At 74.0% G+C, this 91,939-nt stretch carries 76 protein-coding genes, 1 rRNA gene, 2 pseudogenes and 1 riboswitch; of the genes and pseudogenes, 30 read left to right on the top strand and 49 right to left on the bottom strand.

Translation table 11 applies throughout. The annotated features are described in order from the left end of the window. Window positions 1-80, bottom strand: a 16S ribosomal RNA gene (locus tag C593_RS0125595); the annotation flags it as partial. A gap of 559 nt (window positions 81-639) precedes the next feature. Between C593_RS0125595 and C593_RS0125590 the strand changes: the two genes are divergently transcribed. After that, the gene (locus C593_RS0125590) at window positions 640-1,089 is read left to right on the top strand and encodes a PTS glucose transporter subunit IIA (RefSeq protein WP_026278076.1); all 450 of its coding nucleotides are present in this window, start codon (window positions 640-642) and stop codon (window positions 1,087-1,089) included. A gap of 75 nt (window positions 1,090-1,164) precedes the next feature. Then, complete coding sequence (gene ptsP, locus C593_RS0125585) at window positions 1,165-2,835, top strand: phosphoenolpyruvate--protein phosphotransferase (protein ID WP_026278075.1); 1,671 nt, start codon at window positions 1,165-1,167, stop codon at window positions 2,833-2,835. A 156-nt stretch (window positions 2,836-2,991) separates the two neighbouring features. Here the strand turns inward: ptsP and C593_RS0125580 are convergent, their stop codons facing one another. Both C593_RS0125580 and C593_RS0125575 read right to left on the bottom strand, forming a co-directional pair. Next, window positions 2,992-3,906, bottom strand: a complete 915-nt coding sequence (locus tag C593_RS0125580; protein WP_018850180.1) for a hypothetical protein — start codon at window positions 3,904-3,906, stop codon at window positions 2,992-2,994. A gap of 110 nt (window positions 3,907-4,016) precedes the next feature. Then, on the bottom strand, window positions 4,017-6,002 hold the full coding sequence (locus tag C593_RS0125575) for an acetoacetate--CoA ligase (protein ID WP_018850179.1): 1,986 nt from the start codon (window positions 6,000-6,002) through the stop codon (window positions 4,017-4,019). Between the two features lie 254 nt (window positions 6,003-6,256). On the opposite strand from C593_RS0125575, the gene C593_RS0125570 reads away from it, so the two are divergent. Further along, window positions 6,257-8,515 carry a TIM-barrel domain-containing protein gene (locus C593_RS0125570; protein ID WP_026278074.1) on the top strand — a complete coding sequence of 753 codons (2,259 nt, stop codon included), beginning with the start codon at window positions 6,257-6,259 and terminating at the stop codon, window positions 8,513-8,515. A 22-nt stretch (window positions 8,516-8,537) separates the two neighbouring features. Here C593_RS0125570 and C593_RS33965 read toward each other — a convergent pair whose 3' ends face one another. Continuing rightward, complete coding sequence (locus C593_RS33965; protein WP_018850176.1) at window positions 8,538-9,056, bottom strand: NUDIX domain-containing protein; 519 nt, start codon at window positions 9,054-9,056, stop codon at window positions 8,538-8,540. Window positions 9,057-9,116: 60 nt separating this feature from the next. Between C593_RS33965 and C593_RS33960 the strand changes: the two genes are divergently transcribed. Both C593_RS33960 and C593_RS0125555 read left to right on the top strand, forming a co-directional pair. Then, window positions 9,117-10,010 (top strand): M15 family metallopeptidase, encoded by an 894-nt coding sequence (locus C593_RS33960; protein WP_018850175.1) that lies wholly within the window; start codon window positions 9,117-9,119, stop codon window positions 10,008-10,010. 157 nt (window positions 10,011-10,167) lie between these two features. Beyond that, window positions 10,168-10,461: a DUF962 domain-containing protein gene (locus C593_RS0125555; RefSeq protein WP_106434757.1), complete on the top strand. Its 294-nt coding sequence runs from the start codon at window positions 10,168-10,170 to the stop codon at window positions 10,459-10,461. Between the two features lie 197 nt (window positions 10,462-10,658). Here the strand turns inward: C593_RS0125555 and C593_RS0125550 are convergent, their stop codons facing one another. The 4 genes from C593_RS0125550 to C593_RS0125535 are packed head-to-tail and all read right to left on the bottom strand — an operon-like array spanning window position 10,659 to window position 15,134. Beyond that, window positions 10,659-11,264 (bottom strand): ATP/GTP-binding protein, encoded by a 606-nt coding sequence (locus C593_RS0125550; RefSeq protein WP_051093786.1) that lies wholly within the window; start codon window positions 11,262-11,264, stop codon window positions 10,659-10,661. After that, complete coding sequence (locus C593_RS0125545; RefSeq protein ID WP_018850172.1) at window positions 11,245-11,649, bottom strand: DUF742 domain-containing protein; 405 nt, start codon at window positions 11,647-11,649, stop codon at window positions 11,245-11,247. Before C593_RS0125545 ends, C593_RS0125550 begins: the two co-directional genes overlap by 20 nt. Window positions 11,650-11,658: 9 nt before the next feature. Then, entirely contained in the window at window positions 11,659-12,132 is a 474-nt protein-coding gene (locus C593_RS0125540) for a roadblock/LC7 domain-containing protein (RefSeq protein WP_018850171.1), read from the bottom strand. Next, window positions 12,129-15,134: a nitrate- and nitrite sensing domain-containing protein gene (locus tag C593_RS0125535; RefSeq protein ID WP_018850170.1), complete on the bottom strand. Its 3,006-nt coding sequence runs from the start codon at window positions 15,132-15,134 to the stop codon at window positions 12,129-12,131. Before C593_RS0125535 ends, C593_RS0125540 begins: the two co-directional genes overlap by 4 nt. Window positions 15,135-15,671: 537 nt before the next feature. On the opposite strand from C593_RS0125535, the gene C593_RS32045 reads away from it, so the two are divergent. Beyond that, entirely contained in the window at window positions 15,672-16,238 is a 567-nt protein-coding gene (locus C593_RS32045) for a hypothetical protein (protein ID WP_486591185.1), read from the top strand. Between the two features lie 130 nt (window positions 16,239-16,368). Here the strand turns inward: C593_RS32045 and C593_RS0125525 are convergent, their stop codons facing one another. The 4 genes from C593_RS0125525 to C593_RS0125510 form a co-directional block, all read right to left on the bottom strand. Beyond that, window positions 16,369-21,168, bottom strand: a complete 4,800-nt coding sequence (locus tag C593_RS0125525; RefSeq protein WP_018850168.1) for a hypothetical protein — start codon at window positions 21,166-21,168, stop codon at window positions 16,369-16,371. A 70-nt stretch (window positions 21,169-21,238) separates the two neighbouring features. Further along, window positions 21,239-22,162 carry a hypothetical protein gene (locus C593_RS0125520; RefSeq protein WP_018850167.1) on the bottom strand — a complete coding sequence of 308 codons (924 nt, stop codon included), beginning with the start codon at window positions 22,160-22,162 and terminating at the stop codon, window positions 21,239-21,241. 184 nt (window positions 22,163-22,346) lie between these two features. Further along, entirely contained in the window at window positions 22,347-23,894 is a 1,548-nt protein-coding gene (locus tag C593_RS0125515; RefSeq protein WP_026278073.1) for a hypothetical protein, read from the bottom strand. Window positions 23,895-24,680: 786 nt separating this feature from the next. Then, window positions 24,681-25,388: a GntR family transcriptional regulator gene (locus tag C593_RS0125510; RefSeq protein ID WP_018850165.1), complete on the bottom strand. Its 708-nt coding sequence runs from the start codon at window positions 25,386-25,388 to the stop codon at window positions 24,681-24,683. A 208-nt stretch (window positions 25,389-25,596) separates the two neighbouring features. On the opposite strand from C593_RS0125510, the gene C593_RS0125505 reads away from it, so the two are divergent. The 4 genes from C593_RS0125505 (at window position 25,597) to C593_RS0125490 (ending at window position 29,178) form a co-directional block, all read left to right on the top strand. Next, window positions 25,597-26,874, top strand: a complete 1,278-nt coding sequence (locus tag C593_RS0125505; RefSeq protein ID WP_018850164.1) for an MFS transporter — start codon at window positions 25,597-25,599, stop codon at window positions 26,872-26,874. Continuing rightward, window positions 26,871-27,629: a 5-oxoprolinase subunit PxpA gene (locus C593_RS0125500; RefSeq protein WP_018850163.1), complete on the top strand. Its 759-nt coding sequence runs from the start codon at window positions 26,871-26,873 to the stop codon at window positions 27,627-27,629. The genes C593_RS0125505 and C593_RS0125500 overlap by 4 nt, the downstream gene beginning before the upstream one ends. A 65-nt stretch (window positions 27,630-27,694) precedes the next feature. Then, window positions 27,695-28,312 (top strand): 5-oxoprolinase subunit B family protein, encoded by a 618-nt coding sequence (locus C593_RS0125495; protein WP_026278072.1) that lies wholly within the window; start codon window positions 27,695-27,697, stop codon window positions 28,310-28,312. Beyond that, window positions 28,309-29,178, top strand: coding sequence for a 5-oxoprolinase subunit C family protein (locus C593_RS0125490; protein ID WP_018850161.1), 870 nt, complete (start codon window positions 28,309-28,311; stop codon window positions 29,176-29,178). The genes C593_RS0125495 and C593_RS0125490 overlap by 4 nt, the downstream gene beginning before the upstream one ends. Before the next feature lie 208 nt (window positions 29,179-29,386). On the opposite strand, the gene C593_RS0125485 is transcribed toward C593_RS0125490, so the two are convergent. From C593_RS0125485 to C593_RS0125470, 4 genes are all read right to left on the bottom strand, one after another. After that, on the bottom strand, window positions 29,387-33,022 hold the full coding sequence (locus C593_RS0125485; protein ID WP_018850160.1) for a hydantoinase B/oxoprolinase family protein: 3,636 nt from the start codon (window positions 33,020-33,022) through the stop codon (window positions 29,387-29,389). Between the two features lie 103 nt (window positions 33,023-33,125). Then, window positions 33,126-34,253 (bottom strand): glycosyltransferase family 4 protein, encoded by a 1,128-nt coding sequence (locus C593_RS0125480; protein WP_018850159.1) that lies wholly within the window; start codon window positions 34,251-34,253, stop codon window positions 33,126-33,128. Window positions 34,254-34,455: 202 nt separating this feature from the next. Continuing rightward, window positions 34,456-35,874 (bottom strand): hypothetical protein, encoded by a 1,419-nt coding sequence (locus C593_RS0125475; protein WP_018850158.1) that lies wholly within the window; start codon window positions 35,872-35,874, stop codon window positions 34,456-34,458. Between the two features lie 379 nt (window positions 35,875-36,253). Then, window positions 36,254-36,646 (bottom strand): ankyrin repeat domain-containing protein, encoded by a 393-nt coding sequence (locus C593_RS0125470; RefSeq protein ID WP_018850157.1) that lies wholly within the window; start codon window positions 36,644-36,646, stop codon window positions 36,254-36,256. Window positions 36,647-36,916: 270 nt separating this feature from the next. Between C593_RS0125470 and C593_RS0125465 the strand changes: the two genes are divergently transcribed. Together C593_RS0125465 and C593_RS0125460 are read left to right on the top strand one after the other, a co-directional pair. Then, window positions 36,917-37,111: a hypothetical protein gene (locus C593_RS0125465; RefSeq protein ID WP_018850156.1), complete on the top strand. Its 195-nt coding sequence runs from the start codon at window positions 36,917-36,919 to the stop codon at window positions 37,109-37,111. A gap of 36 nt (window positions 37,112-37,147) precedes the next feature. After that, window positions 37,148-38,743 (top strand): hypothetical protein, encoded by a 1,596-nt coding sequence (locus tag C593_RS0125460; RefSeq protein ID WP_018850155.1) that lies wholly within the window; start codon window positions 37,148-37,150, stop codon window positions 38,741-38,743. 213 nt (window positions 38,744-38,956) lie between these two features. On the opposite strand, the gene C593_RS0125455 is transcribed toward C593_RS0125460, so the two are convergent. Next, window positions 38,957-40,456, bottom strand: coding sequence for an SCO1417 family PLP biosynthesis transcription factor (locus C593_RS0125455; protein ID WP_026278071.1), 1,500 nt, complete (start codon window positions 40,454-40,456; stop codon window positions 38,957-38,959). 101 nt (window positions 40,457-40,557) lie between these two features. Here C593_RS0125455 and yczE point away from each other — a divergent pair, with 101 nt between their 5' ends. The 4 genes from yczE to C593_RS0125435 all read left to right on the top strand — a co-directional run bounded on the left by yczE (window position 40,558) and on the right by C593_RS0125435 (window position 44,081). Next, the gene (gene yczE, locus C593_RS0125450; RefSeq protein WP_018850153.1) at window positions 40,558-41,277 is read left to right on the top strand and encodes a membrane protein YczE; all 720 of its coding nucleotides are present in this window, start codon (window positions 40,558-40,560) and stop codon (window positions 41,275-41,277) included. Next, the gene (locus C593_RS0125445) at window positions 41,274-42,038 is read left to right on the top strand and encodes a glycerophosphodiester phosphodiesterase family protein (protein ID WP_018850152.1); all 765 of its coding nucleotides are present in this window, start codon (window positions 41,274-41,276) and stop codon (window positions 42,036-42,038) included. Before yczE ends, C593_RS0125445 begins: the two co-directional genes overlap by 4 nt. A 58-nt stretch (window positions 42,039-42,096) precedes the next feature. After that, window positions 42,097-43,452 carry an MFS transporter gene (locus C593_RS0125440; protein WP_018850151.1) on the top strand — a complete coding sequence of 452 codons (1,356 nt, stop codon included), beginning with the start codon at window positions 42,097-42,099 and terminating at the stop codon, window positions 43,450-43,452. Window positions 43,453-43,706: 254 nt separating this feature from the next. Next, on the top strand, window positions 43,707-44,081 hold the full coding sequence (locus C593_RS0125435; protein WP_026278069.1) for an RNA polymerase-binding protein RbpA: 375 nt from the start codon (window positions 43,707-43,709) through the stop codon (window positions 44,079-44,081). Window positions 44,082-44,180: 99 nt separating this feature from the next. Here the strand turns inward: C593_RS0125435 and fxsA are convergent, their stop codons facing one another. The 4 genes from fxsA to C593_RS0125415 all read right to left on the bottom strand — a co-directional run bounded on the left by fxsA (window position 44,181) and on the right by C593_RS0125415 (window position 48,216). Continuing rightward, entirely contained in the window at window positions 44,181-44,756 is a 576-nt protein-coding gene (gene fxsA, locus C593_RS0125430) for an FxsA family membrane protein (RefSeq protein WP_018850149.1), read from the bottom strand. A 46-nt stretch (window positions 44,757-44,802) separates the two neighbouring features. After that, on the bottom strand, window positions 44,803-45,600 hold the full coding sequence (locus tag C593_RS0125425) for a polyprenol monophosphomannose synthase (RefSeq protein WP_018850148.1): 798 nt from the start codon (window positions 45,598-45,600) through the stop codon (window positions 44,803-44,805). A gap of 537 nt (window positions 45,601-46,137) precedes the next feature. Then, the gene (locus tag C593_RS0125420) at window positions 46,138-47,766 is read right to left on the bottom strand and encodes an amidohydrolase (RefSeq protein WP_018850147.1); all 1,629 of its coding nucleotides are present in this window, start codon (window positions 47,764-47,766) and stop codon (window positions 46,138-46,140) included. 9 nt (window positions 47,767-47,775) lie between these two features. Then, window positions 47,776-48,216, bottom strand: a complete 441-nt coding sequence (locus tag C593_RS0125415; protein ID WP_026278068.1) for an Lrp/AsnC family transcriptional regulator — start codon at window positions 48,214-48,216, stop codon at window positions 47,776-47,778. Between the two features lie 204 nt (window positions 48,217-48,420). On the opposite strand from C593_RS0125415, the gene C593_RS0125410 reads away from it, so the two are divergent. Beyond that, complete coding sequence (locus C593_RS0125410; RefSeq protein WP_018850145.1) at window positions 48,421-48,825, top strand: hypothetical protein; 405 nt, start codon at window positions 48,421-48,423, stop codon at window positions 48,823-48,825. Between the two features lie 408 nt (window positions 48,826-49,233). On the opposite strand, the gene C593_RS0125405 is transcribed toward C593_RS0125410, so the two are convergent. The 3 genes from C593_RS0125405 to C593_RS0125395 form a co-directional block, all read right to left on the bottom strand. Next, on the bottom strand, window positions 49,234-50,406 hold the full coding sequence (locus C593_RS0125405) for an acyl-CoA dehydrogenase family protein (protein WP_018850144.1): 1,173 nt from the start codon (window positions 50,404-50,406) through the stop codon (window positions 49,234-49,236). A gap of 260 nt (window positions 50,407-50,666) precedes the next feature. Then, window positions 50,667-50,822: an SCO1431 family membrane protein gene (locus tag C593_RS32705; protein ID WP_018850143.1), complete on the bottom strand. Its 156-nt coding sequence runs from the start codon at window positions 50,820-50,822 to the stop codon at window positions 50,667-50,669. 126 nt (window positions 50,823-50,948) lie between these two features. Further along, window positions 50,949-52,319 (bottom strand): peptidase C39 family protein, encoded by a 1,371-nt coding sequence (locus tag C593_RS0125395; protein WP_018850142.1) that lies wholly within the window; start codon window positions 52,317-52,319, stop codon window positions 50,949-50,951. A 161-nt stretch (window positions 52,320-52,480) separates the two neighbouring features. Between C593_RS0125395 and C593_RS0125390 the strand changes: the two genes are divergently transcribed. Both C593_RS0125390 and C593_RS0125385 read left to right on the top strand, forming a co-directional pair. Next, window positions 52,481-53,125, top strand: coding sequence for a hypothetical protein (locus tag C593_RS0125390; RefSeq protein ID WP_020610390.1), 645 nt, complete (start codon window positions 52,481-52,483; stop codon window positions 53,123-53,125). 413 nt (window positions 53,126-53,538) lie between these two features. Beyond that, window positions 53,539-55,476: an AAA family ATPase gene (locus C593_RS0125385; RefSeq protein WP_018850140.1), complete on the top strand. Its 1,938-nt coding sequence runs from the start codon at window positions 53,539-53,541 to the stop codon at window positions 55,474-55,476. Window positions 55,477-55,492: 16 nt separating this feature from the next. On the opposite strand, the gene C593_RS0125380 is transcribed toward C593_RS0125385, so the two are convergent. From C593_RS0125380 to ribD, 8 genes are all read right to left on the bottom strand, one after another. Next, window positions 55,493-56,014: a PH domain-containing protein gene (locus C593_RS0125380; RefSeq protein ID WP_018850139.1), complete on the bottom strand. Its 522-nt coding sequence runs from the start codon at window positions 56,012-56,014 to the stop codon at window positions 55,493-55,495. Window positions 56,015-56,028: 14 nt separating this feature from the next. Beyond that, window positions 56,029-56,877, bottom strand: a complete 849-nt coding sequence (gene hisG / locus C593_RS0125375; protein ID WP_018850138.1) for an ATP phosphoribosyltransferase — start codon at window positions 56,875-56,877, stop codon at window positions 56,029-56,031. An 80-nt stretch (window positions 56,878-56,957) separates the two neighbouring features. Beyond that, window positions 56,958-57,230, bottom strand: coding sequence for a phosphoribosyl-ATP diphosphatase (locus C593_RS0125370; protein ID WP_018850137.1), 273 nt, complete (start codon window positions 57,228-57,230; stop codon window positions 56,958-56,960). A 33-nt stretch (window positions 57,231-57,263) separates the two neighbouring features. Next, window positions 57,264-57,749, bottom strand: coding sequence for a 6,7-dimethyl-8-ribityllumazine synthase (gene ribH / locus C593_RS0125365; RefSeq protein WP_018850136.1), 486 nt, complete (start codon window positions 57,747-57,749; stop codon window positions 57,264-57,266). Window positions 57,750-57,832: 83 nt separating this feature from the next. Continuing rightward, complete coding sequence (locus tag C593_RS0125360) at window positions 57,833-59,125, bottom strand: bifunctional 3,4-dihydroxy-2-butanone-4-phosphate synthase/GTP cyclohydrolase II (RefSeq protein WP_018850135.1); 1,293 nt, start codon at window positions 59,123-59,125, stop codon at window positions 57,833-57,835. Continuing rightward, window positions 59,122-59,772: a nicotinamide mononucleotide transporter family protein gene (locus C593_RS0125355; protein ID WP_018850134.1), complete on the bottom strand. Its 651-nt coding sequence runs from the start codon at window positions 59,770-59,772 to the stop codon at window positions 59,122-59,124. Before C593_RS0125355 ends, C593_RS0125360 begins: the two co-directional genes overlap by 4 nt. Next, entirely contained in the window at window positions 59,769-60,395 is a 627-nt protein-coding gene (locus C593_RS0125350) for a riboflavin synthase (RefSeq protein ID WP_018850133.1), read from the bottom strand. Before C593_RS0125350 ends, C593_RS0125355 begins: the two co-directional genes overlap by 4 nt. A gap of 1 nt (window position 60,396) precedes the next feature. Next, window positions 60,397-61,494, bottom strand: coding sequence for a bifunctional diaminohydroxyphosphoribosylaminopyrimidine deaminase/5-amino-6-(5-phosphoribosylamino)uracil reductase RibD (ribD, locus tag C593_RS0125345; protein ID WP_018850132.1), 1,098 nt, complete (start codon window positions 61,492-61,494; stop codon window positions 60,397-60,399). A gap of 158 nt (window positions 61,495-61,652) precedes the next feature. Beyond that, a riboswitch (FMN riboswitch) is annotated at window positions 61,653-61,783 on the bottom strand. Between the two features lie 278 nt (window positions 61,784-62,061). On the opposite strand from ribD, the gene C593_RS0125340 reads away from it, so the two are divergent. Beyond that, on the top strand, window positions 62,062-64,437 hold the full coding sequence (locus tag C593_RS0125340) for a chitinase C-terminal domain-containing protein (RefSeq protein ID WP_018850131.1): 2,376 nt from the start codon (window positions 62,062-62,064) through the stop codon (window positions 64,435-64,437). Between the two features lie 99 nt (window positions 64,438-64,536). Here the strand turns inward: C593_RS0125340 and C593_RS0125335 are convergent, their stop codons facing one another. The 3 genes from C593_RS0125335 to C593_RS0125325 all read right to left on the bottom strand — a co-directional run bounded on the left by C593_RS0125335 (window position 64,537) and on the right by C593_RS0125325 (window position 71,478). Continuing rightward, window positions 64,537-65,022 carry a hypothetical protein gene (locus tag C593_RS0125335; RefSeq protein ID WP_037747085.1) on the bottom strand — a complete coding sequence of 162 codons (486 nt, stop codon included), beginning with the start codon at window positions 65,020-65,022 and terminating at the stop codon, window positions 64,537-64,539. Then, a complete protein-coding gene (locus C593_RS30505) occupies window positions 65,010-69,863 on the bottom strand; it encodes an RHS repeat domain-containing protein (protein ID WP_018850129.1) in 4,854 nt (1,617 codons plus the stop codon). Before C593_RS30505 ends, C593_RS0125335 begins: the two co-directional genes overlap by 13 nt. Window positions 69,864-70,155: 292 nt before the next feature. After that, window positions 70,156-71,478, bottom strand: coding sequence for an ROK family transcriptional regulator (locus C593_RS0125325; protein ID WP_018850128.1), 1,323 nt, complete (start codon window positions 71,476-71,478; stop codon window positions 70,156-70,158). A gap of 210 nt (window positions 71,479-71,688) precedes the next feature. Here C593_RS0125325 and C593_RS0125320 point away from each other — a divergent pair, with 210 nt between their 5' ends. Beyond that, a complete protein-coding gene (locus C593_RS0125320; protein WP_018850127.1) occupies window positions 71,689-72,921 on the top strand; it encodes an MFS transporter in 1,233 nt (410 codons plus the stop codon). Here C593_RS0125320 and C593_RS0125315 read toward each other — a convergent pair. The 5 genes from C593_RS0125315 to C593_RS0125300 form a co-directional block, all read right to left on the bottom strand. Next, window positions 72,875-73,339, bottom strand: a complete 465-nt coding sequence (locus tag C593_RS0125315) for a thioesterase family protein (RefSeq protein WP_018850126.1) — start codon at window positions 73,337-73,339, stop codon at window positions 72,875-72,877. The two genes, C593_RS0125320 and C593_RS0125315, sit on opposite strands and share 47 nt — an antisense overlap. 259 nt (window positions 73,340-73,598) lie before the next feature. Beyond that, window positions 73,599-73,784, bottom strand: a complete 186-nt coding sequence (locus C593_RS32035; RefSeq protein ID WP_078521889.1) for a DUF397 domain-containing protein — start codon at window positions 73,782-73,784, stop codon at window positions 73,599-73,601. 12 nt (window positions 73,785-73,796) lie between these two features. Next, the gene (locus tag C593_RS0125310; protein WP_026278065.1) at window positions 73,797-74,639 is read right to left on the bottom strand and encodes a Scr1 family TA system antitoxin-like transcriptional regulator; all 843 of its coding nucleotides are present in this window, start codon (window positions 74,637-74,639) and stop codon (window positions 73,797-73,799) included. A gap of 7 nt (window positions 74,640-74,646) precedes the next feature. Continuing rightward, window positions 74,647-75,171, bottom strand: coding sequence for a DUF6879 family protein (locus C593_RS0125305; RefSeq protein WP_018850124.1), 525 nt, complete (start codon window positions 75,169-75,171; stop codon window positions 74,647-74,649). Continuing rightward, entirely contained in the window at window positions 75,131-75,550 is a 420-nt protein-coding gene (locus C593_RS0125300; RefSeq protein WP_018850123.1) for a hypothetical protein, read from the bottom strand. The genes C593_RS0125305 and C593_RS0125300 overlap by 41 nt, the downstream gene beginning before the upstream one ends. A 182-nt stretch (window positions 75,551-75,732) precedes the next feature. On the opposite strand from C593_RS0125300, the gene C593_RS0125295 reads away from it, so the two are divergent. The 8 genes and pseudogenes from C593_RS0125295 to C593_RS33950 all read left to right on the top strand — a co-directional run. Then, window positions 75,733-75,987, top strand: coding sequence for a hypothetical protein (locus C593_RS0125295; protein WP_018850122.1), 255 nt, complete (start codon window positions 75,733-75,735; stop codon window positions 75,985-75,987). Then, complete coding sequence (locus tag C593_RS0125290; protein WP_158686876.1) at window positions 75,987-76,256, top strand: hypothetical protein; 270 nt, start codon at window positions 75,987-75,989, stop codon at window positions 76,254-76,256. The genes C593_RS0125295 and C593_RS0125290 overlap by 1 nt, the downstream gene beginning before the upstream one ends. Window positions 76,257-76,418: 162 nt before the next feature. Continuing rightward, on the top strand, window positions 76,419-76,661 hold the full coding sequence (locus C593_RS0125285; RefSeq protein ID WP_018850120.1) for a DUF397 domain-containing protein: 243 nt from the start codon (window positions 76,419-76,421) through the stop codon (window positions 76,659-76,661). Between the two features lie 257 nt (window positions 76,662-76,918). Further along, complete coding sequence (locus C593_RS33955; RefSeq protein ID WP_486591184.1) at window positions 76,919-77,224, top strand: hypothetical protein; 306 nt, start codon at window positions 76,919-76,921, stop codon at window positions 77,222-77,224. Window positions 77,225-77,239: 15 nt separating this feature from the next. After that, entirely contained in the window at window positions 77,240-78,142 is a 903-nt protein-coding gene (locus C593_RS0125275) for a JmjC domain-containing protein (protein WP_018850118.1), read from the top strand. Between the two features lie 124 nt (window positions 78,143-78,266). Further along, window positions 78,267-78,416: pseudogene (locus tag C593_RS32700) on the top strand (nitrate reductase); the annotation flags it as partial. A gap of 96 nt (window positions 78,417-78,512) precedes the next feature. Next, the gene (locus C593_RS0125265) at window positions 78,513-79,022 is read left to right on the top strand and encodes a DinB family protein (protein ID WP_026278063.1); all 510 of its coding nucleotides are present in this window, start codon (window positions 78,513-78,515) and stop codon (window positions 79,020-79,022) included. 87 nt (window positions 79,023-79,109) lie between these two features. Further along, window positions 79,110-79,370: pseudogene (locus tag C593_RS33950) on the top strand (IS982 family transposase); the annotation flags it as partial. Between the two features lie 86 nt (window positions 79,371-79,456). On the opposite strand, the gene C593_RS30500 reads toward C593_RS33950, so the two are convergent. The 7 genes from C593_RS30500 to C593_RS0125230 form a co-directional block, all read right to left on the bottom strand. Then, window positions 79,457-80,194 carry a GntR family transcriptional regulator gene (locus C593_RS30500; protein ID WP_018850115.1) on the bottom strand — a complete coding sequence of 246 codons (738 nt, stop codon included), beginning with the start codon at window positions 80,192-80,194 and terminating at the stop codon, window positions 79,457-79,459. Window positions 80,195-80,353: 159 nt separating this feature from the next. Then, a complete protein-coding gene (locus C593_RS0125255; RefSeq protein WP_018850114.1) occupies window positions 80,354-81,358 on the bottom strand; it encodes a proline racemase family protein in 1,005 nt (334 codons plus the stop codon). Window positions 81,359-81,360: 2 nt separating this feature from the next. Continuing rightward, complete coding sequence (locus tag C593_RS0125250; protein WP_020610388.1) at window positions 81,361-82,224, bottom strand: dihydrodipicolinate synthase family protein; 864 nt, start codon at window positions 82,222-82,224, stop codon at window positions 81,361-81,363. 199 nt (window positions 82,225-82,423) lie between these two features. Next, window positions 82,424-83,878: an FAD-dependent oxidoreductase gene (locus C593_RS0125245; protein ID WP_018850112.1), complete on the bottom strand. Its 1,455-nt coding sequence runs from the start codon at window positions 83,876-83,878 to the stop codon at window positions 82,424-82,426. Beyond that, window positions 83,859-84,221: a (2Fe-2S)-binding protein gene (locus C593_RS0125240; RefSeq protein WP_018850111.1), complete on the bottom strand. Its 363-nt coding sequence runs from the start codon at window positions 84,219-84,221 to the stop codon at window positions 83,859-83,861. Before C593_RS0125240 ends, C593_RS0125245 begins: the two co-directional genes overlap by 20 nt. Continuing rightward, window positions 84,218-85,483 (bottom strand): FAD-dependent oxidoreductase, encoded by a 1,266-nt coding sequence (locus C593_RS0125235; RefSeq protein ID WP_018850110.1) that lies wholly within the window; start codon window positions 85,481-85,483, stop codon window positions 84,218-84,220. The genes C593_RS0125240 and C593_RS0125235 overlap by 4 nt, the downstream gene beginning before the upstream one ends. A gap of 173 nt (window positions 85,484-85,656) precedes the next feature. Then, window positions 85,657-88,041, bottom strand: a complete 2,385-nt coding sequence (locus tag C593_RS0125230; protein WP_026278060.1) for a collagenase — start codon at window positions 88,039-88,041, stop codon at window positions 85,657-85,659. A gap of 261 nt (window positions 88,042-88,302) precedes the next feature. Here C593_RS0125230 and C593_RS0125225 point away from each other — a divergent pair, with 261 nt between their 5' ends. Continuing rightward, window positions 88,303-89,019, top strand: a complete 717-nt coding sequence (locus C593_RS0125225) for a DUF5995 family protein (RefSeq protein WP_018850108.1) — start codon at window positions 88,303-88,305, stop codon at window positions 89,017-89,019. Window positions 89,020-89,159: 140 nt separating this feature from the next. Here C593_RS0125225 and C593_RS0125220 read toward each other — a convergent pair whose 3' ends face one another. After that, window positions 89,160-90,857 carry an FAD-dependent oxidoreductase gene (locus C593_RS0125220; RefSeq protein WP_018850107.1) on the bottom strand — a complete coding sequence of 566 codons (1,698 nt, stop codon included), beginning with the start codon at window positions 90,855-90,857 and terminating at the stop codon, window positions 89,160-89,162. Window positions 90,858-90,937: 80 nt separating this feature from the next. Continuing rightward, complete coding sequence (locus C593_RS0125215) at window positions 90,938-91,735, bottom strand: carbon-nitrogen hydrolase family protein (RefSeq protein WP_018850106.1); 798 nt, start codon at window positions 91,733-91,735, stop codon at window positions 90,938-90,940. Window positions 91,736-91,939: the final 204 nt, after the last annotated feature.

Here is a 91,939-nt window from a genome sequence, read left to right as displayed (position 1 = left end):
GAAGTGGTTCATCGTTCGACTTGCATGTGTTAAGCACGCCGCCAGCGTTCGTCCTGAGCCAGGATCAAACTCTCCATGAATGTTTACCCGTGATCGGGTCGACACATCACAGGGAGCGGAACCAGCCGGGCGGAAAATACCCGACGGTTCACAGCGTCCTCGCTGTTGTGTTTCTTCAAAGGAACCTCGACCAACCAACAACTCACGTCGGCTGGACGGGGTATCAACTAATCTGGCGTTGATTTTTGGCACGCTGTTGAGTTCTCAAGGAACGGACGCTTCCTTCGGGCTCTTTTCACAGAGGCCCTCCGGGCGCTTCCCTTCGGTGTTCCAAACTCTATCAGCCTTTTCGGACCCCTCTGACCACCACCCTGCGGACAGTAGTGGTTTAGACCAGTTAGGATCTCGGCTTGACGAGCACCGCCGACCTCCGACCCGATGTCGCGTCGGAGCGAGGCAGGTGGTCGACAGTACAGCTTGTGCACAGACGAGGCAAACCGTTTGCGATGCTCCCTGGATCCGCCAACTCGTAGGTTTCAGGCGGAAACAGGACTTCAAGTGACATACCCTGCTCAACAGTGTGCCGTCCGGGTACAGGCCGTGACGGCGCAGCACCAAATCCCCGCTCTGGGAGGCTCCATGACCACAGTGACGTCCCCTCTCGCCGGACGGGCCATCGGGCTCGCGGCCGTGCCCGACCCCGTGTTCTCCGGCGCGATGGTCGGTCCGGGGACGGCGATCGATCCCGATCGGGGCCCCTCCGAAGCCGTGGCTCCCGTCGAGGGCATCGTCGTCTCCCTGCACCCGCACGCCTTCGTCGTCGTGGACGCGGAAGGGCACGGGGTGCTGACGCATCTGGGCATCGACACGGTGCAGCTCAACGGCGAGGGCTTCGAACTCCTCGTCAACAAGGGCGACACCGTGCAGCGCGGCCAGGCCGTCATCCGCTGGAACCCGTCCGAGGTCGAGGCCGCGGGCAAGTCGCCGATCTGTCCGGTCGTGGCACTGGAGGCCACGCCCGACTCGCTCTCCGAGGTCCGGGAGGACGGAGAGGTGAAGGCCGGCGAGGACCTCTTCGGCTGGCAGTGACCCGCGTCCGCCGGTGACGGCGGATCGGACAACCAACGCGGCGGCAGCGGTCGCCGCCCTAGCGGAGACGGTGAGATGGAGACAACGCTGCGAGGCGTGGGCGTGAGCCACGGGGTGGCGATCGGCGAAGTACGGCACATGGGCACGGCGGTCCTGGAACCCCCGGCCAAGCAGGCCCCGCCCGAGGACGCGGAGCGGGAGCAGGGGCGCGCGCGCCAGGCCGTCGAGGCCGTGGCAGCGGACCTGATCGCCCGGGGGAATCTGGCCGGCGGCGAGGCGCAGGCCGTCCTGGAGGCCCAGGCGATGATGGCCCAGGACCCCGAGCTGATGTCGGACGTGGAACGGCGGATCGCCGTCGGCAGTACGGCCGAGCGCGCGGTGTACGACGCGTTCGCCGCCTACCGGGCGCTGCTCGCCGGGGCCGGGGACTACCTGGCCGGGCGGGTTGCGGACCTGGACGATGTGCGGAACCGGATCGTGGCGCGGCTGCTCGGGGTGCCGATGCCGGGTGTGCCGGACAGCGACGAGCCCTATGTGCTGATCGCCCGCGACCTGGCGCCCGCCGACACCGCTCTGCTGGATCCGGCGCTGGTGCTCGGCTTCGTCACCGAGGAGGGCGGGCCGACGAGTCACAGCGCGATCCTGGCGCGGGCGCTCGGGGTGCCGGCCGTGGTGGCGCTGCCCGGTGCCGGTGAGCTGGCCGAGGGAACACTCGTCGCCGTCGACGGGAGCAGCGGCGAGATCTTCGTGGACCCGACGGAGGAGCGGCGGACGGAGATGGAGCGGGCCGCGGCCGAGCGGAAGGCGGCGCTCGCGGCGTCGACCGGGCCGGGGGCGACCTCCGACGGGCACAAGGTGCCGCTGCTGGCCAACGTCGGCGGCCCGGGTGATGTGCCGGCGGCGGTGGACGCGGGTGCGGAGGGTGTGGGTCTCTTCCGTACGGAGTTCCTGTTCCTGGACGACAGCAAGCAGGCTCCTTCCGAGGAGAAGCAGGTCGAGGCGTACCGACAGGTGCTGGAGGCGTTCCCCGAGGGCCGGGTGGTCGTGCGGGTGCTGGACGCGGGCGCGGACAAGCCGCTGGACTTCCTGACTCCGGCGGACGAGCCGAACCCGGCGCTCGGTGTGCGGGGTCTGCGGAGTCTCCTGGACCACCCGGAGGTGCTGCGGACCCAGCTCAGCGCGCTGGCCAAGGCGGCGCACGGCCTCCCGGTGTATCTGGAGGTCATGGCGCCCATGGTGGCGGACCGCACGGACGCCAGGGCGTTCGCGGACGCCTGCCGGGAGGCGGGCCTCCAGGCCAAGTTCGGTGCCATGGTCGAGATCCCCTCGGCCGCGCTGCGGGCGCGGTCGATCCTCCAGGAGGTCGAGTTCCTCTCCCTCGGGACCAATGACCTGGCGCAGTACACCTTCGCCGCCGACCGTCAGGTGGGCGCGGTGTCCCGACTCCAGGACCCGTGGCAGCCGGCGCTGCTGGACCTGGTCGCGCTGTCGGCCGAGTCGGCCAAGGCCGAGGGCAAGAGCTGTGGTGTCTGTGGTGAGGCGGCCTCCGATCCGCTGCTGGCCTGTGTGCTGACGGGCCTGGGCGTGACGTCGCTGTCGATGGGTGCCGCGTCGATTCCCTATGTGCGGGCCACGCTGGCGAAGTACTCGCTCGCGCAGTGCGAGCGGGCCGCTTCGGCCGCGCGTGCGGCCGACACCGCCGAGGAGGCGCGGCTGGCCGCACAGGCGGTGCTCTCCGGCGAGTAGCCGCGGGGCCGGCCGGGGCCGCAGCCGGTCGTTTCAGCGCAGGGGGCTTTCCGCCGGGTCGGCGGGGAGCCCCCTGCGGCGTGTCCGGGGTGTGGCCGGGGCGTGTCCGGGCCGGGGGGTGCTGCGGCCGTCAGTGGCGGCGGTCAGTGGTGGTGGTCAGTGGTGGTGGGCCGCCGGGTCGTCCGGTGGGAGGGGGAAGCCGGCGCAGTACTCGACGCCGGGCTCGGGCGGGACGGGTTCACCGGTGGCGGCGTCGGTGCAGTAGGCGCTGAAGACCTCGCCCGCGGTGAGCGGGGCGACCCGGCCGCCGGCCAGCCGCCAGCCGTGGAGGTGGTCGGGAAGGCCGGGGCGGACGGTGCGCAGGACGATGCCGCCAGCGCCTTCCAGGGCGAGGCCCGCGGCGAGGACGGTGACGAACTGGACGCCGGAGTCCGCGTCGACGGTGGGGGCGGTGCGGCCGGCGCCGCCTTCGGCGTGCAGCACGGCGAGAAGTTGTTCGTCGGGCGCGGGGACGCTGCAGACGAGGTGGTGACTGCCGGGGCCCGCGAGATCGAGGATGCGGTGCAGGACGCGGGAGGCGCGGTCGAAGGCGGAGCGCCCGGTGTCCTGGCCGCACTGCGCACAGTCGCCCAGGTCGGCGAGGAGGAGGGTGGCGTACTGCCAGGTGGCGTGGCGGACGGCGGCGTCGACGAGGTGCGGCAGCAGGTCGGCGAGGGGCGCCCCGGTATAGGGGACGGTGACGCCGCGGGCGGCGATGTCCGCGGTGTAGCGGCTGCGGGTGGCCGCGCTGTCCGCTTCGAGGCCCGTCTCGGCGCAGAACTCGGCGTAGTCGTCCGGGTCGAAGAGGGCGAGGGTGGTGTGCAGGTGCCGGCCCGCGAGGTCCCTGAGGAGGCGTTCGGACTGGCGGAGGTAGGCGGTGTGGTCGTCGAAGGTGAAGGTGCGGTAGCGGCGCATGGCGGTGAAGTCGCGCGGGTCGGCGAGGATGCCGACGGTGCTGGGGACTTCGCGGCGGAGTGCGCGCCGCTGGGCGGTGGTCTGCGCCGGGCGTGCGCGGCGGCCTGTCTCGGTCATTCTGGTTCCCCCTGAGAGCTTCTTGTCACTGGTCCCTCACGTTAAGTGACGGCACTGACAACGGGGCCCTGGGGCGGCCCGCCCCCGGAGGCGGGGCGGGCCGGGTGGTGTCAGTCGCGGCTGCCACGGGTGCGGGCCAGTTCCTCGTAGAAGCGGAGCAGGTCGAGGTTGTCGACGGAGCCGGGGTTGACCGCCTTGGTGAGGGCGGTGCCCTGGAGGAGGCGCTTGACGGGCACCTCGATGCGCTTGCCGGTCAGGGTGTGCGGGACGCCGGGGACCTCGATGATCTCGTCGGGCACGTGCCGCGGGGAGAGCTGTTCGCGGATGGTGCGCTTGACGCGGTCGCGCAGGGCGTCGTCGAGGACGGCGCCGTCGGCGAGGTGCACGAAGAGGGGCATCCAGTAGCCGCCGTCGGGTTCCTCCAGGCCGATGACCAGGGACTCGCGGATCTCGGGGAGGCGTTCGACGGCCTCGTAGATGTCGGCGGAGCCCATGCGGACGCCCTGCCGGTTGAGGGTGGAGTCGGAGCGGCCGTGGATGACGACGGAGCCGGTGCCGGTGATGGTGATCCAGTCCCCGTGGCGCCAGACTCCCGGGTACACGTCGAAGTAGGAGTCGTGGTAGCGGCTGCCGTCGGGGTCGTTCCAGAAGCGGACGGGCATGGACGGCATGGGGTTGGTGACGACCAGTTCGCCGACCTCGCCGATGAGCGGCTTGCCCTGGGGGTCGAAGGACTGGAGGTCGGTGCCGAGGCAGGCGGCCTGGAGTTCGCCGATGTGCACGGGGAGGGTCGGGACGGCGCCGGCGAAGCAGCTGCACACGTCGGTGCCGCCGCTGACGGAGGCGATCCAGAGGTCCGCGCGGACCTCGTCGTGCAGCCAGCGGAAGCCGTCGGGAGGGAGGGGGGAGCCGGTGGTGGCGACGCAGCCGACGCGTGAGAGGTCGTGGTCGCGGCCGGGGTGGACGCCGGCCTTGGCACAGGCCATGACATAGGCGGCGGAGGTGCCGAAGAGGGTGGCGCCGGTGCGTTCGGCGACGGCCCACTGGGCGTCGACGGCCGGGTGGCCGGGGCTGCCGTCGTAGAGGACCACGGTGGTGCCGGTGAGCAGGCCGGAGACGAGGAAGTTCCACATCATCCAGCCGGTGGAGGTGTACCAGAAGAAGCGGTCGCCGGGGCCGAGGTCGCAGTGGAGGCCGAGCTGCTTCAGGTGTTCCAGGAGGATGCCGCCCTGGGACTGGACGATGGCCTTGGGCAGTCCTGTGGTGCCGGAGGAGTAGAGGACCCACAGCGGGTGGTCGAAGGGGACGGGCTCGAAGACGGGTTCCGTGTCGCCGGCGGTGACGGCGGACCAGTCCAGGGCGCCGTCGGGGGCATCGGTGCCGAGCAGGGGGATGTGGACGACGGCGCGCAGGGAGGGCAGCTCGCGGCGGAGTTCGGCGACGGTCTCGCGGCGGTCGTGCTCCTTGCCGCCGTAGCGGTAGCCGTCGACGGTGAACAGGACGACGGGCTCGACCTGCTGGAAGCGGTCGAGCACGCTGCGGGCGCCGAAGTCGGGGGCGCAGGAGGTCCACACGGCGCCGACGGCGGCGGTGGCGAGGAGGGCGGCGGTGGCCTGCGGGATGTTGGGGAGGTAGCCGCTGACGCGGTCGCCGGGGCGGACGCCGAGGGCGCGGAGTCCGGCGGCGAGGGCGCCCACCTGGCGGCGCAGCTCGGCCCAGCTCACAGGCGTGATCCGCTGGGTCTCGTCCACGCAGAGGAGTGCGGCCTCCTGGGCCCGGGCCGGGTCCTCGGCGGCGCGCAGGGCGTGTTCGGCGTAGTTGAGGGTGGCGCCGGGGAACCAGTGGGCGCCGGGCATGGACCGGTCGGCGAGGACGCGGTCGTACGGGGTGGTGAAGCGGACCTCGAACCACTCGGCGACGGCCTGCCAGAAGGTCTCCAGCTCGTCGACGGACCAGCGGTGCAGCGCCGGGTAGCCGCCGTCGGCCGGGGCTCCGTGGCGGTCGGCGGCCCACGCCTGGAAGCGGGTGACGCGGGCGGCGGCGATGCGCTCGGAGTCGGGCTGCCAGAGCGGGGCAGGGTTCGCTGCTGAGGTCATGGGGCGGCTCCCGGGCTGGGTCTGCGTGCGGTGGTGCGCGGTGTCTGCGCCGGCCCGCGTTCGGGCGGGGTGTGCGCGGAGGCGGGCTGACAGGGACGATGCCATGTGATCGTCGTTCGCACCAGGGCTCGTCAACCATGGTCGGACGTGTCCCTATGTGGTCCCACCACGGGTGCCCCTCGGTGCTCCGACCACGGTGAACGGCAGTTGAACACCCTCTCGGTCACCGGGGGTCGGGTGGCAGGGTGAGCGGTATGGACGGTCGTGGTCTGCTGCGTGCGGTGAAGTGGTTCGGTTCGGGCCGGGGACCCGGTGGGGGGCGCCCGGTGTGGCCCTTTGCGCCGGGCGCCGGGACGTCGGGTGCCGGGACGTCGGGTGCCGCGGAGGCGGAGGCCGGTGCGGGATCGGCGGCGGGCGGCGGCGAGCGGGCCCGGGTGCCGGGTGAGGTGACCGGGGCCGAGTCCTCGGCGGGCGGGGGTGTGGTCCGTTTCGCCCGGTCCGAGCTGCGGGTGGTGGTGACAGCGGGCGGGGCGGTCTTCTGCGGCTGGGACGGAGCGGCGCCCGGGCCGTCGTCGGCGTTGGCCGGGCCGCCGCCGCAGCCGGACCCCCGCACCTCCCTGGAGCCGGACATGGACGGCGGCTGGCGGGTGGTGGCGGAGCGGATGACGGTCGCGGTCTCGCGCACGGGCGCGGTGGAGTACCGCACGCCGGGCGGTGTGGTGCTGCGCCGTGATCTGCCGCCGCGCTGGTGGGAACGGGCCGGCGCGGGCGGCGGCCCGGCGCGCTGGCTGGTGCGCAGCGAGATCGCCCCGGACGCGCGGGTGTTCGGGCTGGGCGGGCGGTCCGACGGGCCCCGGGTGCGGGAGACGCCTGTGGTGCTGGGGAACGCGGAGCCGGGTGGTGCGGCCGGGGGCGCGGTGATGCCGGTGCATCTGGTGGTGGCCGACGCCGGAACGCATCTGGCGTTCCACGACACGGGGTGGCACGGCCGGGTGACCGTGCGGGAGGGCGAGGAGGGGGCGGGCTCGGGCCATGACCGGCCGGGGTCGGTGGAGTGGCGGATGGACGGCGGTCCGCTGCGGAGCTGGCTGCTGGTGGGGGGTCCGGCCAGGGTGCTGGACGGGTTCGCGCGGCTGACCGGCCGGGCGTCGCTGCCGCCGGTGTGGGCGCTGGGCCGGCATCACGCGCCGGGCGGGCCGGTCGGTGAGCGGGAGCTGCGGGGGCTGCTGGCCGGGTGGGCGGAGCGCGGGGTGGTCCCGTCGGCCGTGCACGTCGGGGCGGACGAGGGCGTCGGGGCGGCGGGCGCGGACCGGTCGCCGTCGCGGGTCTCCGCGTCCGGCGGGACGGCTTCCGCGTCCGGCGAGGTGGCTGCGGTGTCCGGCGATGTGACGGAGGGGCCGCCCGATCTGCCGGCGCTCGCCAAGTCGCTGGGCGAGGACGGGGTACGGCTGGTGCGCACGGCGGCTTCCGGTGCCCCGACGGGGGACGAGTGGGGTGCCTGGTGCGAGGCTCTGCCGGCGCAGGGGTTCTCCGGGGTCTTCCGGGACCGGTCGGCGGGGCGGGCCGACGGGGTGCGGCACTTCCCCGCCCCGGGCCGGGTCGTGGACGCGGCGCAGGGGCGGGACGGCCTGTCGTCGGCGCGGGCCGCGTACGCGGGGCTGCGGGCCTCGCGTCCCGGTGAGCGGCCGTTCGTCGTGACGTACGACGGCCGGGTCGGCGCGCAGCGGTACGGGGCGGTGTGGTGCGGGGACGGGGCGGCGGGCTGGCCGGGGCTGCGGGCGGGGCTGGCGCAGGTGCTGGGTCTTGGCTTGTGCGGAGTGCCGTTCGCCGGTCTGGACACGGTGGCGGACGGGACCGTGGAGGATGCCGAACTCGCGCTGCGACGGCTGCAGTTGGCAGCGTTTCTGCCGTTGCTGCGTACCGGCCGGGGGGACGCGTCGGAGTCGGTGGACGGGGAGGCGGTGCTGCGGGAGCGGGAGCGGCTGCGTCCGTATCTGCTGTCGCTCGCGTGTCTGGCCCGGTGGACGGGGGCGCCGGTGGTGCGGCCGCTGTGGTGGGGCAGCCCGCGTGACCGGAGGCTGCGGGAGTGCGAGGACGCCTTTCTGCTGGGCGACGCGCTGCTCGTGGCGCCGGTGCTGGAGCCCGGATGCGCGCGTCGGGAGGTGCGGTTGCCGCGCGGGCGCTGGTACGACACGGCGACGGGGGCCGTCCACGAGGGACCGGGCCGGGCGCTGGTGGACGCGCCCCGGGGGCGGGTCCCGGTGCTGGCGCGGGCCGGGTCCGTGCTCGCGGTGCGCGGCGCGGACGGCGGCGCCGAGCTGGAGGTCTGGGCGCCGGCGGAGGGACGCACCGGTGGGGGCCTGGTGGTGCGCGAGGCGGGTGACGGCTGGGTACGGCCCCGGGCCGAGCGGCTGGTGACCCGGTGGGAGGGCGGAGCCGTGGTGGTGGAGCGGGTCGCGGGCGAGGAGCGGGTGCCGGCCCGCGGGCCGGTGCGGGTGCGCGGGCTGGAGTGACGGGGTGGCACCCGGGGGTCGGTCAGCGGGTGGCGTAGGCGCCGGTGAACCAGTTGCGGACGGCCACGGTGTGCAGAGGGAAGGCCAGTTCCTCCGGGCCGCGCAGGATGTGCCAGCCGTCGGTCTCATCGGTGGGCCGGACCGGCGGCAGGACGTCGGCGGGACGGGGCGGCAGCAGGCCGAAGAGGAGGAGATGGCCGTGGGGTGAGCTCAGCGCGTCGGCGAGCCGGACGTCCTCCGGGGCCGCCTCGATGCCGGTCTCCTCCCGCAGTTCGCGGACCACGGCCTGCTTCCAGTCCTCCCCGTGGTCGATGAAGCCGCCTGGCAGGGCGGTCCCGCCGAGGGCGGGTTCGATGGCGCGGGTGACGACGACGAGGCCGGGGGCGTCTTGGGGGCCGTCTCCGGTGACGGGCAGCAGCGCGACGGCGACGGGGAGCGGATTGCGGTAGGTGGTCGCGCCGCAGGCGGGGCAGACGCGCGGCCAGCCGGCGTCCGCGCCGAACGGCGCTCCGCAGTGGCCGCAGTGAAAGTGGCTGGACACGCTGGGACTGTAGCCGACGGGTTCCTTCGCCGGGGCGGGCGGCTGGGGGACGGTGGGCGGATGCGCTCGTTCCGTTCCGTCCTCCGCCGGGTCGCCGCCGCCGTGTGCGCGACCGCCGCCCTGTCCCCCGCCACCGGTCCGGCCCGGGCCGCGCCGCCCGGGGAGCCGCCACGGGCGCGGGCGGACGCCGTCACCGCACCGGCCGGGGCACTGGAGCCGGTCGCTCCGGCGCAGTTCGTCGCGCTGCGCACCGTCGCACCGGGTGTCCGGGAGGAGTTGCGGTACGCCACGCGGGAGAACTTCCTCGGCGACCGGGTCGACGGCTACCGGCAGCCGCTGTGCCTGCTGACCCGCCCGGCCGCCGAGGCGCTGGCGCGGGCGCAGAGCGGACTGCTGCGCCTCGGATACACCCTGAAGGTGTACGACTGCTACCGCCCGCAGCGGGCGGTGGACCGCTTCGTGCGCTGGGCGGGGGACCCGCAGGACCGGCGGATGCAGGCGGAGTTCTATCCGCGCGTCGACAAGTCCCGCCTGCTCGCGGACGGTTACCTCGCGGAGCGGTCCGGGCACAGCCGGGGCGGGACCGTGGACCTGACCCTCGTCCGCCTGCCGGGCGTCCCGGTGGGGGTGCGCCCGGAGCCGGGGCGCCCGGCGGGGGCCTGCCACGGGCCGGCCGCCGAGCGCCGCCGGGACGATGCGGTGGACATGGGCACCGCGTACGACTGTTTCGACCCGCGCTCCCATACGGACCACCCGGGGGTGAGCGGGGCCCAGCGGGCGCACCGGGATCTGCTGCGGCGGGCCCTGGGGGCGGAGGGGTTCGTGAACCTGCCGGAGGAGTGGTGGCACTTCACGCACCGGCCCGAGGTCTTTCCGGACACGTACTTCGACTTCCCGGTGGCGTGGCGGTCCCTCGCCCGGGGCGAAGTGAACGGGTCCGGTCGGGCGGGCTGACGGCGGGGCGGTCCGGGGCTACCGTGCGGTCATGACGCAGCAGCCCAGTGAGCAGCGGACCGGCACGCAGCAGCCCAGTGAGCAGCAGGCCAGTGAGCAGCAGGCCTTCGAGCGGCACTTCGCGACGTACGAGGAGTTCTGGCCGTACTACGTGGCGATGCACTCCCGCGCGGCGACCCGGTGGGTGCATCTGACGGGGACCCTGACCGGGCTGGCGATCAGCGCGTACGGGCTCGCCCGGGGCCGGTGGCGGTATGCGGCCGCCCTGCCGCTGATCGGCTACGGGACCGCCTGGCCCGCGCACTTCCTCATCGAGAAGAACAACCCGGCGACCTTCGGGCATCCGGCCTGGTCGCTGCGCGGAGACGCGCAGATGATCCGGACGATGCTGGCGGGACGGGACCACGAGCTGGCGGAGACCGCGCGGAAGTGGCTGGCCCAGAACGGCTGAACGGGGCGGCTCCGGGCGTGAACCGGCCCTCGTGTCAGCAGCCTTGACGTGTCGTCAGCCTTGACGTGCCGTCACGTCAGGAGAACACTGCCGGTTCACCGGGACCGCTCCCATGACGGGCCCGCCCCGCGGACGCACGGCCCGTACCCCGGTCGGTGGGGGTACGGGCCGTGCTCGCGCGGGCCGGGCCCCGGGCCTCAGGTCACGGCGGGCTCCGGGATGTGGTCGACCCGGGCGAGAGCGTGCTCGACCACGGTGACCAGGATGTTCTTGACGGACTCGCGTTCGCGGGCGTCGCCCATGAGCAGGGGCACGTCCTCGTCCAGGTCGAGTGCGCCGCGCACGGCCTCCACGGTGAACCGTTCCGCTCCCTCGAAGCAGTTGACCGCGACGGCGAAGGGGATGCCCCGGCGCTCGAAGTAGTCGACCGCGGCGAAGCAGTCGCCGAGGCGGCGGGTGTCGGCGAGGACCACCGCGCCGAGGGCGCCCTGGGCGATTTCGTCCCAGAGGAACCAGAACCGGTCCTGCCCGGGGGTGCCGAACAGGTAGAGGACGAGGTCCTCGCGGAGGGTGATCCGGCCGAAGTCCATGGCGACGGTGGTCGTGGACTTCGACTCGACGCCCGAGACGTCGTCGACGGGCCGCCCGGCCTCGCTGAGCGCCTCCTCGGTGCGCAGCGGTCTGATCTCGCTGACGGCGCCGACCAGGGTGGTCTTGCCGACACCGAAGCCGCCCGCCACCAGGATCTTCAACGTCACCGGCTCGACCGGTGCCGTTCGGCGGCTAGAGCGCCCGAAGGCCATTGATCACCTCGCGCAGAATGCTGACGTCCGGCAGTTCCGCCGGCGGTACGGGACGGGTCACATGGACGAGGGCGTCGTCCACGAGGTCGCCGACCAGGACCCGGACCACGCCCACGGGCAGGTCGAGTCCGGCGGCGAGTTCGGCGATCGACTGGGGAGCGTCGCCGCAGCGTTCGACGATCTCGACGTGCTCGGGGGAGAGCGACTGGTCCGCCCCCGGGTCGTCGGCCGCGGCCTCGGGGATCACCAGGGCGATCAGATCGAGGCGGTGGCGGCTGTCGTGGCCGGTGCGGCCACGGGTCATCGCGTAGGGGCGGACGACGGGACCGGCGTCCGCGTCGATCCAGTGCGGGGGCCTGGGACTGTTCCGGACGGACTCACCCATGGCTGCCGCTCACCCCCCGGCGGCCGGACCGGTCCGGGGAGCGGTGGCCAGGTGGGCGCCGACCCGCTTCACCATGAGGGTCATCTCGTAGGCGACCTGGCCGACGTCGGAGTCGGCGTCGGCCAGCACGGCGAGGCAGCTGCCGTCACCGGCGGCGGTCACGAAGAGGAAGGCCTCGTCGAGTTCGACGACGGTCTGGCGGACCCGGCCGGCCTCGAAGTGGCGGCCCACGCCCTTGGCGAGGCTGTGGAAGCCGGAGGCGACCGCGGCCAGGTGTTCGCCGTCCTCGCGGGACAGGTCCCGGGAGGAGCCGCGGGCCAGGCCGTCGCCGGAGAGGACGAGGGCCTGGCGGACGCTGGCGACGCGGTCGACGAGTTCGTCGAGGAGCCAGTCGAGTTCGCCGGGGGCGCCGGCGGGGCGGGTGGTGGTTCCGGCGCCGTTCCGGGCGCTGGTGGCGGGTCCTGTGGCGTGCGGTGCGGTCATCGACCGTCCCCCTCGGGTGTCGTTCCTGGTGCGGTCCGGCCGGAACCGGCGCCGTCGTCGTCGGTGGCGGGGCCCGCCGGCCCGTGGGGCGCGGGGGCGGTGGCGTCGTCCGGGCCGCCGAGGGCGGCGTTGTGCCGGCGGCCCCGCTGCCAGCCGCGCTGCATGGCGGCCATCCGGGCCCGGACCGTCTCCGCGTCGCGCCCCTCCTCGACGCGTGGCCCGGCGGCCGGGGGCGGGGCGGGCGGCTCTTCGCCGGAGGGGCGGCGGAGCTGGGGGGCGAGGCTGGCCTGGCGGACCCGGCGCGGGAGGCCCTCGCCACCGGGTGCCGGGGCGGCGGGGCGGGCCGGCTCCTCGGCCTCCCGGGGCGGCCGCCTCTCCGCGCGCGTCCCGGCGGGTCCGGGGTTCCGGACGGCGCGGTCCGGCGCGGGGCGGGCACGGCGCGCCGGGGTCAGCGGGACCGGGTCGGGGACGCGGTCCCGGGCAGGGCCCGCGGCGACGGGTCCCGAGGCGGTGGAGCGGGTCCGGGAGCCGGCCGGGGTGCGGCGGGCGAGGGGGACGGGGCCGGTGCGGGGGCGGTCGTCGCCAGGAGGGCCGCTGTCGTGGAGGGCGTCGGGCGCGGGGTGGTGGCGGCCCGCGGCGCCCCGGTCGTCCACGCGCCGTCCGTGATCGCTGACCAGGGTGGGCGGGCGGCGGCGCGGCAGGGGTACGGCTCCGAGCGGCGGGCCGGTGGGCGGCGGTGCGCGGTGGCTTCCGGGCTCGTCCGCCTCGGGGCGCGGGGCGCGGGCGCGGAAGAGGCCGCCGCGCTCGCTCTCGGTGTCGTCCAGGTCGGCGAGTCCGGTCAGGGCGAGGTCGTCGAGGGCTCCCTCGGCCATGGCGCGGTCGGCGCCTGGGGCGTCGCGTGCGCCGCGGTCCCGTCGGGCGCGGTCCCGGCCCGCGGTGTCGTCGGGGCCCAGGGTGCCCATGGGGGCTTCCAGTTCGACCGGTCCGTCGAGCACCGTGGGGCCGACCGCACCGGGCGGGGCCTGGGAGAGGGCGAGCCGGCCGGGGCCGCGCCGCCCGGAGGGATCGGTTCTGCGGTCCAGGCGGAAGCCGGTGCCCTCGGTCTCGGGCGCCTCGGTGAGCAGGGCGGCCGGGATGAAGACGACGGCCGTGGTGCCCCCGTAGGGCGACTGCTGGAGCGAGACGCGCACGTTCTGGCGCTGGGCGAGGCGGCTGACCACGAACAGGCCGAGGCGGTCGGTGTCGGAGAGCTCGAACTCGGGGGTCTCGGCGAGGCGGAGGTTGGCGTCGAGGAGGGCGTCGGGTGTCATGCCCAGCCCCCGGTCGTGGATCTCCAGTGTGAATCCGTTGGCCACCCGTTCGCCGAGGACCTGGACGCCGGTGTGGGGCGGGGAGAACACCGTGGCGTTCTCCAGGAGTTCGGCGATCAGATGGGTCAGGTCGGCGACGGCCGGGCCGCCGACGCCGATCCGCGGCAGCCTGCGCACCTCGATGCGCTCGTAGTCCTCGACCTCGGCGACGGCGGCCCGGACGACGTCCATCAGCTGGATCGGCTTGCGCCACTGACGGGACGGCGCGGCGCCGGAGAGGATCACCAGGCCCTCGGCGTGGCGGCGCATCCGGGTGGTCAGGTGGTCGAGGCGGAACAGGTCGGCGAGTTCGTCGGTGTCCTCGGTGCGGCGCTCCATGGCGTCGAGGAGGGTGAGCTGACGGTGCAGCAGGACCTGGTTGCGGCGGGCCAGGTTGACGAAGACCTCGGACACCCCGCGCCGCATGTCGGCCTGGCGGACGGCGGCCTCGACGGCGGCGCGCTGGAGGGTGTTCAGGGCCTGGCCCGCCTGGCCCAGCTCGTCCCGGCCGTACTCCAGGCGCGGGGCCTCGGTCTCGACGTCGATGACCTCCCCCGCCGCGAGGCGCCGCATCACGCTCGGCAGGCGGACCCCGGCGACCTCGTGGGCCTCCTTCCGCAGCCGGGTCAGGGCGCGCACGAGTTCCCGGCCGATGCGGACGGAGACGACCACGGAGACCAGCAGGGCCAGGAAGCCGAGGACCCCGGCGACGCCCGCACGGACGAACACGCTGTACGCGGCGGGCTCGATGCGGTCGTGGTACCGGTCGCCGGCCGCGGCGGCCTCACGGGCGAGGTCGTCCAGGACGGGGGCGGCGGCCTCCTGCCAGCGGCCGGTCTCGGCGGAGGCGAGTTTGTCGTCCGGGTCCGCGGCGATCAGGCGCTCCTCGGCGTCGCGCAGGGGCGCGGTCTCGGGGCTGTCCCAGTAGGACTCGACGATCTCGCGTTCGCGGGCGGGCAGGGACTCCGCGCTGATCCGGTAGTGGAGTTTGCGCTGCGCGACCAGGTCGGTGAGGGCCCGCACCTCGGGTCCGGTGACCTTGCGGGTGGTGAGGGCGGAGGCCACGAGGGCGTCCTCGCGGGAGAGCATCTCGCGGGCGCGCAGCAGGCCGACGAGGGCGCGGCCCTCACGCTCGGCGCCGGTGCCGTCGACGGCGCGGACGGTGAGCAGGAGGCTGTGGGCCGGATCGACGAGGCCGTTGTAGAAATCCATGGCCTTCCGCCGTGAGACGGCGTTGGCGTCGACCGAGCGGCGGAGGGCGGGCATGCGGTCCAGGGCGTCGAGGACGGCGGTGAGCCGGCGCGCGGTCCCGGGTGTCATGGCGTCACGCACGGAGGACCGGGCGGTGTCGGCGCGCAGGGCCAAGACGGCTTCGTCGGTGGCCGCGCGCCGGCTGCTGAGGGCGGGCTGCGCGTCCGAGGCGCGGCGGTCGGCGAGGTAGACGAGCGTCTGGCGGCGCTCCTGCTGGAGACGGTCGACCATGGTCTCGACGGGGGTGCCGACGTCCTCGGAGACGGCGGTGGCGTCGAGGAGCTGGGCGGCCTCACGACCGGTCAGAAAGGTCGCGAACCCCCACAGGGCGGTCAGCGCGAGCAGCGGTACGAGCAGAAGCGCCACGATCTTCCGGCGGATGGACGTCCCGCGAAAGCGCATGGCCTCCCCCTGCTCAACCTGGTCCGGCTCGGCGGGTGTTCCGTCAGCAAACGGCGAGAGCGTACTACTGCCGGGCGTACAACTCGAAGGCACGTCCGGGACGATTTTCGGCCTCGGCACGCAGTGGTGATCACGGGATGTCCTGCTATTTCGGTGGTGCGGGAGCGGGATGGAGTGCCGGAGGGGGCGGTCACCCGTCGAATTCCGGACCGCCGCAGATGGCCTGAACTGTGCGTCACGGAACAACTCGGGGGAATCTTCTCGTCACTTCACTCGTCAGTACGGATGGGATGTCACACCGGTTCACTGCCGTGACGCATCCGGTACCGCACGGCAGGGCAGACGCCCGGGGCCGGGGCGCGCGCCGGCGCCCCGGGAGCGGCCGGCCGGCGGCGGACACCCCACGGAGTAGAGCGGCCGATTCCGGGCAGACACCCTGAAGTCGGACAGAGGCGGGGAGTGACACGGACCATGGACTTGGACGAGCGATGGCACGAGGCGTCCGCGGACGACCGGCAGGCACCCGAGGTGCCGCAGATGCCGCGTCAGCAGTCGGGCGCCCTGCCCGCCGGTCCGGTGGCAGGCCGCGCGGAGACCGGGCGGGAACGTTCCGCCACGGGCGCGGCGGCCGCGGGTGAGCAGCGGTGGCGAGAGGGTGGTCCGGCGGGCGCCGGGCCCGGGCGGCCGGGGGGGCACGGGCCCCGGGTGCCGGCTGCGGAGCGTCCGCTGTGGGTGGAGGAGGACCACGGCACGCGGCGTATGGCGGATCCGGTCCGCCGGGCGGCCGTGCGCGCGGTCATCATCGTCTCGGTGACGCTGATCCAGGCGATGGCGGCGTTCCTGTTCACCGTGACGGATTCCTGGCTGGCCTTTCCGACCGTGCTCACCGGTGTCGCGGGGACGGTGGTCGCCACCTGGGCGGTCCTGGACGTGTGGGTGACGCGCCAGGTGTGGAACCAGCGCAACGGCGTGGTCTCGGTGCCGAGCAGCACGGCCCGGCAGCTCCGGCGCGAGCGGCGCCGGGCCCGCCGGGCGGCACGGGTCGCGGCGCGCGAGGCCGGGCGGATAGGCAAGAACGGTACGGGGCGGCTGTCCCGGGCCTGAGGGGCCCGGGACGCCGTCCGGCAGCGGGCGCACACGAGGGGCCTGGGGCGCGGCCGTTGATCCGGTCGCGCCCCAGGCCCTCGTCATGTGCGCCGGCCGGGGCGGCGCGGTGGCACGTGGCGGCGCGCGGTCAGCCCCCGGCGGCCGGGCCCGGCTGGGCGGGTACCGGGGCGGCCCGCTTGAACATCCGGGTCGCCGTGATCTCCCCGTGGATTGTCTCCCCCTCCGGGTCCGCCTGCGGCAGGCCGGGCCGCAGATGCTCCTCGACGCTGATGTACTTCAGCCCCGCCCGCAGGTCCGCGTCGTTCCGCAGCCGGATGACGAGCGGGAACTCCGCCAGTGCCGTCGTGTCGAACAGGCCCGTCGTGTACAGGAGCTGGACGCCGAGGGCGTCCGACACGGCCCGCTGGAGCTCCAGCAGATAGGTCGCGTTGGCCCGGCCGATGGGGTTGTCCAGGAAGAGGGTGCCCGCGTGCCGGTGCTTGTCCCGGCCCCGGTCGTTGCTGCGCAGCGCGGCCATGGTGCAGTACAGGGCGATCGCGGCGGTGAGGAGCTGGCCGCCGGAGAAGACGTCGCCCATCTGCCCGACCGGCACCCGCTCCGCCCGCAGCACCGCGTCCGGCTTGAGGATCTCGACGGCGACGCCCTTCGGTTCCAGGGCGGCCTGCACCCCGCGCAGCAGCAGGGACATCCCGTCCCGCCGCCCCTCGCCGTAGGTGCCGCCCGCGTTCTTGCGGACGGCGGCACGGGTGGCCTCGTCGACGACCTCGCCGAGCCGTTCGGTCAGGGTCGCCTGGTCGGGCTCCTCGAAGCGGATGCGCAGGAACTCCTGGCCGGACCATTCGCCGAGGCCCTCGGGCAGCCGGGAGAGTCGCTGGGCCGAGCGCAGGGTGGCGAGGGCGGACTCCACGAGTCCGCGCAGCCGGTCGACGATGGTGTCGCGATTGCGCTCCAGTTGGGACAGCTCGTCCGTGAGCACCCGCAGCCTCGGGGCGAACGCCTCCGCCCACTTCGCCGCGTGGTCCGGCAGCGCCGCCGCGGGCAGTTCGCGGATCTGCTGGCGGGCGGGGGTGCGGACCTGCTCGTAGCGGGTGGAGTTGGCGTGGCGGACGAGGACGTCGCATGCCTCGCGCACCGCTGCCTCGGCGGCGGAGAGGTCCGCGGCGCAGCCGCGGAGCGAGCGGCGGGCCTCGGCGGCCGAGCCCCGGGCCTCCTCCAGCGTCCCCGGGTACGGCTCCGGCTCCTGGCCGGGCTCCTCGTCGTGCTGGTGGTCGCGGAGGAGGTCGCGCAGCAGGGCGGCGGTCTCGTCGAAGCCGCCGGCGGCGTCCTCGGCGGCGCGGTGGGCGCGCAGCAGACCGGCGTGCGTGGTGCGGGCGCTCTCCAGGGCATCGGTGCGGGCGGCCAGTTCGGCGCTCGCGGTGCGCAGCAGGGCCTGGGCGTGCTCGGCGTCGGAGGGCACCAGCTCCTCGGGCAGCGCGGTGTGGGCCTCGCCGTCCGCCGGAGCAAGGCGTTCCGCTTCGCCGCGCAGCCGGCCCAGCTTTTCGCTGGCCTCGGAGGCACGGGTCTCCAGCATCTGCACCAGGGACTCGGCGCGGGCGGCGGCGGCCTGCCGTGAGGGGCCGTCGGCCCCGTCGGTTCCCTCCAGGAGCTGGGCGGCGCGGGTGCGGACCTTGTTGGTGAGCCGGTCGAGTTCGGCGAGGGCGGCGGACTCGTCGCTCTCCGCGCGTGCCTGCTCGGCCCGCAGATCGGCGCCGACGCCGACCTTCTCGTAGAGGCGGGAGGCCGCCCGGTACGCCTCGCGCAGGGCGGGCAGGGAGGCGCCGGGCGCACCGGTGCCCTCGGGCAGCGGTTCGGGGGCGCCGGCGATCTCCGCTCGTTCGGCGCGCAGGGCGCGGGCGGTGCGGCGGGCGTCGTCGCCCGCGCGCTGGGCGGCACGGCGGTCCTCGTCGGCGGCCTTGGCGCGTTCCAGACAGGCGGCGGCGCGGGCCTCCGACTCGGCCGCGTCCTCGGCCAGTTCGCGCAGCTGCTGCTGCCAGGAGGCGCGCTCGCGGAGCCGGAAGGCGAGGCCCGCGAGGGCGTCGGCGGCCCGGCGGGCCCGCTGCGCGGCCTCCTGCCGCTCGTCGCGCACGCGGGCCGCGTCCGCCGCCGCCTCGTCGGCCTCGGCACGCGCGGTGCGGGCCTCGGCGAGACGCTCCGCGGCGTCGGCGGCGCCCTGGCGGGCGGTGTGGGCGGCGGTCGCGAGTTCGGCGAGCATGCCCGGCGGGCAGTCGTCGCGCCAGGCGGCCAGACGCGCGCCGAGGGAGCGGTCGCCCGCGAGGCGCGCGGCGAGCGCCCGGATCTCCTCGTCGCGCGCGCCGGCCCGGGCGCGCAGGGCGTGCCGCTCCTCGTCGGCGGCGTGTTCGTCGTGCATGGCCGGGTTCGGCGGGACGAGGAACACCTCGGCGGGCGCTCCCCCGCCCGTGGCGGGCACCGGGGCGAGGAGCGCGGCGGCGGTGCCGACGGCGACGGCAGAACGGGGCAGCAGGGCCGCCCCGGCCAGGACCTCCCGGGCGCGGGCGTGCGAGTCGGGGTCGGTGACGACGACTCCGTCGACGAGTTCGGGCCGGGCGGCGAGGACGGCCGCGTGGTCGGCGGGGTCGACGGACTGGGCGAGGTAGCGCCAGCCGGGCAGGGCCGGGATGCCGTGCTCGCCGAGGTACTCGACGGTGGCCAGGACGTCGGGGGCGGGCGGGAGGAGGCCGCCGTCGCCGAGGGCGCCGAGGATGCGGGCGTCGTCGGCGGCGGCCGTGCGCAGGTCGAAGAGCTGGCGTTCGGCCGAGGTCACGGAGGTGTCGAGCAGGTCGCGCAGGTCGTCGGCGAAGCGGTCGAGGTCGGCGGCGGTGAGGCGGCCGGGGTCGGCGGCGCCTTCGGGAGCGGGGGTGGCTTGCGGGGCGTCTGTGGACCCTCCGTCCGGGGCGGCGGGCCGGTCGGCGGCCTGTCCGTCCGGGGCGGCGGGGTCCCGGTGTGCGGCGGGGGCGGTGCGGTCGCCGGGGGTGCGGGGGCCCGGCACGGGGCCGGCCCCGGGTGCGGGGCCCGCCGACGGCGCGTGGGCGAGCCCGAGCAGTTCGGCGAGGCGTTCGTCCTCGGCGAGGGACTCTGCGGCGCGGCGCTCGGCCTCGTAGGCGTGCTCCGCGGCGACGGCCGCGTCCTCGGCGCGGGCGGCCGCCAGTTCGGCGCGGGACTCGGCGGCGGCCGTCTCCCTGGCGCGCTCCGCGGTGGCGCGGGCGGCCTCGCGGGCCGCCTCGAAGGCCGCGACGGCGGGCTTCTCCGCGTCACTCGCGGCGAGGGCCGCGCGGGCGGGGTCGGCGTCGGGGGCGGTGTCGTCGAGCCAGCCGGACCGGACGGCCTCGGCCGTCTCCCGCTCGACCTCGGCCAGACGCTGGCGCAGGTGACCGATCTCGCTGCGGGCGCGCTGGGCCTCGGTGGCCGCGGCGGTGGCGTCGCGGTGGGCGGCCTCGGCGGACTCCTGGAGGGCCCGGGAGCGCTCCTCCTCCTCGTTGGCGAGGCGTTCGCCGTCCTCGGCGGCGGCGTGCAGGGCGCGCACCAGGTCGCCCGCGGCCTGGGCGCGGGCCGCGAGGGCCGGGGCCGCGTCCCGTTCGGCCTCGCGGATGGCGGCGGCGACGCGGGTGGCGCGGTCGCTCGCGGCGCGGTGGCGGAGCACGGCCTCGGCAGCCTGCCAGGCGGAGTGCAGGGTACGGGCGTCGATCAGTTCGCGGCGCTGGGCCGCTGCCCCCTTCTCGGCCGCGGTGAGGGCGAGGGAGGCGTGGCGGTAGGCGAGTTCGGCGGCGACCAGGGAGCTGTGGGAGCGGGCCTGCTCGGACTCGGTGACCGCGTGGGCCGCGGTCGCCACCTGCTGGGCGAGTTCGGCGGTGAGCCCCCGTTCCCCGGCGGCGCGGGCGGAGAGCCGGCGGGCCAGGGTGCGGGTGCGGCGCTCGGCGCCCGCGTGCACGTCCCGGATCCGGGCGCGGTGCGCCGTGGCGTCGACGATCCGGCCGAGCAGGTCGACCGAGCCCGCGGTGAAGTCGCGTTCGGCGGTCAGCTCGGCGCGGCGGCCGAGCTTGTTGCCGAAGCCGCTGACGAGGTCGGCGAGGCCGTCGGTGTCCCGGGTGTCGGTGACCGCGCGGAGCAGCAGGTCGGTGAAGTCGGAGTCCTTCTTGACCGCGAACAGGCCGGCCGCCTCGCCCTCGTCGGCGTTCATCTCCCGCTGGTAGCGGAAGAGTTCGGGGTCGAGGCCGAGGTCGCCGAGGTGCTCGTTCCAGCGGTCGTGGATCTCCTCCCAGTGGAGGTCGAGATGGGGGTAGGCCCTGGCCGCCTCGGTGACGGCGTCCCGGAAGCCCTTCATGGTGCGCCGCCGCCCCCGGGCGCCGGACGCGCCCTCGACGGGCGGGCGCATGGCGGTGGACTCGGCGACGGGCAGGCTGTCCAGGCTCAGGCCCGGGCCGGGCCGGAACGAGTACCACGCCTCGGCGAACTTGCGCGGGTCGCCCGAGACCTGCCGACCGCGCCACTCGCTGACCTTGCCGACGACGACCAGCTCGCCGGTCTGGGTGTGCTGCCACTCCAGGGCGACGTGGCCGCAGTCGTCGGCGAGCAGGAACTTGCGCAGGACACCGGAGCTGGCGCCGCCCAGGGTGTTGCGGTGGCCCGGCAGCATCACCGAGAAGATCAGCTTGAGCAGCACGGACTTGCCGCCGCCGTTCTCCAGGAAGAGGACGCCGGCGGGCGCGGGGCGGCGCGGCGGGCCGACGGGCTCCTCCTCGAAGAACTCCGCCTGGGTGGGGGCGGGGTGGGGCACGGGCGCGCCGACTCCGCGCAGGTCGAGCACGGTGTCGGCGTAGCGCGCACCGGCGGGACCGATGGAGTAGAGGCGGACCCGGGACAACTCGTACATGGCGGCGGACTCTCAGTCTTCGTCTGGGTGACGGCTCCGTCCGTCGGGACGGCGTCGTCGGCGGTGCCGGTCAGGCGTGGAAGGGGAGGCCGGCGTCGGCGGCCAGCTCCAGGTCGTCGCCGTCGGGGGGAGCCACCAGGGTGGCACTGCCGTCGCTCACCGGGACCACGCCCAGCTCCAGGAGTTCGGCCATGGCCGCGCTGCCGGCCATGTCGCGGACCTGGAGCTGGTAGCGGGCGGTGGTCCGGTAGGTGCCGCCGGCGTCGTCCCCGGTGCGCTGGAGGAAGCCGGAGTCGGTGAGGAAGCCGACGGCCTTGCCGACGATGCCCGTGGTGGAGCCGGCGAGCCGGCGGGCGTCCTTGGTGGCGCCGGTGGCACTGCGGCGGGCCCAGACCCGCCAGGCGGATTCGAGGCCGGGGGCGTCGGTGGCGGGGTCGGTGTTCCGCCCTTCCTCCTCGGCCCGCTCCTCCAGGCGGCGGCAGGCCTGGCGGACGAAGGCGTCGACGCCGTTGACCGTGATCCGGCCGATGTAGCCGTCGTCGGCCAGGTCCTCCGGGCGGGGGAAGGCCATGGCGGCGACGGCGAGGTGCGCGAGGCCGTGCAGGAAGCGGTCGGCGGAGTCGGAGGAGGCGCGGCGCGCGTAGTCGCCCATGCGGACGGCGAAGACGGAGTCCTCGGCGGCGGTGACGGCCATGCCGGCCCGGGGCGAGACCTCCAGTACGACGAGGCCGAGGCCGGTGGCGACGGCGTCGGCGAGGCGGGCGAAGGCGCCGTCCTCGCGGTAGCGGCGGAGCAGGTCGCCGTATTCGGCGTCCCGGGCGGGCTGGAGCTTGGGCTGGAGGCCGAAGGAGACCAGGCGGGCGGCGTCGGCCGCGTCGGCGGGGGTGACGGAGCCGGCGGCGCCGGCGGGGGTCGAGATCGGTCCGGCCGGGGGCCCCTGAGGGGTGACCGGGTCGCTCCACGCACCGGGGTGCTCGGCGGAGTGGTCGCTCACGGGTGGTGCTCCTCGGGGGTGGTGGTCGTACCGGAGGGGGTCGCGGGGCGGGGATCCGGGCTCGCGCAGCGGGGATCCGGGCTCGCGGGGCCGGGATCCGGGGTCGCAAGGCGGGCGGACCGGATCGCGGGGCGGGTTTTCGGGGTCGCGCGGGCCGGTGCCGGCGGGCGGACGGCCGCGCTGGTCATGCGCCGCCCTCCGACCGGTCGGCGGCCATGCCCGCCGCGTCCAGCAGGGCCGTGCCGACGACCAGATCGGCGCCGCCGAACTCGGGGTCGTCGAGCTGGGTGCCGTCGTCCACGGCGAACAGCAGGCGCCGCTCGCCCTGGCGGTAGGCCGTGCCGACCGGCGGGCTGGCCGCGTGGACGGCCAGCAGGGCGACGAGGTAGGGCAGGTCGGGGTCGCGCAGCCGGGCCTCGGCCAGCAGACCGGAGAGGCGGCGGGGCGCGTCGTGCTCCAGGTCGAGCAGTTCCATGGCGCTCGCGAGCTGCTCCTCGCTGAAGCGGCTGTCGTCCGGGGTGGCGATCAGGTCGGGCTCGGGCATCTCCGCGCCCAGGTGCTCCCGCTCCACGGGCGGCGTGAGCAGCAGCTCCACCAGGTCGCCGACGCGCACGGCGGAGGGGGTCCGCAGACCGGTGCCGCGGGCGAAGAAGGCGTCCGTGACGCGGGTGGCGGAGGCGACGGGCAGCGGCAGCACGGGAGCCAGCAGCTGCCCGTACACATCGAGGCCGGTCCGCGCGGTGGGACGGGCGAAGGCCTGGCGGTCCTGCTCCGCGCGGAACAGCGGGCCGGCCTCCAGCAGCCGGGCCTGGAGCTGGGTGTGGCGGCGGATGCAGTCCTTGACGATGTCGACGAGCTCGGCGGCGCGGCGCTTGTGGTCGGCGAGCTTGGCGTCCGAGCCGGCCTCCGCCTCGTCGCGCGCCCTGCGGATGTTGGTCAGGATCGCGTTCTCGTGACGGTACCGGTCGGCGACGTGGTCCAGCGCCTCGGCGATCATGTCGGGCACGGTGTTGAGCCAGTCGACCGCGCGGACGTTGCGCCGGGTGGCCTCCAGGGTGCGGCGCAGGGTCTCCGAGTACTGCACGGTGCGGTAGCGCGCCTGCTCGGCGGCGAGCTGCGCGTCCGCGAGGCGGCCGCGGCTGATCAGGATCTCCAGCTTCACCTCGGCGGCGATCTGGGCGCTGGTGACGTCGGTGTCGAGCGCGCCGACGAGGACGTTGACCGCCTCGTCGGTGGTGCGCAGATAGACGCTGCCGCCGTGGCCGGGTACCTCCTCGACGAGCTTGAAGTCGTAGTCGCGGCGGGTGTAGACGCCGTCGGGCCCGAAGGTGCCGTACACGGCGCGGAATCCGCGGTCCACGCTGCCGACGTTGATCAGGTTCTCCAGGACCCAGCGGGCCACGCGCTCGTGCTCCGCCTGCGGGCGGGACGGGGCCTGGGCGGCGACGCGCGGAACGAGCCTGGCCACTATCTGCTCGTGGTCGGCGCCGGTGTCGAAGTCCATGTGCAGGGTGACGAGGTCGATCGCGGCGAGGGCGACCTCGGCCATCGCGTACACCGAGTACTCACCGGCGAGGTTGGCCTTGCGCACATCCAGATCGTGCAGCGGCGCGGTGCACGCGAGCGCCCGGAGCCGCCGCGCCAGCCCTTCGTCGGCGGCCGGCCCCGGAGCAGGGCGCGGCCCCGCGCTGAGCTGGGGCGGAACGAATTCCGTCGGTGCAGGCGAAGTCACGCTGCACAGATTAGGTCCTCGCAGTGACAACGGTCGAAACGACGCAGATGCCCCGGGGGACGAGGGCCGTCGGGTGCCCCGCCCGGGGGGACGGGGCGGGCACGGCGCGGGCCACTGCCCACTGCGTGCACGGCGTGCGGTGGCCGGGCGCTGGGCGCGGGACTCCGCGGCACGAGTCCCGAGCCCGCCGCACCAGTCCCGAGCCCGCAGGACCGGGGCGTGCACGGGGAGTGCCGCGATCGCCCGCCGGAGGCCGGGGCTCCGCAGCGCCCGGCCGCATGTCCGCGGCGCCGTGTCCCGCCGGGGCGTGAGGCGCGCGCGTGCAGCGCGCGCCGACGGGGGCGCGCCCCCGGCTCCGGCTCAACTGCGCGCGATGCAGGGCATGTGGACGACGGGCGCCGGGGTCGCGCGCCGCGCGCGGGGGCTTCCGGGGAGCGTGCCCACCCGGACCCGCGGGGGCGGGGCCTGCCGGGCGGCCCGGAACGGCCCCCGGGTCGGAGGGCTCCCGGGCCCGGGCTGTCCGCGACGCCGGACCGGACAGCCCGGGCCCGCAGGAGCCTGGTCCCCTGCGGGCCGCGCCCCCGGCCCGCAGGAGCGGGGGCGCCGACGGGCCACGCCCCCGGAGCGGGGCCGGGGCGTGGCCGCCACCAAAGCCGGGCGTGGGCGCCCGCCGGAGCGAGCCGGGCCGGGGCGTCGGCGCGAGCCGGAGCGAGCCGGCCCGCGCTCCCAGCGGAGCGGAGCGCACGCGCGGCGCGCGCCGTCCCGGGCGACCGTGCGCCCCCGCGCCTACCCCCGCTCCTCCGCGACGCGCTCCCCGTACGCGGCGACGAGGCGGGCGCGGGAGTCGTCGAGGTAGGCGGAGAGGAGGCGTTCCGCCTCCGTCCGCTCACCGGCGCGCAGCGCCTCGACGATTTCGCGGTTGCGGACCAGGTAGGGGTCGTGGAGGGCGCGCGGGTCGTCCACCACGTGGAACGCGAGGCGGAGTTCCGCCAGGACCCCCCTCATCAGTTCGTCGGTGCGCGCGCTGCCCGCCAGGGCGACGAGTTCGCGGTGGAAGTGGATGTTGGCGGTCGAGACGCCCTGCCAGTCCCGCTCGCGGGCCGACCGCTCGCCGCCCGCGACCGCCGCGTCGAGCGCGTCGAGCGGGTAGGGCGGGTCGCCGAGCCCCTGGACGACCGCGCACTCCACGAGCTGGCGGATGCGGTAGATGTCCTCGACGTCCTCGACCGCGAGCATCCGCACGAAGACCCCTCGGTTCAGCTGGTGCACCAGCAGCCGCTCGTGCGTGAGGAGCCGGAACGCCTCGCGCAGGGTGTTGCGGGAGACGCCGAGCGCCCTCCCGATCGCCTCTTCGGAGAGGCGTTCACCGGGCGGGAAGTAGCCCTCGGCGATCCGGGTGCGCAGGATGTCCGCGACCCGCTCGGCCGTGCTGGTGCGCCCCAACAGGTGCCGGTCGTCGGCCAGATCCCCGCGGTCGGGCTCCGTCGTCCCCACAACACCCCTCTTCTCCCGCCCCGGTCGGCTCGAACCGGCGCACAGGCGTACATCGTAGAAGCCGGAACGCTCCCGTGCGCCCCTTGTCGGATCGTTCAACAATCCCCTACGTTGACGTCACCGTCCGGAGCGGACCGGACACGCGCCCCACCGCCGGGTCCGCCGACGGCACTCCCCCGTGCGTCCCTCCCCACCCAGCGAGGTGCAGATGAGTACGACCAAGGCACAGCCGGTCCTCGACGAACGCCCCGAGGACACCGGTGCGTTCGCGTGGCTGCGCTCGCTCGGCCCGCGCGGCCGCCGGGCCTTCAGCGGCGCGTTCGGCGGGTACGCCCTCGATTCGTACGACTACTTCACCCTGCCGCTGAGCATGGTGGCGATCTCCGCCTACTTCAGCCTGGACAACGGGCAGACGGGCCTGCTCACCACCGTGACCCTGGTCGTCTCCGCCTTGGGCGGCGTCCTCGCCGGGATCCTCGCCGACCGGATAGGCCGGGTCAGAGCGCTGCTGATCACGGTGGTCACGTACGCGGTGTTCACCGTGCTCTGCGGTTTCGCGCCCAACTACGAGACCCTGCTGGTCTTCCGCGCCCTCCAGGGGCTCGGCTTCGGAGGCGAGTGGGCGGTCGGGGCGATCCTCGTCGCGGAGTACGCCACCGCGCGGCACCGGGGGCGCACCCTCGGCGCGGTGCAGAGCGCCTGGGCCGCCGGCTGGGCCCTCGCCGTCCTCGTCTACACCCTGGTCTTCCACTTCCTGGACCCGGACACGGCGTGGCGCGTGATGTTCTGGACGGGCGCTCTCCCGGCGCTGCTCATCGTCTACGTGCGGCGGAACGTCAGCGACGCGCCGGGCGCCGCCGAGCAGCGTCGCACCAGCGCGCACCGCGGTTCGTTCTCGGCGATCTTCCGCAGGGACCTGCTGCGGGTCACCGTCTTCGCGACCCTGCTCTCCACCGGCGTACAGGGCGGGTACTACACCCTGGCCACATGGGTGCCGACCTACCTGAAGACCGAGCGCGAGCTGACCGTCGTGGGCACGGGCGGATATCTGGCCTTCCTGATATCCGGCGCCTTCATCGGCTACCTCACCGGCGGGTATCTGACAGACCTGATCGGCCGGAAGAACAACATCCTGCTCTTCGCCGCCCTGTCGGCGGCCGGCATCCTGGCCTACACCAACATCCCGGCCGGCTCGAACTCGCTGCTGCTGGTGCTCGGATTCCCGCTGGGCTTCTGTATGTCGGCCATCTTCAGCGGCTTCGGGTCCTATCTGAGCGAGCTGTACCCGACGGCCGTGCGCGGCACCGGGCAGGGCTTCACCTACAACAGCGGCCGTGCCGTGGGCGCCTTCCTGCCGACTCTGGTGGGCTTCCTCTCCGACAGCTGGGGAGTGGGCGGGGCCCTCGTCCTCGGCGCGGCCGGCTACGGCCTGGCGGCCCTCGCGCTGGCCGGGCTGCCGGAGACCCGCGGAAAGGAACTGCTGTGAGAGCCATCGACCTGAACGCCGACCTCGGCGAGGGGTTCGGCCGCTGGCGGCTCACCGACGACGAGCAACTGCTGTCGGTGGTCACCAGCGCCAATGTCGCCTGCGGCTTCCACGCCGGGGACGCGGTCACCATGCGCCGGGTCTGCGAACTCGCCGCGGCGCACGGGGTCCGGATAGGCGCCCAGGTGTCCTACCGAGACCTGGCCGGCTTCGGCCGCCGCGCCATGGACGTCCCGCCGGACGAACTGGCCGCCGAGATCGCCTATCAGATAGGCGCGTTGGCGGTGTTCGCCCGGGCCGCCGGGTCCCGGGTCTCCTATGTGAAGCCGCACGGGGCCCTGTACAACCGGGTCGTGCACGACGAGGAGCAGGCCGAGGCCGTGGTGGCGGGGGTGCTGCTCGCCGGGGAGCAGCTGCCCGTGCTCGGCCTGCCCGGGTCGCGGCTCCACGCGGCGGCCGGGAAGGAGCGGCTCGCGGTCGTCCCGGAGGCGTTCGCGGACCGCGGGTACACGGCGGAGGGCACCCTGGTGCCGCGCGGCCGGGAGGGCGCGGTGATCAGCGACCCGGCGGCGGTCGTCGAACGCTCGGTGGGCATGGCCCGGTTCGGGGTGGTCACCTCGGTCTGCGGGCGGTCCGTGGAGGTACGCGCCCGGTCCCTGTGCCTGCACGGGGACACCCCCGGGGCGGTGGCCCTCGCCCGGCAGGTCCGCGGCGAGCTGGAGACGGCCGGTGTCACGGTGGAGGCGTTCGTATGACCACGCACGGAGCGCCGGTGACCACGCAGGAGGCGGCGGCGCCCGCATCGGGCCCGGGCCGGCCCGTGCGCGCCCTGCCCGTCGGCGACCGGGCGCTGCTCGTCGAGCTGGCGGGCGCCGCCGAGACGGCCGCCTTCCACGCCGAGGTGCTGCGCCGGCGCGGGGCCGGGCTGCTGCCGCCGGTGCGCGAGGTCGTGCCGGCCGCCCGCACCGTCCTCCTGGACGGGTTGGACGATCCCGCCGGGCTCGCCCGCGAGCTGGTCCGCTGGGAGATGCCCGACCCGGACCGGGGCACGGCGGGCGTGGTCGGGATACCCGTCCGCTACGACGGCCCGGACCTGCCCGAGGTCGCACAGCTGTGGGGCGTCGGGGTGGACGAGGCGGTGCGCAGGCACACGTCCCTGACGTTCCGTGTGGCGTTCTGCGGATTCGCTCCCGGCTTCGCCTATCTGACCGGGCTGCCGGCCGGGCTGGCGGTACCGAGGAGGCCGACCCCGCGCACGGTGGTCCCGGCGGGATCGCTGGCGCTGGCGGGCGAGTTCACGGGCGTGTACCCGCGGTCCTCGCCCGGCGGCTGGCAGCTGATCGGCGCCACGGACACGGTGCTGTGGGACCCGGCGCGGGAGCCCGCGGCCCTGCTGGCACCGGGCACCCGGGTGCGTTTCACGGCGGTGGGCCGGTGACGGACCGGGCTCTCGCCGTGGTGCGGGCGGGTGCGCTGACGACCGTGCAGGACGCGGGCCGTCCGGGCCACGCCCACCTCGGGGTGCCCCGCTCGGGAGCCCTCGACGGCCCCTCCGCCCGGCTGGCGAACCGACTCGTCGGGAACCCGGAGGACGCGGCGGTCCTGGAGACCACGCTCAGCGGCTGCGCGGTCCGGCTGCGGGCCCCCGCGGCGGTCGCCGTCGGCGGTGCGCCGTGCGCGGTGACGGTGGACGGGCGTCCGGCGCCGTGGGGAGCGCCCCTGCGGGTCCCGGCCGGCGCCGTCCTCGGGGTGGGCCCGGCGGTACGCGGGGTGCGCTCGTACCTGGCGTTCGCCGGTGGCGTCGCCGTGGACCCCGTGCTGGGCAGCCGGTCGACGGACCTGCTGTCCGGGCTGGGCCCGGCGCCGCTCACGGACGGCGCGGTGCTGCCGCTCGGCACCCCGGCCGGTCCCCCGGCCCGGCTCGACGCGCCGGTCCCGTGGCCCGCCCCGCCCGCCGAACTGGTCCTGCGGCTGAGGCCGGGCCCGCGCGACGACTGGTTCGCCCCGGGCGCGCTGCGGATCCTGGCCGGGCCCGGGTACCGGGTGTCCTCGGCGAGCAACCGCATCGGCCTGCGTACCGATGGGCCGCCGCTGGAGCGGTCCGTTCCGGGTGAACTGCCCAGCGAGGGCATGGTGCTGGGCGCGGTCCAGGTGCCGCCCGACGGCCGCCCGGTGGTCTTCCTCGCCGACCACCCGACCACCGGCGGTTACCCGGTGGTGGGAGTGGTCGACGAGCGCGACCTCCCGGCGGCGGCCCAGGCCGTCCCGGGGACGCCGGTCCGCTTCGTCCCGGTACGCCGCTGACCTTTGTGCGGTGCGCCGCTGACCTTTGTGCGGTGCGCCGCTGACCCTCGTCCCGGTACGCCGCTGACCCTCGTCCCGGGGACGCCGCTGCCCCACGTGCCGGCGCACCGCTGACCCCCGTCCCGGTGTGCCCGGTCGGCCGTCGAGCCCGGCCACGACGAGGTCCACCGGCCCTAGCCGCCCGCAAGCGCCGTGGGTTCAGGGTGCCTCAGGAGGTGTCCGGCGGCGGGGGGCCGTAGCCGCCACCTCCGGGTGTGCTGACGACGAGGACGTCCCCCGGCCCGACCTCCACCGTGTCCACGCCCTCCAGACGCTCGGTGCGGCCGTCCGCCCGCACCACCCGGTTCTCGCCGAGGACGCCCGCCTCCCCGCCCGCCATCCCGTACGGGGCGACCCTCCGGTGCCCGGTGAGCAGGGTGACGGTCATGGGCTCCAGGAAGCGGATCTCCCGGACGACGCCGTCGCCGCCGTGCCGGTGCCCCCGCCCCCCGCTTCCCGCGCGCAGCCGGAAGGAGTCCACCCGCACCGGATGGCGCCACTCCAGGACCTCCGGGTCCGTGAGCCGGGAGTTGGTCATATGCGTCTGCACGGCATCCGCGCCGTCGAAGTCCTCGCCCGCCCCCGCCCCGGAGGCGATCGTCTCGTAGTACTGCACGCGCTCGTTGCCGAAGGTGAGGTTGTTCATCGTTCCCGAGCCCTCGGCCTGGACGCCCAGGGCCGCGTAGAGCGCGCCGGTGACCGCCTGGGAGGTCTCCACATTGCCCGCGACGGTGGCCGCCGGGTACGCGGGGGCCAGCATGGAGCCCTCGGGGATACGGACGTCCAGCGGCTCCAGGCAGCCGCTGTTGAGCGGGATGTCCTCCCCGACGAGGGTCCGGAAGACATACAGCACCGCGGCCCTGACCACCGAGGAGGGGGCGTTGTCGTTCCCCGGCCGCTGGGGCGAGGTGCCCGTGAAGTCGATGACGGCGGACCGCGCCGCCCGGTCCACCCGCACCGCGACCCGGATCACCGCGCCGCCGTCGGTCTCGTAGCGGTACTCCCCGTCGCTGAGCCCGGCGACGATCCGCCGGACGGACTCCTCGGCGTTGTCGCGTACGTGCCGCATATACGCCTGGGCGACGTCGAGGCCGAACTCCTCGGTGATGCGGCGGAGTTCGGCGATGCCCTTCTCGTTCGCCGCGATCTGGGCGCGCAGGTCGGCGAGGTTGGTGTCCGGTGCGCGGGAGGGGTGGCGGGCGGCGGCGAGCAGTCCGCGGGTCTCCTCCTCCCGCAGCCGCCCGTCCCTGACGAGCAGCCAGTTGTCGAAGAGCACCCCCTCCTCCTCCACGGTCCGGCTGAACGCGGGCATGGATCCGGGGGTGATACCGCCGATCTCCGCGTGGTGCCCGCGCGAGGCGACGAGGAAGCGCAGCGCCTCCCCTTCGAAGACGGGTGTCACCACGGTGACGTCCGGCAGATGGGTGCCGCCGTGGTAGGGGTCGTTGATCGCGTAGACGTCCCCGGGCCGCATCCGCCCTTCGTTCCGGCGCAGCACCTCCTTGATGGACTCGCCCATGGAGCCGAGGTGGACGGGGATATGGGGTGCGTTGGCGATCAGGTTGCCGTCCGCCTCGAACAGGGCGCAGGAGAAGTCGAGGCGCTCCTTGATGTTGACGGAGTGCGCGGTGTTCTCCAGGCGCACGCCCATCTGCTCGGCGATCGACATGAAGAGGTTGTTGAAGACCTCCAGGAGGACGGGGTCGACCTCGGTGCCGGCGGCGGTGCGGCCGGGCCGTGCCTCGGCCCGGTGCAGGACCAGGTGCCCGTCCTCCCCGGCGACCGCGCGCCAGCCCGCGTCGACGACGGTCGTCGCGTCCGCCTCGGCGACGACGGCGGGCCCGGTGAGTCCGTCTCCGGCACGCAGCGCGTCGCGCCGGACGAGGGGCACGGTGCGCGACTCCCCCGCGACATGCATCCGTACCTGCTCGGCCGCCCCGCCCGGGACGGGACCGCCCGCGCCGCCCGGCACCGCCCCCACCACCCGGGAGCCCCCGCCCGCACTCTCCCGCCCCTCGTCCGCCGCCCCGACCGCCTCCACCACCACGGCCTCCACGACCACGGGCTTCTCCGTCGTGAACGCGTACCGGGCGCGGTGCAGTTCCTCGAAGGCCGCACGCATCCCCGCGGCCCCGCCCAGCGGGACCGGCAGGCTCGCGTCGGTGCCCGCGTACCGCAGCAGGACCCGCGCGCGGGTGGTGATCGCCTCGTCCGGGACGCCGTCGGCGAGGAGTTCGCCGCGGGTGTCCTCGGCGAGCCGGTCGCACAGTCCGCGCACCCGCCCGGCGCACTCCTCGTCCAGTCCGTCCTCGACGGACTGCTCCCGCATGGCGGTGGCGTCGGCGAGCCCGATCCCGTACGCGGAGAGGACCCCGGCGAGCGGCGGCACGAGCACGGTGTCCACGCCCAGCGCGTCGGCGACCGCGCAGGCGTGCTGCCCGCCCGCGCCGCCGAAGGAGGTGAGGGCGTAACGGGTGATGTCGTGGCCACGCTGCACGGAGATCTTCTTGACGGCGTTCGCCATGTTGAGCACCGCGATCTCCAGGAACCCCGCGGCGACGTCCTCGGGGGTGCGCGGGGTGCCGGTCGCGCGGCCGACCTCGGCGGCGAGGTCGGTGAAGCGGGCGCGCACGGTCTCCGCGTCCAGCGGCTGGTCCCCGTCCGGGCCGAACACGGCCGGGAAGTGGGCGGGCTGGACGCGTCCCAGCATCACGTTGGCGTCGGTCACGGTGAGCGGGCCGCCGCGCCGGTAGCAGGCGGGCCCGGGGACGGCGCCCGCCGAGTCGGGGCCCACGCGGTAGCGGCGGCCGTCGAAGTGGAGCACGGATCCGCCGCCGGCGGCGACGGTGTGGATGCTCATCATCGGCGCCCGCATCCGCACCCCCGCGACCTGAGTGCCGAGTTCCCGCTCGAACTCGCCCGCGTAGTGCGACACATCGGTGGAGGTGCCGCCCATGTCGAAGCCGATGACCCGCTCGTACCCGGCACGGGCCGAGGTCCGCGCCATGCCGACCACACCACCGGCCGGCCCGGACAGCACGGCGTCCTTGCCGCGGAAGTGGTCCGCCTCGCGGAGCCCGCCGTTGGACTGCATGAACATCAGCCGGATGCCGCGCAGTTCGGCGGCCACCTCGTCGACGTAGCGCCGCAGTACCGGGGTGAGATAGGCGTCGACCACGGTGGTGTCGCCCCGGGGGACGAGCTTGATCAGCGGGCTGACCTCGTACGAGCAGCTCACCTGGGTGAACCCGAGCCGGCCGGCGATCCCGGCGACCCGGCGCTCGTGCCCGGGGTGGCGGTAACCGTGCACCAGGACGACGGCGGCCGAGGTGAGGCCGTCCGCGCGGGCGGCGGCCAGGCGCTCGGCGACGGCGTCCTCGTCGAGCGGGCGGACGGTCCGGCCGTGCGCGTCGACACGTTCGGGCACCTCGACGACCCGCTGGTAGACGGCCTCCGGCAGCACGATGTGCCGGTCGAAGATCCGGGGCCGGTTCTGGTAGGCGATCCGCAGCGCGTCCCGGAAGCCTTCGGTGATCACCAGGACGGTCGGCTCGCCGCGCCGCTCCAGCAGCGCGTTGGTGGCGACGGTGGTCCCCATCCGGACCGAGGCCACCCGGTCCGCCGGCACGGGCGCCCCCTCCGGGACCTCCAGCAGCAGCCGGATTCCCTCGACGGCGGCGTCCCGGCGGCGGCCGGGATCGTGCGAGAGCAGCTTGCGGCTCACCAGCCGCCCGTCGGGCCGCCGGCCCACGATGTCGGTGAAGGTCCCGCCGCGATCGACCCAGAACTCCCAGCGCCCGGCCATGGCCTCATTGTCCCGCCGGCGAACCCACCGCACCCTTCGACCCGGCCGCCGCACCCCTCGACCCGGCCGCCGCACCCTTCGGCCTGACCGCCCGGCGGGCCGCTCAGGCCGCCACGGGAGCCGCCCGCGCGCCGATGACCTCGGCGTAGTGGTCCAGGAGCCGGTCGCCGACCACGTCCCAGGTGCGGCCCTTGACCGCCGCGCGCCCGGCCCGCCCGTACGCGGCGCGCAGCCCGGGGTCGGCGGCGAGGAGGGCGACCGCGTCCCGCACCGCGGGGGCGTCGTGCGGCGGGACGAGCAGCCCGGTCCGGCCGTGCTCGACCAGGTCGAGCGGCCCGCCGGCGGCCGGTGCGACAACCGGCACCCCGCTCGCCATGGCCTCCTGGACGGTCTGGCAGAAGGTCTCGTACGGGCCGGTGTGCACGAACACGTCCAGCGAGGCGTGGATCCGGGCCAGCGCCTCGCCCGTGAGCCGGCCCAGGAAGAGGGCGCCGGGAAGGGCGGCGCGCAGAGCCGGACCGGTCGGGCCGTCCCCGACGACGACCAGGCGGACGCCGGGCAGCTCGCAGACCCCGGCGAGGAGTTCGACGTGTTTCTCCTGCGCGAGGCGTCCTATGTAGCCGACGATCGTCTCGCCGCGCCAGGCGATCCCGCTCCGCAGCCGCTCGTCACGCCGCTGCGGCCGGAAACGGGCGGTGTCGACGCCCCGGGGCCAGAGGTGGACCCGGTCGACGCCGTGCGCGGTCAGGTCCCGCGCGGCGGCCGTGGAGGGCGCGAGGGTGCGGTCGGCGGCCCCGTGCACGGCCCGTATCCGCCGCCAGGCGGCGCTCTCGCCGGTGCCGACGTAGGTACGGGCGTACCCCGCCAGGTCCGTCTGGTACACGGCGACGGCGGGCAGCCCGAGCCGGGCGGCGGCGGCCATCCCGCGCGCGCCCAGGACGAAGGGGCTCGCGAGATGGACGAGGTCGGCCCGGTGCGCGGCGACGGCCGCGGTGACCCGGCGGTTGGGCAGGGCGACGCGGACCTGCGGGTAACCGGGCAGCGGCACGGACGGCACGCGGACGACCGGGCAGGGCGCTTCCGCGTCGGCCCGCCGCGCCCCGTCGGTGTCCGGGGCGACGACGAGGGGTTCGTGACCGCGGTCGGCGAGGTGCCGGACGGTCTGCAGGGTGCAGTGCGCGACCCCGTTGACGTCGGGAGGGAAGGACTCGGTGACGATGACGACACGCATGCCTCTGTTGTCGTCCCGCCCGGGGTGGTCGCGCCGACGGAAAGCTGTCCGCCCGGGGAACGTCCCGTGAGCGTTGCGTGCCCCGCCCGCCGGCGGGCCCCACGGCCACCGGACCCGGACGCGCGACCGCCCCGCGACCGCCCCGAACCGGAGCGGAACGAGGCGGGGCGGGTCGGGGCGGGGCGACGGAAGGCCCCGCCGGTCACACCATCGGCATGTCCGGACCGAGGCGGCTGCGCACCGCGCTCTGCACCTCGTCCTCCTCCGCCGGGTCGGCGGCGAGGCGGCGCAGGCGGTCGGCGACGCGCACATCACCGGTCTCGGCGTGCCGGGCGGCGACCTCGCGGGTCGTCTCCTCGCAGTCCCAGAGGCACTCGACGGCGAAGCCGGTGGCGAAGGAGGGGTCGGTGGCGGCGAGCGCCCCGGCCGCACGGCCGCGGAGACGGGAGGAGGTCGTCTCGCGGTAGACGTGGCGCAGGACGGGCGCGGCGCACGCGATGCCGAGGCGCCCGGCACCGTCGACCAGGGTCCACAGCAGAGGGGAGTCGGGGCCGTCGACACGGACGGTCTCCCGCAGGGCGCCGAGCACGAGGGGCGCGTCGGCGGCGGTGCCCCGGCAGGCGAGGACACCGGCGGCGGAGGCCCCGAGGGCGTCGGGCCGGTGCACCCAGCCCCGGGCCCGGTCCACGGCGGCTTCGCCGCACATCCGCTCGAAGGCGGCGACCGCCGCGTCGGCCACGGCGCGGGAGCCGCCCGTCACCGCCTCCTCGATGAGGTCGAGGACGACCGGCTCCTGCGCGCCGGCGAGATAGTGCAGGGCGGCCGAGCGGGCGCCGTCGCTGCCGAGACGGGCCGCGAGCACGATGTCGGTCAGGTCCTCGGGCCCCGCCACGGCGGCGAGGCAGCGGGCCGCGGGCACATGCCGGGGGGCGCCGCGCTCCAGCCCCTCGTCCGCCCAGTCGAGCACCGCGCGCACGCTCCAGCCGGGCCGGGGGCCGGTGGGGCTGAGCTGGCGCTGCCAGCGGTCGAAGGAGCCGGCTTCGCGGGCCGCGCGGATCCGGGCGCCCACGGAGTCGCGGGGGTCCTCGGACCAGAGCCGCCAGGGCCGTGGTTCGAAGGCGTCCCGCACGGCGGTGGCCAGTTCGGCGTCGCCCTCGGGGGTGGCCGGGAAGCGGGCGAGGACGGGGGCGGCGAGGGAGCGCAGTCCGGCGTCGTCGTCGCGGAGCGCGAGTTCGTCGAGTGCCCACTCCCAGTTGGCGCCGGTCGCCGCGTACCGCCGGAGCAGGGCCAGGGCGTCGCCGCGGCCGTAGGCGGCGAGGTGGCCGAGGACGGCGAGGGCGAGACCGGTGCGGGTCTCGGCGGTGTCGAGGTGGTCCTCGGCGTCGCACAGATGGCGCTCGATCTCCTCCAGGGAACCGTGGAGGTCGAGATAGAGGCGTGCGTAGTAGAGGGACCGGTTCTCGACCTGCCAGTCGTGGCGGGGGTCGTGGACCACGCAGTGGTTGAGCGCCGCGAGCGCTTCGGACCGGGGGGCGGCGAGCGCGTGCAGGGTGCCGTCGCCGCGGCCCCGCTGCAGCAGGCCGAGCAGGGTGCCGCTCGGCGCTATGACTGGATCGAACATGGGGAGTGCCTCACATCAAGCTGTCGACGCGACCGGGAAGTGGTGTGCCTACGCCGCGCAGCAGCATGTGGGGCCGCCCGTCGTCCGACGCGTCCTGTGCTCGATGCAAGCCATGGTCCTCTGCCTCTCTTCGGTGCCCTCGGGGGAAGTCCCGGATGATGAGGTCCGGGACAGGGCTGACGTCATGATGACCCACCCATTTCGCCACCGCGACCACATTTACGACGCTCCCCCGGGCCCCGGGGGAGCAAAGGGGAAGTGGTGCTTCCGCTGCCGGGCCCGCGGGGGTCCGTGCGGGACCCGTACGGAGGCCGGCGGGGCCGGGCCGGGTGGGCCCGTGCGGATGCCGGTGGGCGGGCGGGGGTGCGCGGCGGCCGCCTCAGCGGCCGTCGAACAGCTCCAGGAGGTCTGTCTTCCCGAACATCCGCGCGGTATCCACGGCGGAGGGTGTTCCGGCCGCCGGATCGGCACCGCCGGCCAGCAGGGCGCGGATGACAGCGTCCTCGCCCTTGAAGACGGCCCCGGCGAGCGGGGTCTGGCCGCGGTCGTTGGCCCGGTCGGCTTCGGCGCCGCGGGCGAGCAGCGCCTCGACCGCGGCCGCGTGTCCGTGGTAGGCGGCGAGCATGACGAGGGTGTCGCCCTTGTCGTTGGTGAGGTTGGCCGGGACCCCGGCGTCGAGGTAGGCGGCCAGGGTCTCGGTCTCGCCGCGACGCGCCAGGTCGAAGACCTTGGTCGCCAGCTCGATCACCTCGGAGTCCGGGACTTCGCTCATCGGACGGACCGCCTTTCACCACGTGGACCTGGGCGCACGACGACCGGAGTCGTGCGAGTGAACCGACAGGGTACTGCCCGGTCCGTGGCTTGCAGGACCGTGCGGAACTGTGCCGGGTCGCGGGGCCGCACGCGCGCCGGTACGCCGCCACCTGTGGGCCGTTCCGGTGAAAAGAGCGACATTTCACCCGTTCGCACTCATTGTCGTATAGACACTTTTCGTGAGCATGGAAGAACTGATGGTGAATGTCCCCTCACCCAGGAGAACCCCATGATCCTGTCCATTTCGGGCGTCGTGCTGCTCGGCATCATCGTCTTCCTCTTCTTCCGGAAGGACGGCCTCAAGGCCTCGCACGCGTTCGTCTCCGCACTCTTCGGCTTCTTCCTCGCGGGTACCGCGATCGCGCCGAGCATCACGGCAGGCACCACGAGCCTCGCCGGGTTGCTGGGCGGGATCAAGTTCTGACCCCCGTAGGCCCGACGAGAACCCCAGGAGACAGATGTGGCCCGGCGACCACTCCCCCGCATTCTGACCAGCGGCAGCGCACCGATCGCCCGCAGCCGCGAGCTGGCGCGCACGGCCGCCGACAGCGCCACGGACGTCCTCCATCCGCTGATCACGGTCGGCCGTGGTCTGCGGAAGCTGGCCGCCACGGCCCGCAGCAAGTGGGCCGCCACCCCGAAGGAACGGCGTGGTCCCACCCTGTTCTTCGTGGCGGCCGGCGTGCTGGCGGTCGCGCTCATCCCGTACGGGCCGCTGATCGCCCTGATCACGGTGATGGGCGCGGCCGCCTGGGCGGGCCGCGTCCGGGTGCCGGTCAAGACCGGCCCCGACGAGGCCGAGACCGCCCGGCTGCGGGCCCTGTACGAGGCCCTCGTGCCGTACTTCTCGGCGGACGGGGACCCGGCGCCGCTCTTCGCCCACGGCGGTGAGTGGAGCAGGGCCTTCAGCCAGTACGCCTTCGACGACGAGGGCCGCGTCAGCCGGCTGCGCGTGACCTACCCGGCGTACTTCACGGACTCCGAGCCCTCGTCCCGGACCCGGATCGAGAAGCTGCTGCACGCCAAGTCGGGCCGCGGCCGGGAGTACCGCTTCCAGTGGGACGAGGAGGGCAACCAGCTCGACATGAGCGTGCTGCCCGCCCTGTCCACCGCCGTCGTCGCCCAGCACTTCGTCACCTCGCCCGGCGAGACGGTCCTCGGTTTCACCGACGCGGACGCGGTGCAGCGCACCGTTCCCGTCGTCGTCGGCGGGGAGACCGTGCAGGCGCCGCCCGTGGTGTGGCGGACCGGCCCCCGGTCGGGGGAGCCGCATCTGCTCGCGCTCGGGGAGCCCGGCGGCGGCACCACCACCCTGCTGCGGTCCCTCGCCCTCCAGGCCCTCCAGCACGGCGACGTACTGATCATCGAGGGCAGCGGGACGGGCGAGTACACCTGCTTCACCGGCCGTCCCGGTGTCGTCGCCGTCGAGTGCGGGCTCGCGGGTGCGCTGTCGAGGCTGGAGTGGGCGGCGCACGAGACCGAGCGCCGGCTGATCGCCGCGAACCGCGCGCGGCAGGCGGGGCAGCCGGCACCCGAGGACACCCGGCGGCCGCTGTGGATCCTCGTCGACCGGCCCGGCGTCCTCGGCCACCTGGCGGCGGCCGAAGGGCACATGGACCCGCAGGAACTGCTTCAGGTGCCGCTGCGGCACGGCCGCGCGGTGCAGGTCACCGTGGTCGTCGCCGAGCACTTCGACAGCGCCGGGGCGCTGAGCGAGACGGTGCGCACCCACACCCGCGCACGGGTCGTCCTCGGCCCGGTCGGCGAGGAACAGGCCGAGGCGGTCCTCGGGGACCGGCCGCCCACCACTCCCACCCCGGACGTCCCCCCGGGCCGGGGCTACGTGCGCCTCGGCACCGGACCGGTGCTGCGGCTCCAGGTCCCGGCGACGCCCGACCCGTACGAGGACACGACGGCCGAGGAGCTGCGGCAGGCCGTGCTGGCCCTGCTCCCGGCGGACCCCGGCGAGAGAGACGACGGCCGGCGGGAGGACGACGGGGAGCCCGCCCCGGCCGCCCTCCACAAGCCGGTGGCGGCGGTGCCGGCGGAGGGCTGACCGCCACGACGACACGGCGACGGCCGGGGCCCGCGGATTCCGCGGGCCCCGGCCGTCGCCGTGTGCGCACCCCGGCGGACCCGCGCCCTCGCCGTGCGCACCCCCACGGCCGGGACCCGCGCCGGCCCACTCCCCGGACCCGCGCCGGCCCACTCCCCGGACCCGCGCCGGGCCACTCCCCGGACCCGCGCCGGGCCACTCCCCGGGCCCGCGTCAGGCCACGAAGGTGCGGGGCGACTCCGCGCCCGTCGACGCCCCGGTGCGTACCAGGCGCGCCGCCGACGCCAGCCGGGCCGCCGCCTCGTCCGCGACCGGGCCCCCGACGGTGAACGGCAGCCGGACGTACCCCTCGAAGGCGCCGTCCACGCCGAAGCGCGGCCCGGAGGGGACGCGGACGCCGACCCGCTCCCCCACCTCCGCGAGCCGCGAGCCGGACAGCCCGCCGGTGCGCACCCAAAGGGTCAGCCCGCCCCTGGGGACGGTGAACTCCCAGTCCGGCAGCTCCCGGCGCACGGCGGCTACCAGGGCGTCCCGGTTCTCCCGGGCCTGCTCGCGCCGGACGGCCACGGCGCTGTCCCAGCCGCCGGTGCGCATCAGCCAGTTGACGCCCAGCTGCTCCAGGACGGGCGTGCCCAGGTCCGCGTAGGCCCGGGCGGCGACCAGGGAGCGGATCACGTCGGGGGCGGCGCGGACCCAGCCGATCCGCATGCCCGCCCAGAACGCCTTGCTCGCCGAGCCCACGGTGAGAACGGTCGAGCCGGCGGGGTCGAAGGAGCAGACCGGGCGGGGCATCTCCACGTCGTCGTCGAGATGCAGCTCGGACATGGTCTCGTCGACGACCAGGACGGTGCCGGCCGAGCGGGCCGCCTCGACCAGGGCGCGGCGCTGGTCCTCGTCGGCGAGCGCGCCGGTCGGGTTGTGGAAGTCCGCGACGACGTAGACGAGGCGGGGGGCCGCCTCGCGCAGCACCTGGCGCCAGCGGGCCAGGTCCCAGCCGCCCGGTCCGTCGGCCATGGCGACGGGGACGAGCCGGGCACCCGCCTCGCGCATCAGCTGGAGGATGTTGGCGTAGGACGGGGACTCGACGGCGATCCGCTCGCCGCGCCCGGCGAAGAGGTGGCAGATGGCGTCGATGGCGCCCATCGCGCCGGTGGTGACCATGATCTGCTCGGGCATGGTCGGGATGCCGCGCTCGGTGTAGCGGTCGGCGAGCATCTGACGCAGGGCGGGCAGTCCGGCCGGGTAGTCGCCGTGGGTGTGGGCGTACGGGGGCAGCTCCTCCAGGGCGCCCTGGAAGCCACGGGTCAGCCAGGGCTCGGGGGCCGGGAGAGCCGCGCAGCCCAGGTCGATCATGGAGCCGAGGGATTCGGGCGGCAGGGGTTCCAGGCCGCGCGCGGGCAGCGGGTTGCCCGCGGGGACAGCCGTCCAGCTCCCCGCGCCGCGCCGGGACTCCAGGAAGCCCTCCGAGCGCAGGGCCTCGTAGGCGGCGGCGACCGTGGTGCGGCTGACCGAGAGGGAGAGGGCGAGTTCGCGTTCGGCGGGCAGCCGGGCGGCGACCGGTACGCGGCCCTCCAGGACGAGCAGCCGGATGCCGTCGGCGAGGGCGCGGTAGGCGGGCGGGCGGCGGGTGCCGGGGCCCGCGGGGCGCGGCTGCTGCGAGGAGAGCAGACGGGCGAGCTGGGCCGCCCCCACTGCCGAAGTCCACTGGGACATAGAAGTCAGTCCACCTTCCTCGAATTGGCCATGGTTGACAGAAGTTCCGTAGCCACAGAGTGGCATGGATCGATCCACCGACACCACCAGGGGGTAGTCCCATGTCCACGCCGTCCGCCGGGAGTCCGTCCGCCCCGTCTGCCGGGGACCCGGCCGCGCCGGCCGCCGGCCCGCGCTCCGCCTTCCTCGCCCGGCGGCTGTTCCAGCTCTACGCGGGGCTGGCGCTGTACGGGATCAGCTCGGCGCTGCTGGTGCGGGCGGGGCTGGGGCTGGAGCCGTGGGGTGTGCTGCACCAGGGGCTCTCGGAGCGGACCGGGATCTCCATCGGCGCGGTCTCGATCGTCGTGGGCGCGGCGGTGCTGCTGCTGTGGATCCCGATCCGCCAGCGGCCCGGGCTGGGCACGGTGTCCAATGTGTTCGTGGTGGGCCTCGCGATGGACGCGACCCTCGCCCTGGTCCCGGGGGCCGGGTCCCTTGCGGTCCGGATCCCGCTGCTCGTCGCCGGCGTGGTCCTGAACGGCATGGCCACCGGGCTCTACATCTCGGCCCGCTTCGGGCCGGGGCCGCGCGACGGGCTGATGACCGGGCTGCACCGGCTCACCGGCCGGTCGATCCGGCTGGTGCGGACGGTGCTGGAGATCGCGGTGGTGGCGACGGGCTTCCTGCTCGGCGGCACGGTGGGCGCGGGCACGGTGCTCTACGCCGTGGCGATCGGGCCACTGGCGCAGTTCTTCCTGCGGGTCTTCGCGGTGCCCGGTCCGGCGAAGAGGGGGACCGTGGTCGCCACCGGCTCACCGGAGCAGGTCATACTGCGGCCGTGACCCCCATACGCCACCCCTATCTCGACCACCCCCGCCCTCTCGCCTTCGCGCACCGCGGCGGCACGGCGGACGGCATCGAGAACACCGCCGCCGCGTTCCGCCGTGCCGCCGACGCCGGCTACCGCTGGTTCGAGACCGATGTGCACACCACCCGTGACGGGCGGCTGGTCGCCTTCCACGACGACACGCTGGACCGGGTGACGGACACGCGGGGCCGGATCGCGGAGCTGCCGTGGAGCGAGGTGAGCCGCGCGCGGGTGGCGGGCCGTGAGCCGCTGCCGCTCTTCGAGGAGCTGCTGGAGGAGTTCCCTCAGGCCCGGTGGAACGTCGACCTCAAGGCGGAGTCCGCGCTGGAGCCCCTGATCGGCCTGATCCGGCGGACCGGGGCCTGGGACCGGGTCTGCGTGGGCTCGTTCTCGGAGCGCCGGGTGGCCCGCGCGGCACGGGTCGCGGGGCCCCGGCTGGCCACCTCGTACGGGGTGGCGGGGGTGGCGGCGCTGCGGCTCGCCTCGTACGGGCTGCCGGTGCCGCTGCGGGCGGGGGCGGTGTGCGCGCAGGTGCCCGAACGGCAGGGCGGGGTGCGGGTGGTGGACCGCCGTTTCGTGCGCGCGGCTCACGCGCGCGGCCTCCAGGTCCATGTGTGGACGGTCAACGACGCCGAGTCGATGAGGCGCCTCCTGGACCTTGGCGTGGACGGGATCATGACCGATCATCTTCAGACGTTGCGCACGGTGCTGACCGAACGCGGACTGTGGGTGTGAGGACATCGGGTCCGGACTCCCCGGCGCGTCCGCGCACGGGAGACACGAGGGGGCGCGGATGACCGCGGGGACGACGCAGGACAGCGCGGGGCCGGACGCCGCACGGGAGCGGCTGCGGGAGCAACGCGGATGGTACTTCTACGACTTCGCGTGTTCGGTGTACTCGACGACTGTCGTCACCGTATTCCTCGGGCCGTATCTGACGGCGATCGCCCGGGCCGCGGCGGACGAGGACGGCTTCGTCCATCCGCTCGGCATCCCGGTGCGCGCGGGCTCGCTCTTCCCGTACGCGATCTCCGTCTCGATCGTGGTCGCCGTCCTGGTGATGCCCCTGGCGGGCGCGGCGGCGGACCGGACCGGGCGGAAGAAGCCGCTGCTCGCGGCGGCCGCCTATCTGGGCGCGGGCGCGACGGCCGGGATGTTCTTCCTGGACGGCCACCGCTATCTGCTGGGGGCCGCGCTGCTGATCGTCGCCAACGCCTCGCTCGCGGTGTCGATGGTCCTCTACAACGCCTACCTCCCGCAGATCGCCGGTCCGGCCGAGCGGGACGCGGTGTCCTCGAAGGGCTGGGCGTTCGGCTACACCTCGGGTGCGCTGGTCCTGGTGGCCGATCTGGTCCTGTACTCGGGCCATGAGTCCTTCGGTCTGTCGGAGGGCGAGGCGGTCCGGATCTGCCTGGCCTCGGCGGGCCTGTGGTGGGGCGCCTGGACGCTGGTGCCGCTGCGGCGGCTGCGTGACCGGCGGGTGCCGCCGGGTTCGGAGGGGGCTACGCTCTCGGGGTGGCGGCAACTGATCGCCACGCTGAAGGACATGCGCCGCCATCCGCTGACGCTGTCGTTCCTGCTGGCGTACCTGGTCTACAACGACGGCGTGCAGACGGTCATCTCGCAGGCCTCGGTGTACGGCTCTCAGGAGCTGGGCCTGGACCAGACGACCCTGATCACGGCGGTGCTGCTGGTGCAGGTGCTCGCGGTGGCGGGCGCACTGGGGATGGGGCGGCTGGCGCGGGTGTACGGCGCGAAGCGGACGATCCTCGGCTCGCTGGTGGTGTGGACGCTGATCCTGGCGGCCGGCTACTTCCTCCCGGCGGGGGCGCCGGTCTGGTTCTTCTGCCTGGCGGCGGGGATCGGTCTGGTGCTGGGCGGGAGCCAGGCGCTGTCCCGTTCGCTGTTCTCGCACCTGGTGCCGCGCGGCAAGGAGGCGGAGTACTTCTCCGCGTACGAGATGAGCGACCGGGGGCTGAGCTGGCTGGGGCCACTGGTGTTCGGGCTCGCGTATCAGGTGACGGGCAGCTACCGGGATGCCATCATCTCCCTGGTGATCTTCTTCATGCTGGGGTTCGCGCTGCTCGCGCGGGTTCCGGTGCGCCGCGCGGTGCTCGCCGCGGGCAACCCGCTGCCGGACCGCGTTTGAACGCGGAAGTGAAAGGCCGGTAGTGTACGCCTTTGGCCTGCCAGGCGGACCGTTACTGCGCGTTCAAGGACGAAAGACGCTGGGTGACATCTGTTGTCAGATGTGACAAACCGGGCACTGGTGGGTAGAACAAGGGCGGCACGACGGGCGACGCATGACCCGCAACGGGAATCTTTACCGCCGACCGGACGTTGACCGGATGACGACGACAGCGACACCTGTCCTGTGGGCGACAAGCCCGGGAGGCACGATTCATGAGTGAGCGAGCTCTTCGCGGCACGCGCCTCGTGGTGACCAGCTACGAGACCGACCGCGGCATCGATCTGGCCCCGCGCCAGGCGGTGGAGTACGCATGCGAGAAGGGGCATCGTTTCGAGATGCCCTTCTCGGTCGAAGCGGAGATTCCGCCGGAGTGGGAGTGCAAGGTCTGCGGAAGCCAGGCACTCCTCGTAGACGGGGACGGCCCCGAGGAGAAGAAGGGCAAGCCGGCGCGTACGCACTGGGACATGCTCATGGAGCGCCGCACCCGCGAGGAGCTGGAGGAGGTGCTGGCCGAGAGGCTGGCGGTCCTGCGCTCCGGAGCGATGAACATCGCGGTGCACCCGCGCGACAGCCGCAAGTCCGCGTAGTGCGCTGACACGCGGTACCACGGCACGACGAGGCCGGGGCCGGCCACACCTCCGGGTGTGGCCGGCCCCGGCCTCTGCCGCATGCCGCGCCGGGGGTTGTCAGGGGGTGAGGGGCGGGGACGGGGGCGGCGGGGACTGGGGGCGGTCGTCGTCGCGGACGACCTCGCCCTGGACGACCTTGCCGTCGGGCCGGTGCATCCGCGCCTGCTGGAAGGCGCTGCCCAGGCTGCCCGGTCCGGCCGCGTTCATCCGGCGCTCCAGGGAGCGTTCCACGGAGCGGGCGATACGGATGCGTACGGGCGGCAGGAGGAGCAGCAGGCCCACCGCGTCGGAGATCAGGCCGGGCAGCAGCAGGAGGAGGCCGCCCAGCATCAGCAGGCCGTTCCCCTCGCTCGCGCGGGCGGCCTCGGGGGCAGCGCCGGGCGGCTGTTGCTGCTGGCGCTGGATGGTCTCGGTGAGGTTGGTGAAGGCGCGGCGGCCGGCGCGCTTGATCACGACCGCGCCCAGCACAACCCCGCCCGCGAGCAGGGCGAGGACGGTGAGGCCGCCGGCCGCGCCGGCCACCACGGTCAGCAGCCAGATCTCCAGCACCAGCCAGGCGGCGATGCCGAGGGGCAGGAAGGTGCGGACGCGCGAACGTCCGCGGGCGGTCGGAGTGGGTGCACCGGTCGTCATGACCCCAGTGTGCCTGGGCCGCCGCACGAGTGGCGTAAGGAGGGGATCAGTGGCCGCTGGGCTTCCGCCCGAGCAGCCGGTTCGCGCGGCTCCCGACGCCCCAGGCCGTCACCCGCCACAGCGCCTCGACGACGATGTCCCGGCTCATCTTGGAGTCGCCCAGTTCGCGCTCCACGAAGGTGATCGGCACCTCGACGACCTGGAAGCCCGCCTCGACGGCCCGCCGGGCCAGGTCGACCTGGAAGCAGTAGCCCTGGGAGGCGACGTCGTCCAGTCCGAGGCCCTGGAGGGTCCCGGCGCGGAAGGCGCGGAAGCCGCCCGTCATGTCGCGGATCGGGACGCCGAGGAGCATCCGCGAATAGGTGCTGCCGCCGCGGGAGAGGATCTCGCGGTGCCGGGGCCAGTTCACGACCCGGCCGCCCGGCACCCAGCGGGAGCCGAGGACGAGGTCGGCGCCCTTGAGGGCGGTCAGCAGACGGGGCAGTTCCTCGGGCTGGTGGGAGCCGTCGGCGTCCATCTCGACCAGGACGCCGTAGCCGTGCTCGATGCCCCAGCGGAAGCCGGCCAGATAGGCGGCGCCCAGGCCCTCCTTGCCCTTGCGGTGCAGGACGTGGACCTGCTCGTCGACCGCGGCCAGTTCGTCGGCGAGCTTGCCGGTGCCGTCGGGGCTGTTGTCGTCGGCGACGAGGACGTCCGCGTCCGGGACGGCGGCGCGCACCCGCCCGACGATGGCCTTGACGTTCTCCGCCTCGTTGTAGGTCGGGACGATCACCAAGGACGTGCCGAGCGGGCCGTACCGCCTCCCCTGGTCCTCACCGCGGGGAACCGCGCCACCGTCGTTCACTGCTGCCCCTAACGTGTCCGTACGCGCAGGGCCCCACCATAGCGAGCGCGCCCGGCGGTCCGGAGGGTGCGGCGGGGAAACGGGCGGAACACATCGGCCCGCGGCGGCGGTCCGGGGGCCGGCCCGGGGCACGGCAGCGGATCGGACCCGGCGTCCTTCGGGCCGACCTGGGACCCGCTGGCTGCGAGTCGACCGAGAGCCGTTGTCTACTGAACGCCGGGCCCTACCCGGGTCGCACCGCCGGCCGGTGAAACCTTCCCGCTGTCTCCGGTGCGCTGGCGCTGAACCTGGTTCCCAGTGGTGGTGCGCCGGTGCGGCACACCACCCCATGACCCAGCGGCGTTCGACGACGTGCGCGGACGGGTGCCGGTCGGACCGTGTGTGGTGGACGCGGCCGAACCTACCCGGCCACGGCGGCAGGCTGTCAACAGCCGTGTCACCAGCGGGAATACGCCGAACGGCCAGGTCAGCGACGAAGATCCGCAGGTCGTGGCAGAGCGGCGGGGAGATCGCTCCGCGGGACGAAATGTCCGCACGTCACCCGTTCGGTCCCGAGAAGACGGTGCGTCCGCCGACCACGGTCCGCAGGCAGACCGGCAGGTCCGCGCCGGGGGTGAGGTCCGGCAGTCCGGGCGTGCCGGAGCGAGGGTCGGTGGACCAGCGCGCCACGCGGTCGTCGGGGGCCTGGACCAGCAGCCGTCCGGTGCGCCAGAGGGCGTAGTCGGCCGGGGCGCCCGGCACGAGCACACCGGCGTCGTCCCGGCCGGTGGCCCGCCAGCCGCCGCGGGTGTGGGCGGTGAACGCGGCGCGGACGGAGACGCGGTGCCCCGGGGTGCGGTGGAAGGCGGCGGCCCGGACCGTGCCCCAGGGGTCGAGGGGGGTCACGGGGCTGTCGGAGCCGAAGGCGAGGGGCACGCCGGCGCGCAGCAGGGCGGCGAACGGGTTGAGGGCGCGGGCGCGTTCGGCGCCGAGGCGCCGGGCGTACATACCGTCCTCGCCGCCCCAGGCGGCGTCGAAGGCGGGCTGGACGGAAGCGGTGAGCCCGAGTTCGGCGAAGGCGGCCACGGTCTCGGGGGTGAGCAGTTCGGCGTGTTCCACCCGGTGGCGGGCGGCGCGGATCCGGGCGAGGCCCAGCTTCTCCGCGGCGGCCCGGAAGCCGTCCACGACGGCGGTCAGGGCCGCGTCGCCGATGGCGTGGAAGCCCGCCTGGAGCCCGGCCTCGGTGCAGGCGACGGCATGGGCGGCGATCTCGGCCGCGTCGAGCTTGGCGTCGCCGGTGTGCGGGGCGTCGGCGTAGGGCTCGTGGAGGCAGGCGGTGTGGGAGCCGAGGGAGCCGTCGGCGAACAGGTCGCCGGCCGCGCCGGCGGCGCCCAGCGCGCGGGCGCGGTCGATGTCGCGGTCGGCCCAGTAGCCGACGACCCGCGGCACGGCCTCGGTGCCCGCCAGGGCGAGGAGGCCGGTGAAGTCCTCCTCGGAGGAGATGTGCGGGCCTCCGCACTCGTGGAGGGTGCCGATGCCCCGGGAGGCGGCGTGGTGCAGGGCGGCCCGCTGGGCGGCGTTCCGCTGGGCCGGGGAGACGGCGGCATGGGCCGCCTCGCGCACCGCGTGGTGGGCGTCGCCGGTCAGGGGGGCGTCGGCGCGGAAGCCGTCGAGGCCGCGGACGCCGGGCACCAGGTCGAGCAGGGCGGTGGTGACGACGGCCGAGTGGACGTCCACGCGTGTGAGGTAGAGGGGCCGCCCGCCGGTGAGCTCGTCGAGTTCCTCCCGGCGCGGGGGCCGTGCCTCGGGCCAGCGGGAGGCGTCCCAGCCGTGGCCCAGCAGGACCCGGTCGGCGGGGTGGGCCTCGGCGTGGCGGCGGACCAGGGCAGCGGCCTCGGTGAGGGAGCCGGCGGCTGTCAGGTCGAGACCGGTGAGCGCGAGGCCCGTGGCGGTGGTGTGTACATGCGCGTCGGTGAACGCGGGGGTGACCAGGGCCCCTTCGAGGTCGACCACCTCGTCCACACCGGAGGCGAAGGAGTCGGCCGCGCCCTCGGAGCCGACCCAGGCGACATGGCCCTGCTCGACCACCATCGCGGTGGCGAAGGGGTCGGCGGGGCTGTGGACTTCACCCCCGCGCAGCAGCACGGTGCGGTGGTCGTCGTTCCGGGGGGCGGTGCTCTCGGTCATGGGCCAAGACTAGATACGCGGCGGACGCGCCTCGTACGGGGTGGACAGGACGACCGTGGTGCGCGTCGAGACACCGGCCAGGGAGCGGATGCGGGTGAGCAGGTGCTCCAGTTCCAGCGGGGTGGCGACGCGGACTTTGAGGATGTAGTTCTCGTCGCCCGCGACGCTGTGGCACGCCTCGATCTCGGGGACGCCCGAGAGCCGGTCCGCGATGTCGTCGGGGGCGCTGGGGTCGAACGGCTTCACCGAGATGAAGGCGGTCAGCGGCAGACCGACGGCCTCGGGGTCCACCACGGCGCCGTAGCCGCGGATGACACCGCGCTGCTCCAGGCGGCGGACGCGCTGGTGCACCGCCGAGGTGGACAGGCCGGTGGCCTTGCCCAGGTCGGTGTAGCTCATCCGCCCGTCCTTGACGAGCAGTTCCACGATCTGTCGATCCAACTCCTCCATGGCGATCAACCTATTGCCCCGGGGGCCGTCCGGCACAGTCCGGTGCACATCGTGGACACTCCACGGGATGCCATGTGACGAAGACCACACCCGCGAGGCCGCGTCGGCCGTGACCGCACGGTTATCCGGCATGTGCGATGGGCATTGCTTGCTGTGGTCGAGGCCACAAGCGCCTTATCGGCCCATCCGAGGGGGAGATTCTCCATGCAGAACACCAAGAACAGCGGCCGTACCGAACTGGAGCCCGTCGATCCGGACGCCGACGAGTTCGACGCGTACGACGCCTTCGGGATGTACCGGGTCGTCTGCCCGGACTGCGCCCAACCGATCGCCCTTCTCGCCGAGGAGGACGTGCTTCCGGAGCACGCACGGTGCCCGACCCCGTGGAATCCCTTCGGCCTGACGGTGTGCGCCGGTACCGGCCGCGCGGCCTCCGAGGCCCTCCCGGCGGACGGCGCCGCCGAGGCCGTGGAGCAGGAGACGGTCGTGGTGCTGACCCTCCCGCAGGGGCTCGACTGGCGCACCCAGCCGTTCTCGCACGTCGGCGGTCCCGGCTCGCGGCCCATCAAGCGCCCGGTGGTCAGGGCCGCCCTGCGCCGCGCCGCCTGAGCGGCGGCTCCGGCGCGCACACCACGGTGTCCGCGCGGGAACGCGCAACCACATCCGCGGCTGCACCCACATCCGCGGCCGCGGCCACACCACCGGCGTCCGCGCCGGTACACGCGCCCCGACCGCGGCTGCGCCCGGGCCCGCGCTGGTGATCGCGTCCGTGCCCGCCCCGTCGGCGGCCGCGCCCACGGGTGCCGCCCGCGGGAGGCGACCGCACCGGGAGGGGGCGTGCCGGAAGGCTCCTCGCGAGCGCGGCGGCCCCGCCCGCAGAATCGGTTCCGCACCCGTCGGACCCGCCGATCTACCGCGATCTCCTGGTGCGGTGGGCGAGCCGTGGACGCACACTCCCCGGGCGCCGCGATGCCGAATGGGACCGGGTCGCGGCGCCGCCGGTACCCCAGGGCCGGTTCAGCGGCTCTCAGGGCCGGCCAGATGGCGGGCGATGACCATCCGCTGGATCTGGTTGGTGCCCTCGACGATCTGGAGCACCTTCGCCTCGCGCATGTACCGCTCGGCCGGGAAGTCCTGCGTGTAGCCGTAGCCACCCAGGACCTGCACGGCGTCCGTGGTGACGCTCATCGCCGCGTCGGTGCAGAACAGCTTGGCCATCGCGGCCTCGCGGGAGAACGGCCGGCCCGCGTCCCGCAGCCGGGCCGCGGAGAGGTACAGCGCGCGCCCCGCCTCGATACGGGTGGCCATGTCGGCCAGCATGAAGCGCAGCCCCTGGAAGTCGGCGATCGGGCGGCCGAACTGCTTGCGGCCGGTCGCGTACGCCACCGCCTCGTCCAGCGCGGCCTGGGCGACGCCCACGGCGCAGGCCGCGATCCCCAGGCGGCCGGAGTCCAGCGCGGAGAGGGCGATGGCGAAGCCCTGCCCCTCCTCGCCGATGCGGCGGGCGTCCGGGACACGCACCCCGTCGAAGTTGAGCTGAGCCGTCGGGGAGCCCTTCATGCCCATCTTGCGCTCCGGGAGGGCGGCGCTCAGGCCCTCCGCGTCGCCGGGGACGAGGAAGGCGGTGATCCCGCGCGGGCCGTCGCCGCCGGTGCGGGCGAGCAGGGTGCAGAAGTCGGCCACACCGCCGTGGGTGATCCACGCCTTGGTGCCGGTCACCACCCAGTCGTCACCGTCGCGCACGGCCTTGGTGCGCAGGGAGGCGGCGTCCGAGCCGGAGGCCGGCTCGGAGAGGCAGTAGGCGCCGAGCAGGCCGCCGCCCAGCATCGCGGGCAGGTGCTCCGCCTGCTGCTCCTTGGTGCCGTACCCGGCGAGGGCGTGGCAGGCGAGGGAGTGGACGCTGACGCCGAGACCGACCGTCAGCCGGGCGGCCGCCAGCTCCTCCAGTACCTGGAGGTAGACCTCGTAGGGCTGGTCACCGCCGCCGTACTCCGAGGAGTACGGCAGACCGAGCAGGCCCGCCTCCGAGAGCAGGGAGAACACCTCGCGGGGGAAGCGCCCGGCTTCCTCCTCCTCGGCCGCCCCGGGAGCGATCTCCCGCTGGACGATGTCGCGGACCAGGGCGATCAGATCCCCGGCCTCCTCGGTGGGCAGTTGACGGTCCACCGGCTGCGGGGCACGGTCGGGCATAGCGGCGCACTCCTCCCTGTCGGGCGCTGCGGCGGGCACGCGCGCAGGGTGTGGGGCGCGCCGCCGGTTGTCCTGCCAGGCCGATGCTGCCCTTCCGGGTCACGAAAAAGGCTGGTTGGCGGCTGTGGCGCGTCGAGTATGCCCGATCGGCGGGCTCCCGTCACGGGGGTGCCGGCAACCTGTGATCAAGCTGTCGGGCGGTGCGCCCGGTGCGGTCCGCCCTGCTCGGGGGCCGTACGCGCGGCGGCGGGCCCCGGGGGTCAGAGCAGGCCGAGCTGGGTGATGAACATGGCGAGGACGACGACCAGGGTCCAGCCGAGGAGGTGCTCCAGGATCGCGGGCCCGTCGTCGGGCCCTCCGGTGCGGGTGCGCGCTCCGGGGCGGTCGGCGGTGGCGGCTGCGGCGGTCGGGCTCATGGGCGTTCTCGTTCGTTCGGCGTCGGCGGTCGGTCTCCCCCCGGTGCCCCACAGTGCCAGCCGGGCGGGGCCGCGGGGTAGAGACGTTCATCACGCCCGCGGCCGGGCCGGCCGGTCCCGTACGGGTCAGTGCACGCCGACGGCCGCCAATGCGCCGCGCTGGGCGGCCGTGGGGACGGCGGGCCAGTACAGGTAGCAGACACCGCCCGTACCGCTCCGGACCCTGCCGTCCGCGTCGTGGCGCTTGGTGCGGAGCCAGATGTTCTCCCACTCGGCACGCCGGTAGACGCGGCGGACGGCCTCGTTGCGGGGTGAGGAGGGGTCGTTGGCGATCACGTCGCCGGTGGCGGTGAAACCGACGACGGTCATCAGATGGCCCGCGGTGCCGTATCCCGCGCCGGTCAGCTCCTCCTGCAGGAAGGACTGGGAGGTGATGACCGGGATACCGGCCCCGATCAGGGTCTCCAGCTCGGTGAGGGAGCCGAGGCGGGTGACGACGGCGCTCAGGCCGGGGTAGGCCGCGGCGTAGGCGGCGTTGAAGGGCCAGTTGCCGCAGCCCTCGTAGGCGTGGTCGTAGGTGCGGCGGGCGGCGTGGCAGACCTGGGGGTCGGCGAAGTTGGGGTTCACCCAGGCGAGTTCCTCCGGGGTGGGGCGGCGGCCCCAGTACTCGACGGTCATCTGCGAGGAGGTGGGGCTGCACCAGGCCTCGCCGCCGCCCGCGTACTCGGGGTACTGCCCGATGTGGGTGTTCTGCGAGTAGCGCGGTACGGCGAGTTCGGCGGCGAGCCCCGGGGCGGAGGCCGGTACCCCGAAGCGGTCGGGGACGTCGGAGGCCATCGCGCCCGCTCGCCACACGGTCGGGGTGAGCGAGGTCCCGGGCCGGCGGTAGAGCGTGAGGCGCAGCCGGTACGCGGTGATCCGGTGCCCGGCCGCCGGGTCGTCCACGGCCACGGTGTCGGTCCACACGGTGGACCGGCCGTCGCCCTGGCCGTCGACGGAGGCGCGCAGGATGTCCGTGTCACCGGAGGCCCAGCGGCCGAGGACGTACCAGGGCAGGGCGGTGCCGTCCATGTAGCGGCCGGTCACCTCCACCTGGAGCCAGGTGCCGGGCGGGGTGTGCGCGTTCCAGGAGGGGATCAGCTCCGTGGCGGGGACTGCGGGCCGGTGCTCGGGGGAGGTCCAGACGGCGTACTCCCAGGGCCGGGTCCGGCCGGTGTGCGGGTCGGTGTGGTCGGTGGTGCCGGCGGGACGGTCCAGGGCCAGGCCGGGGCGGGTTCCGGCGACGGCACGGGTGCCCGTGTGGTCGCCGCCGAGCCAGTCCGTGCCGGTGTGCCAGAAGCGGTTGTCCACCGGGCGGGCGGCACGCGGGGTGCGCCGGCCGGGCGGGGCGGCGGCCGAGGCGGTGGCGCGGGTCATCGCGCCCAGGCCCACCGCGCCGGCGGCCATGGCGGCGACGGCGGCGCCGATGACGGTTCTGCGCGAAGTCGGAGCGGTCATGGGACCCCCAGGTCGGGTGCGCGGCAGTGGGGCCACTATCGCGTCCGGGGCCGGACCGGGCCAGCACCCCGGGCCGCGTCGGAGGGCGCGTCGTCGGGCCGGTCCAGCGGCGGGGGCGCGGCCGCGGGCCGGGGCCCGTGGGCCCGATCTACCCTGACGGCATGCGCCACCTGCACGACCTGCCCGCCTCGCACGATCTCCCCGGCCTCGCCGCGCGCCTGCGCGCGCTGCCGCCCTCCTGCGGGCCGGTGCGGCTGGTGGCGGTGGACGGGCACGCGGGCTCGGGGAAGAGCACCTTCGCGGCGCGGCTCGCCGAGGCGGCGGGCGAGCCGGCCTCCCGGTCCGGACCCGGACCGGGGTCCGTGCCCGTGCTCCATCTCGACGACCTCGCCTCGCACGAGGAACTGTTCGCCTGGACCGGCCGGATGGAGCAGGAGGTCATCTCGCCCCTCTCCGCGGGCCGTTCGGCGCGCTATCACCCGTACGACTGGAATCTGCGGCGCTTTCTCGGGCCCCGGACCCTGCCCGCCGCCCCGCTGGTCCTGGTGGAGGGGGTGGGGGCCGGGCGGCGGGCGCTGCGGCCCCGGCTGGCCGCGCTGCTCTGGATGGAACGCGGCGCCGAGGAGTCCTGGGCGCGGGGCCGCCGCCGGGACGGGCCTGCTCAGACGGCCTTCTGGGACGGGTGGACACCGGCGGAGACCCGCCATTTCGCGGCCGACCCCTCCCGCCCCCACGCCGACCTGCTGGTGTGCGAGAGCCGGGTGGGATACACGTGGCGCGGGGCGCTCACCGGGATGATCGGATAGCGGCGGCAGATCACCGAAAGTGATCGGCCATGTGCGCCATACCGGTCAGTCGGGATTACGGCTCAAAGGTGCCCCAACTCTGCTTGACCGACGGGGCTTACAGGTCTTACGTTCTCAATGTGCGGCTTTCCGAAGTCGCCGCAGACGCGAAGCCCCCGGTTGTTCCCCCGTGATCGGGGGCTTCGTTCTGCCCTCTCCCCCTTCCGCCGCGCACGGATCCGAGCCGGAACATCACCCTCGGTAGTCACCTCGGTCCGTCGAGGCGCTCTTAATCACACCCGCTCTGCGCAGGTACGATGCCCCCGGTGGGCTCAATTCCCGTCCGCGGCACGTCCGTTCGCCGTACCGTGCGAAGGGGCGCCCCCGCCGCGACGACTCGGCTGCACGGTGGGTGGGGGAGGGTGGGGAATCCGATGAACCCGACGGAGGACGGCACGCGGGGTGCGCGCACCCCCGCCGAGCTCGCCTGGATCCGGGGGGTGGACGCCTGCACGATGGGCGCGTACCCGCAGGCCGAGGAGGAGTTCCGGGAGGCGGTGCACCGGGACCCGGGAATGGCCGACGCCTGGCTGGGGCTGCACGCGCTGCGCGCCGACACCACCACCGCCCTGCTGCACATGTACCGGCATCGCGACCGGTTCGGCGAGCAGCGCGCCCGCCACCGCCGCACCCTCAACTCCTGGTACTGGCTGGGCTGGTGGGTGCAGCCCGTGCTGGAGAGCCCCCGGGACCTGCTCCTCGCGCACGCCTCCCACTGGCTGGACGGCCGCCATGTGGCGGAGCTGGACCGGGCGCTCGCGGGCCTGCCGCCGGTGGACGCCGACCCCCAGGTGCGCTTCCTGCACGCCTGCCGGGCCTATCTGGTCAAGGACTGGGAGCAGCTCGTCCGGCACACCGAGCCGCTGGTCGACGATCCGCTGCTGGGGATCGAGGCCGGGCTGTTCGGGGGCATGGCCCGGGTGCGGCTTGAGATGTTCGGGCAGGCGGAGCCGATGCTGTCGGCGGCGCTGATGCGCTGCCGCAGCGAGCAGCCGCAGCGCAAGGAGCTGCGCTACTGGCTGGCCCGCGCCCACGAGGGCACCGGCCGCAGCGCGGCCGCCCTCCCCCTGTACCGGGCCGTGCACCGCGTCGACCCGGCCTTCATGGACACCTCGGCCCGGCTCGCGGCGATCGCGGAGTACGACGGGATCGACGGCTACGACGGGTACGAGGGCCACGACCCGGCCGCCGGGGTCGCCGCGGTGTCGCTCGCCGGCTACGGCGCGGACACCGCTGACCTCCAGGCGGACGCGGAGCCGCCGCCCGGCGCCGACCGTCCGGGCGGGGCCGACCGGCGCGGTGCGGAGCCGGGCGGGCCCCCGCCCTCCCCCGCGTCCGCCGTCCCGCCCGGCGAGGGCTTACGGCGCCGGGCGCCCGTCCCCCGGCAGTCCGCTCCCCCGGCCTTCCCGGCGGGTCCCACCGATCCGGTGCTGCTGGCCGAGGCGCTGGCCGAGCTGGAGCGGATGGTCGGCCTGGAGCCGGTGAAACGCCAGGTGAAGGCGTTGTCGGCGCAGCTGGAGATGGCCCGGCTGCGGGCCGCGCAGGGGCTGCCGGTGCAGCCGCCGAAGCGCCACTTCGTCTTCTCGGGGCCCTCGGGCACGGGCAAGACGACCGTGGCCCGGATTCTCGGCCGGGTGTGCTGCGCCCTGGGCCTGCTGGGCGGCGACCATCTGGTGGAGGCCCAGCGCTCGGACCTGGTGGGCGAGTTCCTGGGCCAGACCGCGGTGAAGGCGAACGAGCTGATCGACTCGGCCCTCGGCGGGGTCCTCTTCGTCGACGAGGCGTACAGCCTGGCCAACTCGGGCTACAGCAAGGGCGACGCGTACGGCGACGAGGCCCTCCAGGTGCTGCTGAAGCGGGCGGAGGACAACCGCGACCATCTGGTGGTGATCCTGGCGGGCTACCCGGAGGGGATGGACCGGCTGCTGGCGGCCAACCCCGGGCTCTCCTCCCGTTTCACGACGCGCGTCGACTTCCCCTCGTACCGGCCGCTGGAGCTGGCGGCGATCGGCGGGGTCCTGGCGGCGGAGAACGGCGACGTGTGGGACGAGGAGGCCCGGGACGAGCTGCTGTCGATCAGCGGGCACGTGGTCGGCCAGGGCTGGATCGACGAGCTGGGCAACGGGCGCTTCCTGCGGACCCTGTACGAGAAGAGCTGCGCCTACCGTGATCTGCGGCTCTCCCAGTTCCCCGGCACGCCGGGCCGGGACGATCTGTCGACCCTGCGGCTGCCGGATCTGATACAGGCGTACGGAGAGGTGCTGTCGGGCCGGGGCCCGGGCGGCCGGGACCCGCAGGACCCCTCCTACTGAGGAGACGGGAACCCTCCTACCGGGGAGAGGCGCCCCGGGTCTCGGCGAGGGCCCGCAGGGCCCGGGCGTGCTCGATCGCCTGGGCGCGGGCGATCCCCGGCTGGATGCCGAGGGCGGGCATGCTGGTGCCGTCGCTGAGGTCGAGGAAGACCCAGGGGTCGCCGGGGCGCAGGTTGACCCGGAGGATCTCCGCCCAGGCCAGCCGTCGGGTGCGCGTGAGGTTGACGACCGTCACCCCGTCCTCGTCCGCGTCGACCCTGGGCCGGCTGAGCAGCGCGAGGACACCGAAGAAGAGCAGGGCGACGAAGACGAAGCTGGTCCGCTCGGCCGGGCTGAGCCGTTCGAGCAGCAGTGTGATGGTGATCAGGACGACGCACATCAGCGTGCCGGTGGTCAGCAGGACGACCCGGGTGCGGGTCGGCCGGAAGGTGACCGGGAGGGCGGGGACGGCGGAGGCGGGCCGGGCCCCGGCCCCGGAGCCGGGCTGCGGGCCGGACTCGGGGCGGGGGTCGGGTTCGGACGGGACGGAGTCGTTCATCGGGGGTGTCGTCCTCAGAGGCGGCAGGCGTGGATGGCCGTGGTGAGGATGGCCCGTGCGCCGAGGGCGTACAGGTCGTCCATGATCCGCTGGGCCTCCTTGGCGGCGACCATGGAGCGGACCGCGACCCAGCCCTCGTGGTGCAGCGGGGAGATGGTCGGCGACTCCAGGCCCGGAGTGAGGGCCACGGCCTGCTCCAGGTTCTCCACCCGGCAGTCGTAGTCCATCATCACGTAGCTGCGGGCGACCAGGACGCCCTGGAGGCGGCGGAGGAACTGCTGGACCTGCGCGTGCTCGGGGTCGGCGCCGCTGCGCCGGACGACCACGGCCTCGGAGGTCATGATCGGCTCCCCGATGACCTCCAGACCGGCGTTGCGCAGGCTGGTCCCGGTCTCGACGACATCGGCGATCACCTGGGCGACACCCAGCTCGATGGCGGTCTCCACCGCGCCGTCGAGGTGGACGACGGAGGCGTCGATGCCGCTGTCCGCGAGGTGCTTGGCGACGATGCCCTCGTAGGAGGTGGCGATCGTCATTCCGCCGAAGTCCTCGACGCCGGACGCGGTGCCGGGCCTGGTGGCGTAGCGGAAGGTGGAGCGGGCGAAGCCGAGCCGGAGGATCTCCTCGGCGTTCGCACCGGAGTCGAGCAGCAGGTCGCGGCCGGTGATGCCGATGTCGAGGCGGCCGGAGCTGACGTAGATCGCGATGTCGCGCGGACGCAGGTAGAAGAACTCGACCTCGTTCTCGGGGTCGACCAGGACGAGTTCCTTGGACTCCTTGCGTTGCTGGTAGCCGGCCTCATGCAGCATCGCCGACGCAGGCCCGGACAGTGAACCCTTGTTGGGGACGGCGATGCGCAGCATGAGACGGGCTTCCTTCGTTCGTTCTCTGGGAGTGGACGGCGCGGGGGCGGCGGGGCTCAGGCTCGGGGTGCCCGGGGCCCTCAGAGATGGGCGTAGACGTCGTCGAGGGAGATCCCGCGCGCCACCATCATCACCTGGACGTGGTACAGGAGCTGGGAGATCTCCTCGGCGGCGGCTTCCTTGCCCTCGTACTCGGCGGCCATCCACACCTCGGCGGCCTCTTCGACGACCTTCTTGCCGATCGCGTGGACCCCCTTGTCCACCAGTTCGGCGGTGCGGGAGGTGGCGGGATCGCCGTTGGCGGCCTTCTGCTGGAGCTCGGCGAAGAGCTCCTCGAACGTCTTCTTGGACATGGTGGCTCCACCCTACGCGGAAACGACCGCGCCTCAGCGCCAGGGTTCGGATACTGAACGCAGGATGGTCGCGGTGGCCACCGCGGCGGTGACCGCTTCGTGCCCCTTGTCCTCGTTCGATCCCTCCAGTCCGGCGCGGTCGAGGGCCTGCTCCTCGGTGTCGCAGGTGAGGACGCCGAAGCCGATGGGCACCCCGGTGTCGACGGACACCTGGGTGAGGCCCTGGGTGACGCCCTGGCACACGTACTCGAAGTGGGGGGTGCCGCCCCGGATGACGACGCCGAGGGCGACGACCGCGTCGTAGCCGCGGCCGGCGAGGACCTTGGCGACGACGGGGAGTTCGAAGCTGCCGGGGACCCGGAGCAGGGTCGGCTCGTCGATGCCCAGCTCGTGCAGGGCGCGCAGGGCGCCGTCCACGAGGCCGTCCATGATCTTCTCGTGCCACTGTGCCGCGATCACGGCCACCCGCAGGTCGCCGCAGTTGCGGACGGACAGTTCGGGGGCACCCTTGCCGCTCATGTCTCTCCCTGTTCGCTGTACTGGTCGTGCGTGGTCCGCTGTACTGGTCGTGCGTGGTCCGCTGCTCCGGTCGCGTGCCGGTGCTACTGGTTGCCGCAGGTGGACGACGCCGGGACGGTGTCGAGCCAGGGCAGGTCGTGGCCCATCCGGTCGCGCTTGGTGCGCAGGTACCGGAGGTTGTGCTCGCCGGCCTGCACGGGCATCGGTTCGCGGCCGAGGACGCGGATGCCGTGCCGGGTGAGGGCGGCGACCTTGTCGGGGTTGTTGGTCATCAGCCGGACGCTGCGCACCCCGAGGTCGTCGAGAATGCGGGCCCCGGCCGCATAGTCCCGGGCGTCGGCGGGCAGGCCGAGTTCCAGGTTGGCGTCGAGGGTGTCGCGGCCACGCTCCTGGAGCTCGTAGGCGCGCAGCTTGGACATCAGGCCGATGCCTCGGCCCTCGTGCCCGCGGAGGTAGACGACGATGCCCCGGCCCGCCTCGGTGACGTGCCGCATGGAGGCGTCGAGCTGGGGGCCGCAGTCGCAGCGCAGCGAGTGGAAGATGTCGCCGGTCAGGCACTCGGAGTGGACGCGGACCAGCAGGTCCTCGCCGTCGCCGGTCTCGCCGTGGACGAGGGCGACGTGCTCCACGCCGTCGACGGTGGAGCGGTAGCCGTAGGCGGTGAAGTGGCCGAAGGCGGTCGGCAGGCTGACCTCGGCCTCGCGCTTGACGGTCGGCTCGGCGCTGCGGCGGTAGGCGATCAGGTCCTCGATGGAGATGATCGTCAGACCGTGCTTGCGGGCGAAGGGCACCAGCTCGGGCAGGCGCAGCATCACACCGTCCTCCCCCGCGATCTCCACGATCGCGCCGGCGGGGCGCAGTCCGGCGAGCCGGGCGAGGTCGACGGCGGCCTCGGTGTGGCCGTTGCGCACCAGCACGCCGCCGGGGCGGGCGCGCAGCGGGAAGATGTGGCCGGGACGCACGAAGTCGCCGGGGCCGGCGGCGCCGTCGGCGAGCAGGCGCAGGGTGGCGGCCCGGTCGGCGGCGGAGATGCCGGTGGTGACGCCGTGCTCGGGGCCCGCGTCCACGGAGACGGTGAACGCGGTCCGCATGGATTCGGTGTTGTGCTCGACCATCTGCGGGAGTTCCAGGCGGTCGAGCTCCTCGCCCTCCATGGGCGCGCAGATCAGGCCCCGGCACTCGCTCATCATGAAGGCGATGATCTCGGGGGTCGCCTTCTCGGCGGCGATGACGAGGTCGCCCTCGTTCTCCCGGTCCTCGTCGTCGACGACCACGACCGGCCGGCCCGCGGCGATGTCGCGGATCGCCTGGGCGACGGGGTCGAGGCGGAGGTCCTCGGCGTCGCCGGAGGCGTACCAGGTGGGCAGGGCACTCATGCTGCCGCTCCTTCCAGGGCGGGCTCGGCGCTCCTGCGGGAGCGGAGCCACCAGTCGCGCATGCCCCACAGGACGAGCGCGCCGTAGATCACGTAGACGAAACCGGAGAATGCGTAGCCGTTGGCGAAGTTCAGCGGGACGCCGACGAGGTCGACCAGCAGCCAGGCGAACCAGAACTCGACCATGCCGCGCGCCTGGGCGTACATGGCGACCAGGGTGCCGACGAAGATGTACGCGTCGGGCCAGGCGTCCCAGGAGAGCGACGGGAACGCGGTGAACAGGCCGCCCACGGCGAGGGTGCCGACCAGGGCGGCCCCGGCCATCGCACCGCGCTCGCGCCAGGTGGCGAAGCGCACCGCGATGGTGCCGTCCTGGGCGCGGGCCCGGCCGTGCGTCCACTGCCACCAGCCCCAGGCGGCGACCAGCATGACGACGACCTGCTTGCCCGCGCTGCCGGTCATGTGCCCCGCGAAGGCGGCGAACAGGATGATCCCGGAGAGGAACTGGGCGGGCCAGGTCCACACCGAGCGGCGCCAGCCGAGGGCGAGCGCGGTCAGCCCGATGACGTTGCCGATCATGTCGGACCAGATGATGCGCTGCCCGAGGACGGTGAACGCCTCCGCGTTCAGCCAGGAGAGGGCGCTCATCGGCCGCTCTCCTTCGGGGCCCGGCCCATCTCCTCCGGTGCGCCGAGCAGCCGCTCGACGTACTTGGCGATCACGTCGACCTCCAGGTTGACCGGGTCGCCGGGCTGCTTGAGCCCGAGCGTGGTCAGGGCGAGGGTGGTGGGGATGAGGCTGATGGTGAAGTGGTCGTCGCCGGCGTCGACCACGGTGAGGCTGACGCCGTCCACCGTGATGGAGCCCTTCTCGACGACATAGCGGGCCAGCCCGGCCGGGAGGGAGACGGTGACGAGCTCCCAGTGCTCGGAGGGCTCCCGCCCGGTGATGGTGCCGGTGCCGTCCACATGGCCCTGGACGATGTGGCCGCCGAAGCGCCCGTCGGCGACCATCGGCCGCTCCAGGTTGACCCGGGAGCCGACGGCGAGGGCGCCGAGGCTGGAGCGCTTGAGGGTCTCGGCCATCACATCGGCGGTGAACTCGCCGTCCTCGGTGTCCACGACGGTGAGACAGACGCCGTTGACGGCGATGGAGTCACCGTGCTTGGCGCCCTCGGTGACGACGGGGCCGCGCAGACGGAAGCGGGAGGCGTCGCCGAGGTCCTCGACGGCGGTGACCTCACCCAGCTCTTCGACGATTCCGGTGAACAACTCAGGCTCCCTCGGGGACGGTCGCGGTGATGCGCAGGTCGGGGCCGATGCGTTCGGCCCCGGTGACACGGAGGCGCAACGCCTCGGCGATGGTGGTGATTCCGGCGTCGGCGAGGGCGGCGGGGCCCGCGCCGAGGAGTACGGGGGCGAGGTAGCCGACGACGCGGTCCACGGCGCCGGCGGCGACGAAGGCCCCGGCGAGCGTGGCGCCGCCTTCGAGGAGGACGGAGCGGACGCCGTCCCGGTGCAGGGCGGCCAGCAGGGCCGTGAGGTCGATGCCGCCCGCGGCCGCTCGGGGCAGGCGCCAGACCTCGGCCGCGCCGGTCGCCGCCACCGCCTCGGGGGCGAGGTCGTCGGCGACGACGACCACGGTGCGGGCGGCGTCGTCCAGCACCCGGGCGCCGGGGCGGACGGCGGCGGCCTCGGTGTCGAGGACGACCCGCAGCGGCTGGACGGCGCCCTCGACGCCGCGGGCGGCGAGGTGGGGGTCGTCGGCGCGCATCGTGCCGGCGCCGACGAGGACAGCGTCGGACTCGGCGCGCAGGCGGTGCACATCGGCGCGGGAGGCCGGGGAGCTGATCCAGCGGCTGGTGCCGTCGGCGGCGGCGGTGCGGCCGTCGAGGGTGGCGGCGTACTTCCAGGTGACGTGGGGGCGGGCGCGGCGGACGGAGGTGAGCCAGGCGGTGTTCCCCGCCTCGGCCTCCTCGGCCAGCAGCCCCTGCTCGACCCGGACGCCGGCCGCGCGCAGGGTCCCGGCGCCGCCGGTGGCCTGCGGGTCGGGGTCGGCGACCGCGTAGACGACGCGGGCGATCCCGGCGGCCAGGAGGGCCTGGGCACAGGGGCCGGTGCGGCCGGTGTGGTTGCAGGGCTCCAGGGTGACGTAGGCGGTGCCGCCGCGGGCGGCCTCGCCGGCCGCGCGCAGGGCGACGACCTCGGCATGGGGCCCGCCCGCGCGCTCGTGGTGGCCCTCGCCGACGACCTGTCCGGAGGCGTCCGTGACGACGCACCCGACGACCGGGTTGGGGCTGGTGGAGCCGAGTCCGCGGGCGGCGAGCGCGACGGCTCGGCGCATGGCGGCGGTGTCGGCTGCGGTGGCCACCGGGTCCTCCTGCCTCTTCGGGCACGGACTCCGGGGCTGTCGACGACGACAGAGAACGGATGACGACACCGCACGGGGGACACACCGGCGCCGAGAAGCGCGGGACGCCGTGACGGCGGTCCGCGCAGACGGCCGGCGCACCCGTGAGGGCTCACCCGCCGCGCACTGCCTCCCATCCGGACTTTAACCGTCGGTCCAGGAATTTCACCTGGTCAACCGGCCACTGGATGCGGCCGGGTCGCGGACTGTAACCGCCGGTTCGGACTTTCACCGACCCCGGAGTGCGCTGCTGCTGATACAGGGCCAGTGTGCCACGGCCGCGGGCGGCCCCGACAGGCGAAGAGTGTGGGTTGACTCACAAACGGCACTTGGCAACGAAATGGTCCAGACCTATTGACGCACTGGTCTAGTCCTCTTAATCTCTGCGACACCTCCGCGGAAACGGCCCGCCGGGGTGCGCACCACGTCGGGCCAACCCATCGCATCCCCATGCCAGTTGTGCAAGGCCGAACACCCCTTGATGCCCTGGCGGGCGATCAGGGGCTCCCCCACCAGGAGGAACCGACCGTGCAGTCCCCCACCCCCTTCAGAGCGGGCGTGCTCGCAGCCGGCGTCGCCGCCGTCGCGCTGCTTGCCGGCACGCTCTCGACCGGCGTCTCGCACGCCGCCGACAACGAGAGCTGTCGCCCCGACGGCCTGTACGCCACTCCCGGCGTCGACGTCCCGTACTGCTCCGTCTACGACACCGAGGGCCGAGAGAAGATGGGCGCGGACCACCAGCGCCGCGTCATCGGCTACTTCACCGGCTGGCGTACGGGCAAGAACGGGCAGTCCGCGTACCTCGCCTCCGACGTGCCGTGGGACAAGGTCACGCACATCAACTACGCCTTCGCCCACGTGGACGCGGCCAACAAGCTGTCCGTGGGCCCCGACGGCGCGAACAACGCGGCCACCGGGATGACCTGGCCCGGCGTCGCGGGGTCCGAGATGGACCCGGCGTTCCCCTACAAGGGCCACTTCAACCAGCTCAACAAGTTCAAGAAGCAGCACCCGGACGTCAAGACGCTCATCTCCGTGGGCGGCTGGGCCGAGACCGGCGGCTACTTCGACGAGAACGGCGACCGGGTCGCCTCCGGCGGCTTCTACACGATGGCCACCAACGCGGACGGCTCCGTGAACCAGGCGGGCATCAACACCTTCGCCGACTCGGCCGTGGCCTTCATCAAGAAGTACGGCTTCAACGGCGTCGACATCGACTACGAGTACCCGACCTCGATGAAGGACGCCGGCCACCCCGCCGACTTCCCGATCTCCAACGCCCGCCGCGCCGGCCTCAACAAGGGCTACGCGGTCCTGATGAAGACCCTGCGCGAGAAGCTCGACCGGGCCGGCGCCGCCGACGGCAAGCACTACCTGCTGACCGTCGCCGCCCCCTCCTCCGGCTATCTGCTGCGCGGCATGGAGACCTTCCAGGTCCAGAAGTACCTGGACTACGTCAACATCATGTCCTACGACCTGCACGGCGCCTGGAACGAGTACGTCGGACCGAACGCCTCGCTCTTCGACGACGGCAAGGACGCCGAACTGGCCGCCGCGAACGTCTACGGCAGCTCCCAGTACGGCGGCATCGGCTACCTCAACACCGACTGGGCGTACCACTACTTCCGCGGCTCCATGCCGGCCGGCCGCATCAACATCGGCCTGCCGTACTACACCCGCGGCCACAAGAACGTGCAGGGCGGCACCGACGGTCTGTGGGGCAGGGCCGCCGCGACCTCCTGCCCGGCGGGCTCCGGTCTGACCAAGTGCGGTGACGGCGCGGTCGGCATCGACAACCTCTGGCACGACAAGGACGACAACGGCAAGGAGTCCCCCGCGGGCTCCAACCCGATGTGGCACGCCAAGAACCTGGAGAAGGGGATCGTCGGCGACTACGTCACGCAGTACGGCTTCCCCGCGAACACCCAGCTCACCGGCACCTACGCGCGCAAGTACGACTCGACGCTGGTCGCGCCCTGGCTGTGGAACGCCCAGAAGAAGGTCTTCATCTCCACCGAGGACGAGCAGTCGGTCGGTGTGAAGGCCGACTACGTGGTGGACCGCGGCATCGGCGGCACCATGGTCTGGGAGCTGGCCGGCGACTACGGCTGGAACGCGGCCAAGGGCCAGTACGAGCAGGGCGACACGCTCACCACCCTGATGTACGACAAGTTCAAGGCGGCCGCCCCCTACGGGGCGAAGAAGTCCGACATCGCGCTGCCCACCGAGGCGGCCGACATCGCCGTGGACTTCACCGAGTTCAAGCTCGGCGACTCCAACTACCCGCTGACGCCCAAGCTGAAGATCACCAACAACACGGCCACCGCGCTGCCGGGCGGCACCGAGTTCCAGTTCGACTACGCGACGGCCGCCCCGGGCAACGCCTCCGACCAGTCGGGCTTCGGCACCAAGGTGATCAGGAGCGACCACACCGGCAACAACATCGGTGGCCTGAAGGGCAACTTCCACCGGGTCTCCCTGAAGCTCCCGGCCTGGCAGTCGCTGGCCCCGGGCGCCACCGTGGACCTGGCGTTCAACTACTACCTGCCGGTGTCCACACCCTCCAACTGGACGGTGACGATCGGCGGCAAGAAGTACGCCCTCACCACCGACCTGGCGCGCGGCACCACCGTCGTGGAGCCCGGTTCCGGCGGCACGCCGTCCCCGTCGCCGTCCCCGAGCCAGTCCGGCGGCACCGGTGGCACGGGCGGGACCGGCGGTACCGGTGGCACGGGCGGGACCGGTTCCTGCACGGCGCCGGCCTGGTCGGCGAGCGCGGAGTACGGCGGCGGCACGACCGTCTCGCACGAGGGCCGCAACTGGAAGTCCAAGTGGTGGACGAAGGGCGAGAAGCCCGGTACCACCGGTGAGTGGGGTGTCTGGCAGGACCTCGGCGCCTGCTGACCCCACCCGATCAGCCCGGCGGCGGTCGAACGGCCCTTGCCCGCCGCCGGGCCCCTTCCACGGGACCGTCCCCCCGCCGTGCGGGGGGACGGCCGTCTGTCAGGAGGCGGGCGCCGGCTCCTGGAGTGCGGCCACGACCATGACCGGGAGGTCGGTGTCCTGCTGGACGACACCGGCGGTCAGGACCCGGCCGTCCAGCATCCACTTCCGTACCGCGACGAACTCGTCCCGGTCCTCGTCCGCCGGCGCGGCCTCGGTGAGGTGGGCGGCGAGCGGGGACTCCTCGATCTCCGGGAGGAAGGCGGCGAGCGCCCGCTCGCCCTCCTCGTAGACGGCGTCGAGGTCGTCGAAGTAGCCCGACTCGTCCACGTCGCGGATCCAGACGGCGAAGGAGGCGCGGACCGCCCCGCTGGAGAAGGTCTGGATCCACCCCCGGATCCCGTCCCGCTGCCAGGAGGTCTCCACGCCGTCCTTGGCCTTCCCCCGCGGCGTCCAGCCCTGGGCGGCGAAGGCCGTCGCGGCGCCCTCGGCGGTCAGCGGGACGAGGCCCCGGAACTCTTCCAGCATCGCGGTCACTGCAGCCATGAACTCATTCCACTCATGCCGTTGCCGGGCACGTGATACGCCCTGAGCGTCCCGTTGGCGTACGCCTCCGGGAACGCCTTGGACAGCACCTCGTTCACATGCGCGGCGCCCGATTCGTTGGACACCATATAGCGCACCCCCTTCCCCCCGAGGCTCTCGTTCAGGGCGAGCAGCTTGTCGGCCTGGGTGGTGATCCGGCTCTCGTCGTAGAACTCGAAATCGGGGTTGTACGGGGACTTCTCCCACTCGCCCGGCTTCTCGCCCCCGGTCCACTTGGCCTCGGTGATCCAGCCGTCCCGCGGGCCGCCGTCCACATGGACCTCGCGGCCGTCCGGCAGGATCCACTGCTGCTCGTACTTCTGGTCGGTGACCAGCCGCTGGTACTTGAACGACGGGCGTTCGAGCATCTTCTCCGTCAGCCAGCCCAGGCCCTTGAACCGGGAGTACGGGGAGAGGCCGAGCGGGTCGCAGACCGTGAACGGGTTGTGCACATAGGCGACCGGGTTCGGCGCGGGGCCGAGGCCCAGGGGGTCCGGTGAGGCGTAGCGGCCGGTCTCGGGGTCGTAGTGGCGGAACAGGTTGTAGTGCAGGCCGGTCTCGGGGTCGTCGTACTGGCCGGGGAAGCGCAGCGGGGTGTGGGCGCTGCTGTCCCGCCTCCACGCGGTCCTCCCCCACAGGGTGCTCCGGGCCCGCCAGGCGATGTCCCCGGACTCGTCGACCAGTTCGGTGGGGGTGCCCACGAGGTCGGTGGCGATGGCGAAGAAGCGCCGGTCGATCTCCTCCTGCCGGGTGTCCGGGGTGAGGAGGCGTTCGGTCTGCGCGAGGGGGACCAGGCCACGGTGGTCCCAGGTGAGGGCCACCACATGCGGCAGCCCGGGGGTGTGGACCGTCTGCTCGCACAGGGTGCCGCCGTCCCAGCTGAAACGGATCTCCTCGGCGACGGTCTCGCCGTCCCCGGCGAGTCGCTGCTTGGCGGTGCGGCGGCCGAGGGGGTCGTAGCGGTAGCGCCACCGGGTCCCGTCGGGGGTCACCACGGAGGTGAGGCGGTTGTCGGCGCTCCAGGTGTAGCGCCAGGTGTCGGGCTTGCGGGAGAGACGGGTCTTCTGGCGCAGGACCACCCGGCCGAGGCCGTCGTGCTCGAAGCGGACCCTCCCGGCACGGGTGATGGTGGTGCCCCGGTAGGCGCGCTCTCCGGTGGCTTCGCCGCCCGCGTGGCCGGACGGCCAGGAGGCCGAGGACTGGTTGCCCGCCTCGTCGTAGGCGTAGCGCTCGGACCACCCCTCGGCCCGGACGCCGGTGACCCGGCCCGCCGCGTCCAGGTCGAAGGCACGCGATCCCGACAGGGTGTCGGCGACGGAGGTGAGGTGGCCGTCCGCGCGGTAGGAGTAGCGGCGGCGGTTGAGCGGCCGGCCGGCCGCCGTCATTTCCTGGGCGGCGAGCCGCCCGGCCTCGTCCCAGGCGGAGGTCAGGGCGAGGGTGCCGCCGAAGACGCGCTGGAGCTCCCGGCCCGCCGCGTCGTGGGCGAAGGCGACCTCGTGGCCGCCGACCCGCATCCGGACCGGGCGGCCGGCGGCGTCGTAGGCGTAGGTGGTGACCACACCGGTCGGGGTGGTGCGCCGGGTGCGGCGGCCCAGGGCGTCGTAGGCGTAGTTCATGGCGCGGCCGTCGGCGAGTTCGGTCTTGATGCGCCCTCGCCGGTCGTACACCCAGGCCAGCTCGCTGTCCGGCCCACTCGCCCGCAGCAGGCGCCCGGCCCGGTCGTACTCGTACGTGGTCACCCGGCCGTCGACGTCCTTGCGGATCTCCTGGCCGAGTTGGTCGTAGGTGTGGGCGACGGTGCGGCCGAGGGCGTCGGTGCGGGCGGTGAGCTGCCCGGCGGCGTCGTGGCGGTAGCCGAGGGTGCGGCCGTCGAAGTCGGTCTCGGAGGTGAGCCGGCCGGCCGCGTCGTAGGCGTAGCTCCAGCTCAGGCCGTGCGGGCCGGTGACCCGGGTGAGGCGCAGGCCGGCGTCGTGCTCGAAGGTGTGACGGGAGCCGTCCGGGTGGGTGTGGGCGGTGAGCAGGTCGAAGTGGGTGTACTCGTAGCGGTGCACGCCGCCGGCCGGGTCGGTGCGGGTGAGGCAGTTGCCCTCGCCGTCGTAGGTCCACGACTCGGCGGAGCCGTCCGGGGCGGTGCGGCGGACGAGGTTGCCGTCGGCGTCGTAGCCGAGGCGCGTGACCCCGCCGACCGGGTCGGTGACACGCACCGGCCGGCCCAGGGCGTCGCGTTCCAGCCGGGTGGTGGCGCCGGCCGGGTCGGTCACCGCCACCGGCAGCCCGGCCGCGTCGCAGCACACGGTGGAGACGGCGCCGAGGGCGTCGGTGACGGTGGTGAGCCGGCCGCGGTCGTCGTAGGCGTACCGGGTGGTGGAGCCTGCCGGGTCGGTGACGGCGATGCGGTTGCCGCGCTCGTCGAACTCCTGGTGCCAGCGGGCGCCGTCCGGGCCGCGGAACTCGGTGGAGAGGCCGAACCTCCCCCGTACCGTGGCCAGTTCGCTGCCGTCGGGCCGGGTGACGGTGAGCAGCCGGCCCTCCTCGTCGTGGGTGAAGGCGGTGGTGCGGCCCAGCGGGTCGGTGCGGGAGAGCACATGGCCGCGCTCGTCGTAGGTGACCCGGGTGGTGTGGCCGAGCGGGTCGGTGGTGGCGAGGACGCGGCTGCGGCCGTCGACGAGGAAGCGGGTGGTGTGGCCCTCGGCGGTGGTCAGGGTGGTGGTGCGGTGGCCGGTTTCCGGGTCGGGCTCGGTGTAGGCGACGGTGAGCTGGACGTGGCCGGCCTCGCCGCCCTCGGCGACGACACGGTCGCGGTCGTCGTAGACGTAGGTGTACCGGCTGTTGTTGGAGTCGGTCCAGGAGGTGACGCGGCGGCGGTCGTCGTACGCGAAGGTGGTGGTGGCGCCGGAGGGCCGGGTGACGGTGGTGAGGTTGCCGTCCTCGTAGCCGTAGGACATCAGGGGCAGGCCCGCGCCCGGCGCACCGGGGTTCGCGCCCGGACCGTCCGTGCCCGTGGTGGCCTCCGCGCCCGCTTCCCCCGCACCGGCCAGGGCGAGGGCGGTGATCCGGCCCTCGCTGACCGCGACCGTGACCTGGGCGCCGGCCGAGGAGGTGAGCGCCAGCGGCACCGCGTCCTCGCCGCGGACCACGGCCCGCCAGTTGCCGTGCCGGTCCTCGGTGCGCTCCAGCCACGCGATGCCGTCGTCCCCCGGTGCGCTGCCGGTCGGGGCCGGGAAGTGGCTGGTCAGGCCGGAGTCCGGGTCGGTGACGGTGTAGTCGCCGTGACCGTCGCGGGCCAGCAGGGTCCGGGCGGTGCCCGACTCGGGGCGGGTCGGGGCGCCCGGAACGGGGTGCGGATAGGGGATCAGCAGGCCGTCGGCGGTGACATGGACGACGCCCACGGCGTCGATCTCCAGGCGCTCGTCGACGGTGGAGGTCCAGGCGGGGCCGAGGAAGCGGCCGGCCGCGCACCCGGACTCGGTGCGGCGGGTGAACACCGGGGCGAGGGTGCCGGGCAGCACCACGTCGGCCTGCGGCAGGAACATCCGGCCGGAGGCCAGGTCCACCGGGTCGGTGTTGGCGACGGGCCGGGCCGCGTCGGGCCGGTTGTGGGTGCCGTCCGGGGCGTCGTCGATCAGCCGGCGGGTGCGGGCGGCGTCCGCGGCGTCACCGGCCAGGCGAAGTCCCTTGACGGCGGCGCCGCTTCCGCCGGTCGCCACCGTCAGGGCGGCGTCGGGCAGCAGCCGGCCGAAGCCCTCGTAGGGGTCCTTCATGAAGTCGTTGATCATCTGCCTGCCGGTGCCGACGGGGTCGTTGGCGGCGACGACCAGCCCGGCGGCCAGGCTGTTGAGACTGGTCGCGTACTCGGCGGGGTGGGTGATGTTGTACGGGTCCAGGGGGTTGACCTGGCGGACGAAGTTGAGGATGCCCGCGGTGCCTTTGATGAGGCCGCCGCCGACGTGGTCGCCCATGTACTGGAGTTCCTGGAGTCCGTCGCGCAGCTGCTCGGCGTAGGACGGTTTCTCGGGGGCCGTGTCCCGGGCGGCGCGGACCGCGGTGCGCGCCGTCTCCGCCGCCGTGTTCCGCTGGGTGCGGGCCTGGCCGAGGAGGCTCTGCGCGTCCTCCATCAGCTTCCTGCCCGGGTCGGTGAAGGTCGGCGCGGGGCAGGGCGGGAGGGTGGCCGGGTTGCGCTCGTCGGCGGGCAGCGCGTTGTAGCGGTCGACGGCCGTGTTGTAGGCGTCGATCTTCTTGCGGTGGGCGTCGGCGGCGTTCTCGGACGCCTTGACGCCCTCCTTCCACATCTCGATCGCCGTCTGCGCCTGGTTCTGCGCCCACACCACCGTCCCGGCGAACGCCTCCAGCGCGGCGGCGGCCTTCTCGCAGGCGTCCGCGCCGGTGAACCACCGGGGCGGCTGGGTGCTCACCGCCTTGCGCAGCGCCTCGGCCGCCTCGCCCTTCAGCCGGGACGAGTCCAGCCCCTTGAGCCCGCTGCCCGCGTCGTCGAAGGAGGTCTGGAAGGCGCGCAGCTTCCCGGCGGTGGCGCGGATCTTCTCCGGGCTGCCGTGGACGAGCTTCGTCTTGTCCTCGGTCTGCCCGAGGTCCATCTCGTCGACCTCGGCGCCCAGCCGGTTGGCCACGGAACGGGACTGCTCGCGCACCCAGTCCGCGCCGGACTCCCAGCCGACGTCCTCCAGCCGGTCGGCGGTCCAGTTCCCGGCGTCCTCGACCCGGTCGCCGACCCACTCGACTCCGTCCTCGACCGCCTCCTCGACCGCATCGGGTGTGATGTCCCTGACGAAGTCGCCGATGCCCATGGCCAGTTACCCCCGGACTCACTGTTCCTGGTCGCTGTGGGCACCGTAGAACACTTCGCCCGGACGGAAGAGACCGTTCCCCGGCCGGATCCGGTCCCGGCGGGCCCACCGGTGTCATGGACGCGCGGGATGCCGGGTGAGGTTCCAGCCAGGGCGGGCGGGGCGGGCGCGCGGGCCGCCGGGTGAGGTTCCAGCCGGGGCCGGGGGCCGGGCGCGCGGGCCGGGCATGCGGGCCGCCGGGTGAGGTTCCAGCCAGGGCGCGCGGGCCGGGCATGCGGGCCGCGCCGGGACGCTACGCGCCGAACAGGTCGTCCTGGGCCGCCTGGCGGGCCATGGACAGGGCCCCGCCGAGGACGGCGGCGCCGTCGAGGGCGCCGGGGCGGACCACCGTCGGCAGCGGGGACATGGCGGCGACGCGTTCCTCCACGCGGGCCGCCAGGGCGGGGCCGCCGGCGTGCCCGATCTCGCCGCCGAGGACGACGCAGCCGGGGTCGAGGACCGAGACCACCGCCGCCGCGCCGAGGGCGATGCGGGCGGCGAGTTCGTCGAGGAAGGCGTCGTGGCCGGCGGCGACGGCCTCGGCGACCAGGGCGGCGGCCCGGTCGGCGGCCCCGGGGCCGGGCGGGACTTGCGTGCCGGCGGGCGGGGTTCCCGCGCCGGCGGGCGGGGTTCCCGCGCCGGCGGGCGGGGCTTGCGTGCCGGGGGGCGGGGTCCCCGTGTCGCCCGGCCGGGGCGCGGCCGAGGCGCGGCCGGGGCGGGGCGCGGCCGCCTCGTGCCGCGCTGCCAGCCCGTGCCGGGCCGCCAGCGCCGAGACCGCCGCCGCGCCCGCCAGCGTGTGGAACCCGCCGTCGCAGTCGCCTCGCGAGGGCAGCCCGTGCGTGCCCGGCACCGGGAGGAAGGCGACCTCGCCCGCGCCGCCGGAGGACCCGCGCCGCAGCCGCCCGTCGAGGAAGAGCCCCGCGCCGACGCCGTGGCCGAGCCACAGGAAGGCGAAGGACTCCCGGTCCCGCGCGCTGCCGAGGCGCTGCTCGGCGAGGGCGGCGAGATTCGTCTCGTTCTCGACGAGCACCCGCGCGGGCAGGCGCTCCTGGAGGGCAGCGACCAACTGCCGGTGCCAGGAGGGCAGTCCACTGGCCGGGCGCAGCTCGCCGGTCGCCGGGTCGACGAGTCCGGGCGCGCCCACCCCGACGCTGTGGAGCCGGGTCGCGCCCGCCTCGGCGACGGCCCCCGCCAGCAGGGCGACCGCCCGCTCGGCGGCCGGCTCGGTGCCCGTGTCGCCGCCGATCGGCAGCGAGGTCTCGGCGAGGGTGCGGCCGAGGAGGTCCGCGACGACGACGCGCACCCCGCCCGTGCGCACGTCGAGGGCCGCGAGATGGGCCCGGTCGGCGACGATCCCGTACAGGCGCGCGTTCGGGCCGCGCCGCTGCGCCCCGGACTCCCCCACCACCTGGACGAGCCCCGAGCCCTGGAGCCGCTCCACCAGGTCGGCGACGGTCGGGCGGGAGAGCCCGGTCAAGGTCTTGAGCTGCCCGGCCGTCAGCGGGCCCTCCCGCTGGAGGAGTTCCAGGGCGAGCCGGTCGTTGAGCGCCCTGGCGGTGCGCGGGGATGCGGCCATGCCGGAATCCTTCCAGACGGGCCGGGGCGGTCGGCCCCCGCCTCGGCGCACGGACCGGCCCACCGGGGGAGGACGCCCCGGACCCGTCCATCTATTTATCAGGCAGGGTTCCTGATAGTTTACCGCCCGACGTTCACGGTTGAACGTCCACGACCGGACGTTTCTTGACCGGACGTCCTCGCCCAAGGTCCCCGGGAAAGGGGTATCCGCATGTCCGACCAACCGGCCGGCGCGGCATGGCAGCCGCACCGCCTCAGGCGCGCCCGTATCGCCGTCGCCGCCGTCTTCTGCGTCCACGGCGCGGTCGCGGGCAGCCTCGCCACGCGGATCCCGTGGATCCAGGACCACGCCCAGGTCAGCGCCGGGCAGCTCGGCCTGGCGCTGGCCTTCCCCGCCCTCGGCGCCTCCCTGGCGATGCCCCTGGCGGGCGCGGTGAGCCACCGCCTGGGCGCGCGCACCGCCCTGCGCGGCCTGCTCGCGCTCTGGACGCTCAGCCTGGCCCTGCCCTCCCTGGCGCCGAACCTGCTCACCCTGTGCGCCGCGCTCTTCGTGTACGGCGCGACCTCCGGGATGAGCGATGTGGTGATGAACGCCCTGGGAGTGGAGACCGAGAACCGGGTCGGCCGCTCGATCATGTCCGGCCTGCACGGCATGTGGAGCGCCGGCGCCCTGATCGGCTCGGCGGCGGGCACGGTCGCCGCCCATCTCGGCAGCGACGCCCGGCTGCACCACGCGCTGGCCGCCGCCGTGCTGACGGTGGCCGGACTCCTCGTCTGCCAGGGGGTGCCGGACGTGCGCAGCGCCCCGGACGCGGAACCGCCGCCGCGTTTCGCGCTGCCGCCGCGGTCGGCGCTGCTGATCGGCGCGGTCGGCTTCTGCGCGGTCTTCGCGGAGGGCGCCAGCCTGGACTGGTCGGCCGTCTACCTGCGGGACGTCCTCGGCACCTCCCCCGGCCTCGCGGCGGCGTCCACCACGGCGTTCGCGCTGACCATGGCTGTGGCCCGGTTCGCCGGGGACGGGATCGTGGACCGGTTCGGCGCGGTACGCACGGTGCGCACGGGCGGGGTGCTCGCAACCGGCGGCGGGCTCCTCGTGGTCTTCGCGCCCCATCCGGCGGCCGCGCTGGCGGGCTTCGGACTGCTCGGCCTCGGCGTCGCCGTCGTGGTGCCGCTGGCCTTCGCGGCGGCGGGGCGCAGCGGGCCGAACCCGAGCCAGGCCATCGCGGGCGTCGCGACCATCACCTACACCTCGGGCCTGATCGCGCCCTCCGCGATCGGCGCGGTCGCCGACGCGACCAGTCTGGTGGTGTCGTTCGGCCTGGTCACCGCCCTGGCGATGGGGCTGGTGGCGGGCGCGGGGGTGCTGCGCACGGCGGGCCGGAAGGCCGGGCCGCCGGTCAGCCCCGCGGCTCCGGCCGCAGCAGTGCCCGGCCGGCGGCCCTGAACGGCTCGCTCCAGGGGGCGGGCCGCAGGGTCGCCGCGTCCAGGCGGACGAGGACGCGGTGCCCGCGCGCGTAGGTGACCCGCCCGTCGGCCGAGCAGAAGCGGAAGCCGTAGGTCAGGCCGGTGGTACCGAGGCGGTCCAGCCACAGCTCCACCGCGTAGGCCCCGGCCCGGGTCACCGGCTGCTCGTACCCGACGTGCAGTTCCCGTACGGCGTTGCAGGCGTCCCCGGCGGCGCCCCAGTCGCCCTCGTAGGCAAAGCCCTGCGCCTGCCAGTGGGCCGCCCAGGCGCGCTCGACGAGCAGCGGGTAGCGGGCGTTGTGCAGCAGCCCGAGGGCGTCGAGGTCGTCGAAGTGGACGTCCACGGGGACGAGGACGCCGCGCTCGGCGGCGGGGACGGTCGGGGCGGGCACGGTCACGGTCCTGGCTCCTCTGCGGGGCGGGCGGTAGGGGCGGTTCCGGCAGTACGGGCTGCGGGGGCCCGGACTGTCTGGATTCCATCCATCCTAAGCGGTCGCTCAGCACCCCGGCCGACCGCCCCTGCCACGATCCGGCTGCGGCCGTCGACGACGACGCCTCCGGCGCCTTCAAGCGTAAGAAGCGCGGCAGACCTCCAGGCAGCCTCGCCGACTCACCTCCACCCCCTCCCGGAAGAGGGGGCCGGGATCAGGATGCCCCTCAGAAAGCCTGCTGCTTACTGAAATCCACGAATTCGCGCCAGGCGACCGGATTCACAGCCATCGTTCCTCGATTCCGGTCTTTTGTATCCCGAACCAGTACGCTGACGGGGTCATTGTCGGCGACTTCCACGCAGCTGTCAGACTTGGTGTAGCTACTGATGCGCCAGTTCGGAATTTCCGTCATGATCCCCCTCCCTCAATGGTTGAAATGGTCGACAGCAGAAAGGATTAGCGCCCTGGCGTTCCGCCCATAAACGGCAGAACGCCTGTGAATCTCAAATGCCTTGCGATAAAGCTCAATTTCTCTCGGCTGCGTCACAGACATCTCCGCAGAGTACGTCTCAACCATGACAAGCCTGTCGTCGAACATCGCGAAGCCGTGCCCAATCCAGAGGGCTAGGGGTGCGGACCGGGGGACGATGCCCAGGCTGAGCCGCGGAAGCGCCAATACGGCGAGGAGCCGGTCAAGTTGTGCCCTCATGACCTCTGAACCACCGTGGTTCGAGTAGAGGGCCTGCTCGCCGAGGAGCACGTTGAAGATGCGGTTTCCCTCATAGAGGTACTTCTGCCGTTCCAGGCGCTTGGCCACGGCAGCTTCCGTGTCGGCAGGCGTCTCGTAGAAGTTCAACACCTGCTGGAAGACGTTCTCGGCGTAGTCGGCGGTCTGGATGGTGCCCCAGATCGTGGCGGGCTCCCAGATCCGGAAGACCTTGGTCTTCTGGTAGAGCGGCAGGGACTTCTTCTGGCGGTTCGCAGCCCCATCCTGTAGCTGTCTGCGCCAATCCATCCACATCTCGTCGATATGGCGGGCTGTGGCGACCAGGTCGAGGAGTTCGGCCTCGTGCCCGGTCGTCTGGCACCAGACGCGTATGTCTTCCTCGCTCGCGTTCTGCCTGCCGTTCTCAATGCGAGAGACCTTGGATTCCTGCCAACCAGTGGCGGCGGCGAAGGCCCGGCCGCTGCTGAACCCCGCGTCCTTGCGGAATCCACGCAGCCGGGCTCCCAACGCCTCACGTGTCTCTCGTGCTTGGTCGCTCACGGAACTGTCAGGGCTTGTACTCGACGGTTGGAGTGGCGATGGACCAGAGCAAGTCCCGAAGGCGGGCGCACTCGGCGACGATGGAGGGGGTTTCGATGAGCTGGGAGCCCAAGACCCGCCCCGCGTCGTCGAAGTGCCCCACAGCCAACAGCTTGTCGTCGTAGAGCCACCAGTCGTTGCCTCCCACGGGGAAGCTCAGGCCCTCGGGAAGCTTGTGCCGCGGCAGCCATCGGATCGCCTCGCCGGCCTGCTCGTTGACGTCCGTGGTGGCGTACTCCCACTGGATGTAGGGGCTGTGCGGTTCGGTGACAATCCGAACCCGACGCACGGTCCTCCCCGACTCGGTGACGCGCTTCATGAGCTGCAGCCACGGCTCCATGAACGAATGGTCGCTGCCGGTTCCGCTGAGCCAGTCCGCAAATGGACCCTCCTCGCCGGGAACTGAATAGTCATCCCTCAACTCAAGGTGGAAGGCGTCGCGCGTGAAGCTCTCAAAGAGCCGGTTGCGCTCGGCGCTGGAGATCAGCTCCACGTGGTTCCTCCAGTAGGGCGATGATCGCGGCCTTGGGGACCTCGACCACAGTTTCGTAGTCCGGGATCGACATCTGGGCCAGGGCCCTTGGATCCGTCACCTTCTGGCCCTGGACGACGAACGTACCCTCCGGGGTCAAGACCATGAGCGGGTCATCCAGGCGCTTGATCTCCCCCGTCTCCTGGCCATCCTTCACCAGGTGCTCGAACAGCTCGGTCGGGACCTCCACGGCATCCTCGCCCTGGGAGATGTCGAGCTGCATGAGCAGGTCGTTCGCGAAGATCCTCCACCCTTGGACAAGGTAGGTGTCCCGGTCAGTGGCGTAGAGCGCCGGGCAGTCGCCCGACGTGGAGTTCTTGCCAAGGAACCGTAGCTGCATGGCTGCTCTCCCGTCTGCTGCCTTGCGCAGAATTGCGCGACGCTCTGATGGTCGAGGCCCCGCTCTGGTCCGTCAATCAGGCTGCTGCAAACTCGCGCAATCTTCTTGGAGGTTGGCTGAGGGCACCCCTACGTTCGTCCCGAACCCAAGGCGATGCGAACACAAGTGACGAGGGGTGACCCATGGAGTCGGCAACGAGTAGAACCCCGACGCAGACCGCCCTGACGGTCGCGAGGAACGCGGTACCCGAGGTCGAGGCCGCGTTGGAACTCATGCGTGTCTCGGGCCTTGTCAGGACGGGCGAAGTCGTCGAGGGCCACGGCGTCGTCACCGTCACGCTGCGCTCGACCGAGGCTTACGATCTCGCCCGCTGGGCGCGTAACCGCGCGACGCAGGACGAGCGCGCCCGTGGCAACGCCGAGAGGCAGGCCAAGTGATGGCTTGCCAAACGGAGAAGGCGCCCCGCGGCCCGCTCGGCACCCAGGGCCACACCGTGAGTCCGGGTCAGCTCCAGGTCGGGGACATGATCGGCCTCGATGGCGTGTTCCACGTGATCGAGGACATGCAGTCGGGACGCGGCGGCCAGAAGCTTCTTCGCTTCGCGGACAGGGAGCCCTTCACTGTGGCCGCTCCGGTTCTCGTGTACCGGGCGATCGTCTACACCCCGGTCCTCGGCGAGATGGTCTACAGCCGCTCAAGCACGTGAGCAGACTCCTCCTCCGGTTCAGTGGCCCCATGCAACCGGCCCGGAGGAGCGCGAGGCCCCACCCGTCTGCTCTCTGGGACGGACAGCAGACGGTTGGGTTGTGGTGCACGACGGTGCGGAGACCGACTCTCCGAACATCTGATGCACGAAGGAGTTCACTCCATGGCTCAGAACATCTACATGGCCCCTCTCGAGGGTGCCCAGTTCCAGAACTTCTGCGGCGGAAACCTCGGCGGCGAGCACGAGTCCTGCATCGACATCGCCTCCATCCCCGGTGTCGAGGGCGGCTTCGTCCTTCGCGACTCCAAACCGGAGGGTGCCGGGCACGAACTGCGCGCCACGGCCTCGGAACTCGACGACTTCGTGCGCGGCTACGCCAAGATGAGGGGCCTCTCCCTCAACTAGGCACTGCGCCTCCGCATGACGCGCCGCCCCCGTCCACAGCGACGGCGGTCCTGCTTCTCAGTCTGGAAGGGGCACTCTTGAGCTGGTCAGGTCACTGGCACGGGTATTCATGGGCGGGAAGCCCAGCCGCATACGCGCGGGAGGGGAACCGCCGGCCCGCGTATCCGACTCCCCCTCCACCGGAGGCCAAGGAGGAGGACAGGGTGCGGTACCGGGAGGCTGCTCACGAGTTCCAGACCTCGAACCTGCCGCCTCTGATGACCGGTCACTGGCTGCTCAAGGCCACCCAGAGCGCCGCCGACCGCACCTGGACGAACGTGGACGTGGCGTTGGCCTGGCTTACGAAGCGCTACCGGGAGGCTCCCCCCTTCGAGCGCGGGGACGGTGAGGCGGCCTCCTGCACCTTGGACAACAAGCTGGAGTACGCAGCGGATGTCCTCCCTCGTGGCGTGGACGTGAGCTGGGTGCACTACGTGGCCTCCCAGAACATCGTGTCGCTTTCGGTCGTGTGCTGCCCGAGCCACTTCCACCCGGAAATTTCCTGCCCGCTCCCTCCCACCTGACAAGGAGCGACGACCATGTCTCTGCGACTGCTATTGCCCGAGGCCGGGGTGACCGAGTTGATGCTCACCTGGCCCGACGAGCCTCGCGTGTTCGAGCGTGGCAAGTCGGCGCTCGACCAGAAGGCCAGCGCGGAAGTGCTCCGCGGCCACGTGCTGTCCGGCTGCTACCCCGCCGACGAGATCGCCGTGGTCAAGGCCCCCCATCCGTCGCTCAGCGAGAAGGCATACACAACGGACGGCCGGACTGACCGGGCAAAGCTCTCCCGGCTCTACGGCGACGGTCACACCATCCGCCTCGGCAACCTTCAGCGGGTGGTGCCGTTCCTGGCCGAGGTCTCGCAGGGTATCCAGCAGGAGACCGGCTTCTCGAACTACGTCCACGCGTTCCTCACCCCGCCCGGCCACCAGGGACTCCGCCACCACTGGGATCAGCAGATGGCCGTGATCGTCCAGATCACCGGTGCAAAGAGGTGGCAGCTCTGGAAGCCCCCGGTTGAGTCCCCGATGCGGGACTACGCCGAGAGCTGGAGGGTGTGGCGAGAGGACTACATCCCCACATGGGAGAAGGCCGGCCCGGACGTCGAGCTGGACCTGAAGGCTGGCCAGTCCCTCCTTCTTCCGCGGGGCTGGGTGCACAACCCGCATGCTCTGGACGCCGACGAGCAGAGCATGCACCTGACCTTCGCGATCCGCGAGCGCACGCCCCTGTGGCTGGCTGAGAAGCTGCTGTCCGGTGCGATCGAGAACCCCGACTTTCGTCGCATCATCCGCCCCGGTCAGCTCGGCGGGGTGGAGCTGGGACGCCACCTCGCCGAGACCAGGGACGCCCTGATCGAACACCTGCGGTGCCTCGACATCCCGGAAGTCGCGGTCGGCGTCCACCGGGCAGCGCTGACGGAGCTGGAATACACGACCTGAGCCCCATGGCCCTGCATGAAGGAATCAAATCGGCAGGGCCCACAGATCGTCCCCGGTCGCCCACTCCGCCGTGGTGGATGGCCGGAGCCTTTCGGTCTCTTTCCACACGCCGAGCGTCGAGACCAACGCGGGCGTGGACCTGCGCAACCCCCTCAACCCGGTCCCGACCGCGGCGGGCATCATCATCGGCGTCGGCGGCGTCAGCCTGAGGATCACCGACACCTTCGAGCTGGGCGGGATCGCCCTCGGCACGATCGTCGTCATCACTGGCTACTGGGAACGATCAGATCCGGTTGAAGGCCCTCGGGTGGGACGGTCGACGAGATTGGATACTGACCCTCAACGCAGGCACGGATGAGGAGCACGGCCAGTGACCAGCGACAATCGCACAGGACCGCCCAGTTTCGGCAGCGAACGCGACATGCTGCGGGCGTTCCTCGACTACCACCGCGCGACCCTCGCCATGAAGTGCGATGGGCTCACCGACGAGGAGCTGCGGCAGCAGTCGATGCCGCCGTCCACGCTCTCGCTGCTCGGTCTGGTGCGGCACATGGCGGAGGTGGAGCGTGCTTGGTTCCGTCGAGTGTTCGAGGACCACGACGCGCCCATGGTCTGGTCCGACAAGATCGACTTTCAGGCGGCGTACGACGCGAGCGCGTCGACCAGGCACGAGGCGTTCGTGGCCTGGGAGGCCGAGGTGGAGACCTCGCGCCGTATCGAGCGGGAGGCGGAGTCCCTGGACCAGGCCGGGTATCAGCCACGATGGGGCGAGGAGGTGTCGCTGCGGATGGTGATGGTGCACGTGCTCCTGGAGTACGGCCGCCACAACGGGCACGCGGACTTTCTGCGTGAAGGTGTCGACGGGACCGTGGGCGCCTGAGTCCGCAGGAGCCGTAGAACTCCACCTGCCGATCCGTTCCAGAGAATCGCCCGCGGGATTGGAGCGGAGGGAGTCCAACATCATTGTGTGAAGACAGAGTTGGACTCCCACGCCACCGCACTCAATGTGACGACCGACGACCTGCTGAAGGACTCATCGCACTGGCACCCTGGCGTCCGGCCATCGGGGTCGCCCCGCAACTGACGATGCCGAGCTGGTCACGCTCGCGATGATGCAGGCCATGCCGGGATTCACCTCCGAGGCCACGTGGCTCCGCCACGCCCGCGCCCACCTTCGGCGTCTTTCCCCTACCTGTCCAAGCAGCCCGGCTACAAGCCTCAAGCACGGCTGCCAGGTGCCCGGGCCAGAAGGGGCCGGGGCTTGACCTTCCCGTTCTCCCAGCGGGAGACGGTGTCTTCCGAGTCGGCGTCCCCCTACGACAAGGGAGACGGCGCGACCGGGCCGGGTACCGGGGACGGACGGTGGGCGGGGTCGCCCGCCGGTTCGTCGCGGGCGGACGCCCACAGGGAGCGCACATGGCCCAGGTGCCGCCGCATGCACTCCTCGGCGGCCGCCGCGTCACCGGCGAGCATCAGGTCCAGGAGTTCCAGGTGCTCCTCGGCGGAGGAGACCAGCTTGCCCGCCTCGTCCAGGGCGGTCAGCCCGTAGAGGCGGGAGCGCTTGCGCAGGTCGCCGACGGTCTCGACCAGGCGCTCGTTGCCCGCGAGGCCGAGCAGGCCGAGGTGGAAGCGGCGGTCCGCCTCCAGATAGCCGATCAGGTCGTGCTCGCGGGCGCTGGTGACGATCTGCTCGGCGAGCGGACGCAGTGCCTCCAGTTCCCCGGAGGTCGCGGTGCGGGTGACCCGGCCGACGGTGGGGACCTCGATCAGCGCGCGGAGTTCGCTGTACTGGTCGAGGTCGCGTTCGCTGACCCCGGTGATCCGGAAGCCCTTGTTGCGGACCGGCTCGACCAGGCCCTCCCGGGCGAGGTCGAGCATGGCCTCGCGCACGGGAGTGGCGGAGACGCCCAGGTCCGTGGCGAGGCCGGGCGCGGAGTAGACCTGGCCGGGGCGGAGTTCGCCCGCGATCAGCGCGGCGCGCAGGGCGTGGCCGACCTGGTCGCGCAGGCGTTCCTGCGCCCTGATGAGGCCGTGGTGCTTCAGGTCGCCCATCGCGTTTCCCTCCGGGACTTGGCGGAGGGTCAGCGTACAATGTCACGTTTCGCCGGCGGCCGGGGAGGCACGAACGGCAGGGGGCGGCCCGGGCGGCCCGGCCGGCACGAGCAGCCAGGACGGCCCCGGCGGCACGGACGGCCGGCGCGGCCCGGGCCGTCAGAGGAGGAAGCCCGCGGGGAACGGGTCCGCCGGGTCCAGGAAGTACTGGGCGGTGCCGGTGATCCAGGCCCGGCCGGTGACCCGGGGCACCACCGCCGGTACCCCGCCCACCTCCGTCTCGCCGGTCAGCCGCCCGGTGAACTCGGTGCCGATGAAGGACTCGTTGACGAAGTCGGTGTGCAGCGGCAGCAGGCCCCGGGCGTGCAACTGGGCCATCCGCGCGCTGGTTCCCGTGCCGCACGGCGAGCGGTCGAACCAGCCGGGGTGGATGGCCATGGCGTGCCGCGAGCGTCGTGCGTTCGAGCCGGGCGCGGCCAGATAGACGTGCTTGAGGCCGGAGATGGCCGGGTCGGCCGGGTGGACGGGCCGGTCGGGGCCGGAGTTGACCGCCTCCATCACCGCGAGGCCCGCCGCGAGCAGTTCGTCCTTGGCGGCGCGGTCGAAGGGAAGCCGGAGGGCGTCGAGTTCCACGAAGGCGTAGAAGTTGCCCCCGTACGCCAGGTCGTAGGTGATCCGGCCGTACCCGGGCACCTCGGTCGTGAGGTCGAGCCCGGCGCAGAAGGCGGGGACGTTGGTGAGGGTGACCGCCCGGGCCACGCCGTCCGTCACCCGGACCTCGGCGCTGACCAGCCCGGCGGGGGTGTCCAGCCGGACCGTGGTGACCGGCTCGGTGACGGGGACCATGCCGGTCTCCACCAGGACGGTCGCCACCCCGATCGTGCCGTGGCCGCACATGGGCAGCAGTCCGGACACCTCGACGAAGAGGACGCCCACGTCGGCGTCGGGCCGGGTGGGCGGCTGGAGGATCGCGCCGCTCATCGCGGAGTGGCCGCGCGGCTCGTACATCAGCAGCGTGCGCAGATGGTCCAGGTGCCCGGCGAAGTGGCGGCGGCGTTCGGCCATGGTGGCGCCGGGGACGGCACCGACACCGCCGGTGATCACCCGGGTCGGCATGCCCTCGGTGTGCGAGTCCACCGCGTGGTAGACGTGACGGGTGCGCATGGTCAGCCGAGCCCTTCCGCGAGGACCTTCTCGGTCGCCGCGCGCACGGCGGCCTCCTGGGCGCCGTCCAGCGGGAGCCTCGGCGGACGGCTGGTCCCGCCCGGCCGGCCCGCCACGTCCATGGCCAGCTTGACCGCCTGGACGAACTCGGTCCGGGAGTCCCAGCGCAGCAGCGGGTGGAGCATCCGGTAGAGCGGTAGCGCGACCCGCAGGTCCCGGGCGAGCGCGGCCCGGTGGAGGCCGGCGCACACGCGCGGAAGGGCGTTGGGGAAGCCGGCGATCCAGCCGACCGCGCCCGCCAGGGCCAGTTCCAGCAGGACGTCGTCCGCGCCGGCCAGCAGGTCGAGCCCGGGGGCGAGTTCGGCGATCTCGTACGCCCGGCGCACATCCCCGCTGAACTCCTTGACGGCGACGACGCTGCCGTCCGCGTGCAGCCGGGCGAGCAGCTCCGGAGTGAGGTCCGCCTTGGTGTCGACGGGGTTGTTGTACGCGACCACCGGCAGGCCCGCCCCGGCCACCTCCGCGTAGTGGGCGCGGACCGCGCGGGCGTCGGCCCGGTAGGCGTTGGGCGGCAGCAGCAGCACGCTCCCGGCACCCGCCCCGGCGGCCCGGTCGGCCCAGCGGCGGGCCTCCCCGCTGCCGTACGCGGAGACCCCGGCCATGACCTTGGCCCCGCTCCCGGCCGCCGTGACGGCGGTGGCGACGATCCGGTCGCGCTCCTCCTCGGTGAGGGTCTGGTACTCGCCGAGGGAGCCGTTGGGGACGACCCCGTCGCAGCCGTTCCCGATCAGCCAGGCGACGTGCTCGGCGTAGGCGTCGTGGTCGACGGTCCCGTCCTCCCGGAACGGCAGGGCGGTGGCCACCATCAGCCCCCGCCAGGGTCGTTCGGGGGTCCACCCGTGGCCCCCGCGGGCGGGTCCGGGCAGCGGGGCGGGCTCGGGCGTGGGCTCGGGGGCGGGGATGTGCGCAGCGGGCATCAGCGGCTCCCTAGGGTGAGGTGTGACATTTTACTGACGGGTGCGAGTGGCCGACAAGAGCGCGAACCCGCCCCGGGCGTACGGGACTTCACTCGGCCCGGGGCAGTGCGGCGAGGTGCGCCAGCGGCACCGGGCAGGAGAGCGGACGGCGGGCGGGCTCCGGGTCCTCACCGGTCAGCGCCGCGACGGCCGGGCCGCACACCCGGCCCTGGCACCAGCCCATCCCGGCCCGGGTGAGCAGCTTGACCGTACGGGCGTCGCGGGCGCCCAGCTCCGTGACGGCCTCCCGGACGGCCCCGGCCGGGACCTCCTCGCAGCGGCAGACCTCGGTGTCGTCCCGCAGGCGGACGGTCCAGCCCGCACCGGGCCGGTGGGCCGCGCCCATGGCGGCGGCGAAGGCGCGCAGCCGGTCGCGGCGGCGGCCCAGCGCGGCGGTGCGACGCGGGGGCAGGGACCGGCCGTTGAGCGCGGCGGCGACGGCGGAGGCGGCCAGTTCCCCTTCGGCCAGAGCCAGTTCGGCGCCGCCGATGCCGCCGGTCTCCCCCGCCGCCCACACCCCGGGCACGGAGGTCTCCTGCCCCGGGCCGAGGGCCAGCGCCGGGCTGCCGTCCGGCGCGGTCCGGGTGGCGCAGCCCAGCCCCGTGGCCAGCTCCAGCTGCGGGACCAGGCCGTGGCCGACGGCGACCGCGTCGCAGGGGATGCGCCGGCCGCTGCCCGGGACGGGCCGCCAGTCGCGGTCCAGCCGGGCTACGGTCACGGCGGCGACCCGGCCGTCCTCGCCGTGCGCCTCGGTGACGGCGTGCCCGGCGAGCAGCCGGGTCGCGGACCTCAGCAGCGCGCCGCCGAACACCGCGCCCTCCGCCAGCTTTCCCGGGTTCCGCAGCAGCGGGCCGGGGCGCCCGGCGTACCTCCGGTAGGAGGCGGCCTCCACGACCGCGGGCACCCGGGCGCCCGCGGCGGACAGGGAGGCGGCGACGGCGAGCAGCAGCGGGCCGCTGCCCGCGACGACCACCCGGCGGCCCGGCAGCACCAGCCCGGACGTGAGCATCGCCTGGGCCCCGCCCGCGCCGACCACCCCCGGCAGGGTCCAGCCGGGGAAGGGGAGCTGGCGTTCGTACGCGCCGGTGGCCAGCAGGACCGCCCGCGCGGTGACGGCGGCGGGCCGCTCCTCGGCCCCGGTGCCGGCGACGGCGTGCAGCCGCCAGCCGGCGGCCGGGTCCCGGACGACGGTCCAGACGTGGTGGGCGGCCAGGTGGACGACCCGGCCGGTGCGGACGGCTGCCCCCAGGGCCGCGTCCAGCCGCGCGAAGGCGCGCCGGCGGTGGTGCCGGGCCGCCGGCCGGGCCGCGCCGAGGGCCGGTGCGGGGTGGCGGTAGTACTGGCCGCCCGGTCGTTCGCCCGCGTCGAGGACGGCGGCGGTGAGCCCGAGACGGGCGGCGGTGACGGCCGCGGCGAGCCCGGCGGGACCGGCGCCGACGACGGCCAGGTCCACGTCCGGTGTCTCCCCCGGACCGGGCACCGGCTCAGACGGCGAGACCGGCATGGCCCGTGCCCTCCTGGGTGGTGACGGTGTCGCCGGGGCGGGCCGGGACCAGGCAGGCGCGCTGGTTGGGGCGGCCGTTGACGGTGACGAGGCAGTCGTGGCAGGTGCCGATGCCGCAGAAGACCCCCCGGGGCGCACCGCCGGAGCGGGTGGTGCGCCAGGCGAGAATCCCGGCGCCCCACAGGGCCGCGGCCACACTCTGGCCCTCCTCGACGGGCACCTCGGACCCGTCCACCTCGATCGCGTACACCGTGCGCGGACTCCCGCCCACGAGGGCGCGCGGCGTGCGGCGACGACCCCGGAGGAGCAGCGGGAACGCGAAGGGGAACGGGGCGGGACTCATGGGGTGTCGTCCTCTCGGCTGCGGACGGAGTGGAGGTTGACCGGCCCGGGGCCCGGACCACCCCCGGAAGGGTCCTCGTCGGGGAACGCCCGCTCCGGCCGGAACGGGCGCGGATCGAGCGGCGGCGGCGCCCCGGTGACCGCGGCGGCGATCAACGCGCCCGTCGCCGGGGCGAGTCCGATGCCCGCGCCCTCGTGACCGCAGGCGTGCAGCAGCCCGGGCGCGCGGGGGTCGGGCCCGATCGCGGGGAGATGGTCGGGCAGATAGGGGCGGAAGCCGTGGTAGACGCGGAGCGCCCGCACCCCGGCGAGCACCGGGAACAGCGCGGTGGCCTGCGCGGCGAGCCGCCGCAGGGCCTCGGTGGACAGGCTCCGGTCGAAGCCGGCCCGCTCCCGGGTGGCGCCGACGAGGACCGGTCCGGCCGGGGTGCCCTCGACCACCGCCGAGGACTGGAGGGCGGCCGAGTCGCTGGCGACGTCCGCGACGTAGTCGGCGGCGTACACCTTGTGCCGGACCACTCGCGGCAGGGGCTCCGTGACCAGCACGAACCCCCGGCGGGGCAGCACCGGCAGCGTCACCCCGGCGAGGGCGGCGATCTGCCCGCCCCAGGTGCCGGCCGCGTTGACGACCACGGGGGCGGAGAGGGTGCGCCGCGCGGTGCGTACGCCCCGGACCGCGCCCGAGGGGTCCCGGAGGACGGCGACGACCTCCTCCCCGAGTACCAGGGCGGCCCCGGAGGCGGCGAGCAGATGCGCGGCCGCCCGGGCGGGCTGCACCTGGGCGTCCTGGGGGTAGTGGACACCTCCCGCGAGACCGGGCGCCAGATGCGGTTCCAGCGCGCCGAGTTCACCGGCGGCGACCTCCGCAGCCGCCACCCCGGCCGCCCGCTGGCCCTCCGCGAAGGCGCGCAGGGCCTTCAGCGCGACGGGGTCCGGGGCGACGACCAGACCGCCCTTGGCCTCGTACTCCACCGGCCCGGCGCCGAGGTCCCCGGCTTCGGCGGCGAGTTCGCGCCAGAGCCGGGCGGAGAGGAGGGCGAGGTCGAGTTCGGGGCCGGGGGCCTTGTCGGAGACGAGGAGGTTGCCCTCCCCCGCGCCGGTGGTGCCGCCCGCGACCGGGCCGCGGTCCACGACGGCCACACAGAGCCCGGCACGGGCCAGTCGGTGGGCGCAGGCGGCCCCCACCACGCCAGCGCCGACGACCACGGCGTCCACCACCGCGTCCGACGGGTCGGCGGCGGCCCGGGAGGAGATACGGCTCACCGGGTCCGCCGGGGGTTCGGGTGCGTGCGGAGAGGGTCTCGCGTCCGGAGGGGGTCTCGTGTCCGGAGGGGGTCTCGTGGCCACGGCAGTAACATGTCACCTTTCCTCAGGTCTGCCCAGAGGGGCCGGTCCGGGCCGTGAGAAGGCGCAACGGACCGGCCTCCGGGGGGTGTTCAGTGCCGGAGCGGGCCTTCGCAGCGGTAGTCGGAGGTACCCCCGTCCCGCCCCGGCCAGATGTCGACCGGCCCGAAGGAGCAGGTCATGTCGGCGAGGTTGTCCGCCGCCGGGGCCGCCCGGTCCAGCAGGAAGGCGTCCACGGTCTCGGACATGTCCCGGAAGACCCGGTCCGGGCTGTGACCGTCCGTCAGCCGGGCCGTGATCCGCCCGGCGCAGACGAACCCCGGACGCCCCTGGTCGCCGTTTCCGGTGCACCGCGGACGGGTGTACGTCGCCCCGGCGAACGCGTCCCGGACACCCGCCACGGTGTCGTGCCGCAGCAGATGGCCCGGTGTGTAGGCGGTGTCCGGCACGAAGAGGTCGTCCACCTCGGCGATCCGCGCGTCCAGGAAGCGGTCGTACCCCTGCTGGATCCCGGTGTCCGCCCCCGTGGTCCGCCGCCAGGCGTCGTACGCCGCCACGTCGTCGTTCCGCAGATGCGTGTACATGGTGCGCAGCAGGGTGGGCCGGCTGGTCCACAGATAGGCGAAGAAGGTGCCCGCGTAGTCGTAGAAGCGGAAGCCGTCGCCCTCGTAGGTGGCGTCGAGGATCTGCCCGACGCTCATCCGGGGCCCGCCGCCCGCCGTGTCGGCGATGATGCCGCGCACCAGGGCACGGCGGACCGCGACTCCGTCGTCGCGGGTGGCGCCGGCGAAGAACTCGGCCGTGCCCTCGTCCATGGCCGTGGTCCGGTCGCCCTGGTACCAGGGGCCCTCGCCGAAGAAGCCGGGGACGGCGAAGCGGCCGTTGAGGTAGTGGGTGTACTCGTGGCGGAACAGCTCCTCCAGGGTGAGGGAGGAGTCCTGGGGGACGCGCCGCTCGTAGGTGTAGAAGGTGGCACCGCGTTCGATGTAGATGCCGCCGTTGTCGGTGCCCATGCCGGTGAGCAGCGGATGGTAGTTCTCGTAGTCGGCGCGGGAGGCGTAGAGGACCACGGTCAGCACGGTGTGGGGGTCGCCGGCCAGGGGCGCGTCGGTCCCGAGTACGCGGTGGAACTGGGCCTTCACCTGCTTGCTGGCGTGGTGGAGCTTGTCGACGAGGGCCCGGTCCAGGGCGGTTCGCACCCGGACGCCGCCGTTGTCGTAGGTGTACGTCTGCGGGAACAGGCGCTTCTCGATGTCCGCGCGGCAGACGCCGTACGGCGCGCACGCCTCGAAGTGGTTCAGCCAGGAGGCCAGGGAGACCCAGGGCGCGCTGCCGTCGCCCCAGGCCGTGCGGACGGGTTCCAGGAGGGCGCCCAGATCGGCGGCGACGGCCTCCCGCAGCCCCGCCACCTGCCCGAAGCGCCCGTACTCGTTGAGGGCGTCGCGCACCAGCCAGGCGTTGGCGGTGCCCTTGAGGTGGGTGTGCGCGGCGAAGTCCTTGAACGCGGCGCGGTAGACGGGGTCGGCCGCGGCGGCGGCGTGGAAGGCGCTGTCCTGGTTGCCCGGGTAGAGGCCGAGGTAGTTCAGGGAGAGGCCGGCGAGGGCCGCGCCCGCCCAGGCGGTGTCGTGGTGGGTGCCGGGCCGGTCCGGGCCCATGGTCGCCAGCACCCGCGCGGTGAGCGGGAGTTGGTGGTGGCGCAGTCCGGCGGCACTGGCCGTGTAGAGGGCCTCGCGCAGGGTGCGGGCGTTGGCGGCGGTGGCGTCGAAGGTCCGGGCGGCTGCGCCGAGCCGGTCGACGGCTCCGCGGACGGCCGCCAGGGTGGGCGGGTCGGAGATGTCGATCTCGCCGCGCGAGAAGTCGTGGTACACGACCGCGTGCAGATAGGTGAACAGCTCTTCCAGACGGGTGGAGTTCCGTCCGTCGTGGCCGGGCGCGAGGGCGGCGGCGCGGCGGGCGGCGGCCTGGACGTGGGCGTCGCTCATGACGGGGGCGAGCCGGGCGTCCCAGGTCCACAGGAGGGTGCGCAGACAGCCGTCGGCGAGGACGTCCGGGGCGGTGAGGAAGTCGGCGAACGGTTCGGGCCCGAGGGCGGTGACGGCGTCCAGGGTGCAGGCCGCCCCGGACGCGGGAGCGGTGTGGGGGGCCGCGGCGGGCACGGCCGGGCCGGGTATCCGGCCGGGCTCGGCGTCGCCCGGGGCGGGGGCGGGTGCGGTCCGGGCCGGCGGGGCGGAGGCCCGCCGTTCGGCCCGGTCGTGCGGGTCGGTGGCACCGGAGGCCGGTGCCGGAGCGGCGGTGGACGTGGACGGTTCGGTGGCCCCGGAAGCCGGTCCCGGAGCGGCGGTGGAGGTGGAGGTGGACGCGGGGGCGGCCGGGGACGCGGGCCGGGCGGCGGCGGCCGCCGGCCCCAGGGAGGCGGCGAGGGCCACCGCGAGGGCGGCGGCCAGGACGGATGTGCGCACGGCTCTGTGCTGGGACACCTGCGGCTCCTGCTGAGGGAGGGGGCGTGGGGGCTGTGCCTGAAGTGCCGTGGTGCGTGCGGTTTCTGACGAGCCGGAAGCAACCGCGATGTGACCTGTAACATAGTAATGTGAAATGGCACTGCCAAGACCTGTGCACCCGCCACTTCACCGGAGACTCGCGCCGGCTCCCGGCCCGGACGTCCGGGCGGGCGTCCCCCGTTCCGGGGAAGCAACGGCCCGGCACCGCGCCGTCCGGCTCCGGACTGGGACCCTGCCACCATGGCGCACAGGCAACAGCTCGCGGTACGGCCGGGCCTCGGCCCGGACCCCTCCGGCCCGGCGGCGGACCCGGTCCTCGGGCGGATGCGGGCGCTGGGCGCCGACTGGCCCGCCGGGGACGGGCTCGCGGTCTTCCACCGCGTCTATCTCGCGGTCACCGAGGAGCTGGTGCGCCGGGTCGCGGCGGGCGAGTTCCCGGACCGGCGGGCCGCCGGGGCCCTCGGCGGCATCTTCGCCGAGCACTACCTCGATGCCGTGGAGGCGGCGGCGGAGGGCACCCGTCCGCCCGCCTGCTGGCGGCCGCTGTTCCAGTTCCGCCGCCATCCCGGGGTGCGCCCGCTCCAGTTCGCGCTGGCCGGGATCAACGCGCACATCGGCCACGACCTGCCGCTCGCCGTCGTGGAGACCTGCCACGCCCTCGGCTGCGTCCCGGCGGATCTGGAGGACGAGTTCGAGCGCGTCGGCGCGATCCTGGTCCTGCTGGAGGAGCGCATCCGCGAGGACCTGATGCCGGGCCCGGACCTGCTCCAGATCGCGGACCCGCTCACCCATCTGGTGGGCACCTGGTCCCTGGCCCGGGCCAGGGAGGCGGCCTGGTCGGCGGCCAGGCTGCTGTGGGGGCTGCGGGACGCGCCCGACCTGGCCGACGAGTTCACCGAGCGGCTCGACGCCGGGGTGGGGCTGGTCGGCCGCTGCCTCCTCACCCCCTGGCGCTGAGCACGGCGACGGGCGGGGCCGGACCGGCTCAACCGCCCGGTCCGGCCCCGCCCGTGAGCGGGTGCCCACCCGCCCGTGAGCGCGCGCCCCGCCCGCCCGTGACCGGCAGGCGGCCCGCGACAGGCAGACGGCCCGTGTCCTCAGTCCTCCGGCAGCTCCACCGGCGCGATCTCCTCGTACAGGTCGCCCGGACCCGGGTTGGTCGGGTCGGTCGCACCACCGAACTGGTGCATCACACCCCACACCGCGTTGAGCGCGGTCTGCACGGCGCCCTCCGCCCAGCCGGCGGTCCAGGAGATGTCGTCACCGGCGAGGAAGATGCCCCGCTTGTCCTCGGGCAGCCGGTCCTGCATGAAGTGCGTGAACAGGCGGCGCTGGTAGCGGTAGTGGCCGGGCAGGTTGGCCTTGAACGCGCCCATGAACCAGGGCTCGTTCTCCCAGGAGACGGTCACCGGGTTGCCGGTGATGTGGCCCCGGATGTCGACGTTCGGGTAGATCTCGCCGAGCGACTTGAGCATGACCTCCATGCGCTCGTTCGCCGAGAGCGGCAGCCACTTCAGGCTGTCGTCGCACCAGGTGTAGGAGAGGCAGATGACGGCGGGCTTGTCCGGGCCGTTGTCCAGCAGGTAGGTGCCGCGGGTCATCCGGTCGGTGAGGGTCATCGACATGGTGTCGCGGCCCGTCACCTCGTCCTTGTCCAGCCAGAACGGCCGGTCCACCGGCACGAACAGCTTGGAGGACTCCATGTAGTGGGTGCGCTCCATCGCCGTCCAGTGGTCGATCGGGAAGAGCGTGTCGTCGCAGGCGATCTTGGAGAGCAGCAGCCAGGACTGGGCGGTGAAGATCGCGGCCCGGTAGGTGCGGATGTCGCCGGAGGCGTCGGTGACGGTGATCCGGTTGCCCGCGGTGCGGTTGAGGCGGGTGACGGCGGGCCGGGGGTCCCCGTCGTGCAGCGAGGCGAGGGACGTGCCGAGCGGCCAGTGCACGATCTTCCGCGGCTCGCGCTCCCACAGGCGCAGCGGGAGCTGCTGGCTGCCCTCGACGATGCCGCGGTGGTGGTCGTCGGCCTCGGAGTAGACGACGCGCAGGATCTCCAGGATGGAGTTGGGGAAGTCGGTGTCCCAGCCGCCGGTGCCGAAGCCGACCTGGCCGAAGATCTCCCGGTGACGGAAGGACCTGAACGCCTCGGAGTCGCAGAGGAAACCGTAGAAGGTCTGGTTGTCCAGCTTCTCGACGAGCTTCGCCCAGATCTCGCGGATGCGCGGGACGTCCCGCTCGCGCATGGCGCGGTTCATGTCGGAGAAGTCGGCACCCTCCTCCAGGCAGGCGTTCCAGGCGTCCATCACGTCGCGGTAGACCTGCGGGAGGTCGTCGATGGTCTCCGCGTAGTGGGACTCGCCCTTGAGATCGACGACGGTCGACGGGGTGGAGGGCGCGAGGGGGTTGGGGAAGGGGCTGGTGGTCAGCCCGACCAGGTCGATGTAGTGCTGGAGGGCGGTGGACGACGGCGGGAAGCGCATCGCGCCCATCTCGGCGGTCAGTCCGTCGGTGCCGGTGCCCTCGAAGCCGACGGTGCGCAGCCGCCCGCCGATCCGGTCGGCCTCGTAGACGACGGGCTTGAAGCCCATCTTCATCAGCTCGTAGGCGGCGACGATGCCCGAGAGGCCGCCGCCGATGACCGCGACCTCGCTGCCGTGCTCGGTCGCCGGTATCTGACCGAGGCCCGCGGGGTGGGCGAGGTAGTCGTCGTAGGCGTAGGGGAAGTCCGGGCCGAACATCGTGATCGGCGGCTGCGCGTCGCTGTGCTGGACAGCGGTGGTGGGCACCGTGGACGTCATGGGGTACGGACTCCTTGCACGGGGTGATGCGGTGGGGCGGGTGGCGGGAGGGCGCGAGCCGGGCCGGCTCTCCTGTGGGCTCAGCTCAGGGAGCCGTACAGGCCGGGGCGACGGTCCCGGAGGTAGGGGTTGGTCTCGCGCGAGGCGGACAGCAGCTCGGTGTCGACCTCGCCGAGGACGAGCTCCTCGCCGCGCCCTGCGCGGGTGCGGACGGCCCCGTCGGGGCTCGCGAGGGAGCTGAGGCCGACGAACTCGAACTCGCCCTCCGGGCCGGTGCGGTTGACGTACGCGATGTACATCTGGCTCTCGAAGGCCCGTACCGGGATCATCGACTCGGCGACGAACTGGAAGGGGTGCATCTGCGCGGTGGGCACCAGCAGCAGATCGGTGCCGGCCAGCGCGTGCGCCCGGACGTTCTCCGGGAACTCCACGTCGTAGCAGATCAGCAGGCCGATGGTCAGGCCGTTCAGTTCGGCCTGCACGACCGTCCGGTCGCCGGGGGTGAAGTGCTCCTGCTCGAAGCAGCCGAAGAGGTGGGTCTTGCGGTAGTTCGCGAGGCGCTCGCCGCCCGCGCCGATGAGCTGGGCCGAGTTGTGGACCAGCTCGCCGGCCCGCTCGGGGTAGCCGTAGTGGATCGCGATGCCGTGGCGGGCGGCGATCCCGGCGACGGCGGCCGCGCCGGGGCCGTCGGCGGGCTCGGCCAGCCGGGGCACCTCGTCGCCGATCGCGTAGCCGGTGAGGTACAGCTCGGGGCAGACCAGCAGGCCGGCGCCGGCCGCGGCGGCACGTCCGGCGTACTCGTCGAGCCGCTTGAGGTTCTCCGCCACGTCGCCCGGCCGGCCGGAACTCTGGAGCAGGGCGGTACGCAACGACGGCATGGACGACCTCGGGACAGGGGGTGTACGGGATACGTCTACGAAGGTACGGTCCGCCGTCCGGCCCGGACAAGGCGCGAGCGTTGCGCGCATCCGGACGATCCGTTGCGTCGTCGGGCGCCGCCGCGGCGATTCGTTGCGCACCCCGGGACCCCCCTCGGCCGGGACGGCCGTGCACCCCGGGAACGGGTCCGGAGAGGCACTTCC

It is taken from the genome of Streptomyces sp. CNT372 (assembly GCF_000377145.1).
This window is presented reverse-complemented; position numbering and strand designations above follow the sequence as displayed.

Coding starts and splice junctions, on each gene's coding strand:
- C593_RS0125590 (WP_026278076.1), top strand. CDS start 640: ATGACCACAGTGACGTCCCCTCTCGCCGGACGGGCCATCGGGCTCGCG.
- ptsP (WP_026278075.1), top strand. CDS start 1,165: ATGGAGACAACGCTGCGAGGCGTGGGCGTGAGCCACGGGGTGGCGATC.
- C593_RS0125580 (WP_018850180.1), bottom strand. CDS start 3,906: ATGACCGAGACAGGCCGCCGCGCACGCCCGGCGCAGACCACCGCCCAG.
- C593_RS0125575 (WP_018850179.1), bottom strand. CDS start 6,002: ATGACCTCAGCAGCGAACCCTGCCCCGCTCTGGCAGCCCGACTCCGAG.
- C593_RS0125570 (WP_026278074.1), top strand. CDS start 6,257: ATGGACGGTCGTGGTCTGCTGCGTGCGGTGAAGTGGTTCGGTTCGGGC.
- C593_RS33960 (WP_018850175.1), top strand. CDS start 9,117: ATGCGCTCGTTCCGTTCCGTCCTCCGCCGGGTCGCCGCCGCCGTGTGC.
- C593_RS0125555 (WP_106434757.1), top strand. CDS start 10,168: ATGCACTCCCGCGCGGCGACCCGGTGGGTGCATCTGACGGGGACCCTG.
- C593_RS0125550 (WP_051093786.1), bottom strand. CDS start 11,264: ATGGCCTTCGGGCGCTCTAGCCGCCGAACGGCACCGGTCGAGCCGGTG.
- C593_RS0125545 (WP_018850172.1), bottom strand. CDS start 11,649: ATGGGTGAGTCCGTCCGGAACAGTCCCAGGCCCCCGCACTGGATCGAC.
- C593_RS0125540 (WP_018850171.1), bottom strand. CDS start 12,132: ATGACCGCACCGCACGCCACAGGACCCGCCACCAGCGCCCGGAACGGC.
- C593_RS0125535 (WP_018850170.1), bottom strand. CDS start 15,134: ATGCGCTTTCGCGGGACGTCCATCCGCCGGAAGATCGTGGCGCTTCTG.
- C593_RS32045 (WP_486591185.1), top strand. CDS start 15,672: ATGCCGCGTCAGCAGTCGGGCGCCCTGCCCGCCGGTCCGGTGGCAGGC.
- C593_RS0125525 (WP_018850168.1), bottom strand. CDS start 21,168: ATGTACGAGTTGTCCCGGGTCCGCCTCTACTCCATCGGTCCCGCCGGT.
- C593_RS0125505 (WP_018850164.1), top strand. CDS start 25,597: ATGAGTACGACCAAGGCACAGCCGGTCCTCGACGAACGCCCCGAGGAC.
- C593_RS0125485 (WP_018850160.1), bottom strand. CDS start 33,022: ATGGCCGGGCGCTGGGAGTTCTGGGTCGATCGCGGCGGGACCTTCACC.
- C593_RS0125480 (WP_018850159.1), bottom strand. CDS start 34,253: ATGCGTGTCGTCATCGTCACCGAGTCCTTCCCTCCCGACGTCAACGGG.
- C593_RS0125475 (WP_018850158.1), bottom strand. CDS start 35,874: ATGTTCGATCCAGTCATAGCGCCGAGCGGCACCCTGCTCGGCCTGCTG.
- C593_RS0125470 (WP_018850157.1), bottom strand. CDS start 36,646: ATGAGCGAAGTCCCGGACTCCGAGGTGATCGAGCTGGCGACCAAGGTC.
- C593_RS0125465 (WP_018850156.1), top strand. CDS start 36,917: ATGATCCTGTCCATTTCGGGCGTCGTGCTGCTCGGCATCATCGTCTTC.
- C593_RS0125455 (WP_026278071.1), bottom strand. CDS start 40,456: ATGTCCCAGTGGACTTCGGCAGTGGGGGCGGCCCAGCTCGCCCGTCTG.
- yczE (WP_018850153.1), top strand. CDS start 40,558: ATGTCCACGCCGTCCGCCGGGAGTCCGTCCGCCCCGTCTGCCGGGGAC.
- C593_RS0125440 (WP_018850151.1), top strand. CDS start 42,097: ATGACCGCGGGGACGACGCAGGACAGCGCGGGGCCGGACGCCGCACGG.
- C593_RS0125435 (WP_026278069.1), top strand. CDS start 43,707: ATGAGTGAGCGAGCTCTTCGCGGCACGCGCCTCGTGGTGACCAGCTAC.
- fxsA (WP_018850149.1), bottom strand. CDS start 44,756: ATGACGACCGGTGCACCCACTCCGACCGCCCGCGGACGTTCGCGCGTC.
- C593_RS0125420 (WP_018850147.1), bottom strand. CDS start 47,766: ATGACCGAGAGCACCGCCCCCCGGAACGACGACCACCGCACCGTGCTG.
- C593_RS0125415 (WP_026278068.1), bottom strand. CDS start 48,216: ATGGAGGAGTTGGATCGACAGATCGTGGAACTGCTCGTCAAGGACGGG.
- C593_RS0125410 (WP_018850145.1), top strand. CDS start 48,421: ATGCAGAACACCAAGAACAGCGGCCGTACCGAACTGGAGCCCGTCGAT.
- C593_RS0125405 (WP_018850144.1), bottom strand. CDS start 50,406: ATGCCCGACCGTGCCCCGCAGCCGGTGGACCGTCAACTGCCCACCGAG.
- C593_RS32705 (WP_018850143.1), bottom strand. CDS start 50,822: ATGAGCCCGACCGCCGCAGCCGCCACCGCCGACCGCCCCGGAGCGCGC.
- C593_RS0125395 (WP_018850142.1), bottom strand. CDS start 52,319: ATGACCGCTCCGACTTCGCGCAGAACCGTCATCGGCGCCGCCGTCGCC.
- C593_RS0125390 (WP_020610390.1), top strand. CDS start 52,481: ATGCGCCACCTGCACGACCTGCCCGCCTCGCACGATCTCCCCGGCCTC.
- C593_RS0125385 (WP_018850140.1), top strand. CDS start 53,539: ATGAACCCGACGGAGGACGGCACGCGGGGTGCGCGCACCCCCGCCGAG.
- C593_RS0125380 (WP_018850139.1), bottom strand. CDS start 56,014: ATGAACGACTCCGTCCCGTCCGAACCCGACCCCCGCCCCGAGTCCGGC.
- hisG (WP_018850138.1), bottom strand. CDS start 56,877: ATGCTGCGCATCGCCGTCCCCAACAAGGGTTCACTGTCCGGGCCTGCG.
- C593_RS0125370 (WP_018850137.1), bottom strand. CDS start 57,230: ATGTCCAAGAAGACGTTCGAGGAGCTCTTCGCCGAGCTCCAGCAGAAG.
- ribH (WP_018850136.1), bottom strand. CDS start 57,749: ATGAGCGGCAAGGGTGCCCCCGAACTGTCCGTCCGCAACTGCGGCGAC.
- C593_RS0125360 (WP_018850135.1), bottom strand. CDS start 59,125: ATGAGTGCCCTGCCCACCTGGTACGCCTCCGGCGACGCCGAGGACCTC.
- C593_RS0125355 (WP_018850134.1), bottom strand. CDS start 59,772: ATGAGCGCCCTCTCCTGGCTGAACGCGGAGGCGTTCACCGTCCTCGGG.
- C593_RS0125335 (WP_037747085.1), bottom strand. CDS start 65,022: ATGGCTGCAGTGACCGCGATGCTGGAAGAGTTCCGGGGCCTCGTCCCG.
- C593_RS30505 (WP_018850129.1), bottom strand. CDS start 69,863: ATGGGCATCGGCGACTTCGTCAGGGACATCACACCCGATGCGGTCGAG.
- C593_RS0125325 (WP_018850128.1), bottom strand. CDS start 71,478: ATGGCCGCATCCCCGCGCACCGCCAGGGCGCTCAACGACCGGCTCGCC.
- C593_RS0125320 (WP_018850127.1), top strand. CDS start 71,689: ATGTCCGACCAACCGGCCGGCGCGGCATGGCAGCCGCACCGCCTCAGG.
- C593_RS32035 (WP_078521889.1), bottom strand. CDS start 73,784: ATGACGGAAATTCCGAACTGGCGCATCAGTAGCTACACCAAGTCTGAC.
- C593_RS0125300 (WP_018850123.1), bottom strand. CDS start 75,550: ATGCAGCTACGGTTCCTTGGCAAGAACTCCACGTCGGGCGACTGCCCG.
- C593_RS0125295 (WP_018850122.1), top strand. CDS start 75,733: ATGGAGTCGGCAACGAGTAGAACCCCGACGCAGACCGCCCTGACGGTC.
- C593_RS0125290 (WP_158686876.1), top strand. CDS start 75,987: ATGGCTTGCCAAACGGAGAAGGCGCCCCGCGGCCCGCTCGGCACCCAG.
- C593_RS0125285 (WP_018850120.1), top strand. CDS start 76,419: ATGGCTCAGAACATCTACATGGCCCCTCTCGAGGGTGCCCAGTTCCAG.
- C593_RS33955 (WP_486591184.1), top strand. CDS start 76,919: ATGACCGGTCACTGGCTGCTCAAGGCCACCCAGAGCGCCGCCGACCGC.
- C593_RS0125275 (WP_018850118.1), top strand. CDS start 77,240: ATGTCTCTGCGACTGCTATTGCCCGAGGCCGGGGTGACCGAGTTGATG.
- C593_RS30500 (WP_018850115.1), bottom strand. CDS start 80,194: ATGGGCGACCTGAAGCACCACGGCCTCATCAGGGCGCAGGAACGCCTG.
- C593_RS0125255 (WP_018850114.1), bottom strand. CDS start 81,358: ATGCGCACCCGTCACGTCTACCACGCGGTGGACTCGCACACCGAGGGC.
- C593_RS0125250 (WP_020610388.1), bottom strand. CDS start 82,224: ATGGTGGCCACCGCCCTGCCGTTCCGGGAGGACGGGACCGTCGACCAC.
- C593_RS0125245 (WP_018850112.1), bottom strand. CDS start 83,878: ATGCCGGTCTCGCCGTCTGAGCCGGTGCCCGGTCCGGGGGAGACACCG.
- C593_RS0125240 (WP_018850111.1), bottom strand. CDS start 84,221: ATGAGTCCCGCCCCGTTCCCCTTCGCGTTCCCGCTGCTCCTCCGGGGT.
- C593_RS0125225 (WP_018850108.1), top strand. CDS start 88,303: ATGGCGCACAGGCAACAGCTCGCGGTACGGCCGGGCCTCGGCCCGGAC.
- C593_RS0125220 (WP_018850107.1), bottom strand. CDS start 90,857: ATGACGTCCACGGTGCCCACCACCGCTGTCCAGCACAGCGACGCGCAG.
- C593_RS0125215 (WP_018850106.1), bottom strand. CDS start 91,735: ATGCCGTCGTTGCGTACCGCCCTGCTCCAGAGTTCCGGCCGGCCGGGC.